Raw genomic sequence first — 115,343 nt, forward strand, 5'->3', positions numbered from 1 at the left:
ACATGGCAGTTTTTCTTCTGTAAAAACAGAATACCTTTATCCTAACCAAAAAATAAAATAGTATGAAACCTAAAATGATCTGGGCCAATCTGGCCGTAACCGACCTCGAACGCACACAGAAATTCTATACTGAACTGGGATTCAGACCTAATAGCCCACACAGTTCCAATGAGCTGGTAAGTTTTTTTATGGCTGGAAATGAATTGGTTGTTCACTTTTTCTTAAAAAATATCATAGAAAACAACCTGAAAAGCATGAAATTTGGAGATCCTCAAAGCTCCAACGAAATTATATTCACCCTTTCTGCAGAAAGCAAAAGTCAGGTGGATGAATGGGCTGAAGAAGTAAAAAATGCTGGTGGAACCATTGTTTCAGAGCCTGAGAGCTTTGGAGAAAATTACTACGGTTTTGTATTTGCAGATCCGGATGGACACAAGTTCAATGTATTTTTTATGTAAACTTTCAAAATATTTTTCCCTATATTTGACATTCAACAGATCAATATGAACCGCTCGAACTGTCTGCCTCCTCCGGCACCTTAATAAATTCCAATTTTACAGTTCATTCTCAAATGAAAAAATCATATTTATTATTACATCTGGCCGTAATTCTGGCCGGATTTACAGGTGTATTCGGGAAATTGATCACTCTTAACGAAGGTTTACTGGTCTGGTACAGACTCCTCTTCTCCTCTATTATTTTGTTCTTTATTGTAAAGCTCTTGAAAATTCCAACGGATATTCCTTTCCGGGGAAAAATTCAGATTTCAAAAGCCGGCTTACTGCTTACGCTCCATTGGCTTCTTTTCTATGCCAGTATAAAATATGCCAATATATCCATTGGTGTGGTGTGCTACTGCCTGACAAGTTTTTTCACAGCTTTATTCAAACCTGTTCTTGATAGGGAGAAATTCAAGCTTTCAGAATTACTTCTCAGTACGTTAACGATTGTAGGAATCAGTTTAATATTTCACTTTGATACTTCCTATCAGCTTGGGATTATATTAGGCGTCTTTTCATCGGCATTTGGGGCTTTGTATACGATTTATAACAAACGTCTGGTGAGTCATTTTGATACCAAAATTATCAACTATTATCAGATGATTGCCGGTACCTTTATGCTGGGGAGCATTTTTGCCCGTATATCTCCTCTATTTTAAGTCAGATAGCATAGTTCCTGACTTAAAAAACACGGCTTATTTGGGCGTTTTATCGCTTTTTTGTACCGTTGGCTTATATGTGATGTTTGCAGAGGTTTTGAAGAAAATTCCGGCATTTACCGTTAACTTAACATACAATCTGGAGCCTGTGTATGCTATTATTATGGCGTTCTTATTTTTCGGAGAAAGCAAAGAAGTGAATCTTTCGTTTTATATAGGATTGGTCTTTATTATTGCTTCTGTGGTTTTGCAGACGGTAATTTCTATTAAGAAAACAAAATAAAAATCAAAGCTTTTTAAACCAAAACCGGACACCTAAGTTAGTTTAAGTGTCCGGTTTTTATATCATAGTTTTAAATAACTATCCATTCAATCCCAGGCTGTTATACAGCTGCACCTGCCATATTCCCAACACTTCTTTGAGCATCACAAAAGTAAATGCTGCATTATAGCTGTTAGGAAATACAGTAATTTCAGTATCTATAAAATCTGAGGCTTGTGGAACCGGGTTTAATCCAAATGTCTGAAACAAAGCCATAGACCTTTTCATATGAAACCCGGAAGTAACCAGGTATACATCAGAAGGAGCCATCTGCTGTAAGATCTTGCTGGAATATTTTGCATTTTCATATGTGTTCATGCTTTTATCTTCTTTTATGATATCAGCATCTGATATTCCCATCTTTTTAAAATTTTCACTGAATAATTCTGCTTCACTTTTGTGTCCTCTTCCCTTTCCGGAAATCAGTATTTTACAAGGCAGATTATTGGTCTTGTATTCATGATACAACTGATAAGCCGTTACCATTCTGGAATAAGACATGGTATGCAGCTTTTCTGTGTGTTCAAAATCTACAATTCCACCTCCCAATACAACAATAACAGGGTTTTGAGGAGGTTTATTTTTAGTCACAATTGTACCCACATAATTTTTCTGCAGATATCCGGAAGTCAGTTTTCCCAGAAAGCCATTTCCTATGAAAATGATCATTAAAACGGCAAAAAAGCCAACTCCTATTCTCAGATTTTTGCGTTTGTTTTTTCTTTTGAGCAGAGCAATGATGACTACCGCAAGAAATACTAAGAAATAAGGTTCTGTAAAAAGCTGAACAACACGGAATAAAAGGTCTAATAAAAATTTCATTTTCGAATACTATTGATTAATGCCGGAAGGCATAGAAACCTCAAAGATAAGGCAATTTCCTGAGTATCGTTTTCCACAGCATTAGACTATTAAAAATGATCAGAATAATTTCGTCTCATTTTTCTTTCTGTTTATCCAATTATTTTATACATTTGCAAACAACACACTTTTTAGTGTGTTAACGAAAACCAAATACCTACCCAGTGAAAAAGCAGAATAGTATCGCCATTTTTATGACCGTACTCCATATATTTTTGGACAGACATTTTTGTAAAGAAAAAAACAAAAACTCTTCCCAAAGTATAAAGAAATGATTTCTCCTTTAAACAGCTGAAATCAAAGAATATGATCTTTTGCGAATCAAACAGATCCCGCAAATTATTGTATAAACATCTGCCTAATCACCAAAATCTGCTAACGAAGCTCCCAGCACGTTTAGTAATCATCCTTGGTTTTTTTTAAAACAAAGAAAATCAATGCTTTAAAACTTAACATTCACATCAAAATAAGATCTTTCACTGATTGATTACCGGACTCTGTTTATTAAAAAATCTTAAACAGATTTACTCTCAAAATTAATATTGCCTCAATGCAATATGGTTTTTAATAAGATACATTTGTCTTGTAACTTTAATACAATCAATGAAATGTCAACAGTTCTCAAAACATTTGTAGCTTATCTTAAAAGACCTGCTCTTTATCCTGAACTGGGCAGAAAAATCATTAAAAATACGGTAAGCAGAAGAAGTCCGTTCAAAGGAAAAGCAAAAACAAATTCCTGGGCTGCCTCCATAGCAGTTTCCCAAAAAGAAGCGGTTTCCCGACTTTTCTCTATGAATACCGATCACTTCAGATCTACCTTTGCTGATATTCTGGAAAAAGCCAGTTTAAAAGAACAAGAATGTCCTATTACCATGGGTGGACCTGGTGCTCTGGAGCTTATTTATTACGCCTGTGAATTTACCAAAGCACAAAACGTTCTGGAAACAGGTGTGGCGTATGGATGGTCTTCTTTGGCCATATTGCTTTCCCTTCAACAAAGAAATGGTACACTCTACAGCTCAGATATGCCTTATCTTGCTCAGGATGGTGATCAGTATGTAGGATATGTTGTTCCTGAAAACCTTAAAAAGTATTGGCAGTTATTCCGTTTTGCAGACAGAGAATCATTACCTAAAATTTTTAAAAAGGTTTCTTCTTTTGATGTTTTCCACTATGATTCTGACAAAAGTTACCACGGAAGAATGTGGGCTTACCATCAGATTTATAAAAGATTGAAGCCTGGCGCAGTCTTTATTAGCGATGATATTGGCGACAATTCCGCTTATCAGGATTTTTGTATTAAAAAAAACATCGAAACGACTGTAGTAGAATACAATGGAAAGTATATCGGTATTTTTATAAAATAAACAATCTAAAAATCTCCCGCAGATCAAACAAATATCACAGATTATAACTCTAAAAAGATCTGCTCAATCTCCAAAATCTGCGAGAAACCATCAAAGAAATCATACTGATCCCTCATAATCCACTTCTCTTTCCAAAATAATCTGGTTCCTGCTTACCGTAACCAATATTTTATCTCCTGCCTTAAAACCACATTGCTGTACCCACTTCCCTGCTATTCTTATTTCGGGGAAGTATACTATTTTGCCATACGCTCTTGAAAATGATTTGAGGAAAACCGTAAGGTAACGATTGTTCAGTTCATTATATTTGCTGCTATTCATTCTTCTTTTTCTTTTCATAGGTGTTATTTTTCTACAAATGAAGGGATAATAAGAAGGATAAACCATCTGAGGAATAGATATTTTATTCTGAAAGAGGGATATTTTAGAATAGTATTTATTTTAAAACAGAGCTTTATTTTTTTGTTCTAAAGCTTTATATTTGTTATTATGAGTTACACAGATATGCAAAATAAGAAAATACATCAGGGTAGAAATATAAAGCGTTTCCGAGAAATGCTGGGGATCAAACAGGAAGCACTCGCTTTTGAACTTGGTGAAGACTGGAACCAAAAGAAAATCTCCCTTTTAGAGCAAAAAGAAACCGTAGAATCTGATATTCTGGCGCAGGTAGCTCAAATTTTGAAAGTTCCCGCGGAAGCGATTGAAAATTTTGATGAGGAACAGGCGGTGAATATTATTTCTAATACTTTCAATACACATGACCATTCAAACGGTGTAAATGTTCAACCTACTTTTACTTTCAATCCTCTTGATAAGATGATTGAGCTTTATGAGCGCATGCTTCAGCAGCAGAAGGAAATGATTGAGAAGTTGGAAAAGCTAATAGAAAAAAAATAAAAATGGCTGACGTCCATAGTAAAGAAACCAGAAGCTATAATATGAGCAAAATAAAAGGCAAAAATACCAAGCCTGAAATGCTCGTACGTAAATTTCTTTTTGCTAATGGATTTCGCTATCGTCTTCATGATAAAAAATTACCTGGCAAACCAGACATTGTTCTGCCAAAATATAAAACAGTAATATTCGTACACGGTTGTTTCTGGCATGGACACGAGGGATGCAAATACTTTGTAGTTCCAAAAACCAGAACAGAATGGTGGTTGAATAAAATCAATCATAATATTGAAAATGATAAGAAGTCAAATATTGCATTACAAAACGAAGGCTGGAAAATAATAATTATTTGGGAATGTCAATTAAAGAAAACAAAGGTAGAAAATACATTCATACAATTAATACAAGAAATTAAGCAATAAATATCTTAAGCAATGTATTCATAAGAGTTTTTTCTAAAATCCAAGTGTATATTAAAAGCAATCAAGTCAAATCAATTTTGTAACTTTGGATGATTAGAAATAAAAGATACAAGACATCTGTAATGACAACCTACAGCGATATAAAAGAACAATTAAACATAAAGATTGACAAGCACTTAAACGATGGTTTTGCTCATTTAACACATTATTGGCAAAATCACAAAAATGGTGTTTCTCAGTACTTTAAATCTCATGCAAAAGAATATTTGCAAAACGAAATTTTATCTGTAATTAAAGAACCTGAACAACTTTATATACCATTTGCATATGATATACCATTCCCACCAAATGCAAAACCAAAATTTAAGTTTATAGATTTATTTGCTGGTATTGGAGGAATTAGATTAGCATATCAAAATCTTGGAGGAAAGTGTGTATTTTCAAGTGAATGGAACAATTTTGCAAAAAAAACATACGAAGCTAATTTTGGCGAAGTTCCATTTGGGGATATAACCCAAATTGATGAAAAATCAATTCCTGATCATGATATACTTTTAGGAGGCTTTCCATGTCAGCCATTTTCTATTGCTGGAGTTTCAAAAAAAAATGCATTAGGAAGAAAACATGGATTTTTAGATGAAACACAAGGAACTTTATTTTTTGATATTGCACGAATTATAGCATATAAAAAGCCAAAAGCTTTTATGTTGGAAAATGTTAAAAATCTTGTTTCTCATGATAAAGGAAACACTTTTAAAGTGATAAAGAAAACTTTGGAAGAACTAGGATATTCAATACATTTTCAAGTATTAAATGGTAAACACTTTGTGCCTCAAAATCGTGAACGAATTTTAATAGTTGGTTTTAGAAATGAAATTTTCAATCATAGTGAAAATTTCAGTTTCCCAAAACTTCCTGAACCAAATTCAAAAATTAAAGAAATTCTGGAAGAAGACATTGATCCAAAATATACCTTATCTGACAAACTCTGGAGTTATCTCCAAAATTATGCGGAAAAACACAAGGCAAAAGGAAATGGATTTGGATTTGGTTTAACTGACTTGAATGGAATATCAAGAACAATTTCGGCAAGATATTATAAAGATGGTTCAGAAATATTGATACCTCAAAACGGAATAAATCCCCGAAGACTAACTCCAAGGGAATGTGCAAGACTACAAGGTTTTCCTGATAATTTTTTAATTCCTGTTTCAGATAATCAAGCATACAGACAATTTGGAAACTCAGTTACTGTACCATTAATTCAAGCGGTAGGAAAGCAATTAGTAAAATCTTTATTAGCTAACAATGAATCTGCAAAATCTCAAAAAGCTATTCATTGATAATGGCTGCCAAAAGTTATATGTAAAAAAACTTTCACCAAATGATAATTCAAAAAATCAGGTTTATTTAGGAGGAAGTTTTGAGATATTAAATATTTTTCCACTTTCTGAAATAAAGACAGAAGAAGCTGGAGATTGGAACATGGAGCGATTTAAAGCTTCTATTAATTTTTCGTGGATTGGTGATGATGGAAATATATACCCAGCTCCAAATTCTCAACTTATCTTATATCCAAAATATCCTGAGGTGAGATTTTCCGGGTTTTTAAAGAAATGTGAAAACCCACCTTCCGAGTTAATGACCCAAAGATTGGCAGATAGACTTTTGTTTTTAAGTATTTCAGATAAAGGTAAAATTTTAGGTTATGTAACTTCACCAACATCAGAGCTTGCAACTGAATTTAATGCATTACAGCCAGACGATGAAATTGGAATTTTTAAAGTTATCAATTTACCTAGAATAGTAAACAATAAAGCCCGACTTCTTGATGAATTATATCGTATCCATCAACTTAATTGGATTATTTCAAAACGACTAGACAAAAACGGAAATATTTTACCCTGTACTTCTTCAAATTGTGGAGGTTACACATTGGAAGCTGAATTGGGAATTACTCCAAACGGTTATTCTGAACCTGATTTTTTAGGTTGGGAAGTAAAACAATTTGGAGTTTCAAATTTTGAGCGTATTAATTCTTCAGTTATCACTTTAATGACTCCTGAGCCGACAGATGGGGTTTATAAAACGCAAGGAACTGAAGAGTTTTTAATAAAATATGGATATGCTGATAGAACCGGACGAGAGGATCGTATAAATTTTGGAGGAGTACATAAAAATGGATTACGTCATACATCTACAAATCTTGAAATGCAATTAATTGGTTTTGATGTTGAAAGTGGAAAAATCCGAAATTCTAATGGGAGAATTGCCTTAGTTGATATTGATGGAAATGAAGCAGCTTCATGGAGTTTTTCGTCAATGCTTTTGCATTGGAATAGAAAACATAATCAAGCATGTTATGTACCTTCACTCTCAGAAAAAATAAATGAAAGAAAATATAAGTATGGAAATAAGATTATTTTGGGCACAGGTACAGATTTCCAATTATTTTTAAAACAAATGGCAGTAGGAAATATTTATTATGATCCTGGTATTAAAATGGAAAATGTTTCAACAAGACCAAAAATCAAAAAAAGAAGTCAATTCAGAATTAAATCAAAATTTTTAAGTGAGCTTTACATAGATAATGAAATAGTTACACTACCAATTGATGATCAGTAAACTATTATTATTTATGAGTTTACTAAAGTTCTGATAGCTCTTTTAAAATATAAAAATTACAAGATTTTATTAATTATTAAAGTGGAGACCTGATTCTCCATTTTTATTTTAATAGTAAGGCTTTCAATTATATAAGAAAAATTTCAAAAAAATACGTAGTTAAATAACTACACAGGCATTTGTAGTCAAGTAACCCATGATGTATTTAAGAAGAAATATGTTTCAGGAAATAGCAGATCCTACAAAAAATCTATATTTATATTGAAGACAGACAAAGTCTTCAAACCTTAAACTTATCTTAAAATCCCACTCCACAACTCCTTATTATCAATATTTTTCATACATTCACGTGATTTTATAAAAGTATATTGAAAACTCTTGTTTACTACTATTTTCAATCATTAAATTGGAAAATACATCAATTAATAGCAATAAAAAAGCATAGTTTCCAATTAAAAGCACAATCAGAGATATGTTGAAAAATTTTAAAACCGTTCGTTTATTACTTCTTCTTCCGCTTACATTTTTCGTGTTCGGTTTTCGTCCTCCTCTCAATGAAGAAGAAAAGATGCAGATCATCATGGTCAATACAAAGAATATTTTGTCTTATCTGCATTACAGCCCCAAACCTATTAATGATGCGTATTCAAAAGAAGTTTATAAACAGTATTTTGAATCTATAGATCCTACAAAAACCTATTTCCTGCAATCTGATATGGATGAGTTTCGTAAATATGAAACCAAACTGGATGATTATCTGAACACGGGAGATTTGACTTTTTATAAACTGACAGTCGATAAATTGTATCAAAGGATTGATGAAATTGATAAAATGACGAAGGATATCTTCAGTAAACCCATCAATCTGGAAGAAGATGAAATACTGACTTTAGAACCCAAACTGAAAAATGCACCAGCCAACAAACAGCAGCAGTACAATGAATGGAGGAAATATGTGAAATACAATATTCTGCAGGAGATAGAATCCATGAACAGGAAAAGCGAAGAAAAGAAGAAGGAAGGTTCTAACAATAAAGAAAACACCAGTAAGCCTGAAGTGCTGAGCCAGGATGAAAAGATAAAAAAAGCGACAGAAAATGTGAAAGATCTTCTGGAAGAAAAATTTATCAGATTCAGGAAAAGGCAAAAAATGGATTGGTTTACTGTATATATCAATGCGTATACTCATATTTTCGATCCTCATACCAATTATTATTCACCGCAGGGAAAGAAAGATTTTGATATGGACTTCAAAGGAAAAATCATCGGGATAGGCGCCGTAATTCAGGAAAAGAAAGGAAACCTCTATATCGGTACATTATCCATTGGAGCTCCGGCATGGAAGACCAAGCAGCTGACTGAAGGTGATAAGATCTTAAAAATAAAATCTACTCCCGATACTGATCCTGTAAACGTTGTGGATATGCTTTCCAGCGAAGCCATTAAATTAATCAGAGGTGAAAAAGGAACGCCAATCACTTTAACCGTACAGAAAAAGGACGGAACGATTCAGGATGTGACCATTATCCGTGAAGAAATATTGATTGAAGATACTTTCGCTAAAAGTATTATCATCAATGCATCCGATAAAAAATACGGGCTTATTAATCTACCCAAGTTCAATGCGGATTTTGAAGATAAGGACGGCAGAAATGCTTCTGATGATATTAAAAAAGAAATCATCAAACTTAAAGAACAAAATATCCAGGGAATTGTTTTGGATCTTAGGGGGAACTCTGGCGGTTCTTTAACGGAAGTTGGTGATATTATGGGACTTTTCATGGATGCAGGCCCTTATGTACAGGTAAAAGATGGAAATGGAAAGATTACCACATTAAAAAATAAAAATGAAGTTCCCATCTGGAACGGCCCACTGGTAATTCTGCAGAATGAATTGTCTGCTTCCGCAGCAGAAATTTTAGCCGGTGTGATGCAGGATTACGGAAGAGCAGTTATCATGGGTTCTCCTGTTTCGTATGGAAAAGGAACGGTACAGGTATTTGTAGATTTGAACAGGTTTTTAAATACGGAGGAAGATTTTGGTTCCATAAAACTAACCATTCAGAAATATTACAGAATCACCGGAGAGTCTACCCAGAGAAAAGGTGTAAGCTCAGATATCCAGATGAAAGATATCTTTTCTTATGCAGACATCGGTGAAAAATATGATGACTATGCATTAGCCTGGGATAAAATACAGGGGACTAGCTTCAATAAACAAAACTTTCTTAATATTCAGGCCTTGCAGAAAGTAAGTGCAGAGAGAATTGCTAAAAACGATAATTATAAGCTATTACTTGAATACGCTCAATGGAAAGAAAATCTGGGTAAGGAAAAAACAGTGCCTTTGAGCATACAAAAATACAGCGACCTGATGAAGCAGAGAAAAACTCAGGATGATAAGTTCAAAGTATTAAAAACATTAGAAAGTGGTCTTACATTTACCATGTATCCAAAAGATATTGAAAGAGAGAAAAATGACGCCGCATTCAAAAATAAATCGGAGGTATGGATTAAAAATCTGCAAAAAGACCTCTACCTGCAGGAAGCCATAAATATCGTTGAAGATCTGGAAGTAAGATCTTAAGCATACTTCCCTATTCTCATATAAAAATTCAAAGCTCAACAATGTATTACCTTATATTGTTGAGCTTTTTTCATTATAATCAAAAATTTATTACAAAATATTTGCGTAGCTAAATAACTACACATATATTTGTAGTCAAATAACTACACGATGAATTTAAGAAGAGATGTATTTCAGGCGATAGCAGATCCTACAAGACGGTCTATATTGATGTTAGTAACGACACACTCGATGACAGCAGGAGCCATTGCCTCCAATTTTGATACGGCAAGACCCACTGTTTCAAAACATCTCCAGATCCTTACAGAATGTGAACTGCTGCGATCTGAACAAAACGGCAGAGAAATTATCTATCACCTAAATCCCAATAAAATGAAAGAAATAGCCGATTTTATAGAACCCTTCCGCAACATGTGGGATGAGAAATTCAACAAGCTGGAAAGTGTGATGAAAGCGTATCAGAATGTGAATAATAAGACATAAAAGATGATAGACGGATAGATAATAGACAAGGGCATCAAAATTTAACTGGGGGATGTCAATAGTCAATTTTGCTTCGCAAGTGGAATCGTCAATTATCAGTGAATAGGATGACAACCTTGAACTCTTTCCTCTAATACTCTCCCACTCTAACACTCTCAAACCCTCAAACTCAAAATATGGAAATTAAAACAAAAATCCAGGCAGAAGACGGCAAACAGGAAATCTTCATCATCAGAGAATTTGACCTTCCCGTAGAACTTCTTTTCAAGGCGTATACAGAAGCTGAATTGTTCGAACAATGGATGGGAACGAAAGTAACCCATTTCGAAAACAAACAACATGGAAGTTACCGCTTTGAAACATCAAACCCTCAGGGCGATGTGGTTTTCAGTGCCAATGGAACTATTCATGACATTGTTCAGAATGAAAAAATTATAAGAACTTTCCAGATGGAAAACACCCCATTTCCGGTTCAGATGGAATTTTTAGAATTTGAAAAGTTAACGGACACCACCAGCAAAATCACGATCCAAACCATTTATAAATCTGTAGACTTTAGAGACCAGCACCTGAAAATGCCTTTTGCACAGGGTATTAATATGGCGCATAATCGTCTGCAGGAATTGTTGGGTGGTGAGAGGAAGAGATAATAGACGATATGGGATACGTGTTTCGAGGTGCGGGGTGCGAGGTTTATAAACTACCCTGAATAACTCGAATCCTGAAACCCGAAACTCTCCCACTCTAATACCCTCAAACCTGAATAACTCAAATCACACCCCAAAATAACCCGAATCCCACATCCAGTAACCCAAAACTCTCCCACTCTCAAACCCTCAAACACATAAACCCAGAACTCATGAATCCAAAAGTTAATTTTTTCTTCGAAAATGCCGGACAATGGCAGGAAGAATTTGAAAAATTAAGAGCTATTGCCCTTAGTACTGAGCTTGTAGAAGATTTAAAATGGGGCTGTCCCTGTTATACCTATGAAGGGAAAAATATTTTCCTGATCCATGGTTTTAAAGAATATTGTGCGCTTCTCTTCTTTAAGGGAGCTTTGATGAAAGATCCTGATCATATTTTGATTCAGCAGTCTAAAAATGTACAGGCCGCAAGGCAGATTCGTTTTACCGAAGTAGCACAAATTAATGATTTAGAGGAAGTTCTTCGCTCTTATATGTTTGAAGCCGTTGAAATAGAAGAATCGGGTGCTAAAGTAGAAATGAAGAAAACAAAAGAGTTTGAAATGGCTGAAGAATTTCAGGAAAAGCTGGATCAAGATCCTGCATTACAGGAAGCTTTTAAAGCATTAACTCCCGGAAGACAAAGAGCTTATCTCCTCCACTTCTCCTCTGCAAAACAATCTAAAACCCGTGAAGCCCGCATTGAAAAATGCATCCCGCAAATCATGGACGGAATAGGATTAAACGACTAATTATATAAAAAACAATCATGAACACACCACAACCCTCACAAAAAAGAACAAAAATCATCTATTGGATATTCACCCTTTGGATGGCTTTGGGAATGGTTTCAACAGCCATTGTCCAACTGATGAAAAACAAAGATGAACTGGCCAATTTTACTAATCTCGGCTATCCTTCTTATCTGATGACCATCATCGGAGTCTGGAAAATTCTGGGCGTTATGGCCATCTTAATTCCTAAGCGACTAATACTCAAAGAATGGGCTTACGCAGGATTTTTCTTTGTCATGTCAGGCGCTGTAATTTCCCATCTTATCGTTGGTGATACGGCCGGCAGAACTTTTCCTGCGGTATTATTATTGGTACTGGTCATTATTTCCTGGTATTTCAGACCTGCAGAAAGAAAAATTACGATTACTGATTAATAATTTTAGAGATTCAGAAATTTTATCACAGGTAAAATCCTTTCGTCTTTAAACAAACCATTATTAATAAAATTTGCGTCTTCGCGATTTCCAACAACACCAATCAACATAACAAAATAAAATCTGACATGAAAAAGAAACTAACCCAGGAACAAATCAACGAGCTTTTGAAAACACTAAAAGCCCGTTTTGAAAAAAATATGAACCGTCATAAAGATCTGAAATGGGAAAAAATCCAACAAAAACTAGAAGCCCATCCCGAAAAGGTCCGTTCTTTATACGAAATGGAAACTACAGAAGGTGAACCTGACGTGGTAGATTATAATAAAAAAACAGATGAATACTCTTTCGTTGACTGTTCTCCGGAAAGCCCCAAACGCCGAAGCCTATGCTATGATTATCCTGCCTGGGATGCCAGAAAAGCCAACAAACCGGAAAGCAATGTCATTGATACCGCTTCTGAAATGGGCATTGAACTTTTGACAGAGGAAGAATATCGTCAACTTCAGGAATTGGGAAAATTTGACCAAAAGACTTCAAGCTGGATCAAAACACCACCGCAGATCCGTGAACTTGGAGGTGCTATTTTCTGTGACAGACGGTACAATACTGTATTTACTTATCACAACGGTGCAGATTCTTATTATGCCGCAAGAGGATTTCGAGGTTTATTAAAAGTATAAAGGAGAATTCTTAGCTGGGATCTCTCAACCAGGGAGATTCCACACTCCAGAAAATAATATTAACGCCAAGATAGTTTTCAGCATATTCTGTAAATTCTTCTTTGATAAAAGGTTTTTTCGTTTTCGGGTTTTTATATGTCAGCGTCGGCTCCTGAACGGCCATGGCTACAAGAGAAAGCTTTCCTTTATACTGATTAAAAAAAGGATAAGAGTTTTTCATTTGTGCTTTTTTATCAGGAACAATATCTGGTCCACCCAATCCGATATTATTTTTATACGCAAAATCGAACAGTCTGGACATATATTGGTGATCATTTTCCCATTCACACGGAAAGAAATTAACATATTGCAATACGTAAGACTGATGGAAAGCAGTTCTTGCAAATTGTAAATTTTCCAATTCAGCCTGAAAATAACGGTCGCAGCTAAATCCTGTTTTATCTTTTTTCATATCAATATCTATCGCTGTTTCCGGAAGATTAATCCCCTGTATTTTTCCGTCAAATTGCTTTGCCAGCTCACCTATCAGCTTCTGAAATCTCATTCGGACCGCTGGATTCCATTGCTGGGTAGCCCAACCGTTTCCAACTGGTTTATTTTCACCCGGATTATCATACTGAGGAATCAATCCTCCTTTATACTCTTTATCTTTCAACACATACTCCGGAATATATTTTGCCTGTGGTTCAAAAAATCTGTCCTGAAGCTGGATAAATAGCTTTTTGTTAAGACTTGTCAGATAATTCAGATCTTTCTCAATAACAGAAAAATCATATACATCTTTTGATGTTTCCAAAGCTTTCCAGTTATAGACAATCTGTACTCCGCCGATATCTTTACGGGTAATCAGTTTTTCAATTCCATGCAGATCTCCCGAGGAGGTATAAATATAATTCTGAGGAGTCTGTCCCCCGACAAAACATACACCTAAAATAAATAATCCTAAGCCCAGCACTTTAGCACTCTTTTTCATTACAATCAATTTTAAAGAGTAAATCATTTTTCATGCCTAAAAACATCAGACATTTTTAGGAGCATTAAAATAGTATTTCATGATGAGCAATATTTTTAAACATTTTTGTGCACTTAGATAAAGCATAATTAACATGCCGTAAGTATTAGTAATTTCAATGTATTTTTTTAATTAATATTTTTCTTTAAAATCCATTTTATTAAATATTAATTTTCACCAAAAAATCATTATCTCTTCATATCCTATTTTTAATATACAAATACTATTATTATTTTAGCAGAATAGAAATTTGATTTTTAACAATTAAGGATATGAAAAAATTAATCTTATTGGGCGCTGTATCAGCTTTTTTAATCAATTGTAATAAGAAAACTGAAGTTCCGGCTCCCAAAGTAGAAGCAGATACCATTGCTGTGGAAGAACCTGTAATAGATACTCTTGGACCAAAATCGTTCTGTTATATCGGAACAACAGGGAAAGACAGTGTTTTTGCTTCTATTGATGACAATTTAGGAACAATCACCGGAAAATTATCTTATAAAAACAGTGAAAAAGATAGTTCAAAAGGAGATCTAACGGGTTTCAAATCTGGAGATACCCTGAAACTAACTTATGAATTCAGCTCTGAAGGTAAAAAGAATAAAAGAGATATCTACTTCCTTCAAAAGGATAATGTTTTGACGGAAGGTATTGGTGATCATAAAGAAGAAGACGGACAATCTAAATATGCTGATGAGAAAAAGATAAGTTATAAAGACGGACAGAAGCTAACACCTGCAGACTGTAAAATAGTCAACGAAGCTTTGAAAAAATAATCCATTATAAAAACAAAAACAGCCTTGGAAAAAGGCTGTTTTTTTATGCTAATTCTGTTCAATAATTTCAATAAAACGGTTCACAGCTTCATCTTCTGTGCTCCATGAAGTAATAAGACGAATGGCTGAAAAATTTTCATCTACTTTCTTCCAGACATAGAATTCAAATTTTTCAGATAATACCTCTATAAGTTGGTTACTGAGAATAGGAAAAATCTGGTTGGTATAGGTATCGGAAAGAAAAGCCGTTCCTTTTTCCTGCAACGCTTTTTTAATTTTCATCGCCTGCTGATTGGCATGTTGTGCCAGCTCAAAATACAGATTGTCTTTCATGAGTTCCATAAATTGAATTCCCAACAGTCTTCCTTTTGCCAATAACGCTCCTTTTTGTTTGATATTAAAAGCAAAATCTTCCTGTAGCACCGGATTATTAATTACGATTGCCTCTCCTATCAAAGCTCCGTTTTTAGTTCCTCCAAGATAGAAAATATCGGTAAGAGCAGCTACTTTTTCCAGGGTAAGATCACTGATCTCTGCTGTTAGCCCATGCCCAAGCCTTGCGCCATCCATAAACAGGTATAATTTATTTTCCTTACAAAATGCGGAGAGTTCCTCCAGTTCTTTTGCCTGGTAGATTGTTCCCAGCTCTGTAGAATTGGAAATATAAACCAGTTTAGGCATCACCTGATGTGGCACATTACTGTGTCCTTCTAAAATTGGAACAATATCAGAAGGTTTTATTTTTCCATCTGCCGTTTCAATGCTAAGTACTTTATGACCTGTAGCTTCAATAGCTCCTGTTTCATTATTCAGAATATGCCCGGGAGCAGCAGATATTACACACTGATAAGGTTTTAGAATTGCAGAAATAACAATTAAGTTAGCCTGCGTTCCTCCAGAAACTAAAAAAACTTCCGAATCCGGATTGCTGATTTTTTTTTTAATTAATGCTTTCGCTTTTAATGAATACTCATCTTCTCCATAGCCAGCCTGCTGTACAAGATTATACTGCGAAAGGGCCTGTAAAATATTAGGATGGCAGCCTTCAGAATAATCGTTTTTGAATGAAAATTTCATAGAGTAAAAGTAAAAAAAGTTAAAATAACAAGAGTCAACTTTTCATTTTATTTTGTTAGATTTGTACTGAAAATCATCTAACATTTTGAAAACAACCCTAACAGAGGAGAATTACCTGAAAGCTTTGTTTCATTTAGTTGACAATGAAGGAAAGGTTACGATTAATGAGCTCAGCAAATTTTTAAATGTAAAAATGCCGAGTGTCAATAATATGATGAAGAAATTTGCGGAAAAAAAGTGGGTCATTTATGAAACCTACAAACCCTTAATCGTTACAGAAAGTGGAAGACGTGAAGCTGCCCTGGTGGTTCGTAAACATCGGCTTACCGAAATGTTCCTGGTTAAGAAAATGAATTTCGGCTGGGAAAACGTTCATGAGATAGCAGAACAACTTGAGCATGTGCATTCTCAAATCTTCTTTGATAAAATGGACGAAATTCTGGATCATCCTAAATTTGATCCTCATGGAGAACCTATTCCTGATAAAGATGGTAATATTATCGCTCAGGATTTACAAAAATTAAGCAGTTGTGAACCAGGAGAAAATGTAACTTTTGCTTCTGTTACCCTTTCTGATGATGCTTTTCTGACATATCTGAACGACAGAAAATTGCTGCTCGATACAAAAGTGAAAATTGTAAAAATAGAAAGTTTTGATAAATCCATGACGATAGAAATTGAGGGAAAGACAGAAATTTTAAGCAAAAAAGCTGCTGAGAAAATACTCGTAAAGAAATAAATCATTACAACTGAAAAAATAAACCTAACAGGCTTTTGAGACCTGTGAGGTTTGCTTTAATTCATCAAAAAATTTAAACCATTAAGGAAGATTTAAGAAATAAAGTATAGTTAAGATAAATCATTCTGATTTTCAGCTTACAGCGAAACTTTACTTATGCTAAACCTAACAGGTTTTAAAAACCTGTTAGGTTTAGCATTTTACCAAAAGCACTATAAAAACTCAACGCTAATATTTTTCAATTTAAAATAATTTAAATCAGTCTGCTCTTTCCTGTATTATTTTGACTTTCTTAGGTTTTATGCTCAACAGAAAAATAGTTGAAATAATAAATATACTTCCAATCCAATCGATTAAAGAGTAAGAAACATTAAGCCAAAGCACCGCTAAGATTGTGGCAGAAAGAGGTTCCATAGACGCAAGAAGACTTGTTTTCTGACCTCCAATGATCTGAACAGCCGACAGATAAAAATAAAAAGCGATCAATGTCCCGAATAGTACAATAAATGCCGTATACCCAAATGTCTGCATGTCCCATACTCCCTGAATATCCCATGGAGCTTTTACAAAACTGAATACGATGCCCGCACAAAACATTCCCCATCCAATGATGAGAGAAGATTTGTATTTTGATAAAAGTTTCACCGGCTGTAATGTATAAACAGCCAATGCAACAGCTGAAGCCAGACCAAAGAACAAAGCTATTCCCGAGACAGAAAGACTGGATGTATCTCCATGAGTTACCAGTAGAAAAGTTCCTAAAACCGCTAAAACAATCGCTGCTATTTCAACCAGAACAGGAACTCTTTTATTTTTAAAAGCAAGATATACAGCAATGATAACAGGTCCTGCATACTGCAGAACAGTTGCAGTAGCAGCATTAGAATATTTTATAGCTGCAAAGTAAGTATATTGAACTGCCAGCATTCCTGTAATGCTGAAAACAACAAGTTGTATAGCGTCTTTTTTATTTTTCCAGATCTCAAAAAGCTCTGTTTTATCTGCAAGTTTTGCATACAGCAAAAGGCATATCCCCGAAATGAGTAAACGTATGGTAATAAGCCATTCAATATTAATACCCCGCTGTTGAAAAAGAAATTGTGCAAATGTCCCGGAAACACCCCAAAATAAAGCAGCTAGTACTGCCAAACAAAAACCTTTTAGTACATTCATAATGATAAATTCTATTTGAAATGCAAAATTGCATCAAATATGACTTGATTTTTCACGAAATTTGAGTATAAATTTGCAATTTTGTTTCATAAAACTCTTTAATTTTGAAAAAATGAATGAACTTGATCAATTTGACCTGCAAATCCTTGAAATTCTGCAAAAGAATAATCTTACTCCACAAAGAGATATTGGAGAACATATAGGGCTATCTGCTGCTGCAGTACAGAGACGAATCAAAAGAATGCGGGAAACGGGAATCGTCAAAGCAGATGTTTCTGTGATTGATACGGAGAAAGTAAAACATTCTGTTACTCTTATTGTAGAAGTTTTTCTTGAAAGAGATAAAATTGACCTGATAGATCAAGCGCAAAGACTATTTACTTCTGCTCCGGAAGTTCAGCAATGTTACTACGTAACGGGAGAATCGGATTTTGTACTGATCATTGTTGTTTCTTCTATGAAAGATTATGAACAGCTTACCCGCAGAATATTTTATGGGAATGATAATATCAAACATTTCAGAACATTAGTCTCCATGAATACAGTAAAATCAGGACTTGAAATTCCAATTAATATGTTGCTATAACATTATAATATGCGGAAGTAATTTTACCTGAAATCGTTAAAAAACGGTTAAACTCTATTTTTAAAAGAGCCGAAAATTTATTTTTACCTAGGTTTGCAAAACTTTCTACAGGCTTTGTCTTTCCGGCAAATACCCAACCTTTAACTATTACTTAAAAAAATTATGAAAAAAAGCATTCCGTTTTTTATTATTTCGATGTTGCTAAGTCCATTGGCAACGGCTCAAACCACTCAGGTAAGAGATTTTGTCATTGAACCACAGATTCAGCCCAATTTTTATATTTATAAAACTTTCGGAGTATTCGGAGGAAAAGAATATTCTACCAATGCTGTTTATCTGGTGACCAAAAAAGGGGTTGTCTTATTCGATGTCCCTTGGCAGAAAACACAGTATCAAAGTCTTTTGGATACTATTCAGAAAAGACATAACCTTCCTGTTATTGCGGTATTTGCAACTCATTCGCATGAAGACAGAGCCGGAGATTTAAGCTTTTATAATAAGAAAGGGATCAAAACCTACGCTACAGCTAAAACCAATGAGCTTTTGAAGAAGGATGGAAAAGCAACTTCTACTGAACTTATTAAAACAGGAAAACCTTATCGTATTGGTGGAGAAGAATTTATAGTAGACTTTCTTGGGGAAGGACATACTGCCGATAATGTAGTGGTATGGTTTCCCAAATATAAAATACTGGACGGAGGATGTCTTGTCAAGAGCAAAGCAGCTGTTGATCTTGGGTATACGGGAGAAGCCAATGTTGCCCAATGGCCTCAAACCATGACAAAACTGAAAAACAAATACTCACAGGCAACTTTGATTATCCCCGGACACGATGAATGGAAAGGAGGCGGACACGTAGAACATACACTTGATCTTCTGAATAAAAAATAAATTTGAAGCGCCCTGGCGAATGCCAGGGCGCTTCGATTTTTAAACCATCATATTAATGATTACTATTTTCTAAAAGTTGTGATACTTTTTCAATTTCTTCCATGGTATTGAAGTAATGAGGGGATAATCTGATCGCATGGTCTATATTTTTAAACGTAAAATCAATTAATGCATCCTGTCTGCGGTTTTCCTTAAAAAACACATTATGATCACTCAAAGCTTTATGAATCTTTTCAACCTTTCCATCTGCCTGGCAAAAAGTCACAATACTGCTTAATCTGTTCCCTTTATCCAGAACTCTGAAACCATTATTCTGCAGATTAATTCTTAAAGTATCGGTCAACTTCCGGTTATAATTCTCAATTTGATCCATTCCTATTGCATTGGCATAACGTAAAGCTTCTGCAAATCCAGCTAAAGCAGCATAAGGTCTTTCAAAAAGTTCAAATCTTTTAGCAGTATCATGGAGCTGAAAATCATCAAATGATGTCCATTGAGCACCAAAACTATCTAAAAACAGAGGATACATTTTCTGGTTTAATACTTTATCTGAAACGTATAAAAATCCAGTTCCCCTGGGCCCTCGCATAAATTTCCTTCCGGTTGCCGTCAGAAAATCACAATGGATTTTTTCTACATCCACCACAATCTGTCCAACTGACTGACAGGCATCCACAAGATACAGAACATCATACTGTTTACATAACTTCCCCACTCCTTCCACATTCTGAATTAAACCGGAATTGGTAGGAATATGAGTAACCGCAATTAATTTGGGATTATGCTTTTTGATCAGATTTTCAAAATCTTCAAGATCCAATTCATGGTCAGGAAGATTGGCCACTCTGATGATTTCAATACAATATCTTTTCCGTAAAGAAATAAAAGCAATCTGATTGGATATATAATCATCATTGGTGGTAATAATACAGTCACCTTCTTTAAAATCAATACTGGACAAAGCTTTTGCATATCCATCTGTAGAACTGCTTACAAATGCAATATGGGAAGGTTTTGTATTAATCAATTTTGCAGTCTCTTCGTAAAACTGATTGATGATACCCGGGTTTCGTACCGCTGCTGCATACCCTCCCGATTCCTGTTCCTCATATAAAAACTTAATGGTAGTCTCCACAACAGATTTAGGCATTAATGAAGCCCCTGCACTGTTTAAAAATATCTTATCCGAACATCCCGGAGTATCCTGTCTTATAACCTGTAAATTCATTTTTATCAATCCTTACAACAAATTTAATTTTAATTTTTTCTAAATAGGCCTATAAAAAATCCCGAATTTTCATCCGGGACTCTATTTTTACTCAATAATTTTAATCTAAAACACTCCAACCTCTTTTTGGATTCGTGTTTGTGGAAACTTCCTGCTCATTAACAATGATATTTTCTTTTCTCTGACCAATATAATCGAGTTCGCTCAGTTTAGAGAAGATAATTTCAAGGCTTCTCAACATCTGTTGAATGTAAAGCAATGGTTCACCACAATTATGGTGATCGTAATTCGTTTCTGCTACAATAGAAAGCTGGTTCAATAAGGTATGAGGGGCAATTTCACTCCACTCTAAGCTGTAGTTCAGCATTTCCTCCAGTTCTGCAGGAACAAGAAGCTGGGTTGAATTGTATAAATGAAGCGCCAGTCTTGCAAAAGACTCAATTAAAAATACAGGCGGCTGCCAAGGGGTAACATTTCTGAACTGGAAATACATATCTCCAAAAGTATTCACCATGGTAGTACACAAGAACTTAACGTTTTGTGCCAATGCTGTATTCTGATTTTTATGGGATGCTTTCTGAATAATTTTAAAAGCATACTGCTGAAGGTTTCCGATAGACTTCGCATAGCTGCTATAATAATCCACCAAAGCCGGATGACTCTGTACAGAAGTACAAGGCGGAATAAAGTTAGAATCCACCTGAGCAATATTTCCTTTTAAATCTACCTTACCGATGATAAGATAATTTCCTCCGGAATAGCTGCTGTTCAAAGACGTTACGGGAAGCAGTTCAATATGGTGATTCGGCTGTGCATTCGGGTGGCGTGGCGGAATTTCCTCAGGATCAATATCTCCAAAAGGTACTTTATCAAAAGGATTTACAGAGATCAGAATATAATATTCACCATCAGCCTGTTCTTCATTCATTGATTTCGCCAATGATTTCACGCTGATCCTTCTGTCTGTGAGTTCAATACGGTATCCTGCCATTGTCACAGCGCTGCAACGCTTAATTACAAGCTGTACATCATTGGTTGCCGTGTTGTGAACGTCAAAAATGGTACGGTCTGTAAATTCGTTCGAAATAGGTAAAAGCCCGTAGTTATATGTAGTAATTCCAAGGGAATTGGAATCTCTGATGGTATCAATTAAGAAATTATCCTGATCATTAAGGTGTCTCTGGGAAACCTTCATCCCGTCCACCCAATTGATTGCAAAATGTTTAATAGGCTGTATCATGTTTAATACTTTTTAATTTTTTGTGTTTATGATTTTCTTTTGACTCCCTCCTCTTCATGCTGAATAACTCGCTTACAAATCACCACTTCATTTTCAGAAATGTTGTTTGTCGTAATGTCGTGGTCGAAATCTATATATTTTCTAAAGCTGAAAAACGATTTTTTAGTGTAGAAGATCCAGTAATAAGGTTCATTTCCTTCGTCTGAAAGATGAATAATGGAACCTGGATTTTTGTGGTTGTAATCATCTACTACTCTATAGAACCAATCTCCGAAAGTAACCCCTGTAGGAAGTGTTTTCGCTTTAATTCTGAAACGGTTGGTATCTTCCAGTTTTTTGCTCAGTTCAACATTCAGGACCATTAATCTGTCAAAATCTGCCCCTTCAAAATCAGGAAGCTTCTGCTCCGGTGAATATCTCCATGTTTTATAAATATCAAAAGGAATACTGATAAACTGAATATAGCAGTAATAAAACACCATCGGAACCACAAAGATCACCATACTTGTTGCTGCCATCACAGCATATCCTGTACCTTTACTCATCCAGTTGAAGATCAGGGTGAAAAGATATCCGCCCAAAGCGATACACGTTAATGAAAGGATAGACTCAAACAGAATACTCATTGCCAGAGAATCGATGTGCTTTTTGAAATATTTATGCAGTAAGTTTACGTGAATAATCCCAAAAATAAGATAGATCACCTGCGCAATAAGGTACCAGTACGGATTAAAAAGGTTCCCTGCAAATCCAAAAACGCCCGGGATAGCCAGACACAAACTGCAAAGGAGTACATATATAATGATCACCTTAATTTTGATCGCAGGTTTATTTCTCCTGATTACACCGAGTATAACCATCATAATAATTGCGATTAAAGGCATTAAGATATACCTTAAAAAAATACCTTTTACTGAAGAAATTTCCATTTGTTTCTTTTCGAATTTATACTTTGTTGGTAGCTGTAAATATAATAAAATAATTTAGAGGAATGTAGAGTATCCAAGGCGGCTGGCATTTCTTTCATCGTCTTCAAGACTGAATGAATATTCCTCTTTTTCTGTGACAAAATTCTCTTCCACATCCACTGTTACAGGAAGAAAATAGTCATACAATGACTGAAGCACATTTCTGAACGGACTTCCCGGAATATACTTCTTCATATCCCCATAAGGAATTGGTCCAATGTTCACCACCCAGTTTCGCTGCCCGTCCATATGAGGTCCGCTTGGAATATAGGTGACTCCCAATCTTGAATTTCCCAGTAACATGGAATCATCATTTTTCTCGATTCCGTCAATAATATTAGGTGAAAAAGTAACCTGTACCGGTACCTGCAGAAAAGCAGTCAAACATCTTTCAAACCATCTTTTATCTCCTCTGATCTGATGGAAAAAAGGTAAAATGTGCATAAAAATATAGGCACTCTGCTTATCCAGCATTTTGATCATGGGCCAAAGTTCACTTACTGTGTCCAGTAAAGAATCGGTGCTGCTTGTAATATCAAATTCTGATTCTTTAAGCAAAGCACTGATTTCCGTAAAGAATACTTCCAGCTCAAAAGGCCGGAAAAACTTACGGGCATCATCTTCTACCCTTTTCTGCTTCCTGATTTCCCTTACCACCGTATCTACATTCTTTCTGGAAGCTCCCAGAGACGGTGGATGGAATAAGCCTTCCGGAAGATAGTCGTAAATACCTTCTCTGTAGCTCTCTATCGTAAAAACTTCCTCATCAAATCCTAAATAACTGCTTGAAATACTTTTGATGTCTTTTAGGTAAGCACGGTCGTTCACACCGACACGCTCAATGAATATATTACTTACCGCACGGTGGTATTTCAAGAGGTTTACAGCTACAGCTTCAGCCTTAAAGTCTGTCTGCAGCTTATTGTAATGCATATCTACAATATTATTCTCATACATAGTGTTTCCTCTGATTATGACTTGTAAAGATAATATATCTCATAAGTTTGAAAAAATATTTTTACAACAATTTTATTCTAAAAGTAGTAATTTATTGACAGTAATAGGAATAATTTTCTACAAATTCCGTGAAAATACGGTAAATACCCTATTTATTTGTTTTTTATTATTTAAAATTAACTATTCAGAATCAATCGATTAAAGGGTTTTAATTTATAGTTTAAAGTTCAAGGTTTAAAATTTAAAGTGTAAGATTGTGATTCAGATTTTAAACTGTAATCCGTATTGTTCTATCCTGTTACCTTTATTACCGGAAAAATCCAAGCGTCAAACCTACTGTAATTGCTTCTTTTATTTAAATTAAATTTTATTAACATCATCATATGGAATAAATTCAGGATAAAGCATGCTCATTCCGAAAGCGGGCCGTATCTTTGCAGACTGAAAATTGTTATTAAAAAATGAAAAGTATTTATTCTAAAATTCTGATTTTAGCATTCATGGCCTCTTCACTTTATTCTTATGCGTGGGGATTAACGGGACACAGAGTGATTGCAGATATTGCACAAAACCACCTTTCCCGCAAAGCAAGAAGAGAGATTAAAAAGATCATGGGAAAAGAGCGTCTGGCTTACTGGGCAAACTGGCCGGATTTCATCAAATCTGATACTACAGGTGCATGGAAGCAGGCTTCATCATGGCATTATGTAAACATTGATCCGATGACTGATTTTAAAGCTTTTGAACAAAATTTAAAAGCACAGGCAGGACCAAGTCTTTACACTCAGGTAAATACATTGTCAAGCCAGATCAAAGACAAAAACACTTCTGAAAAAGACAGAAAAATTGCTTTAATCTTCCTCATCCACATTATGGGAGATCTTGCACAGCCACTTCACGTAGGGAGAGCGGAAGATTTAGGAGGAAACAAAATCAACGTTACCTATTTCGGGGAAAAAACCAATTTACACTCTGTATGGGATGGGAAATTAGTAGATTCTCAAAAATACAGCTACACTGAATATTCCAAGCTTTTAGATATCAAATCTAAAGAAGAAGTAGCACAGATCCAATCCGGAACACTGGAAGACTGGTTGTATGATTCTCATAAAATCGCCAACAAAATCTATGCACAGACTCCAAACGATTCTAAGCTATCTTACGACTATCAGTACAAGTTCAATGAAACGATGGAAAGACAATTGTTGTACGGAGGATTGAGACTGGCAAAAGTATTGAATGAACTTTTCTAAGTAGAATTTCGGGTTGCAAGCTCGGGTTATTTAACCCAAAACAATTTAAAATATAACTCTTAGAGATAAAAACGGGACTTCGGTTTCGTTTTTTTTGTTTAAGGCTTAGGATTTAGGATTTAGGATTTAGGGAAATTATAAAGTTTGTAAATGAACTTACCTCTTTTAGAATTTATATTTATTTTTTTTAAATGATAAACCAAAACACACAACAATTTAGTTATCAGTTATTTAATCTGTTATTAAAAAATCATTAATACATTTTATAGTATACTTTGCACAAAAATATTAAATCCTGTGTAACCTTTTTACCTTTTCATACGTATATATTATAGTAACTCTTTTTTGAGGATAAAATAAATGAGACAATTAAAAATCACTAAGCAGGTTACCAACAGGGAAACTGCTTCATTAGACAAGTATTTGCAGGAAATTGGTAAAGTGGAACTGATCACTGCGGACGAGGAAGTAGAATTGGCACAAAGAATACGTGCAGGCGACAGAGCCGCACTTGAGAAATTAATCAAAGCCAACCTTCGTTTCGTAGTATCTGTATCTAAACAATACCAAAATCAAGGTCTTTCTTTACCCGATTTGATCAATGAAGGTAACTTAGGATTAATGAAAGCGGCAAAAAGGTACGATGAAACTAGAGGTTTCAAATTTATCTCTTATGCAGTATGGTGGATCCGTCAATCAATTTTACAGGCATTGGCTGAACAGTCAAGAATTGTAAGACTACCATTGAACAAGATTGGGTCTATCAACAAAATCAATAAAGCATACGCTCACCTTGAGCAGGAAAATGAAAGACCACCTTCTCCGGAAGAATTGGCTGAAGTTCTTGACATGAGCGAGGAAGATATCAAAGAATCTATGAAAAACTCCGGAAGACACCTGTCTATGGATGCGCCTTTGGTAGAAGGTGAAGATTCTAATCTTTATGATGTATTACGTTCAGGAGAATCTCCAAGTCCTGATAAAGATCTGATGCTTGAATCTCTGCAAATCGAGATTGAAAGAGCATTGAATACTTTGACGCCAAGAGAAGCTGATCTGGTAAGATTGTACTTCGGACTGAACGGAAAACACCCAATGACTTTAGAGGAAATTGGTGAAACTTTCGATCTTACAAGAGAGAGAGTTCGTCAGATCAAAGAAAAAGCAATTAAGAGACTAAAACACAATACCAGAAGCAAGATTCTTAAATCTTATCTGGGTAAATAATTTTAGCGTAAAAAATTTTATAGGCGGAGTCTGTTTTCAGGCTCCGTTTTTTTATTCATGTAACATTTTTCAGGGTTTGTTCAACTAATTAAAATCATATCCTTTAGTCCCTTGTGTTACCGTTGAAATGATTAATTTTAATTGCTTTGGATATGATGTTGATTTCAACCAAAACAAAACATACTATGAAAAAAATACTTTTCGCCTCTATTCTGGCTTTATCTCTACTTTCCTGCAGAGAAAACCAATCGAAGCAGGCTCCTGTGGTAGAAAACGCAGTTGACAATGCTGAATCTTCAGTTTCAGGAGCTATTAAAAAAAATACCAGATACTCCTCACGTGAAGGAAATCTTGTTCATGAAATTTATCAGGAGCTGATAAAAAATGATAAAAATTTACAGGATCTTGATACAAGAATAGACAATATTCAAAAGGATGCTGAAACCTCCATTTCGGAATATGATGATATTATCGGTAAATCGGAAACATATTATAATGATGCATCGGCACTATCAAATTCGGTAACCGATTCTGTTACAAAGAAACAAATTGAAAAAGAGATAAAAGCAAGCGCTGAAAAATATGATGTAAAAACACAGACGATCAGAGACCTCATCGCCAAAATAAAAGCAAACAGGACCACACTTCATGATCAATACCTTGTATTCAAAATCAGAAAAACGCTTCCTGAAATTGAAAAATACCAAAGTGCTCATCCTCTGAAAACAGATCATTTGGATCAATTCATCAATAAACAGAATAAACTGTTGGAAGAACTTAAAAATCTAAAATAAAACCATCACCTCATGAAATATACTACCCAATGGCTTACCGATAAAAGCCGCGTGAAAGAGCTCGTAGACTTTTTTATGACTCATAAAACAGATTCTTATATTTCTCATGGTGAAATGATGTCCGGCAGAGCGATAGATTCACACCACTGGAATCCTGATCTTGAACTGATTCTTACCGAACAGCTGATCACCGATTTTAATTCTGACGGGAGTTCCAAACTGAATATCCTGATTGCAGAAAATGAAGGTGGTGAAATTGTAGGCATGATGGTTTTCAATGTCATCAACAGTCCTTTTAAAAAATATGCCATTCTGGAAGATATGCTTCTGGATCAGTCTGTAAGAGGCCAGTCACTGGGAAGTAAACTTTTAGAGAAAGCTATTCACGAATCTAAAAACTGGAATATCAGTTTTATTTTACTGGAAAGCGGAGTCAATAATCATGGTGCTCACAATTTTTTCAGCCGATATGGTTTTAAAAAAGTATCGGAGAGTTATATTTTAACGCTATAAGTTACCATTTGACAGTCATAAAATGATACCCCCATAAGAATCTTTCGCTTCTTTACGTTTTAAATAAAACTAAGCCTTATGAATACCATTTCAATCATCGGAGCAGGAATCGGAGGACTTACCCTCGGAAATGTACTGAAAAAGCATCAGTATGATTTTACGATTTATGAGTCTGCTCCTGTAATAAAACCTGTAGGAGCCGGTATTATGATGGCCGTCAATGCCATGCAGGTTTTTAACCATTTGGGTTTAAAAGAAAAGATTGAAAATGCAGGTAATAAAATTCATAGGATCGTTATCGCCAATGAATCCTTACAAACCATTTCCAAAACAGAAATTCTGGAACTGGAAAAGCAGTACAATTCCTGTAATGTTGCTATTCACCGGGCTGAGCTTCAGAAAATTCTGGCTGAAAACCTATCGTCTGATTGTATCAAATTAAATCATTCATTACAAAAAATAAGAAAAGAGGAAAACTATATTTTAGATTTTGACAATGGAAGCCAGATTGAAAGTACCATCGTTTTTGGAGCAGACGGCATAAAATCTCCTATCCGTAATCAGATCCTGAAAATGGGTATTATAAGAAACTCAGGGCAGAAATGCTGGCGTGGCCTGGTAGATTATGATCTCCCGGAAAAATACCATCAGGAAGCTTTTGAAATGTGGGGCAAAGGAAAACGTTTTGGTTTTGTGAAAATCTCGGATAGAAAAGTGTACTGGTACGCCTGTATCAATGAAAAAAGCTTCGGAAGATATTGGCAGATTGAAGACATTTTCTATGATTTTGATCCGTTGGTTTTAAAAATCATTGAAGCCACCCGGCACGAGAACATCATCTGTAATCCAATTTCTGACCTCGCTCCTATTCCTCAATGGTATTCCGAAAATCTATGCCTGATAGGAGATGCCGCTCATGCCACAACTCCCAATATGGGGCAAGGTGCCTGCCAGGCTATTGAAGATGCTTATATCATTGGAAAATTGATGGAAGATCATCAGGATTTCAATGTTATTTTCAAAAAGTTTCAGAGTACCAGAAGGAAAAAAGTTGATTATATAGTTAATACAAGCCGTACTATCGGAAAGGTTTCTCAATGGGAAAAAGGAAATTCAATCCGGAATTTTCTGATGGGCTTACTACCGGAAAGTATGAATCAGAAAATGGCAAAAAAAATCTTAAAACTGGAAATGTAGGTCATTATTGTTAGAATCGATAAAAATTTAAAAATCATAAACAATTTATTAATAACAACTAAAACTTAAAAGCATGAAAAAAATCTTTTATGTGTTACTCCTGCTCATAGGAGTACATACAGCACGAGCACAGGAAGTCCCGGTACTGGACCGAGGTTTATTCTTTGGTAACCCGGAAATTGCCGGGGGACAATTGAGTCCGGATGGGAAATGGATTTCCTTTACAAAAGAATATGAAGGGATTATGAATATCTGGGTAAAAAAAATTGATGAGCCTTTTGAGAAAGCACGTCCTTTAACAAACAGCAAACGCCCGTTGAATGGATATTTCTGGACAGAAGACGGAAAATACATTCTGTATGTAAAAGATAATAACGGTGATGAAAACATGAATATTTTTGCAGTAGATCCAATGGCAAAAGTAACAAAAGGAGTTCCTGAATCCAGAAATATTACACCGCTTAAAGACGTGACTGCAAGTATTTATCTGGCAAGCAGAAAAAATCCTGATTTGTTGATGATTGGATTGAATAACCGCGATAAAGCATGGCATGATCTGTATTCGGTGAAAATTTCTACAGGTGAGCTGAAAAAGATTTATGAAAATACAGACCGTATCACAAGCTATGAATTTGACTGGGATGAAAAATTGAGAGTTCTTTCCAAAACGGATGATAAAGGAACTACCCAGTTTTTTTATAAAGAAGGTGATAAACTGACTCCCATTTACGAAACATTGGTAACGGAAAGTGCTTATATCTCCAATTGGAACGAAGACAATTCTAAGTTTTATCTGGTAACTAACAAAGGAGATCTGGATAAATCTGCACTATTCCTGATGGATCCGAAAACAAAACAAATTACAAAAATAGAAAGTGATCCTAAAGATAAAGTGGACTTCGGAGGACTATTTATGGACAGAAATACAAGAAAAATGATTTACACCTCTTACACAGGAGATAAAACAGAATATTACTGGAAAGATAAAGCCTGGGAAGCTAATTACAAATTCCTGCAAAGTAAATTCCCTGGAAGAGAGGTCGGTTTTGCAAGTTCTACCAATGATTATTCTAAGTTTCTGGTTTCTGTGGGTGGTGATAAATATGCTTCAGAAGCGTATTTCTTTGACGCCAAGACAAAACAGCTGATTTTCCAGTATACCCCAAGAACAGAATTGAAAAAGGTTGAAAAGTATCTGGCAGCAATGACTCCTATCAGCTACAAAAGTAGTGACGGACTTGAAATTCCGGCTTACCTGACTTTACCTGTAGGTTCATCTGGTAAGAATGTTCCTGTAGTGGTGTTGGTTCATGGAGGCCCGAAAGGTCCGAGAGATTACTGGGGATATAACTCAACCGTACAGTTTTTAGCCAACAGAGGATATGCCGTGCTTCAGCCTAACTTCAGAGCAAGTGGCGGATATGGTAAAAAGTTCCAGAATGATGGAGATCTTCAATGGGGAAAACTGATGCAGGATGACATTACCTGGGGCGTAAAATATCTGATCGATCAGGGAATTGCAGACAAAAATAAAGTAGTGATTATGGGAGGAAGCTACGGTGGCTATGCAACACTTGCCGGTCTGGCTTTCACTCCGGATGTATATGCTGCGGGAGTTGATATCGTAGGACCAAGTAACTTATTTACGTTACTGGATTCTGTTCCTGCTTACTGGGAAGCTGCACGTGCTTTCCTTTATGGTATGGTAGGTGATCCTAAAACGGAGGAAGGTAAAAAACGTATGCATGATGCAAGCCCATTATTCAGTGTAGATAAAATCAATAAACCATTATTGATTGTTCAGGGAGCTAATGATCCTAGGGTAAAGCAGGCTGAAGCGGATCAGATTGTCATCGCTCTTCGTGATAAAGGTAAAAAGGTAAACTACATTCTTGCTGATGATGAAGGCCACGGATTCCGTAAACCTGTGAACAGTATGGCGATGTATGCTGAAACCGAAAAATTCCTTGCTGAAGTAATCGGAGGAAGATATCAGAAAGAAATGCCTGAAAATGTGGCAAAACGTCTGAAAGAAATGACGGTTGATATTTCAAAAGTTACTTATACACCAGCAAAGACTGAAAAAGCAGTAGGAGCTTCTAAATAAAAGCATCTTATACATTATATAAAGCCATCTCGTGAAAATGAGGTGGCTTTTGTCTTTACATAAACTCATATCATTTGTAGAATCATATATTCTTTACAAAAAAATTCTTTATACAAGCATTTACCTAACCAAAAAAACTGCCTCAATGAGACAGCTTTTTTTAATATAATTTAGTTAAATTTAATAAGTTAAAGTAACACCTGCACCCCAGCCTATTTCTTTATCATAGTTTCCGGAAAGGGATAACCACTTCTGAACAATGTACCGAAGTCCTGTAGAAAATTCTCCATCTGAATTGATGCTAAAATTTCCTCTCAGCCTTCTGGAAAGCGGTATATCTTCACGGCTAAGCTCCAATAACACTTTTCCGTTTTGATCAACACTTGCGTCAGCGGTAATCAGCATTGGCAATACATACTGCATACCAACAATGAATGCAAATCTATTTTTTGAGGCCTTCTGCTGTCCAAACCAGGTCTTTTTCCCATGAAATTCCATTCCGAGCTCTTCTGCCATCTGTCTCTCCATGATCTCATGATTTTTTTGCACTCTAATTCCTGCATAAGGTAATGCCCATTGAAATTTTCCTAAGAAACGTCCTACTTTTGCACTTCCTTCAAAATGATCAAAATTCCAGTTGGTATGAAACTCATTCAGATTAGCCCATCTAGGTCCAAACATCGTCATTGTTTCTGCGTGGATCTTATTGCTTGCTAAATCCAGCATTGCCATAGAACTGGTCATTTTATTATCCTGTATGAAGTTTTTCCAGGCCATTTTTCTGTTCGGAAGCTGTGGATTGGGTTTTGAGTTTTCATAACTGAAAATTCTTCCCATTCCTGCCATCATATGGTATAGAATATGACAGTGGAAGAACCAGTCTCCGTCCTGGTTGGCAGCAAATTCTATTGTTACTGTTTCCATTGGCATGATATCCACTACATTTTTCAATGGAGAATACTCTCCTTTTGAATTAATTAATCTGAAATCATGACCGTGAAGGTGCATCGGGTGACGCATCATGGAATTATTATAAAGTTTAATTCTAAGAACCTCTCCTTTTTTGATCAGAATTTTATCCGTCTCTGTTACCGTTTTATTATCCAGCGTCCACAGATAATGGTTCATATTTCCTTCCAGCGTAAATTTCATTTCCCGAATACTGTCTGTAGGAAGAATTGTTTTTTCAGGAGACTTTAAAATATTATAAGACAACCTCTTGATTGTTTTCTCTTCCTTCGTCTCCATTCCTGAGTGTTGAGAATGATCTTCTTTCTTAACTTCTTTGGTTTTCACTCCCATCATCTCATTGATATGCTTTGCAGTAGTTTTTCTTTGATTTTCAGATAATTCGGGATACATCACTTCGTTCATATCCATCATTTGATTTCCCATCGTCATATTCATCGGTTTCATATTTCCACTCATTTCCATCATACCGTTCATCATTTTCATTCCTTCAAAAAGCATCAACCTTGGAAGATTGGGAGCTTCTATCTTTTCACCCGATCCCAGCCAAAGGGAAGCATGTCCTATTCTGTCTTCAGAAGTCGCTCTGAACTCAAAACTTTTGCTTTCTGGAATCGTAACTTCAATATCATAGGTTTCTGAAACTCCGACAATCAGACGATCAACTTCTATCGGTACTACATCATTTCCGTCATTTCCCACTACTTTTATCTTTCCTCCGCCATAATTCAGCCAGAAATAGGTAGATGAGCCTCCGTTGGCAACTCTTAATCTTACTTTATCGCCAGCTTTTAAATTAGAATAATCAGAGCTTGGAGTTCCGTTAATTAAGAATTTATCGTAATAGACATCACTTACATCCATGGCTTCCATTCTTTTCCATTCATTCAATACCTTTGTTCCCAGGTTTCCTGATTTAATTGCTTCCCAGTAACTCTGTACAGCATTTTTCTTTACACCATACCAGTCTGTATTCGCCATATGAAGCCTTCTCGCAATCTGCATAGGATCATCATCACTCCAGTCTCCCAGTAATACCGGAATATCAGCATTGTATTCTATTGTTGGTTCTCCTTCTCTTTTTTTGAAGACCAGAATACCGTTCATTCCTATCTGTTCCTGCAGTGCTTCGTGAGAATGGTACCAGTACGTTCCGTTTTGAGAAATTCTGAATTTATATAAATGGGTTTCTCCAGGTTTTACAGGCTTGGTGGTAAGATAAGGAACCCCGTCCTGTTCGTTGGGAAGAATCACACCGTGCCAGTGCAGTCCTGTATTTTCCTTAAGCATATTGTGCAGATAAATCTCTGCAGTATCTCCTTCAGTAAAATATAAAGTAGGAGCCTGAAGTTTACCATTGATCGCAATTGCTCTTCTGTTTTTTCCTGTGAAATTAACAATCGTATCTTTTACATAAAGGTCATAACGAACTGTTTTCCCTCCAAAAGTAATTCTCCCGTTTTCAGAGTTTCTTTTCAAAACAGAACCTTCTTCTTTGGGTTTATCTGTAGAAGAATGATTTTCTTTTTCCTCAAGTTCCATCCCGCATTTAGGACATTTTCCTGGTTTGTCTGAAACAACTTCCGGATGCATTGGACATGCATAGGTAATTTGAGAATGGGGTTGTATTTTTTTTGTTTCTGAAGATTTTCCTTTTACTTCTGTTATTGATTTCGCTTCCGACTTGGTTACTGTTTTTGACTTTACAGCAACAGTTTTCTTCTCCAGAGTCATTCCGCATTTCGGACAGTCTCCAGGTTGGGAAGACACCACTTCTGGGTGCATCGGACAAGTATAAACGTTTTTTGTAGTTTGAGCGAAAGTCAATACGGAGAATAAAAGTACCAGAAACATTATCAACTTTTTCATAATATTTCGAACTTTTTAGAAGTCGCAAAGCTTAAAGTTAATTACAACTTAAACTCTGCAACTCATTATTTTAAAGAATAGTACGGAAATTATTTAATCTCCGACTTTACACTTCCGCATGTAAGCATAGACTTTCCGTAATATGGATTAACGATCTGTTTTTCATCGCTTAGCCAGCTTCCGTCTGCCATTGGGCAATATTGAACGTAGACTGGTTTTTCAGAAAGTTTAAACTCCTTGGTCAGAGCAATCATATTGTCTGAAAGGTTTAAAAAAGTTTCTCTTTGTGTAGCAATAGTTCTTGCATCCGAAATGGCAGAAGCATCTTTTCTGAGAATATTAAGGTTTCCTTCTGAAACTACTTTATAATCAATAACAGAAGCTGTTTTAATAAATTCTGTTGCAGCTTTTGAAGTTTTGTCCACATCATCTGAAGCTAACGCTGATTTGATAGCAATATAATTTTGGTAGAGCTTAGAAACCTGAGCATCCTTTTTAGATTGTGCAGATAATGAAACGATTGAGAATAATGATAAAGCTGCTGTGATGATATATTTTTTCATTGTTTTAAATTTTAGAATTAATTTTTAATAAAGAATAATGGATTACGCATCAGTAAATGCGTCAGAGCATGTCGCTCATAACAGTATATATTATACCAGAAACGACTGACAAATTCTAAATTCTAAAATTACAATGATTGATGTAAATAGGTACCGGCCGGCTTTCAGGCGGTGCATTGATCTGGATCTGAGTAAATTTGGTGGCAGAAAAAGACTTATCAATAGCGGAAAACTGATGTTTCACCGGTATCTCTGAAACTGCACTTAAGAAATCAACGTTCAGATAATCAGATTTCTGGGAATCGTCTACTTTTACGATTTTGATCTCTGTTTTACAGCATCCTTTTTTTTCCTTAACACCACATTTTGCACAAATATCATCCGCTTTCTGACTTACAGAAACCAATTCTTTCATACAATAATGAATGCTAAAAGCTGCTCCGGAAGAAAACCCGAAGTAGAAAATAGAAAACAATATGGCAAGAATCTTTTTCATTGGTAAGACAAAGATAAAAATATCTCTGAAACCGTTGTTATAGAATTTGGTAATGTTGTTATAAAATTCGGGTAAACAAAAAAGCTTCCGGATTTTCGGAAGCTTTCTGCTATTTTTATTTTTGATAGTAATTCTATAGTTTGAACTCCAGCTTCACATTAAAGAAACGTCCCGTAAGACGTACCGGAACAGGATACATATAATTACTGTTATAGTCTGTGATCCATTGGTTCGCAACAGTATTGTTAATGTTAAATGCATTGAAAACCTGAACACCTAATGTAAGTTCCTCAAAATTACCCCAGAAACCCGATCTCTTATTTTTTTCTTTCGGATCAATAAATACCTTTGTCAATCCTAAGTCTACTCTTTTATAAGAAGGCAGCGTCTGCTGATAATTATAAGCTGAACCAAAATCCGGTTGCCCGTTGCTGTTAAACATTACGGGAGCTCCCGTAGGTAATCCCATAGCATATACTAAAGTAAGGTTCACACGCATAGACGGGAAGCTTGGCATATAATCCTGATAGAACATCGCAAACCTCAGCCTCTGATCTGTAGGTCTTGGAATATCTCCTCTTCCATCAATATTTTCATACACTCTGGCATAACTTGCAGACAACCATGAATCCACACCCGGAACAAATTCTCCGAATAGTCTGGTATCGATACCATAAGCATATCCTTTTGAATTATTTTGCCCGGAATAACGAATCCTTACATTATCCATATAATAAGGAATCAGGTTATCCATTTTCTTGTAATAAAGTTCCGTTGTCAGTTTGAATGGTCTGTCGTACATCTCGAACTCGTAATCATTGGCAAGAATGACCTGAATAGAGCGTTGCGATTTTATATTAGAGTTAAAATTACCATCTAAATCCTTGATTTCTTTATAGAAAGGAGCCTGATAGTAGATTCCTCCTGAAATTTTAAACAACATATCACTGTCCCAATCCGGTTTGATCGCAAACTGAGCTCTTGGTGAGAATATGGTTTCTTTATTGAAACTCCAGTTGGCCACACGTACTCCTGCATTCACAAATACTTTACTGGCTCCCCAATAGAATTTCTGAGAATACTGTGCATAGGCAGAAAGTCTTGTCGGTTCGATATTATTTTGTCCGGCAATATAATAAGCAAGCTTGAGATCTCCTGTAGTTCCTGTTCTAGGATCAATGACTTCCGGTCTTGGAATACTGTATCCTGCAGAATCTACCAATTTCCATTCATTGGTAAGATCTTTCAGATTTTCTTTTTCATATTTAAATCCGACCTCAAAGTCTGTATTGACATTGGGAGAGAATTTTGCTCTGAACTGTGTTCCGTATGTTCTTACAAACAAATCATTTCTTGCATGTTCTATCTGCCCTCCAACATCGAAAGATGTGACAGGCTGCTGCGTCACAGGATCAAAGGTCTGAAGCTCGTATGCTGACTGTATTGTGTAATATTCTCTTTCTCTGTTCTGATAAGCAAAGGCATCCAGAGTAAGCTTCCACTTATCTGCCGGCTTATAGTTCATAGAGAATGTTCCCATCATGTTTTTATACTGGTCATTTTCCTGACCTCCATATCCAATATTAACGGTAATAGGCTGCTGAAGACTTCCGAAAGTAACACTTTTTGCCCTTGGGATCATCTCATAATCATTCTTGGAATAATATCCGATGAATGACATCGTAAATTTATCACTGACATGATAATTCAGATAAGACTGGAAATCCCAATATGTTGGATTAAAATCGGTATCTTCTTTTAAGGTATTAAGAACAAGATTAGTATTTCTGTATCTTCCGGAAAATAAGGCGGTAAATTTTTTATTTTTGGAAGCCAAACCAGTTGTCAGCCTTCCTCCAATTAAACTGGCCTCACCTGAAACTTCAAATTTTTCTGGCTCTCGGTAGTAGATATTTAAAGCGGAAGACATTTTATCACCATATTTGGCTTCAAATCCTCCTGCAGAGAAATTCACTGCGGAAACCATATCCGGGTTAATGATACTCATTCCTTCCTGCTGAGAGTTTCTGATCAGGAAAGGTCTGTAGATTTCAATATCATTAATGTAGATAAGGTTTTCATCATAGTTTCCACCACGAACCATATATTGTGAAGACAGCTCTGTGTTGGAGTTTACGGAAGGTAATGTTTTAAGCAATCCTTCAATTCCTCCATTAATCGAAGCTACTGATTTCGCTTCTTTCGCTGAAATTCTTACATTGGTAAGGTCATTGGTTCTTCCTGTTGCTTTTTTCTGGAAGACAACTTCCTCTATATCGGTTACTTTAGTAGTCGCTGTATCTTTTTTCCTTTGTTGGGAGAAAAACAGTACAGGGACCATAAGGCTTAGCGGTAAAACTAGTTTTTTCAAAAGAAATGTTTTAGAATTTCTAAAATTAATGTTTTTTTAACAATTACAAAATCGATTCTCTAATTCTTGTCAATTTTTGTAACAAATCTTCTAATAAATCTAATCTTAACATGTTAGCACCATCAGATAATGCGGTTTCCGGTGTAGGATGCGTTTCGATGAAAATTCCGTCTGCTCCTACTGCAATTCCTGCCTTGGCAACGGTTTCAATAAGATCCGGTCTTCCTCCTGTAACGCCTGAGCTTTGATTAGGTTGTTGTAAAGAGTGCGTAACATCCAAAATCACTGGAGCGTATTCTCTCATCGTAGGAATTCCTCTGTAATCTACAATCAGATCTGTATATCCGAAAGAATTTCCTCTTTCAATAATAGCTACTTTCTCGTTATTGGAATCTGTAATTTTCTGAACCGCAAACTTCATCGCTTCCGGAGAAAGGAACTGGCCTTTTTTCAAAGTCACGCATTTTCCTGTTTGGGCTGCCGCTACCAATAGATCGGTCTGACGTACAAGGAACGCAGGAATCTGTAAAACATCTACATACTGTGCGGCTAATGCTGCATGCTCATTTTCATGGATATCTGTTGTGGTAGGAATATTGAAAGTCTCTCCTACTTTTTTAAGGATTTCAAGAGATTTCTCTTCACCAATGGTTGTGAAAGAATCTACACGGCTTCTGTTAGCCTTTTTGAAACTTCCTTTGAAAATATAAGGAATATTGTATTTATCTGTGATGCTGATTACTTTTTCAGCAATTCTTAATGCCATATCTTCCCCTTCAATAATACAAGGTCCGGCAATAAGGAAAAAGTTTTTTGAATCTTTGTGCGAAATATTATCTAAATACTGAATCATTTTGTTGTAATTAAAAAGTTCAGTAAAAATACTGAGAAAGTTTCACAAATGGAAATTATTTGATTGCTTTAACAGGCTATGGTTGCAATAGTTTTTGGCTTTTGGATTTCTTATTATTTATTGATAGATGCTTCGACAGGCTCAGCATGACAGCTCTGATACTAGCTTTTAATCGGCACTGGATAATTGATAAGTGATAAATGCTTCGACAAGCTCAGCATGACAGCTCTAATACTAACTGTTAATCGGCACTGGATAAGTTATAATTGATGGATGCTTCGACAAGCTCAGCATGACAACCCTAATACTAGCTGTTTTATTAATGTGAAAATTATAATACAAAGTATAAACCATCAATGTACAAAAACCTAAGTCGAAGCCACATCATATTAACGTTATTTTTTAGCGGTGTCATGCTGAGCTTGTCGAAGCATCTGCAATGATATATTTAGAATTTTTTCAAAATCTTCTCAAACGTATTCACATTTCTGCTGGTAAACTGATCTTTAAGGCTCTTTTTACCTAATACTTTCCCGAAGGTAGAATCTAAGGTATTTCCTTTCGGAACCTGCCAGTAAAATATATCATTAACGATTGCAGCCTTTTCATTTTCTACCTGACCTGCTTTCTGAAACTCTTCCATTAAAACCTTTTCCACTCCGGGAATTCCGACAAACCCATAAATATGAAGCTCGTCTTTTTTTTCAAAAGGAATACTGTTCCAGAAAACCTCAGTTTCTTTCTGAGATTTCACAAACAAAAAAGCTTCATAAGAAAAATGTTGCGACATCGCTTTTTCCAGAATAGTTTTTAATTCTGTCGTATTTTTATCTGACGAAAAAACAATATTTCCGGAAGCCAGTATGGAACTTACCTCCTTCATTCCTGCATCTTTAAAAACCTGGCATACATCCGCCATTTTCATATTGGTTCCTTTTACGTTGACGCCACGAAGAAAAGCACAGTATTTCATTTTTTTCAGGTTTTAGGTTTTAGATATTAGGTTGCAGTGATTGTTGGGTCGGAGGTTTTGAGATTATTAGTGTGAAAGAGTTATTATAAAACTTTTTTCTGAATTCTTTCAATTTTTAAATATTTCAATCTTTTAATCAACCCTAATGTACAAATTATAGTCTGTTCCGGAAGGTTTCAGATGGTAAATTTTTTCCAGAATTTTATGATCACTTTTCAGATGATCTTTCACACGGAATTCTTTCAGAAGCTTATAATGAGTTTTATAGTACTCTGAATTGGCATTCTTTTCTTCGTATAAATTCTGATAAGAAAGAAGATATTTCGGTTTTCTGTTTTTTACCGTGTTGATCCAGTAATTGACCTTATCTTTTTTAATTTCCTCCTGAATCTGTTTATCAACCAATCCAACCTCATCAATCGTTTTTAATCCTGAGAAATAAGGAACATAACCTGCCGGCTCCAATAAAATCCATTGGTTTTTATCTTTTTCATATTGATTTAAAAAGGTACCAATCGTTCTGCGATAGTTCCACTCTCCGTTTCCTGTTGCAATACAGTGAACCGTCTGGAAGACAAGCATTGGGAAGATATAGAATATAACAAGCAATGACAGCCACAGGTTTCTCCTCTCTTTCTGTTCCAGTACAAAAATAAGAACGGGAACGAAAAGCAAAAGTTGTGGCACCCAATAATACCAGTCAAACAAGCTCTTTTGAGAAATGAAAATGATTTGTTTTGCCCATCCGAAAAGAAAAATCATCCACAAAAAGTAGTTTCTTTTTTCTCTTTGTCTGATCAGATAGATAAAGCAAAGCAATTCAAAAATCAAAACTACGATAGTCAAAGGATTGAAATCTCCCGGAACTTTCAGCATTCCCCAGAAGTTTCCGAAACTTTTAAAGAAATATCCGATATGCTGCTGAATCGTAAAATTTTCACTGTAAAGTAATTTTTTTGCAGTAATGGTATTGTTCACCAGTTCGCCAAAGTAGAACCAGTTGAAAGCAACCGTCGCTAAGACTCCAAGAGCTCCGCCAAAAATATAATTCCACCTGATTTTTCTGTTCCAGAATAGATCTACAAGAAATACAATTCCCAGGAAGATTACTGTATCAATCCTTGTAAACATAATTAAAACAGGAAGAAGGGTCACCACCCATTTTTTCCCTTTATGGAAACCATAATACAGCAATGCCATCTCCAGAAAAAACAGGATTCCATACTCCATTCCAAGGATTGAAATTTTAATGGATGGCGGCAAAATCCCGATCAGAAATATAAAGATTGCCTTATGCCATGGATTTTTTAAAACCAAATGAGACAGCCATAACGTTCCTACAGTAAACAGTAGAGAATTAAAAATCAAAAGGGGCTCAATAAAATTTTCTTTTCCAAAAATAAGATTGAAAATATAGGATACAAATACATACAGATGTGTGGTAGAAGCAGAAATCCTGGTATCTCCATTGAAGCCAATGACTCCGTAATCCAACAGATTCTGGGCAACCCTCCAGGTAATAAATGCATCTTCCTGAATGTAGTGCGTTAATAAAAAAAGAAGCTTAAAAAGAACCGTAGCAATGACGGCATAGATTGGGAATTTGCTATTTTGTGTTTCGGACATTATGTATTTTTACTTTCACAAATATAACCTTAATATTCATGATTGCCAATAATAAAAAAACGGAACCGAAGTTCCGTTTTAAAGTATTTTTATTTTGTCGCTTTGATAATCGCGTTGGTAATCTGACTTTCCTTTTCTTTTGAATACGTAGAATCATAAGGTTCCATGACATCAAATAAGTACTGATAGAATGGTGTGATCTGCTGAACATTTTCAGACTCTTTCATCGCCTTATCTCTTCCCATTTCCTGAAGATCTTTGATAAATACATTGAACTTCTTGTCAATCGGCTCTATGGATTTTACCAGATAAGCATATGCTTTTTCCTTCTGTCCGATCTTGGTATAAGCATCTGTTACCGCAGAAACCACAAGAGAATATTCCATAGGTTTTGTTCTCATCTGTCTTCTCAAATAGCTTTGATCTGCTTTAGAAAGACTTAAATAATAATCATACTCTTCAAAGATTCCTTTCTTAAGTACCTCAGCAAGCTGAAGACCTTTCTGCTCCTGACCTGCAATGATGTATCCTGAAACAATTGAACTTAAAGAACGAGGATCATTATATTTCTCTGCTGGAATTTCTTTCGCTGCAAGATCGAGAATTTCTAATGCTTTAGCTTTCTGTCCGCTTAACGCAAGGGCTGCCGCCGCTCTGCTTGCTGACATTCTGTAGCTGATGATATTGGAAGTTGCCGTTTCATCAAAGTGAGCATTTAAGTTTTTGAAGTTCCCCCATCTGAAGCTTTTCACTACCTTATAAAGAGAATTGGCATCTACTCGTCCCATATCTCCATCAGCGCTCGGAGGTGTCTGGATAGGAATTAATCTGTAACTGAATCCGTCAAACTGAAGATAATCGTTCAGATAGAAAATATTCTCACTGTCGTAAATACCTCCTGACGAGAAGTTGATCGGACGCTTCCAGTCGAAGTTCGCTAAAAGATCCATCAAAATCAGGTTGTTCTTATAAAGCGTATTTCCTTTGTAAGTAATCATAATCTGATTGGCTACGTTTGGAAGATCTTCTTTGTTGATGATGCCTGCTTTTAAAGCATTTTCTTTATTCACAGGAAGGATGAATTTGTTTACCGGAAGGATATTGTATTTTTCAAATTTCTCTTCCCCGAAATACATTTTCAACAATTCGTCTTTTTCAGGAGATTTGAATTTAATGAATTCAATCGCCTGTTTCAAAGTTAAAGAATCCTGAGTAAGATATTTTCTGAAAGACTGGAATTCTGTTTCCGGAGCTCCCTGTTCTTTCAACATAGAGAAAACACCTTCCCAATCTTCCTTCTTCATCATATAGATCTGGTCGTTTACCCCATCTCTATAGTCGTCGTGTGTCAGCTGGCTAGGGATTCCCATTGCATTGTACGTTCTTCTTTTGATCTGATCCAGATTCCATGGAGTTGAAGCAAGGGTAAAGTTAACTACCTTCACATCATCCCTGAACTGTTCCGTCTCCTGAATAGCCCAAACCGGGTAAGTATCGTTATCTCCGTAAACGAAAAGGATATCGTTTTTCGGTAATGATTTCAACACTGAATACGCATAGTCGTATGCAGTATATCTGTTGCTTCTGTCATGAACATTATAGTTCTGGAAGCCCATCATGAATGGTACTCCTAATAAAACCACTCCCAGAGCAACATTAGCCCCGTTTGATTTTATTTTAGATTGTAAGAACCAAAGAATAGCTCCGGCACCCAAACCGATCCAGATCGCAAATGCATAGAAAGAACCTACCATCGCATAATCTCTTTCTCTCGGTTCAAAAGGTTTTACCCCTGTATAGAAAACAATCCCTACACTTGTTAAAATAAATAAAGATAACAGTGCATAGAATCTTCCAAAGTCTCTGTTCAACTGGAAAAAGAACCCAATCAATCCTAGAATTAATGGAAGGAAGAAGAATTTTACTGTACTTTCATTCTTGAATTTAGCAGGCATTTTATCCTGATTTCCTACAGTAGCATTATCAATGAAAGGAATACCGGAAATCCAGTTTCCTTTTGTGCTTTCCATGTTTCCTTCAAGATCATTTTGTCTTCCTACAAAGTTCCACATTAGGTATCTTACAAAATAATATCCGTTCTGGAACGTAATAAAATAATCCATATTCTGAAGGAATGAAGGCTTCTGAACATTGATCAGGTTATAAGGTTTTACTTTCAGATAATCTGAAGCAGTAATGGATTTGTCTTCATATTTCGCTCTCAGTTCATCAAAAATCTGTTTTGCCTGTGGATTGTCTGCCACATCTTCATTCGCATAGTTGAATGTAAAATCAGGAGCACCATACATAGAAATATAGTTGGCCATTACATCCTTATCCTCATTAAACATTCTTGGCATTAAGCTCACCTGAGACTTGTTAAATACATAATTGAAACGGTCTCCGGTTTTTCTGTAGGTTCCGGTTTTTTCGTCTTTTTCGTAGATTTCTCCGGTTTTTTGTGTCTTAAAGCTTCCGTCTTCGTTTTTCTCAATTCCGTTAGCATCCAGAAATGCTGTATAGTTTTGTCCGTAGATTGTTGGCCAGTCACCATACTGCTCTCTGTTATAATAATCCAACATCCCGATTGCCGTATCCGGATCATTAAGGTTCATTGGCGGATTCGCATTGGCTCTGATAGGAATAACCATCCAGCAGGAGAATCCGATCATCATGAAAACTACAGATAATGCAGCCGTCTGATAGATATTTCTTTTTGCTTTTTTTGCATATTTGATTAAGAAATAGCAGATCGCTACCATTAAAACAAATGCTGCAATTGTTCCGGAGTGGAAAGGAAGTCCAAGACCATTCACAAAGAAAATCTCAAGTCTTCCGAACATTGTCATAATTAAAGGGAAGATAATTTTGAAAACGATAATCAAAATTCCCAGTGTAATTAGGTTTGCCCAGATAAAGTTTTTCCAGGTAAACTTGTAATTTCTTGCATAGTATACCAGACATACGGCAGGAATTGCAAGCATACACATCATGTGCACTCCCACAGAAAGTCCTAGAACGAAGAAAATAAGAATAATCCATCTTTCACTGTCTCCCGCCTGATACTCATTCTCCCATTTGGTGATTAACCAGACCAAAAGCGCAATGAACATAGAAGCCATAGAGTAAACCTCTCCCTCTACTGCCGAAAACCAGAATGTATCTGAGAACGTAAAGCAAAGTGCTCCTACCGCTCCGGCAAATAAAATAGAGATTTCCTGATGTTTTGTAATTTCTTCAAAATCTTTGTTTAAAAGTCTTCTCACAAAATGAGTGATCGTCCAAAACAAAAATAAAATAGTCAGCGCACTGAACAATGCAGACATCGCGTTGATCACGATAGAATAGTTTTCGCCTTTCCCTAATGCAAAAATGGCTGCCACGGCACCCACTATCTGGAATAAAGCAGCTCCGGGAGCGTGCGTTACTTCAAGTTTTACTGCAGAAGAAATGTACTCGCCACAATCCCAAAAACTGAAATTGGGTTCTATGGTGGACAAGTACGTGAAGAAAGCAATAACGAAAATCACCCATCCTGAAACGGTGTTCCATTGCCTAAAAGTCCAATTTTTCATAGTATTAAATCAATTATGCGAAAATAAGGCTTTTATCTTATTTTATGCGGGTTTTAACAAAATTTAAAAATTTTGGCGCAGTATTTGCGATTATACTCGTGTCAAAACTGAAAATACTAAAATATTTTTTTACAAACTATGCCCTAGAAATCAAACAAAAGTTTAGTAATTATTTATTTTTTTGTATTTTTGCAGTCAGATTTTTATTGAAAATAACAAATAATGAGTAATGTTTACGATAATATTCTTGGCCTGATAGGACACACTCCGATGGTGAAGCTAAATACTGTGACAAAAGATATTCCAGCAACCATTTATGCCAAGTTAGAATCATATAATCCTGGACATTCCACCAAAGACCGAATCGCACTTCATATTATAGAAAACGCAGAGAAAAAAGGCCTTTTAAAGGAAGATTCTGTAGTTGTTGAAACTACTTCCGGTAACACCGGGTTTTCTATTGCGATGGTGTGTATCATTAAGGGATATAAATGTATTCTTGCAGTAAGTGATAAAACAAAACCTGAAAAAATTGCTTATCTGAAAGCATTGGGAGCCACGGTATATATATGCCCGGCCAATGTACCGGCAGATGATCCGAGATCATATTATGAAGTAGCTAAAAGAATCGCTCAGGAAACTCCTAATTCTATTTACATCAATCAATATTTTAACGAACTTAATATTGATGCACACTATCAGACAACAGGTCCCGAGATTTGGGAACAGACAGAAGGTAAGATCACTCACCTTTTCGCTTGTACAGGAACTGGTGGTACGCTATCCGGCTCTGCCAAATTCTTGAAGGAAAAAAATCCTGATATCAAAATTATTGGTGTTGATGCTGATGGTTCTATTCTAAAGAGCTATCACGAGACAGGAGAAATCCACAAAGAAGATGTACATCCTTATCAGATTGAAGGAATGGGTAAAAACCTGATCCCTTCTGCCCTGCTTTTTGACAAGGTAGATGAGTTTGTAAGGGTAAATGATGAAATGTCGGCGTACAGAACCCGTGAAATTGCTTTGAAAGAAGCTATTATGGGAGGTTATACTACCGGAGCTGTAACCCAGGGATTGATGCAGTATGCCCAGTCTCATGAACTTACAGAAAATGACGTAGTTGTTTTGATTTATCCTGACCACGGTTCCCGATACATCACTAAAGTATACAGTGACAAATGGATGGCAGAACAAGGATTTGTTAACAACTGTGTTCACAACTATGACGAAGTTTTCAAAACCGAGTTTATCAAATAAGAACGAATAAAATCACGATACAAATAAATAAAGCCTTTTGCGTATTCAGACAAAAAAGGCTTTATTACTTAAAAATTACGATACAATGTTGGATATTTTTGAAAGAATAAAAGAAAATCCAGGACCACTTGGACAATTTGCAGATTATGGTGAAGGGTATTTTATTTTCCCAAGATTAGAGGGACCTATCGGCCCGAGAATGCAATTTCAGGGGAGAGAAGTAATTTTCTGGAGTGCCAATGACTATTTAGGGCTGTGTAATCACCCTGAAGTAATAGAAGCGGATGCGAAAGCGGCTGCAGAATATGGAATGTTCTATCCAATGGGAGCAAGAGCAATGTCCGGAGAAACAGACCAGCACCTTCAGCTGGAAAGAGAATTGGCAGACTTCGTAAAAAAAGAATCAGCATATTTATTGAATTTCGGTTACCAGGGAATGGTTTCTACCATTGATGCTTTGGTAAGCAGAAATGATGTGATTGTTTATGATATGGATTCTCATGCCTGCATCGTGGATGGAGTAAGACTTCATTCCGGTAAAAGATTTACCTACAAGCATAATGATATGGCAAGTCTTGAGAAAAACCTTCAAAGAGCAACCAAGGTAGCTGAAGAAACAGGAGGAGGTATTCTTGTGATTACAGAAGGTGTTTTCGGGATGAGAGGACAACAAGGTAAAATCAAAGAGATCTGTGATCTTAAATCTAAATACCAGTTCAGACTTTTAGTAGATGATGCCCACGGTTTCGGAACTCTTGGTAAAACAGGTGCCGGTGTAGGTGAAGAGCAGGACTGTAACGATCAGATCGATGTCTATTTCTCTACATTTGCAAAATCAATGGCTGGTTTCGGAGCATTCCTTGCGGGTGACAAAGAAATCATCAGATATCTGAAATTCAACTTAAGATCACAAATCTTTGCAAAATCTCTTACGATGCCAATGGTAATCGGAGGATTAAAAAGACTGGAGCTATTGAGATCAAGACCTGAAATCAAAGCTAAACTTTGGGAGAATGTTTACAAACTACAGAACGGACTTACAGAAAGAGGATTCAATATTGGAGACACTAATACTTGTGTAACTCCGGTAATGATGCAGGGAACTCCTGTAGAGGCTACTCTATTGGTAAAAGATTTAAGAGAGAATTATGGTATCTTCACCTCTGTGGTGGTATATCCGGTCATTCCGAAGGGAATGATTCTTTTAAGGCTTATTCCTACCGCTTCTCATACCGATGCAGAGATCAATGAAACTCTGGCAGCGTTTGAAGCAATTCATGATAAGTTAGTAGGTGGCTACTACAAAGAGCAGGAACAAAAATTACTGCAGGAACAAGGATTAAGTTTTAAACCGATTTAATTCATAAAAATAAAAAAAGCCACTGAATCAATCAGTGGCTTTTTTGTTTAATAACTATAAAAGCAAATGAAACTTAGAGGTTACACGCTGGGAATTTTATCAGCCGTTTCATATGGTATGATTCCTATTTTTATCCTGCCTGTTAAGCAGGCACACTTTTCAATGGATATCACGCTGTTTTACAGATTTTTCTTTTCAGCTTTAATGGTGGGAGGATATTTGCTGTATTCCAAAGAAAGTTTTAGAATCAATAAAAAAGAAGCCCTAATTCTGGCCATCCTTGGAATCTGCTATGCCCTTTCTTCGGAGTTTCTGTTTTTAGGATATGATTTCCTCACGCCAGGAATTGCCTCTACCGTTTTATTTATTTACCCGATTATTGTAGCACTCATCATGCTTTTCTTTTACAAAGAGAGATTAACCAGACTATCGGGAGCATCATTACTTCTTGCTTTCGCTGGAGTCATTGTTTTATGTTTAAAAGGAAACGGACTGGAAATTAATTTTGCAGGATTGGGAATTGTAATGCTCAGCTCACTATTCTATGCATTATATATGGTCATTGTCAACAAATCGAATATCAGGGTTTCAGGATTTAAGCTTACGTTTTATTCTATGCTTTTTACCTCAATGTTCTTTATGACCAAAGCTTTGATGGCTAATGAATCTTTTGCTATTCCTTCAACAGAAATTTTTATTAACTTTCTTATTTTTGCATTTTTGACTACAGTTATTTCCAGCTTATGTTTGGTATTTGCTATTAAATATATAGGTTCTACTCCGGTTGCTATTTTAGGAGCTTTGGAACCTGTAGTCGCTGTATTGATCAGTGTCCTGATATTTCATGAAAAATTTACTCCTAATTTACTCATCGGGATTACTCTAATTCTTTTCGGAGTTACCTTGAATGTAATTGGGGATCAAAAGAAAATAGGCCATGTTTAACCCTCATAAATTATTATACAAAAGCCGGACTTCTTTATGAGTTCGGTTTTTGTATGAAATAATCTGATCTATCAGCTCAGGAAATCATCGATAAAAAAATATTTGAAAAAATACATCTCTTTCTGGCGTAACATAATTTATCTGACTATATTGCATCAGTCTATTAACAGGTGTTTCCCCCACTGAATAGATAATGTATATACTTTTAAAAACCGATGAAAGAATTGCAAAAACTTACCAAAGACCAATTATACAAACAACTCAAAGAAAAATCAGAAAACCTATACAGCATTGCTCACGAAGCCCTGGAAAACAATTTCTTCAATGAAAGTGGCATAGATGAAGAAAGCCTTACTGAATTTTTCGAAATGCTGGACGATGAAACAGCAGAAAAGTTAAAGGACGCTTCCCTGTACATCAATAATGAAAACGATGCTCCTGAAATTGTTCTTATACAAAATGAAAGCAACACTTCTCTGGAACTGATTACTTCAGAAGATGAAGGGTATAAAATCATTCTTATCGATAGTGATCTTCACTTGTCGGAGAAACTTTTTGTGGAGGATTATATTGTCCTTATTGTTACCGGTAATATACAGGCAGAAAATATTATCATCAACGGTTCATTATATTGCTCCGGAAATGTGACCTCAAAAGTATTGTTTGGTGCTTCGGGGAATGATAATGAAACATACATCGGAGGAAGCATTATGACTTCTCTCATTGCAGAAAACGGACATTACACGGTGGCTGAAGGTAATATTTATTCCAGATACTTAATCAGTTTCCATAATGAAATAACAGGCAAGACCGGAAAGTTTATTGAAAATATAAGCCTTGAAAAACCTGGCGAAATCGGATTGCTGAAAGCTGAAATTCTTGATGTAGACGGATACCTTGACGAAGATGCTTTCTTAACATTTATTGACAGCAATTCTCCGGATGCTTTGTTTAATAAACCTTCTAATTTATTCTAAAATGCTTTGCTGCTTCCATGGATTGGAAATAAGAAGAATCAAGAAAATCGAATAGTAATAAATGCAATATCTCTAAAGACTTTTCGTCACTGTTTATAATCAGGGGAAAAAATTTTTTTCTAAAAAAACTTTGGAATAACTTTGCAAAAAATTTCTGTTGAAAGACCTGCTTCTTATTACTCCGCCGTTTACCCAACTTAATACTCCTTATCCTGCAACAGCTTATATAAAAGGATTTTTAAATACCAAGAATATTTCAAGCTATCAGGTAGATTTGGGGATTGATGTTATTTTGGAATTATTTTCAGAGGATGGAATTCAGAAGGTTTTCAGTAAAGAAATTGACCTTCATAGCACCTCTGAAAACTCTCAGAGAATCTATGCCTTAAGAGAAGAATATTTAAAAACAATAGATCAGGTCATTACTTTTTTACAGGATAAAACTCCTACATTAGCAAGACAGATCTGTAGCATGAACTTTCTTCCCGAAGCTTCCCGTTTCAACCAGCTGGATGATATGGAATTTGCTTTTGGAAATATGGGACTTCAGGATAAGGCCAAACATCTGGCAACTCTATACCTGGAAGATATTTCCGACTATATTGTGGAAAATATCGATTCCGATTTTGGTTTCAGCAGATATGCAGAACGCCTTGGAAAAAGCGCCAATTCTTTTGATGAATTATATTCGAAATTATCTGGTGAACCTACATTTATCGATGAGTTTACTTTAAAAATTCTTAAGGAAAAAATTGAAACTGTTCAGCCAAAGCTTGTTTGTTTTTCCATTCCGTTTCCTGGTAATTTGTATTCAGCATTCAAATGTGCCCAATGGATCAAAAAGCATTATCCTCACATTAAAATTGCTATGGGAGGAGGATTTCCCAATACGGAATTAAGAGAAGTCAAAGATCAGAGAGTATTCGAATTTTTTGATTTTATTACTTTAGATGATGGTGAACTTCCTCTGGAACTGCTTTACCAGAATTTAGAAGTTGCACCTGAAGAAGGCGAGTTTAAAAGAACTTTTCTTCTCAAAAATAAAGAAGTTGTCTATAAAAACAATTCTAAAAGGCATGACTTCAAACAGTCTGAAATAGGAACTCCTGATTATACAGATTTAAAACTTGATCAGTATATTTCCGTTATCGAAATTGCCAATCCGATGCACAGTTTATGGAGCGACGGAAGGTGGAATAAACTGACCATGGCCCATGGATGCTATTGGGGGAAATGCACGTTTTGTGATATTTCATTAGATTACATCAAGATCTACGAACCTATTTCTGCTAAAATTCTGGTAGACCGGATTGAAGAATTAATCAAAACAACCGGTGAGACAGGATTCCATTTTGTGGATGAAGCCGCACCGCCTGCCTTAATGAGAGAAGTAGCTCTGGAAATCCTCAGAAGAAATCTGGTAGTTACCTGGTGGACGAATATCCGTTTTGAAAAAAGCTTTACCCGGGATCTCTGCTATCTTCTGAAACTTTCAGGATGTGTTGCAGTTTCCGGAGGTCTGGAAGTGGCCAGTGACCGATTGCTGAAGTTAATAGATAAAGGAGTTTCTGTAGACCAGGTAGCGAATGTAACAAGAAACTTTACCGAAGCAGGAATTATGGTTCATGCATATCTGATGTATGGCTATCCTACCCAAACAGTTCAGGAAACGGTAGATTCTCTGGAAATGATTCGGCAGATGTTTGAGATGGGAATTCTTCAAAGTGGATTCTGGCATCAGTTCGCAATGACTGCTCACTCACCCGTTGGAATGAGCCCGGAAGATTTTGGAGTAGTTCCGGTAAAACAGGAAATTTTGTTTGCTAATAATGATATTGACTTTAAAGATAAAACCGGAATCGATCACAATAAGTTCAGCTTCGGATTAAAAAAGTCTCTGTTCAATTATATGCATGGAGTCAATTTCGAACTGCCGCTTCAGGATTGGTTTGATTTTAAAATTCCAAGGACTACCATTCACCCGGATTATATTCATGACTGTCTTTTGGAAGATGGGCAGTTCAGTCTGAAAGCAAATTCAAAAGTTGTCTTTTTGACCAAAAATGTAATCGCTGAGAATCGCGTAAAAAATAAAAAGAAATATTCTGGTACGTATACGCTTCTTACATTCCACTTAAAAACCAATATTGTGAAGGTTGAACTGGAACAGGAAAAAGCAAAATGGCTGATGAATGTATTGGAAGAGAATGCTATTGAAAATTCTAAAAAACCTACAATTCAACAACTTAAAAATCAATTTGAAGAAAATTTTGATGATTTTGAGTTATTCTGGTTCTCAAAACCGATACAACAATTGAAGGAAAATGGGGTGATTTTAAGTTTATAAAAATTTCAACTTTTTTGTCAGGGATTTTTTAAAAAGACACAATTTTCTATGAATTGTTAATTTTCTATATGAATAAAACCTTTTTCTATTGAATGATCATCTCTCGCTGATTTGGATTTGAAAGGATAAGACATTCCATTTTCACATTCAGAAGAGATTAATCCAAATTTCTAGCTGCCATAAATAAACCGGCAAAATATTCCCCTCCTCCGGAGGGGTGGCAAAAATTCAAAGAATTTTTGACGGGGTGGTTTAGAGTTTTGGCTAAAGCCGGATGAATTTGATCCATAATAAAAAAACGGGCTAAAGCCCGTTCCTATTGATAAAATCTGTATTACATTAATTAGGGGTCTCTTTTGAAACAGTACCTACGTTTACTTTTTCCTGTATTTTGATAAAATTGGGATCCATAATTGCCATGCGCTCAGCCAGTGCTTTATAGGTCGGAAATTTCAGGATTGAAGCCCTTCCGGACATTTCTCTATAGATCGTAAAAGACTTTCCTCCCGCTGTTTTCAGCTGTTTTGTTGTGGTGATATACCTTCCGATAAGTTTACTTTTAGCATCATAAATTTCAATATCTATTGGGGTCTTATCCATGATAATATCTTCTGAGCCGAAACTTACCGGCAAGTTGGTAAAATACCCTACAGGAACACCATTACTAAGGATCTCTCCCACTTTATTGACCTCAATATTCATCTTGTCTATTTTCTTTCTGATCGTATAAGCATCTTTTGTTTTAGCGTCCAGCTTCCTTTTCGGGACATTTGAAAAAAGCTCATCAAGATTTTTAACATTGATCCCTTTGGTATCAATAATTTTAAGATCTTTAACTGAAGTAAAGACTGCAGATTTTTCTTCTCCGGAAAATGCAGAAGGTGACGAGTAATCAATTTCGATGGTTTTGTCCCTGTTATATACTCTGTTGACAATGATATAACTGTCGCGAACAGAATCCACGATGCTTTTATCAATGAATTTAATCGTATACATCGGGGTCTCTTTAAGATCCATAAACGTATATTCGCTGGATTTGTTGGAGAGCTTAGCTACCGGAATACCGTCAAGATTAATAATTCCTCTTTTGGTTTTGATATTCTGGGCATGGAGGAAAATACCCAGAACTGTAAATAATATGATTATGCCTCTCTTCATACAATCAGACTTTTACAAATAAAAAAAGTGTAACACAAAGTTACACTTTCTTGAAAATATATTTAGCTTTTCATTTAATTATTCACAAAGGATAATTCCTTTATTATGATTAAATTCTACAACACCGCTTTTGATAGCATAAGCAAAAACAGAGTCTTTTCCGGCTTCTTTAGTGAAATTTTTAGCATAAGCCTCATCAATAGAGTTAGCAAAAAGCTTTACATCACCTCCGATTAAAGAAGAAACAATTCCTGCGTGGTTTTTCATGATGTGAAATTCACCATTTTTTCCAGGCAACAATACTGAGTCTACTTCTCCTTCAAAAACTACGTATTCTGGTGTTAAAATTTTTATATTCATTTTAATTTAGATTTGAAGATTTCAGATTTCAGATTTCAGACAACCTTAAAGTCTCATGTCTGGTATCTGTAATCTTTATGTCTAATTATTAAGCGTTTTCAGCTAACATTTTTTGTCCTGCTTCGATAGCTTCTTCGATAGTTCCTTTCAAGTTGAAAGCTGCTTCTGGTAAGTGATCTAACTCACCATCCATAATCATGTTGAATCCTTTGATCGTATCTTTGATGTCTACCAATGATCCTGGGATACCTGTAAACTGCTCTGCTACGTGGAAAGGTTGAGATAAGAATCTCTGAACTTTTCTTGCACGGTATACAACAGCTTTATCTTCTTCAGAAAGTTCTTCCATACCAAGGATTGCGATGATATCCTGAAGTGCTTTATATCTTTGAAGGATTTCTTTTACTCTTTGAGCACAGTTGTAGTGATCGTGACCGATAACTTCAGGAGCAAGGATTCTTGAAGTAGAAGCAAGTGGATCTACCGCAGGATAGATACCTAATGAAGCAATCTTTCTGTCAAGTACCGTAGTTGCATCCAAGTGAGCAAACGTAGTTGCAGGAGCCGGGTCAGTTAAGTCATCCGCAGGTACGTATACCGCTTGTACTGAAGTAATTGAACCATTTTTAGTTGAAGTAATTCTTTCCTGCATCGCACCCATTTCAGAAGCTAGCGTTGGTTGGTAACCTACCGCTGATGGCATACGACCAAGAAGTGCAGATACCTCAGAACCAGCCTGTGTAAAACGGAAGATGTTGTCTACGAAGAAAAGTACGTCTCTACCTTGTCCGCTTTCTCCACCGTCTCTGTAGTACTCAGCCAATGTAAGACCAGAAAGTGCTACTCTCGCTCTTGCACCTGGCGGCTCGTTCATCTGTCCGAAAACGAATGCTGCTTTTGAATCTTTCATAGCTTCTAAGTCTACTTTAGAAAGATCCCAACCTCCGTTTTCCATAGAGTGCATGAAATCATCACCATACTTGATAATACCTGATTCCAACATCTCTCTCAAAAGGTCATTTCCTTCTCTCGTTCTTTCACCTACTCCGGCGAAAACAGAAAGACCTCCGTGTCCTTTTGCAATATTGTTAATCAACTCCTGAATCAATACTGTTTTACCTACACCGGCACCACCGAACAATCCAATTTTACCTCCTTTTGCATAAGGCTCAACTAGGTCGATTACTTTAATACCTGTAAATAAAACTTCTGCTGAAGTTGATAATTGATCAAATTTTGGAGCTGGTCTGTGAATTGGAAGACCACCATCCTTAGAAATATCTTGAAGTCCATCGATAGCATCACCAACAACGTTGAATAGTCTTCCGTTTACTGCCTCTCCGATAGGCATCATAATAGGATTTCCGTATCCAATTACGTCTTGCCCTCTTTTAAGACCGTCAGTAGCGTCCATTGCGATACATCTTACTGTATCTTCGCCAATATGTTGTTCTACCTCTAAAACTACTTTTTCACCGTTTTCTTTTGTAATTTCTAACGCGTCATAGATTGCTGGAACAGCTTCCACATCTGTGAAGACAACGTCGATTACCGGACCAATAATTTGAGAAATTTTACCTTTAATTTGGTTTGCCATTGCTAAATTTTTTCTTGGTGCAAATATAGTGATTCTTCATAAACCCGCAATTGGTAAAAAAAAGATTTTTATCATGCTTTTGAAGAGATGGATGAGTTTGTCATTTACTATGTAAAATTCAATATTTATCATTATATTTAACAGCAAATTGGCAATTCACTAAATTGTTATTATTATAGTATTATATAATGTAGGACTTTTTTCAAAATTTTTCATTTTCAAATTTTCAGATTCCCTCCGTTACATTAAAAATAAAGGTTTTATATTTGCAATCAAAATTTTTCCGTTTTGAAAGTTTTCAAGAATTTTACAGATTACTCCTCACAGAAGCCTTTAGCATTGTCTTTAGGAATGTTTGACGGGGTACATCTAGGGCACAAGAGTATTATCGATGAGCTGACTAAAATAGGTACAGAAAATAATCTGGAAACAGCAATTCTTACGTTCTGGCCTCATCCAAGATTTGTTTTTAATCCTAATGAAGATTTAAAGCTTCTCAATACACTGGAAGAAAAGAAACAGCTGGTTGAAAAATATGGCATTGATAATTTGTTCCTGAAAGAATTTGATGAAGAATTCAGAAATCTGACCGGAGAAGAGTTTGTACGTCAGATTTTAATTGACAAACTTAATGTAAAGTACCTTATTATAGGATACGATCATTCCTTCGGAAAAAATAAAAGCGGAAATTTTGAGCTTCTCCAGAAATTATCAAAAGAACTTGATTTTGAGGTAGAACAGATGGAAGCAATTAATATTCATGAAAATAATATCAGTTCCACTAAAATACGTAATGCTCTTTTAACAGGTAATGTTAAGGAAGCTAACGAAATGCTGGGATACTCCTACTCTGTTTCCGGAACTGTCGTTCATGGGAAAAAGATTGGAAGAACCATCGGATATCCCACAGCTAATATTGATACGGAATCAATCAAGTTGTTACCTAAAAAAGGAGCTTATATTGTGGAAGTATTCGTAAAGGGTAATCAGTACAAAGGAATGCTGAGCATCGGAACCAATCCGACGGTAAATGGAGAAAAACTAACTGTGGAAGTTTATATCCTTGATTTTGATGATGACATTTATGATGAAAAGATTACGGTAAGTTTCAGGGATTTTCTTCATGATGAAATCAAATTTGAAGGTCTGGACAAATTGATTGAAAGACTGGATGAGGATAAAAGAATAACAGAAAAATTTGATTTTTAAATATAGAGAAAGGCTATTCGTTGGGAATAGCCTTTTTGTTTATTTTAATACTTTTAAGTAGATTTTCTGGGTTTCATTATTCAGTTTCACATTCGGGAACTGTTTGTCGTAATCAATAAAGATATCTCCTTTTTGATCTGCTTTTCCGTTTCCATCAGAATCCCAGCTTATGGTTACATAATATTTTGCAGGACCGGCAGGTTTTGGATTGATCTTGCTTCCGGCATCTTCAGGTATTGGCAGATTGATGGTGAAGGGTATTGATTTCTGTTCATATTCCTGTTCTGTAATTAAAGTAGCAGGAGCATCAGCCAGTTTTTCGTCCATTCCATATAAACTCACTTTGAGCCGTGCATTTTTAATGGTAAATGCGTCTGTTCCTGAAAATTCTAATTTAAGAGTTTCGGGATATTTTTCAGAGGCTGATACAGCAGAAGTGTTTTTTTCTGTAGTGTTCTTATTTACCGGCTTGGTGCAGCCTGACAGCATCAATGTTCCGGCTGCTGCGAATAATAAAAGGTGATTTCTCATTTGTAATTTATTTTATTAATGTCAAATATATTATTTCACCAGTAATAGATAACAAATCCCGTACCTCAATTTATTTGATGTACTATAATGAATTGACTTCATTCTGTGCTTTTTTAGTCAGGGATTTGAAAACCAGCTCGTAGGATTGATCAATGAGTTTAAAGATCAGATCTCTTTTCAATCCATCTACTGCTACGGAATTCCAGTGGGTTTTGTTCATATGATAAGCACCTGTGATCTGAGGATATTGCTCACGAAGCTCTGCACTCCATTCCGGATCTGTTTTTACATTAATGGCCAACGGCTGTCTCTCAAGTCCCATCAGTAAAAACATTTTGGTGTCTACTTTCATCACGAGAGTTTCGTTATCAAAAGGAAAACTTTCCGTAACTCCTTTTTTGGCCAGGCAGTAATCTAAAATATCGTTGGCATCCATGTTCAATATAAGTAATAAGTGATAAGTAATAGGTAATGATCAAATTAATTCTTTAATCTTTAATTCAAATTTAGTAAATTTAAGAAAGAAATAATCTTACAAAACCGCAATTATTATGAAAGCTCTTGTAATAGGTGCTACAGGTGCCACAGGAAAAGATCTTGTCAATCAGTTATTGAATGACAAAGAGTTTGATGAAGTGGATATTTTCGTCAGAAAACCTGTTGATATTCAGAATGATAAGCTGAAAGTTCATGTAGTGAATTTTGAAAAACCGGAGGAATGGAAAGAGATGGTGAAGGGAGATGTGGCGTTTTCATGTCTGGGAACTACTTTAAAAGATGCCGGAAGTAAAGAAGCCCAGAAGAAAGTAGACTTTGATTATCAGTATGAATTTGCGAAAGCTGCAAAAGAGAATGAAGTGGAAGATTATATTCTGGTATCGGCTTACGGAGCGAACCCACAGTCTAAAATTTTCTATTCTAAAATGAAGGGGGAACTGGAAGAAGCTGTAAAACAACTGCATTTTAATAAGATCACTATTTTTAAACCGGGAATGCTTGAACGCAAAGATTCTGAAAGAACCGGAGAAGTATTGGGCAGCCGCATCATTAAATTTGCGAATAAACTTGGGTTGTTAGAAAGTCAAAAACCTCTGCCAACAGATATTTTAGCAAAGGCAATGATCAATTCTTCAAAAATAAAAAGTAACGGCTACTCCAGTATCAAACTGGGGAATATTTTCTGTTTTGCAGAGAAGACTAATGAATGATTGATTGAAATACGGGGTTCGGGATGCGAAGGTGATTGGGTTCGGGTTAAAGATGAAGTTCTCATTATTAATTCCCTAACCCCTAAATGCTTCTACCTTTTATCTATTCCCTATTTTGTGGTTTTGCTGCCCATTTTCTGTCCTAATTTTTCATATTCAATGTCATTAGGCTCCCAAAGCTCTATTTTATTGCCTTCAATATCCATAATGTGGACAAATTTTCCATATTCATAAGTCTCAATCTTATCTACAACGGTTACATTTTCCTTCTTTAGTTGTTCCACCAGTTTTTCAAGATTATCAACTCTGTAATTGATCATGAAATCTTTCTCGGACGGCAGGAAATACTTCGTTTTTTCACCGAAAGGACTCCACTGGCTGAATCCTTTTTTAGAGTTATCAGCGCCTTGAAACCACTCAAATACAGCTCCATATTCATTGGTACTAAGCCCTAGATGATTTTCATACCATTCTCTCATTTTCTTAGTGTCCTTACATTTAAAAAAGATTCCACCAATACCGGTAACTCTTTTCATCTCATTGGGTTTGTTTTCTGTAACAGCTTTAAAAGCGAAGCCTAACATAAAAGAAGCCAGGATACAAAGGGTAAAAATTACTTTTTTCATAGGAAACGGTTTATTAGTTAAAAATAAAAAAAGCGGATGTAAAACACCCACTTGTAAAAATATAGTTTTTATCTTTATTTCAGATACTTTGTAATAGCCACATCCGTAGGATTTGTAGTGCTTACAAAGGTGTCAATCAATTTTCCGTTTTCATCTACAAGAAATTTCGTAAAATTCCAAAGGATGCTTGTATTCTTTACTCCGTTCAGTTCCTTCTCTGTTAAAAATTTAAAGATAGGTGCTGTATCATCGCCTTTTACAGAAACTTTAGCAGCCATCGGGAATGTTACTCCGTAATTTTTCTGGCAGAAAGCCCCAATTTCAGTATTGGTTCCAGGTTCCTGTCCTCCAAAATTATTAGCAGGAAACCCTATCACTACCAATTTATCTTTATATTGTTCATATACCTTTTCAAGATCTGCATACTGTGGAGTAAATCCACATTCTGAAGCCGTATTGACAATCAGGATTTTTTTTCCTTTAAAATCTGCAAAATTGATTTCTTTGCCATCAAGACCTTCTACTTTGAAGTCATATATTGTTTTTCCCATAAGTTCTGTGGTTTTAGCTTTAGAAATTTCACTTTTTTGGTTGGTGCAGCTTTGCAGAAATGCCATGAAAGAAAGCAGCAGTAAGAAAATCTTTTTCATGTCTTATAATTTTGTGCAGAGAACTGCAATTGAATTAAAATTTAAAAATATTAGCCGGAAAAACTTTATTGATGTCTATTCTGTTTAATAACATCACATAATCTCCGTCTTTTTTAGCACTTGAAGACTCAATTCTGAAAGGCATGATTAGGTTTCCAACTTTTTTAAAATCAGAATAGATCAATGTTTCATCTTTTTTCACTTCTTTGATCAGCATATAAGTTTTTGTATCAAAATAATACATATTCTTATTCACATTCTTGGTAAGTTCTACCTTATGACAATAGATCTCTCCTACTTTTTCTTTTCCAAGGTATTTGGCATCAAATCCTTTATTTTCCCAATCAATGAAATCATTATCGAAACTTTCCGGCACATATTCAGGATATTCCTGAAGTTTATTGGCAGCATAATTCATTGCATACCCTTTGGTACCATCAAAACCTTCAATTGCAGTTTCTTTTCCTCCGGTCGTAATCAATGTTTTAGTAAGATTTGGACGTTGCTGAAAAATTCTTATCGGATATTCATCTTTAATTCCCAGGATTACTTTTCCCTGAAGCAATACCGAGTTTAATAATTTCCAATTGGTTAACCCTCCGGATAATTCAATGTTTTTGTCAATAATTTCCTTTGCGGTCTGTCCGAATATCACATGCGAAAATATCAGTCCAAATACTAATAATAACTTCTTCATTAATTTTATTTATAAATTCAAATATAGGGGGATTTATGTAAAATTGCAAAAACGCAAAACAACTAAAAGGTCGATTTGTTTTGCTGATTCTTCTGATTTTAAATTAATTTTCGGGCTTTTTCCAGATCTTCCGGCGTATCAATGCCTACTCCAACGAAATTGGTTTCTATCATTTTGATTTTCATTCCGTATTCAAGATAACGGATGCATTCAATCTTTTCTGATATTTCCAATGGTTTCATAGCCAGTTTTGAAAACTGCAACAGCGCTTCTTTTCTGAAAGCATATACTCCAATATGTTTAAAATAGCTTACATCAAAGGAAACTTCTCTGTGAAAAGGAATTACAGAACGACTGAAATATAAAGCAAAACCATTGTTATCAGTAATTACTTTTACGTTATTCGGATTTTCAATTTCTTCTTTTTCGCTCAGCTGTATTTTTAAAGAAGCTAAAGATATTTCCTGTTGATTATCATTTCTGAAAACTTCAATCAGCTGACGTAAAGGTTCTAACTTAAGGAAAGGCTCATCTCCCTGAACATTGATGACAATATCACACTCTATATTCTGTACTGCTTCAGCAATACGGTCGCTTCCAGTCTCATGCTGTCCTGTCATGACGGCTTTTCCTCCGTTTTTTACGATTTCATCAAGAATAATTTCAGAGTCTGTGGCGACAAATACTTCATCAAACAGTCCGGTTTCCACTACATTCTGATAGGTTGTAGTAATCACGGTTTTTTCTCCTAAAATCTGCATTAATTTCCCTGGAAAACGGCTTGCTTCGTAACGTGCAGGGATAACAGCGATTATTTTCATTCAATACAATATTAAGTAATTCTTTTTAAATCAGGAGGTTTCATCCCAACACTTATAAAAGTCCGGATACACCTTTTATCCTGAGACCAAATGTAGTGAAAACTATCTTATTTCCTAAACAAAACAAAGATTTCAGAGTTTAAAAAGAGAGTTTTACGCCTACCATATTGTATTCCCATTGGCGGGATGCAGTGAAGTTGAGACTATATTTTGTCTTTCCGATGGTTCCTTCTGAAGAAGTGTATCTGCTTTTTGATATGGTTTTTCCTATAAAATATCCCATTAATAGGGCTAATGGATAGTCTGAGGCCCAGTGAACTTTACTTTGCATCATTTGAAAGCATAATGCTCCTGCCAGTGTATACCCTACAGGCTTGATCCATTTGGCATCCGGATAGTTATCTGCAATCACAGTGATTCCAGCCATGAAGGTGGTTAAATGTCCCGACGGCATGGCATCGTAATTCGAGGTATTTTTACTGAATGCGGAGAAACTGGGAAACGGATTCCATGCGCCTCCTTTGTGTCCGTATTCTTCGGCAATAAACGGGCTTTCTCTTCCTGTAATTCTTTTAAGGGTTTGGGTGAAAACTCCGGAAAGAATTAAACTTTCCATTAAACCACTGGCGGTAGCCTGGGCTCTGTAGTCATTTTTTATCAATCCATAGGTTCCGAAACCAATTCCTAATAATACTAATGTAGAGCCATTTCCTATAAGGTACAGTGCAGATCCGACATCTTTCGGAATTTTAAATACACCTCCCACTTTATGGTAGTTATTATCTTTATCCATTCCCCATTGTTCAGCCAGTTCTCTTGAATTATCAATCAGTTTCTGGTCAAATGGCAGGAGTATTAACGTAGCGGCAACAGCTCCTCCCAGATAATAAGCATGATCTTTGGCTACGAAATCTTTATTGGTATTGATAAAGTTTCTGGGTAATTTGGTTACAAAATCCAATAATTTAGGTTTCGGATAAGTGCGGACAGATCCGTCTTTTAAAGTGTAGGTTTGTACTTTGGGCAATTCGGTTTCCTTGGGAAGCTCTTTTACCTTCAGTGTATCAACCTCTTGTGAGCATACCAATATTGAAACTGGTAAGAGTAGAAATCTCAGTTTTTTCATCGTGTAATTTTCAACTTTTATATTCGGGTGTGTAAAAGTTTCAAAGATAATCCCTTGTTGAGTATCGTGCAAAGTTGTTGTTTAACTTTTAATATTTATTTAATTTTTTGATCAAAAAATACAGATTTCAATTCAAATATTTGATCAAAAAAATAATTCCATACATCCAGGAGATGTAGAGAAAAGAATAGAAAAATCCGAATCCGAAACTTTTTAGCAAATCCCCCTTACATTTTCCGGAGTTCTTGAAAACCAATCTCAAAGCTCTGAAAAAAATCCAATACAGAATAGCTCCTAATAATAATACAGCAGACCAAAAGAAAAGACCGAAAAAATACGAAAGAAAAATAAGTAGAATTGAAATTACAATCCATAAAAGAACTGATAAAATAACACCTCCTATTCCATCACCAATTGCTGGTGGATCAAACTCAAAACCATCAAATTTTGGTGTTTTATCTGCATATCTTTGTATTCTTTCTTTGTTTAAAATATTTCCTACATTATCTTTTAATTTTAAACCAGAATAGAGTCCTATACTGATAAACAGAAAAAATACTCCAGCTAAAACAGAGGTTGATAAGATTGAATTCTGAAACAGAGAACGATGATCTGTTTTTCCTGAAAGCCAAACACTTAAGAGTACTACTGTAATGATCACCAGCGTTAAAAAAAACACATATTTTGTTTCAAGAAAGGATTTCTGCGGAAGTTTCATGGTTTTATAGAATGTGTAAAAAACGCTTCGACTCCGCTCAGCGTGACATTGCTAATACTAAAAGATATATTTTAACGATGTCATGCCGGGCAGAGTCGAAGCTTATAATTTTATTAGAAAATTACTTTAATTTGTTCAAAGCGTTTTCCAGTTTGGGAAGCATAACTTTGATCTCATCTACAGCTAATCCTCCTACAGAAGCACGGAACCAAGGTTCTGATTTTTCTTCTCCGAAAGCTGAGAATGGTACTAAAGCCACTCCTGCTTCATTAATTAGGTAGAATACCAGGTCTGAAGAATTTTCAAGTACAGTTCCGTCTGGTTTTGTTTTCCCTATATAATCTAATTTAATAGTAAGATAAAGAGCTCCCATTGGTTCAATACTGTCAACAGCCAGTCCTTTTCCTTTTAAATCCTGAACTCCGTTGTGAAGTACTTTTAAGCTGTTTTCAAGTTTAGCTTTAAAATCATTCACGAAAGTATCTACATTCTCTGAATTTTCATAGAATTTAGCCGTTGCTTCCTGCTCTGGTTTTGGAGCCCATGCTCCAACGTGAGTAAGAAGTGCCTTCATTTTATCAAGAATATGAGCAGGTCCGAATCCCCATCCTACACGTACTCCGGTTGCTGCAAGGCATTTTGAAATACCGTCGATATAGATGGTATAATCTCTCATTTCCGGGAAAAGAGAAACAGGATCTACGTGCTCAGCACCGAATGTAAGGCAAGAGTAGATCTGGTCATACATTAAGTATAACGGTTTCTGATCTTCACCTCTTTTTTTGTTTTCAGCAATGACCAGTTCACAGATCTCAGAAAGTTGTTCTTTTGTAAACATGGTTCCTGTAGGGTTCAATGGAGAACACAAAGCTAATAAAACGGCTCCATCTAAGTGAGGTCTTAAATCATCAGCAGTCGGAAGGAAATTGGTTTCAGGTTTTGTTTTCACTTCTACAGCGTTGGCTGAAGTAAGATAAGCATAGTGATTGTTGTTCCATGATGGTGTAGGATAAACTACTTTATCTCCTTCGTCTACGATTGTTTTGTAAACGGCATAGATCAATGGTCTTGATCCTGCAGTAATCAGGATGTCTTCTGGAGAATAATCAAGATTCCATCTTTTTTTCAGGTCTTTGGAAACTTCTTTTCTTAAAGATAAAAGTCCGTTGGCAGGCGGATAGTTTGTCAGATTATTCTGATATGCTTTCTGAATCTCTTCCTTCAGCAATGCCGGAATAGGATAGATGTTAGAATTCAGATCACCAATAGTAAGATTGGCAATTTCCGCTCCTTTTGCTTTTAGATCATTTACTTCGTTACCAATTTTTACAATTTCAGAACCGATCAGGTTCGCTGCTAATTTTGAAACTTTCACTTTTTCTTATTTTAAATTTATATTATCGTTCTCCATGAATCTTCTCATCTATTTGATCTACCGGTGTTTGTGTATCAAAAAGAATCATAATCTCTTTTACTTTTTTGGCCGTATGGGAATTCGGATATTTTTTGATCATCCTGTTGAATTCCGCTCTGTTCTCATCGTTTAGTTTTCCGGTTCCTTTATCCTGGTCTCTTTCGTAGGTGGGCGTATTATCCATTCCTAAAAGATAATCGGACAAATAGTAATTATAGTCTTGTTTTACTGTCTTTATCAGCTTGCTTTCAGGATATTTATTCATGAAATTCTCCCAGAAAATCAATCTGTTGCCTAGTTGCTCCCAGCTGATTATTAATCCAGCATCTGCGGCATAATTGGTTTCACTTTCTTTATCTGTTTGTGAAACATAAGCTTCATAATCCGGAGTCAGTTTATTTTTAAAAAGAGAAGAATAATATCCCGGAATGGTCCATATTTCGGTCATTCCTTCTCCTACTTCTCTGAATTCAAGACCTGCTTTATTCAGTTCTGAAGCTATTTTTTTAACGTTATCCGGAAAATTGTACTGATCCTTCTCATAGTTATAATAATTCACATATTTATCCAGAACATCAGTATGAAGACTCATCAGACATTCGGTATACTTTCCTCTTATTTTTAAATAATCTTCGTATACTTGGTCATTCTGTTCCGGCCTGTTTCCAGCCATCTCTTTTTCAATTTTGGTGCGATACCACTGAAGAGATGTGATATAATCTTCCGTTTTGTTAGCCGATGAACAAGCTGTGTCTATGGGTTTGTACTGATCTTCTTTGGATTCAGTTTTGGTAATCGAATCGTTTACCTGTTTTACTTCTGAAACTGCAGTTTCCTTTTTACAGGAAACTACGGCTGCAGAAAGTATGTATATTGCTATAATTCTTTTTATCATCTGCTGTTTTCAGCGCATTAATCCAGTTTAAGATCTGTTTTAACGGCTCCTATTTTAGCTTCCAATGATTTTAATTTGTCTCTGAAATCTGCTTCTGAAGTAATGGAATCCTTCACTGAAACATAGAACTTGATTTTTGGCTCTGTTCCTGAAGGTCTTACACATACTTTTGTTCCATCCTGTGTGTAATAGATCAAAACGTTAGACTTCGGAATATCATTCATCACTTTTTTCTCATTCGTAGAAATGGTAAGACTTGTCTGCTCTTTAAAGTCTTTCACTTCTTCCACTAATGAACCAGCCAGTTCCTTTGGAGGATTTTCACGGAAATCTTTCATCATATTCTGAATTTCTTCAGCTCCTTCTTTCCCTTTTCTAACGATATTGATTAATCCTTCATAATACATTCCAAGATCCTCATAGATCTCAATCATGTACTGATACATTGTTTTTCCATTGGCTTTGCACCAAGCTGCAATTTCGCAGGCTAAAAGAATACTTCCGCAAGAGTCTTTATCACGAACGAAGTCTCCGGTCATAAATCCGAAACTTTCCTCACCACCACATACAAATTTCTGAGTTCCTTCTGCTTCACGGATCATTTTTCCAATCCATTTGAATCCAGTAAGACCTACTTTGCATTCTACACCGAATTTCTGTGCAATATCAAAGAAGATATCGGAAGTTACGATGGTAGAACCAATGAACTCTTTTCCGGTAATTTTCCCTTGTTTTCTCCACTCATTCAGAATGTAATATGTAAGGATGGTATTGGTTTGGTTTCCGTTCAATAATTGCATTTCACCATCAAGATTTCTTACGGCGATTCCTAATCTGTCCCCATCCGGGTCTGTTCCAATCACGATATCTGCATTGGTAATTCTTGCCAGATCCATTGCCATTTCCAATGCTGCAGGCTCTTCCGGGTTTGGAGACTCTACTGTTGGGAAATTTCCGCTTGGGATCATCTGTTCTCTTACAAGATCTACTTTTTTGAAACCTGCTTTTTCAAGGGCTTTGGGAACAGTTGTATAGGTTGTTCCATGGATAGAAGTGAAAACAATATTTAAATTTTCTTTTCCAACGTTCTGATACGTAGAGTTTTCAATACATGCATCGATATACACATCGTCCTGCTCCTCTCCGATCCATTCGATCAGATCATCATTTCCGTTGAATTTAATTTCTTCAAATTTCACAGAATACACTTCATTGATAATGGCTTCATCATTAGGCGGAACAATCTGTGCGCCGTCATTCCAGTATACTTTGTAACCGTTGTATTCTGGTGGGTTGTGAGAAGCCGTTAATACGATTCCTCCGTTACATTTTTTATCACGTACCGTGAAAGACAATTCAGGAGTCGGTCTGTGATCTTTGAAAAGTAAAACTTTAATTCCGTTGGCTGTTAAAACATCTGCTACCAGTTTTCCGAATTCTTTTGAGTTATTACGAACATCATAAGCGATAGCCACTTTAATCTCTTCTCCTTTGAACTGCTGAAGCATATAATTAGCCAATCCTTGAGTCGCTTGTCCTAATGTATATTTATTCAAGCGGTTGGTTCCTACTCCCATTATTCCACGCATACCTCCTGTCCCGAATTCCAGTTCTCTGTAGAAAGAATCTTCCAGATCAGGGGAATTGCTGTCGATCAACGTCTGTACAGCATCTCTTGTTTCTTTATCGAAGGTATCACTTAACCAAAGTTTCGCTTTTTCTAGTGTATTCATATTTGTAATGTTGTTCTTTTATAATTTGTAAAGTTCCTAGTTTCTAGTTTAAATAATGCTGTTTTTTAATCCAGCTTTTTGTTTTCGACTTTCGTTGTTTTATCAATTTTAAACGCTCTGATAGGATCGTTATAATAGATAAATTTTGCAGTGTTCTGAATATGTCCTTTTAAAGAATCTTTTACATTTACTTCTGCATAATTACCGTTTTTAGAATCAATATTCAGATTGGTGATTTTCCAGTAAGGTGCAATTAAACTTGCTGTATCTGAAATCTTTATCACTGCATCTTTAGATAATCCCAAAAAGTTTGCGCGGCTTCTGTTATGCATTTCCAGTTCTGCTCTTCTTGTGTTTACAGATCCCATGAAACTTGCATTATTTTTCATGTTAAGTCTGAAATTATCTGTTTTGATTTCGCTTGAAATATTCACTTCCACAGAATCTGAAACAGCTACTTTTTCAAGATTATATTTGGAATAAATCGTTACATTATAAAAATCGACTCCTTTTGTTCCTCTTTTTTCTTTAATGAAAAGGGTTTTATCTTTTACATCCACATCCATATTGCTTGCTACATTTGGATAGGTTTCTATTTCTACAAAATTTTTCGGACCTCTGGCATAAAATACACGGAATTTACCTTCCAGATCAAGGTTGACGAATTCCGAAACATCCACATCTTTCTTTTCAATATTCCCTTTTGGAGAAACTTTTCCGCAGGAAACTACTGCCATCAGCATCAATGTGTATACAACTTTTTTCATATTTAATTTTAAATATTCTATATTATAATCGCAACGATCTTTACTGAAAATCTCTGAAAGCTTTTCTCAGGCCTCACGGGACTTTCAATATTATTTTGAACAAAAATAGGATTAAAATTTCTAAAAAACTTTGTCTTTTGACAATAAAATACCTGATAGTTTTCAATTTTTTGCTTTTCAGAAGAGCCTATTTCTTATTCTCAATTCTTTTTACTTTTTTATAAAACCATGTTTTAGGACTGCCAGCCATTGAAAATAAAAGAAGATAATTTTTACTTACACTGGAGATTTTCATTGTGGTTATATTTTCATCGTCATTATACTTCATTTTCAATAGATTATTTTCTATCTGATAAATTCCATTGTTTCCTATTGAACTGAAAGTTTTATCCTGATAAAAGGTCAGAACTCCTGTTCCATATCTGGAATTGTTTGTTTTATTTTTCAACGTATCCGTATTAGAAATTTCTCCATCATAAATATCAATAAACTCCCAAGAACCGGAAAGTTTATTTGATGAACATGAGACTGCGAAAAGTAAAAGAAAGTAAAAAAGAATAGATTTGATTTTAAACATCCGGATTAAAAGTTTTTATAAAATTACAAAAAGCACCCTGCTGACAGAGTGCTTTTCGTTATATTTATTCTTAAATCTGTAAAAATTGATGATTTATTACAGCTCTTCTATGTTTAACTATTTTCAACAGAAGCACCATAAATGATTAAAGTCAAAAGAATTGCAACAATCGCGACCCCAATAATTAAGGGTTTCCATATTGCTTTTTTCGGATACTTTTCTTCATCTGGAAAATATTTCGGCATAAAATAATAGGAAAGCAAACTTCCCCCTCCAAGGCCGCAAATATAAGCAAGTGAACTTTTAGGCTCTTCCGGAATATTGACAATAACTCCTGTGATAATTGTTAAAAGAACCGAAATTGCCAGTACAGTGTATGCTTCTTTCTTTTTGTTGACCTCTATTAAATTCTGGTATAACAAAACACCTCCGAAAAGTGCGGAAAGAAAAATAGAAAATCCTAAAATGGCTTTCTTAGAATAAATTTTCGGCAGCTTTTCTTCCATTATATCACTTCATCAATATTATAATTCTTATGCTCACGGTTGGTTCTGATGATCATTTCTCCTAAGAATCCTGCCACAAACAGCAAGCTTCCCATAATCATCATGGTTAATGCGATAAAGAACCATGGATTATTGGTGATTAAGTGTCCGTAGATTCCTCTTGCTACATCAATCAGTTTAGAAATTCCTAACCAAAGTGCTGAAAGAAAACCAACAATAAACATTAAAGTACCCACAGCTCCGAAGAAATGCATTGGTCTTCCTCCGAAACGGCTTACAAACCAAAGCGTTATCAAATCCAGAAATCCTCTGATAAATCTCTCAGTTCCGAATTTTGAAGTTCCGTAAGGTCTTGCCTGATGCTGTACTTCTTTTTCCGTGATTCTTCTGAAACCTGCATTGGCAGCCAATACCGGAATATAACGATGCATATCTCCGTAAACATCCACAGATTTTACCACCTGTTTTTTGTAGGCTTTCAAACCACAGTTGAAGTCGTGAAGATAAACTCCTGAAACTTTTCTAGCCGCTGCATTGAATAATTTTGACGGAATATTTTTCGTCATCACATTATCAAAACGCTTCTTTTTCCAACCGGAAACGATATCATAATTGTCATGAATCACCATATTATACAATTCCGGAATTTCTTCTGGAAAATCCTGTAAATCAGCATCCATGGTAATCACTACATCACCGTTTGTTCTTTCAAAAGCGGCATGAAGTGCCTGTGATTTTCCATAATTTCTGGAAAATTTAATAGCGTGAATCTGAGGATACTGAACTTTCATATTCTCAATAATACTCCACGACAAATCCGTACTTCCATCGTCTACAAACCAGATCTCATAAGATAAATTGCTGGTTGTGCATACTTTGTCGATTCTTGAAAAAAGCTCTTCCAGAGAGTCTTCTTCGTTCAGTAACGGAATAACTATAGATAAATTCATTTAAATTTTAATAAGAATTAGGCTTGATTTGTTTCTTCGGGTTGATGTATCGTTCTTGTTCTGAAAAACGCTCCGAAAAATACCGACAAAACTACGTAAAATATAAGAATTGCCGCAAAATATCCTGAAAAATGACTTGCGGTAAGCATATCTTTTCCTTTAACCGCCTCTGGTGTGAAGCTCTGCAATCTTTCTTTGTATTTCTGATCCAGCTCATCAATATCTTTCTGATGCTTCAGAATTTTTCTTGCTGAAGTATATTCTGTATCCAGTTCTGATTTTTGTCTTTGAACATATTGATAGTTCAACAGGCTTTTAGCTGCAGGATCTACAAAAGTTAAAAAAGCATAAATACTAAAAATAGAAAGAATTCCTCCGATGAACATCGGAACGAATGCTCTTTTGAAAGCATCTTTAAATTTCACCACTCTATGGTTGTTCCAGTAAGATTTTACAGACCAGAAAGCAGCTCCGGCATATAAAAGAGGCAAAACAAAAGCATTGGCTTTCAAAGAGATATCAAAATAATTGATTCCTGAGAAAAAAGTATATACTACAAAAAAAACGATCATTGTAGCGATAAAAAGTATAATTCCTAGTGTTGATGGACTTTTCGTCATATTTAAATTTTTAAAAAAAGTTGAAAATTTTTCCCTCTAAATGTCAGGCGTTTAGCTTTACCACTGCATTTTTTCAACTAATTTTCTTTGATAAAGTTTTGAAGTTTATAAAATATTCCTACCTTTGCAACGGCAAGTCCTAAACAACCAGCTCCTGAGAATCCTCCAGGGTGGGAACGCAGCAAAGGTAATCGGTCGTAGCGGTGTGATTTAGGTAGCTTGCCATTTTTTTTTTGATTTAAAGTAAGAAGAGAGGTAATTTGATAATTATCTTTTTTTGTTTTTAATACCTTACGCATCATTTTCATTTTTCTAATTTTCAGATTACCTCCGGTTCAGTTATTGATTAAAATTCGAAAGTCTCACCTAATTTTGGTAAAACCAATTCTACATTTTTATCTTCGAAATGCTTTAATGCACTTTCATGATTAATTTCGATGGCAGGAAAAGTATCAAAGTGACATCCGATTACTTTCGGTGTTTTTAACAGCTCTGCTGCTGCAAAAGAAGCTTTTCTAGGGCACATAGTGTAGTGGCTTCCGATCGGAAGGATAGAAAGGTCGATGTTTCCATATAATCTCGGGAACAGCTCCATATCAGCCATTACTCCTGTATCACCTGCCAGATAGATGTTCTTACCTTCAGGAAGCCTGAAAATATACCCTACAGGAACGCCTCCATAGCTTCCATCCGGGAAAGAACTTGTATGATGAGCCGGAACCATGGAAATTTTAAGATCGTCGATTTTTGCCGATCCTCCTAAGTTCACATCGTCTTTATTTTTTGCTTGCTGAAAGTAACCGCATACTTCTGGAACCCCAATGATGGTAGCTTCCGGATAATGCTGTAACACTTCTGCCACATCAGCAATATGATCACCATGTGCATGGGTCAGCAGGATGTAGTCGATTTTTTGAGCAGCAATATCAAAACCTGATTCTGCTTTTTTGTAGTTGTAAAAAGGGTCACTCAGAATTGTTTTGTCCTTGTAGGTGAACAGGAAACAATTTTGTCCTAAGAATTGTATTTTCATTTTAAATTTAATTTCAATTATTATTAAACACAAATGACTCAAATCATTTCACAAAGAACACCATGAGATTAGTGACATTTGTGAAAGCATTCGTGCCATCTGTGTTTTCTTTAATTTGTTATTTTGATGGGAATTTATCCTCAATCAATCTTAAATTAATCCCATGTTCCAGATAAGCTTTACATCCATCTAAAACTGTCGTAAAACCTCCTGTATTGTCATTAATTACTTTTAGCAGATCTTTATCCGTTTGGCTGAATCCATAGCTTTTAATGATCACTAAAGTTCCTTTTTCCATGGTTTTGAATTCATAATCTACGTTCGTTGAAGGCTCTCCCCACTCTGTTCTGATGAGCTGGTTTGGAATGATCTGAAGAACCTTCACTTCGGATTTCACACCATACATTTCCCATTCCCAGATAATGGTTTTACCTTCTTCCAATTTTCCGGTGGATTTGGTAAACCAGAAATGAGTGGTTAGTTCCGGATTGATGAATGCTTCAAAAACATCTTCAATCGGTTTTCTGATAAGCATTTGAGCTTCAACATAGACATTAGAACTCATGATATACTATTTTGGATTAGTTAAATAAATTAAGTCCAGCCGCTGTAAGAATAGCCATTACAAAAGTCATGATTCCTACCTGTTTTAAGTACTGGTCTAATTCTTTTGGTTCTTTCACCGACATGATGTTTCTTCTCAGCTTGGCTAATGGGAATAACAGGATCATTACAATAAACACATAGTAGTTTTGCTGCTGTATAAACCCGTTTACTCCTAAAAAGATAAGGATAAGCACCAATGGTAACTGTAACAGGATCATTTCATAGATCATTGCATTTTTGAATCCGATTCTCAATGCAAAGCTATTTTTTCCAGATAATCTGTCACTTTCTATATCTCTCATATTATTCAGGTTAAGAACAGCCATACTCATCATTCCAACCGCTGTTCCGGGTAATAATATATCCCAGCTGAAAGTTTTTGTAAATAAGAAATAGCTTCCACATACAGAAACCAATCCAAAAAAGATAAACACGAAGATATCTCCCAAGCCCATATAACCATATGGTTTTTTACCTACTGTATATCCAATTGCTGCAAGAATACATGCTACTCCCAATCCTATGAAGATATAGAATTCATTCATATAGTTTGGAATGAAGGCTACGTATAGCAAAGCAATAGTGGCAATGAAAGATAATGCTGCGAAAAGGATTACCGCATTCTTCATTTGTTTTGCAGTAATTTTCCCCGATGCGACAGCTCTTGCTTCTGCTTCATTGATTCTTTTAGCGTCGGTTCCTTTTACTCCATCCCCATAATCATTGGCATAATTTGATAAAATCTGGTATAAAAGTGTAACCAAAAGAGCAAGCGCAAGGATTTTCCAGTCCCAGATTCCTCCTTCTCCGTAAAGTCTCCATTTTGCAATGAAAGCCCCCATAATAATCCCGCTTAGAGAAAGCGGTAAAGTTCTTAGCCTTGCGGCTTTTATCCAATCAGTCATATAATTATAATTGATAAGCGATAATTGATAAATGATACATGAATCATCATCTATCAATTATCAGTTATATTTTTAGGATATCCATTGATCTTCTCCGAAGTTAGGTTTTCTTTTTTCAAGAAAGGCATTTCTTCCTTCCTGAGCTTCTTCTGTCATATACGCAAGACGGGTTGCTTCTCCTGCGAAAACCTGCTGCCCTACCATCCCATCGTCTGTAAGGTTCATGGCAAATTTCAGCATTCTGATAGAAGTTGGAGATTTAGCCAATATTTCCTGAGCCCATTCATAAGCAGTATCTTCTAATTCTGCATGAGGAACTACTTTATTGACCATTCCCATTTCGAAAGCTTCCTGAGCGGAATAATTTCTTCCTAAAAAGAAAATTTCACGGGCTTTTTTCTGTCCTACCATTTTAGCAAGATAAGCAGAACCGTAACCACCATCAAAACTGGTAACATCAGCATCTGTCTGCTTAAAAATAGCATGTTCTTCACTTGCTAAAGTAAGGTCACATACTACGTGAAGAGAGTGTCCTCCACCAACTGCCCATCCCGGAACCACCGCGATCACTACTTTCGGCATGAAACGGATCAGACGCTGAACCTCAAGAATATTCAGACGGTGTCTTCCATCTTCTCCTACATATCCCTGATGCCCTCTGGCTTTTTGATCACCTCCACTACAAAATGCCCAGCCACCATCTTTAGGGCTAGGTCCTTCTCCTGAAAGCAATACAACCCCTATGGAAGGATCTTCATAGGCATCATAAAAAGCATCGTATAATTCTGAAGTTGTTTTAGGTCTGAAGGCATTACGCACCTCAGGTCTGTTGAAAGCAATTCTTGCTACTCCGTTAGATTTTTTATAGGTAATATCTTCGTATTCCTTGGCGGTTTTCCACTCGATCATCTTATAAAAATTTTTCTCAAAGATACGGAATTACAGAGAAATTCTCAGATTGAAATTTAAGGTTCATCAGTATAAAAACCAGAAATTTTGAATGCATGAATTCGGCATGAAGAATTTTCAATAGAAACTACACAGCGGGGTCGAATAAATTAAACCTGTTAGGCTTATAAGTCATAACAGATCTATAAACTCCTGAAAAAAAAATTCAGGATAAGGAGCTCAGTCAACACTTTCTGCTTACAATAGAAAAAACCGGAACATTTCTGTTCCGGTTTTCATATCTGTTATTGTAAAAAATGATTACTTTGCAGCTGCGCTTAGCTCAGCTTCTTTAGCTTTCATTTCTTTAACTTTATCCAGGTTTTTAGTTACTACATAGATTTCTTTTAGTGCAGTAACAGCTTCAATATTTTTTGGTGCTACTTTATACCATCCTTCTGCAAATGGCAGTGCTTTAGCAAATCTTTCTCTTCTTGCATCAATTAATTTAGAAGCCTCGTCTGGCTTATCTTTTCTCAATGCATTAATATCTGCCACTACTTTAGAGTCATCACCAATTGTAGTATAAACCAAATTTTGGTAAGCATCAGCAAAATCAGGCTTTAATTCAATTGCTTTCTTGAATGCTTCTAAAGCATCTGCAACTGTTTCAGGTTTTTTGCTCTGCATTACCCCTAAATTAAACCAGCTTACTGCATCATTTGGATTTTTAGCCAATTGTTCTTTCAATCCTGCAACAAATTTTTCAGTGTTTCCTGACTGAAGATATGCTGTAGTTTGAGCTTCTTTAAGCTTAGCATTGTTCGGGAATTTAGCTAATCCCTTATCAATAACTACAAGTGCCTCGTTTGCTTTTTTAGCATTCAGAAGTAATGAAACTAGGGTTTCATACAAATCAGTCTCTATACTCTTAGATTGTTCAGTTTTGAAGTCAGTATAGTCTGAATTTTTCTTCATCACCTCCCAAGTTGCTTTATCAAAGTTCACAACCTGGCCACTTTTCTTTTCTTTTGCAGTATATGTAGTTTCTACACCTGTAAATCCTGAATTCACTAGGTCTGTATATATTTTGATAGACTGCTCACTGTTATTAGCTAACGCGTGGCTAAGTCCTGCATAATACATATATATTTTATTGTCCTGACCGCTGGATTTTAATAAGTCATAAACTTCAATAAACTTAGGTGCTGCTGCTGCATAATTTTTTGCATCATACGCAGCCATAGCTGCTTTATTGGCTTCCTGAAGCTTTGCATTCAGGGCATTTGCATCTTTCTGTGCGAAAACAAAAGCAGACGCCACGATAGCCATTCCTAAAATTAGTTTCTTCATAATAACTATTCTATATTTAATTGTACAATTTATTCTTCAGAATCAGAATTCTCATTCTCCTCTGCCGGGTTTTCATCTCCAGCCTGAGGTGTTACATTGTCATTTTCCTGGTTATCAAATAGCGATCCTACAACTCCTTCTTCTGTTTCTCCAAATTCTTCAGAATCTTCTTCTACATCTTTATCCATTTCTACTTTTGCAATGGCTGCAATTTCGTCATTTTTCTTAAGGTTGATCAGTTTTACTCCCTGAGTATTTCTACCCATTACTCTCATTTCATCCATTCCCATTCTAATCGCAACACCGGATTTGTTGATAATCATCAATCCGTCTTCGTCCGTTACATTTTGAATAGCGATAAGGTTTCCTGTTTTTTCAGTAATGTTAAGGGTAATAACTCCTTTTCCTCCTCTGTTGGTAATTCGGTAGTCTTCTACTGCAGTTCTCTTTCCGTATCCTTTCTCAGATACTACAAGTACTGTTTCATTCTCTACATCGTTCACAACAATCATACCAATAGCTTCGTCACCATCTTCAAGCAAGATACCTCTTACTCCGATAGACCCTCTACCTACTTCTCTTACTTTCTCCTCAGGGAAACGGATACATTTACCATTCTTAGTAGCAATCATAATCTGAGATGTTCCATTGGTAAGATAAGCTCCTAATAACTGGTCGTTATCTCTGATCTCGATAGCATTTACTCCATTTACTCTTGGTCTTGAATACGCTTCCAATGATGTTTTCTTGATTGTACCGTTTTTGGTTACCATCACAACACTCATTTGATTTACATATTCAGAATCCTTAAGGTTGTTCGTTCTGATATAGGCTTTAATCTTATCATCCGGTTCAATGTTGATAAGGTTTTGTACAGCTCTTCCTTTTGCTGTTTTGGAACCTTCAGGAATTTCAAATACTCTTAGCCAATAACATCTTCCTTTTTCTGTAAAGAATAACATGTACTGGTGGTTAGTTGCAGAAACAATATACTCAAGGAAGTCAGAATCTCTTGTCGTTGCTGCTTTATTACCTACACCACCTCTACTTTGAATTTTATATTCTGAAAGCGAAGTTCTCTTGATGTATCCTGCATGAGAGATCGTAAGAACTACAGATTCATTCGGGATAATATCTTCGATAGACATTTCTCCTCCCGAATAATCAATTTCAGTTCTTCTTTCGTCTCCGTATTTTTCTTTGATTTCGATCAGTTCATCTTTGATGATCTGGAATCTTCTTGGCTCGTTAGCTAAGATGTCTTCCAAATTAGCAATTTCTTTCATGATCGCATCGTATTCATCACGGATCTTATCAAGCTCCATTCCTGTAAGACGAGCCAATCTAAGATCCAGAATTGCCTGAGCCTGAATGTCTGAAAGTTCAAACGCCTCAATCAAGCCTTCTTTCGCAGCCTGAGGGTTGGCACTGTGACGGATAATAGAAATTGCTCTGTCTAAAGCATCCTGGGTTCCGATCACTTTCATGAATCCTTCAAGGATATGAGCTCTTTCCTTTGCTTTTTTAAGCTCAAACTGAGTTCTTCTTACGATTACTTCATGTCTGTGCTCTACAAAGTGATGGATGATATCTTTAAGGTTCAGCTGCTCTGGTCTTCCGTGTACCAATGCAATATTGTTTACACTGAAAGATGTCTGAAGTGCTGTATATTTATATAATAAGTTAAGAACGACATTCGGTATTGCATCGTTTTTCAATTCATATACAATACGAAGTCCTTTTCTATCCGACTCATCTCTGATTTCGTGGATTCCCGGGATTTTTTCGTCTTTAACAAGCTCTGCTGTTCTGGCGATCATTTCCGCTTTGTTTACCTGATAAGGGATTTCGGTAACAATAATCGCGTTTCTGTTTCCGATTTCATCAAAGTTCACTTTAGCTCTTAAAACTACTCTACCTCTTCCTGTATGGAAAGCATCTCTTACTCCGTCATATCCATAGATGATACCACCTGTAGGGAAATCCGGTGCAATGATGTGCTGCATCAGTTCGTCAATCGTAATTTCTTTATTATCGATATAAGCACAGATTGCATCTACAGATTCTGAAAGGTTATGAGGTGCCATATTCGTTGCCATACCTACGGCGATACCTGAAGTACCATTTACCAAAAGATTCGGAATTTTAGTAGGCATTACGGTCGGTTCCTGTAAACTGTCGTCGAAGTTATTCTGAAAATCAACTGTTTCTTTGTCCAGGTCTGAAAGAACCTCATCAGAGATTTTTTTCAATCTTGCCTCGGTATAACGCATTGCTGCAGGCGGGTCACCATCCATAGAACCGAAGTTACCCTGTCCGTCTACCTGAGGATAACGTAAGCTCCAATCCTGTGCCATTCTTACCATAGCGTCGTATACAGAGGAATCTCCGTGTGGGTGATATTTACCTAATACATCCCCAACAATTCTCGCAGATTTTAAATATTTTCTGTTAGAAAACACCCCTAATCCATACATACCATAAAGTACTCTTCTATGAACGGGTTTCAAGCCGTCTCTTACATCCGGTAACGCTCTTGAAACGATAACGGACATCGAATAATCGATATAAGACGACTTCATTTCATCAACAATGTTGATAGGAATCAGTCTTTCTCCTTCTTTTTGCATAAACAAATTTTATTGTAATGATATTCAAACTCTTAGCTGTAAGTCTGAAAATTATTTATTTCCAATTTTTATTAACGGGCTAATTTACGAAAAAAATGCCGATTTTTGCTGTAGAATTTATCCAAAAAAATCTTAAAAATTCATAAAAATATGAGCGTATTAAGTATAACTTTCCACTGCACAAAAGATAACCTGGAAGAATGGGAAAATTATATTGATGAAACACTGGTTTTAATGACTGAAAACCTGATGGATGTCAACAAATATATTCTTTCTGAGGTACACAGTGACTTTATCGAGGAAGGCAAAAATTATAATCTCCTGTTAATTTTTGATAATGATGAACTGAGGGAAGATTTTATTAAAAGTGAACTTTTAAATATTTCTGAAAGAATTGAGAAAAAGTTCGGACAGGAAGTGATGGTTTTCAACACTTTCCTTAATCCTAAAAAATCGAGATTATAATAGATCATAAAAAAGCACTGAAAAATTCAGTGCTTTTCTTTTTTATCTGTGATGTCCATGACCGCGGCCTTTGTGATGATGACCACGATCGTCATAAATATACACTTTCTTTACCTGGCCGGGTGCATAGTACCTTGCACTTCCGCCATAATACCTTTTGGCATGCCCGGGTGGCATTCTTCTTCCATGATGCTCATGTACCACGCAAGAGGACAGCATTAAAACAACCACTGCTACCCCAGCAATTTTCAACATACTTTTCATTATTTTCACTTTTTCAATTTCGATAGCGAAATATATCAAGGTTAATGCCAAAAGAAATTGAAATTAAGCTAATATATGTTAAAACTTACTGCTAATTTTTATTTTCTGTACTTCCTAGTAGCCGCTTCTTTTTTTCACCTGCCCAGGAGCATAGTCTTTTGCACTTCCTCCAAACACTTTTTTAGCCTGTCCTGGCGGAACTGTTTTCACCCGGTGTCCATTGTCATGCACCACACATGATGATAACATTAACGCTACGATAAGAACTCCTGTGATTTTAATCAAATTTTTCATTATTTCTATTTTTCAACTTTATGTAATATAACAATGGTAGTGCCAAAGGTTAAAAAAGTTTAAGATTCAAGGATTAAGGCTGAATTTCAATGATTATTGTCAATGGTCAATTTTGCTTCGCAGGTCAATGGTGAATTTTGTTATGGAGAATCATATGCTTACCAAACAAAATCATCAATCATCAATCATCAATCATCAATCATCAATCATCAATCATCAATCATCAATTATAAATTATAGCTTTCTAGACGATTTCACTTCTTTTTTCCATCAGGATAATATCTTTCCACTCTCCGTTGAGTTTTCCGATTTTTTTACGGACGCCTACGATTCTGAAACCGTTTTTCTGATGAAATTTGATAGAAGTTTCATTTTCGGAGAAGATATTGGTCTGTAATGTCCAGAATCCGTGATCCTCGCTATCCAAAATCAATTTTTTAAGCAATACGGAACCCAATCCCTTTCCCTGATATTCGTTATCAAAATAAATGCTTACCTCTGCAACTCCTTTATAGCATTCTCTTTTGCTGACCGGTTTTAAGGCACACCATCCCACAACTTCATTATTTTCATTTTCCAGTACCCAGCGGCAGTCGTTAAAATAGCCCATGCTCCAGGCTTCAGCAGTTGGAACTTCTGTTTCAAAAGTGGAAATCCCACCGTCTATTCCCTGGCGGAAAATTTCAAGAACCCTGGCTTCATCAGTGGGAAGCATTTCTCTTAATTCGTAATTCATCGTATTTAATGGTATTTTCTTTTAATTTTTCTTTTAATTCTTGAATAGTGTGTCTGCTTGCTTTTTTCATCCTGAGAAACAACACTGATATTTCCATCCACTTCCAGAACGGAAAGCTTTACATTGTTTATGTTTTCAATTCCGTGTTCTCTTATCGCTTCTTCCAATTCGCTTTCTGTAATCTTTACCCGATTCAGGGCTGCCTGATCGGCAATTCCATCCCTGATCAGAATAACCGGCTCATCTTCCATAAAAGTCTGAAAGGAACGGCTGGAAAACATGAGTCTCTTCAGAATGAAATTAGCAACAAACAAAACCAATGCCGCCACGATTCCTCCCTGAAGAGAGGTATCAGGACCTACCATGGCATTCTGAACAGCATTTGAAATTAACAACAATAATACAACATCTCCTGCATTGAGCTGGGAAAGCTGATTTTTGCCGAATAAACGGATAGCAATTACCATGAAAAGGTAAACGCAGAGGGAACGGACAGCAACATTAAGAATTGGATCCACAATTTTTTTTTATCTACTCAAATGTATTGATTTTTGTGATTCTTAAGAAATATTTTATAGGCAGATTTTGGTATACATTTTGAGCCTGGAATTCTAATAAATACCACAAATTATACCAATGAAAAAATTATTTCTATGTTTAGGAATATTCCTGTTCTTTGTATCCTGCAAAAAGAATGAGTCTCAACCTACTCAGTCTTCAGAAACAGTCATTATTGAAAAAGTTAATGAACTGTATACTCAATACGGTAAATCCAACGAGGCTATTTACAACCAGCCGATTACGGATACTTTATTTTCTCAGGACTTAAAAAAAGTTTTAGACGAGGCCATCAATGCATCAAAGGCTGATATTGAAAAGGTAAAAAATAGTGATCATCCTGATGAGAAACCTTTAATATTCGAAGGGGCTATTTTTTCCAGTCTGTATGAAGGATTTACAGATTATAAAATCAAGTCTGTTAAGATACAGGATAAAACTGCTGAAGCATTGGTGGCCTTCGAATATAATGCGGCTTCCTCCAAAGAAACCTGGATGGACACCGTGCATATGATCAATACAGAGAAAGGATGGAGAATAGATAATGTTACTTTTGATACAATAGGGAATTCTAAAGATCTTAAAGCAAGATTAACAGAGTTTATTCAGAGTACATAACAATAGAAAAGCCGCTTTTTGTAAGCGGCTTTATTTTTTACGGACATTGAACGATTGGAATATCGCTGCAGATTACTTTATTTGCCCACTCGCAAAACGTACAGTATTTTACAGGCTCTCCTCCGTTCACTGACTTCAACTCTGATTTTGTCAGCTTTTTTAAATTTTTCATATAGTTTTAATTTTATGGTAGCCCAAAATTAAAATCTTATACTATTTTGTTTATTACAACTTAATCCGATAAGTTTTCATTATTCACACATTATTGAATAATATGCTATGAATACTATCTGCTGTGGATCTCTACTGTCACTGGCATTACGTAAGTATAGGCAACCATATTATCAGTTAGTTTTTTGCGGTCTACCCTATAGTCAAGATCGCTTAACACTGTTTCAATTTCCTTACTAACGGTTTTACAGTCACCACTGGAATGAACATTAACGATTTTTCCGTTTTTTGCAATATCAAATTTCACCACAGAGTTTACGGTTCCCTGTTTGTAATCAGGATTGGTAAGGTCAAAATTAGCTTCTAATTTATTTCTGATATCATTAAATGTTTCACTCCTGTTCAACTGAATTTCCTGAATGGTATTATGATCTGTAGTTTGAGCTTTAGCAGTGTTCAAAACAGCAGCAAATCCGCAAACGAAAAGTGAAGCCATCAATATTTGAATTCTATTTTTCATAACTAACTGGTTTTAAATATTATACTAACCTATTTTTGTATCTCTTAACCAAAGTTATTAAAAATAATTCATATTAATTTTACATTCAGTTAACATTGAGTTAACATTAAAGATTAATTAATTGATTATCAGTGTGATAAATTTTAAAAATAATTGAAAATTTAATATTGGAAAGGTATTTTAAGCATAAAAAAGGCTAAACCTTATGAGTTTAACCAATTATTATCTCGATTTTCTTATTTTAAAAATGCTCTATAAATTTTATGAATACTTACTCCAGTTCCCTCTTCAGGAACTTTCCAGTCAAGCTCTTCTTAGACTTTACAATTTCTTCAGGAGTTCCCTGTGCAACGATCTGTCCGCCATGTTTTCCTCCTTCTGGTCCTACGTCAATAATATGGTCTGCTAATTTGATGACGTCCATATTATGTTCGATGATGATGAATGAGTTTCCAAGTTCTACCAATTGGTTGATGGCATCCATCAGGATTTTTACGTCTTCGAAATGAAGTCCTGTAGTTGGTTCATCAAGGATATAAAGGGTATTTCCGGTTTGTCTTTTTGCCAATTCAGTAGCAAGCTTGATACGTTGTGCTTCACCTCCTGAAAGGGTTGTCGACTGCTGTCCAAGGGTAATATACCCTAAACCTACATCCTGTAATGTTTTTACTTTTGCAAAAATCTTAGGAATTGGCTGGAAGAAATCTACCGCTTCATCAATCGTCATATCCAATACGTCAGAGATTGATTTTCCTTTGTAACGAACTTCTAAGGTTTCTCTGTTAAAACGTTTTCCGTTGCAGGTTTCGCAGTGTACGTATACATCCGGAAGGAAATTCATTTCGATCACTTTTAATCCTCCACCCTGACAGGTTTCGCATCTTCCACCTTTTACGTTGAAAGAGAATCTTCCAGGCTTATACCCACGAATTTTGCTTTCTGGCAGCTCTGCAAAAAGGTTTCTGATATCGGTAAACATTCCGGTGTAGGTTGCAGGATTCGAACGTGGCGTTCTTCCGATTGGAGTCTGATCTACATCTACAATTTTATCAATATTTTCTAGCCCTTCAATCTTTTTGTATGGTAACGGTTCTTGAACCGCTCTGTAGAAATGCTTGTTAAGGATCGGATATAATGTTCCGTTAATCAGAGAAGATTTTCCGCTTCCTGAAATTCCGGTTACTACAACCAGTTTTCCAAGAGGAATATCCAGGGTTACATTTTTAAGATTATTCCCAGTAGCTCCTTTTAAAACAATATTTTTACCGCTTCCAGCTCTTCTTTCTGCCGGAATTTCTATTTTTCTTTTTCCATTGATGTATTGAGCCGTGATGGTATCAGCTTTCAAAAGATCTTTTGGTTTTCCCTGCCAAAGAATCTCTCCACCGAATTTTCCTGCTCTCGGACCAATATCCAGCACCTCATCGGCTTCCAGGATCATGTCTTTATCATGTTCTACCACCAATACAGAGTTTCCAATGTCTCTCAGGTTTTTCAGGGAATGGATGAGTCTCTCATTATCTCTCTGGTGAAGCCCGATACTTGGTTCATCAAGGATATATAAAACATTCACCAACTGAGATCCGATCTGTGTTGCCAGACGAATTCTCTGCGATTCTCCTCCGGAAAGTGTTTTTGAACTTCTGCTCAAACTTAAATAATCCAATCCTACATCCAGCAAAAACTGAAGTCTGGTTTCAATTTCTTTTAAGATCTCATGAGCAATGATTTTATTTTTTTCGGAGAATTTATCTTTAACATCAGCCAGCCAGTCTTTTAAATCCGCTAAGCTTAAAGCATTAACCTCAGCAATGTTCTTTCCATCAATTTTAAAACTTAAGCTTGAAGGCTGAAGACGGGTTCCGTGACATTCAGGGCATATTTCTTCTGTAGTAAAATGTCTTTCCAATAAAACAGCTTCATATGAGTCTCTATCATCAATAATCTCCTCCATGAAAGCAATCAGACCATCGAAACCAATTTTTATTTTTTTGGTAATTCCGGCGTATTTCAGGTCTTTATTAAACTCTTTATGACATCCGTTATAGATATAATCCAATGCTTCTTCAGGAATATCCTGCAATGCCGTTGTTAATCCTAATCCAAAGATCTCAAGAATGTTTTTGATCTGTGACAGAATCCATTTGTTGGACTTGATATCTTCCAACGGCAGTAATCCTCCCTGATTGATAGATAGTTTCGGATTGTCTATAAAGTAATCGGTATTGATTTTTTTAATAGTTCCCAAACCTTTACAATTCGGGCAGCTTCCTTTTGGAGAATTGAATGAGAAGGTATTGGGTTCCGGCAGTGCCAGAGAGTGTCCGGTTTCAGCATCCATCAGGTTTTTGGAAAAATATTCGATATCTGTACTTCCCAATTTCTGAATTCCGATAATTCCTTCTCCCATTTCCATTGCTGTACGCAATGATTTCTCCATTCTTCCTTCTGAAGCATTCTCACCGATGATCCAACGGTCGATAACGATATCGATGTCGTGGGTTTTATAACGGTCAAGTTTTAAATCATATTCAATATCCTGCAGTTCGCCATCAATTCTTGCCTGCCCGTAACCTTTTTTGGCCATCTGAACAAAGAGCTCATGATAATGTCCTTTTCTGGAACGTACCACTGGCGCCAAAAGCATGATTTTCTCTTTTTTATAATTTTCTTTGATGGTTTCAAGGATCTGATCTTCGGTATAGCTTACCAACTTCTGCCCTGTAGACAAAGAGTACGCATCTGAAACTCTTGCATACAAAAGACGTAGAAAGTCATACAGTTCAGTAACGGTTCCGACAGTAGAACGCGGATTTTTATTGGTTGTTTTCTGCTCGATAGCAATAACCGGAGAAAGTCCTTCAATTTTATCTACATCCGGACGCTCCAATCCACCTAAAAACTGACGGGCATACGCAGAGAATGTTTCGATATAACGACGCTGGCCTTCCGCAAAAATAGTATCGAAAGCCAATGACGATTTTCCACTTCCGGAAAGGCCGGTAATCACGACCAATTCGTTGCGTGGAATTTTTACATTAATATTTTTCAGGTTGTGTTCACGTGCTCCGTAAACTTCTATATATTCTGTTGATTTGCTCATAATTTGGAGTGACTTTGCCTGAAAATCACAACGTGCAAAAATACGAAATTTTATAGACTTTTTTTGAATATAAATGGGATAAAAGTTTCATAAAAAATTCTTAGGTTTTGTTAAGACACTGAACCCGATGTTATTGAATTTTTCCGGAATGATTTTATATTTTTCACATCATTATCTTTGGGCTGAAGCCAATGGAAGCTCATTTATTAAAAAACAGGCTAAAGCCCGTTCCTATTGATATGATAAAATATATTGAGATTAAAAAAGGTATAATCATAATTACAAATTTTCATTTGCACGTATTGTATTCCCAGACAGCGTGACTGATATCGGAGATGATTTTTTCCGTATCTGCCATTTCTTCTTTAATATTTTTAAGATAAATGGATAAAATCACATGTTTTCCATTTGGAAGTTTTATAATTCCTACATCATTCATTGCAGCGCGTAGATTATTTTCATTTCTTCCGGAAATTCCTGTTCGGTGTGCCAATTCTGTGCCTACAGGCAGTCCCGCTTTCATCCAGGTAAGCCCTCTTGAAGTTTCTACCATCACCTGATACAGGTATTTTGTAGTTTCTTTTTTCAACACTTTTCCTTTATAGAATTTTTCTAAAAGCTCTGTGGTTGCCAAAGGCGTTGTTGTATTCACATAACATTTTTCAAACGAGGACATTTCCTTCTCATTTACTTTTATGGTAAAATCTTTAATCCCCTGCTGATTAATAAATTTCTGTACTGTCTCCGTTCCGCCAATGATGTTCAATAAAATGTCACAACCATTGTTATCACTGTGGGAAACGGTATATCTTAATAACTGATCTAAGGTAAGATACATATTCCCCTGAGGATATTCTTCCCGGATCGGACTCCAGGTTTCTGGTAGCAGATCTTCTTTTTTGATGAAAAACTTTTGATCCAGTTTTAATATACCTTCGTCAACCCGGTTTAAAACAGCTAAGGCAATGTGAAATTTGAAAACACTCAACATTGGAGTTTCTTTATTTCCGTTGATGCTCAGTGTATCTTTATCTTCTATTCCTTTTAAAGATATTCCAACAGTTGCATTTTTTGTAGAGATTATCTGATTAATTTTATTTTTCAGATCTTTAATAGTCTGGCTTTTTAAATGAGCACCAAAGAGGAGGAGAAGTATTAAAAGTGATATTTTTTTCATTGAATTCTGATCTTATTCTGAACATTACATTAAAAATGCCGTAGCGGGTACGGCATTTATTTTTTCAACTTATTTTATAAGAACTACATATCCTGGAAATCAACATCTTCATTGGTAATCCTTACGATATATTCGATTCCATCAATGGCTTTGGCAATAATCTGATTTCTTATAATATTGGCCATATTTTCCCAATAGGCTCTTCCGTAGAAAGAATAGTTCTGCGGAATGATTTCTACCTCAACAGTTCTTACAAAACCTTCTTTTGGCTTGTTGCTGATCATCGTTCCTCTTCTTACCCTTACTTCTCTTACTTCATCTTTCAGAATCATACGGCAATAGTTTTTAACGTCTTCCAAAGAAATGATCTTATCTCTGGTTGTCAGGGCATATTTATACGCCTGAATACTATCCGTTCCTTTTTGTTCCTCAGCTCCACCTAATGTTTCGGTAAGCAGTACCACAGTCTGGGATTTCAACTGGTTGGAAAGTTCAGTTCCCGGACGCATATGATTGGCCAGCGTACAGTGTGTTACCCAAAAAGAAGCGTAGGTATGATCGGTTTTTTCCACCGGTTCCATGATCACGTAATTCAGCTCCTGTCTGATATTCCTTTTGGCATTATTTACTTTCTGCACCATGGATTTCATTTTGTCAGACATTTCACTTAAGACTCCTTTTACATTATCTCTGTTCAAAAGGGAAAATGCAGCAATTTCATCTCTTGTCAGTTCCAGAACATTGGCAATCATATCTACTGCATTTCGGCTGGTAAAACGCTCCATTCCTCCTTTTCTTACGGTATACAACCCTTTTTTAAGATCATCGGCCGGGGTGAAAGGAATTTCGGTATATCTTCTGCCGTCACCATCCTGTACCTCATCCACATAAAGAAAATGCTCGCCTTCGTCTGTTACCAAAGGAATATTATTTCCCATGATATCAAGGCTGTATTCTGTTTTTTTCCAACCTCTGTTGTAGATAGGAAAAGCATTCAGTACAAATGAGAAATTATCCAGGATTTCTGCTGAAAACTGTGGTGGAAACTCAAACGTAAGCCACAGATAACTTTTATTATCCAGAAATTTAGTAATTTCTTCTTTTCCAGTCAGGAAATCAAGGTTCTGTGGAAGCTGTCCCGGTTCTGAGAACAGACTTTGAGAGATTCCTGTTACTTCAATAAATTTATGGCGATAGATACTTTTAATATCCTCAATCACCTTATTTCTGATGGATTGTTCTTTGAACATCTGCTCGTAACCATCATTCTGACTTTCTGTAAGATAGCTCAATCCTTCTCTTACAAACAGAGGATTCCCATTACTTGAAACCGTGATATACGGTAATAATTTGTATACGAAATCAAGGTGCTCGAAAGCAGGATTGGAGCAGAATATGCTCAGGTATTTGGGAAAGTTTTCACTTACATATTTGCTTACATCTACCCCTATTGTGATTTTTCTGTAATCTTCAGGTCTTCCCTGAAATCTTGCAATAGGAATTTTGTTGAATCTGTCATCGATGCTGTAGCAGGTATTTCCTACAAACATGATTGAAGTGTGAACTTTATTGATTCTCACATTTCCTACAGGAGTAAAAGGAATGTTCAGCTGCTTGTCTGATTCTGATTTTACCGTGGAAGTCATCTGTTTACGGAAGAAAAATTCCGTGTGTTCCAATAAGATCTCAGAAGACTCATAAGGCTGCGTAAAAGCTACAGAATGAGCCGGAATAGGATGTGTATAAATGGACGGTGTAAGCAGTTTTGCCAGTTTTTCCAATATACGGGCATTCACCGTCTGTATTTCATTATTCGCTTTGAAGACCTCTGTACTGAATGCGTCTATCAGCAGTTTTACAAAAGGATCTAAAGACTGCGGGCTTCTTAGTCCCCATACTTTAGTTGCATTCTGCAGCATTCTTGCTTTTACAGATTCTTTGGAATAAATATTCTGATCTAAATTCATAATTTTCTTTCGCTGTTAAAAATATTAATCAATAGACATCGGGCTTAGAAACAATTCTGTGGAAAAACTAAAACGTTCTCCTGTTTCTTCCATTTTTGCATTGATGGCAATTCTTACTTTCTTTTTAATTTCGGTGTGTTCTTTAGTATCGTAGCTGTGCTCTACAAATTGTATGTGAGCATCAATCTGCGGGTTCACGATTCTTGGTTCATATTCCTGAATCTGTCTTCTTAAGCTTTTGATAAAAACGCTTTCCCAGATGGCACTTGTAACTCCATTATCGAATTCAAGGTTCCAGACATCGTTTCCATAGTTTTCATCATATCTGTTCTCCCCTTTTTTGGTGGTGATCAGCAGCATAATATTGTGGGCAATACTTTCCCCCATATCGCAGGTATCGATACTTCCGCCTTCGGTCATTAAAGTAGACGGTACGAAAGGCATTCTGTAATTTGGTGTATCCATAACTTATTGTTTTTACTTCATGGTCCTGTTCTAAAAACGAAATACCAAAATACGCATTTTCGGCAAATAATAATGACAATACTTTAAATATTATTCAAAAACAAGGGCCTTCAAACTGAATTGAAAGCCCCATGAATCTGTTATATTATTTTTTATATTAATTATCCACCTTTTTTCGATTGATAAAATAGTACACAGGAAGTCCCAGCAATACCAAAACAAAACCAGGCCATGTATATTGCTGCTTATAAATAAGCAACAGGATACAGAAACAAGTTCCGATGACAAGGTAAATAACAGGGGTTACAGGATACAGCCATGTCTTATAAGGTCTTTCCAGTTCCGGCTGTTTCATTCTTAAATAAATAACCCCAAAAACTGTAATCATGTAAAACAGAACGATCACGAAAGAAATCATATCCAATAAATTTCCGTACTGCCCGCTCAGACATAGAATTGATGCCCAGATTCCCTGCATCCATAAGGCATTTTCAGGAACTTCATTTTTATTATTTTTTTCTGCCGATTTAAAGAACATTCCGTCTTTTGCCATCGTCTGGAAAACTCTTGCTCCCGCCAGAATCAATCCGTTATTACATCCAAATGTAGAAATCATAACTAATAAAGCAATGATGATCGTTCCTGCACTTCCGAAAATATTCTGGGATGCCGCTACCGCTACTCTATCATTGGCAGCAAATGCAATTCCATCTCTGTCCAGAGCATTTAAGTAGACATAGTTCACCGCGATGTAAAGGATCATTACAGCAGAAGTACCATAAATCATTGATTTTACTACATTTTTTTTAGGGTTTTCAATTTCTCCGGAAACAAATGTTACACTTTCCCACGCTACAGAGCTGAAGACAGAACCTACCATGGCAGCAGCGATTCCTCCTAAAAGAGTCATTCCTCCAATCGGTTCCCAGCCTTCTTTAAGGAAATTTCCGCTCAAATCTTTTTTAAGGTTATTAAAAGAATCTGTTCCCCAGCTGAAGTTTTCTGCTAAATGAGAAATGTCTACCAATATAAAACCGGCGGCAATCAGTCCCAGTAATGCAATAATTTTGGAACCGGTAAAGATATTCTGAAGAATTTTCCCACTTTCTACACCTCTGGTATTGATGTACGTAAGCAACAGAATCACAGCAATTGCCAGAATCTGTATCCAGGTAATTTTAAATTCACCACTCTGGAAAATAGGGGCAGCATCGTTTAATGAAGGAATCAAATATGCTGTAAATTTACCAAAAGCCATTGCTACGGCTGCAATTGTTCCGGTCTGTATTACGGTAAACAATCCCCATCCGTAAAGGAATCCCATTCTTTTACCAAAGATTTCTTTCAGGTAAGTATATTGCCCTCCGGCTTTCGGAAACAGTGCGGACAGTTCTCCATAACTTATGGCTGCGGCTACTGTCATTATTCCTGTGATCACCCACACCACAATGAGCCAATATCCTGATCCCAGGTTTCGCATCATATCAGCACTTACAATAAAGATCCCGCTTCCGATCATAGATCCCATCACAAGCATGATGGCATCCCATAGTTTCAGTTTTTTTTGCATAGTCAAGTATAGGAGTCAAATATAATCAAATCTGTCTTTGATTTTCAATTTTGTTGAAAATTCATCAAAACACCTGTTTTTTGTCATTTTTTATTCCTTTATGATTCAATTTTAATTAGTATTTTTGAAAAAAATATTAAACATGAAATTTAAAGTTTTATTATTTGCTGCCGCTTTTACAGGCTCTTCATTAGCATTTGCTCAATCCGGACCACCAGAAGGGAAAGCTTTGGTAGGTGATACTTATGGAAGCCAGGTAACTTCATCTGCTGTATCCAAAGCTATCAGCGTAGATAAATTGAATAAGCAGCTTAAAAAAGACAACAAAAAAGTTGAGAATGTATCTATTAAAGGAAAAGTAACTGACGTATGTGACAAAAAAGGTTGCTGGCTTACAATCCAGACAGAAGATAATTCTAAGTTTTTTGTAAAAATGAAAGACTATGCTTTCTTCGTACCTACAGCTTTAAAAGGAAAAAATGTAGTATTGGATGGTAATGCAGAAAGAAAAGTAATTTCTGTAAATGAGCAGAAACATTATGCAGAAGATGCTAAACAGCCACAGTCTGAAATTGATGCTATTACTCAACCTAAAGAAGAGATCAGATTTGTGGCGAATGGAATTAAAGTGGTTAAGTAAGCTTAATTATTGAATAAAATCTATAAAATTAGATTTTGGCTAAAACCGGATGAATATTTTTTAACATTCTATAGGATAAAGCCCATTTCTATTGAATATAAATTTTATTTACTAGTCAAATTCTGAAATCAGATATAAAAATACAAATTCGGCAGGCCTAAAGGCCTGCCGAATTTTTTATAAGATGATATTAACTGATCTTATTATTTACTCAGTTTCTTTTCTTTTTCTAACATTACCGGATAAACAGGTAGAAAATCATACGATGGATAAAACTCTGTCTTGAATCCACCCCAAGCTCCGCTTTCAAAAACCTGATTCACTTCTCTTGTGTATTCAGGTTTAAATCTTAAAGTAATAATCTGTCCTATTCCCATCACAACATTCCAGGATACAATACGGGTGTGACTTTTATTGAGCTTCTGATAAAATTTTTGCTTCATCACTCTTGCCTGGATTGAGTCCACAGGATTTTCCTGCATGTGGCGGAGGATTACGGTCACCATTACACTATCATTTGCTTTATAGGGAATGGCAGACTGATTTTGTGCCATCAAAGGCGATCCCATACTTATCAATAAAATTAAGGTCAGAAAATTTTTCATCATAATAATCCTTATTAATTAATTTAGTAACGGAGATTATCTTTACACCATTGTTTTAATCTTCAATTTTAAATTCTACCACAGCATCCAGTTTAGGATATTTAGTTGCAGAAATAAATTTCTTTCCGGTACAGTCTATTTCCAGCCAGCCTTTCTTTTGTTTTACGTCCCCTGCTTCCATCACAAAAGGAATAAAAGAAATTTCATTCTTTCCTTCTTCTTTGATCTCCCTGTACTGAACGGCAATATCCAAAATACATTCATGCTCTGTATTCAGCTTTACATTTCTGTAAATAACATCATAATGCGTTTCCTGGTTCTCGGGAATTTCAAGGTAAGTTTCCCAGCCTGTAGTATCAGAGTTCAGTTCACTGATTGCTTTTAATGCATAATAAAGAGCAATTGTATAGTATTTTCTTGTTCCTTTCCGGGTATAATCTTCAACAAAGTGCCCGCCTTCAAATAAGATGGTTGGCATTCCTGCTTTGATAAAGTTATCTCCGGTAGAAGTCGGATAAAATTCATCAGAATATCTTCCGATCTGGTTGGGAATCATTTCTTTTAAATGATTGTACACGCTTCCAATGACTGCCATACATTTTTTTCTGTTTTCGGTAACCGTCCGTTCTACATTTTCAGAAGGAGCCAAAAATGAAAGCGTAGCAGGATGAATTCCATCAGTAGTAAAAATGGTTCTCTGCTCATGAAGGTTTAAAGCATAATCGTATTTTTTGGAAGCAGCTGCTTTCTTCAGGAATTTAATCTCTTTACTTGCTTCATTATGAAAATCTCTGTTCAGATCAATATCGGCTGCATTTAATCTGGTCCATCTTTCAGATCCGTCCGGATTCAGCATGAATATAAAATCAAGTTTTATTTTACTGAACAAATCTTCTTTCATTTCGGGAGCTTTATCAAGACTTATCAAAAGGTCAAGCATAGCATGGGTTGCATTGGATTCATTTCCGTGCATTTGTGACCAGGCCAATACCTGAATGTTTCCGGTTCCGATGCTTAACTGATAAATAGGTTTATCTAAATAGGATGTTCCGATCTCCTGAATATAATCGCTGAGATTGTCCTGTAGATAGGAAAATAATTTTTCAGGGGAAATATAGCGATTTGAGAAATCGGGGTTTTGTGAATAGATCTGTTCAAAATTCATTGTAGGAATAGTTTACAAGAATCAAATTTAGCCATTTTTAGTCAAAAACTTAAATTAACATTTGTAAATACTAGCGAAATTTACAAATTTACATTTGCCATCTGGTTTTAAAATTGTTTACAAGGTTTAAATTAGATATTTTTTGAGTTATGAATAAAGGTTAACAATTGTAACCTTATTAAACAATAGCGAAAGACAAATTGTCTGTGGATAAAATTGTGGATTGCGAATAATTTAATTCAATATATTTAAAATATTAAAAACCAGTTATTTATAAAATCCATTTCAACTGTTTTTACAACATCACTTTAAGTGGTTAAAAGGCTTTAATTCATCATTTAAGAGTTATTTTATTAAACATTTAAATTGTGGATAACCTTGTTGTTTATCGTTGTATACATATGTAAAATCAGTAAACAACCAAACAGATTTCTGAAAATGACTCAAATAACACTTTTTTTAAGAGCTTTACTCTTTAGTAAAATTTGTTCTTTAACAGGACTATTGTTTTTCTTTCAACTTCGCCTAATATAAACTTAAAATAGTATGTTTACATCAGTAATTTACTAATGTAATTCTACCAAAAGTACTTTTATATGCTTTATAAACGGTGTTTATCTATAATTCTGTTTCCGGAAATGATTTAAGTAATTTAATAATGTATATTCTATTTTAAGGATATTTAATAGACAAAATAACTCCATCAATCGATTAAAATTACATTTTTAAACCAGTATTTTGGAAAAATATCAGTCTTTTAATAGATATAAGTAACCTGTTGAGCGTTGTAATAATAGATTGGATAATAAGTAAATACATTTGTAATTTATGTATAATTATCTGATTTTAAAATAATTAAAATCGTATTACAAATGTATACAAAAGAAATTTTACTTTATTTACATTTGTATTTTGCATTTGTAAATTTTATTTGTTACATTTGTAAAATAATTAATAGCTTATTTTTATGAGTTTAAATGAAAGAATTTCCAAAATTATAGAGTATTCTCGTCTTACTCCTTCTGAGTTTGCAGATGAGATTGATGTACAGCGTTCGTCTATTTCTCATATCACATCAGGAAGAAACAAACCGTCTCTTGAATTTATCATAAAAATAAAATCCCGTTTCCCGGAACTTCTTTGGGACTGGCTTGTTACCGGTGAAGGTGAGATGCTGAAATCTCAACTTCCCGAATCAGAAACTAGCGAAGGAAATACTGAAGAGGAAAAAATAAAAACAACTCCACTACCCGACCTTTTCACCATGATGAATGACGATGATGAATTTGGAAGTGATGAAACGGAAGCAGAAGCTCCAGCGTCAAGTCCTGGAGAATCGTTTATACCAGCCCAGGATAAAGCTCCGGAAAAAATATCGGATTCTCAGCGATTAGAAAATTCCGACAATCATATTTTAGGTCAACTATTTGGTAATCAGCAAAGTAAAATAAAACGTATCGTTCTCTTCTACGAAAACGGAAAATTCGAAAGTTTTGAGCCTTAAAAAACCTGATCAAAGAAGATGATCAGGTTAAAAAATATTTGAAGAAGAAAACTAAAGCTATTGCTTTATTTTATTTTAAAATTTTTACGGGATACAGTTGATAGAGTTTTTCTTTTTTATGATCATCTGTTCCTATAATTATAGTTTTTACAATTTGGGTTATTTAAAAGGGTAATAGTATTGGATTATTATATGGTTGAGATTCTATTCTAAAACAGAATTATAACAGTAATTGAAATTATTTTTTTTTGCATTCGTTTTATGGCTCTATCAAATATAATTATTTAAAATCAAATCAGCAATAAAAATAAAATTATTTTACTATATAATCACAACAACAGACAATTTTTTCGATTATTATTAATTTCTATATTTTCCCAGTCGTTTAATTTCAATAAAAAAGACCCGCAAAACTGCAGGCCTAATATATATTGTGGACAATATTATTATTTCTTTCTTCTTTCCAATTCTTTTTTGATCAGTCCAAGCTCTCTTCCTGTTTGTCCGGCTACAGACGTATTTTCCTGGGCTCTTCTCGTCAAATATGGCACAACATCCTTTACAGGTCCGTATGGAAGATATTTAGCCACATTATAGCCTTTATCAGACAAATAGAAGGTAATATTATCGCTCATTCCATAAAGCTGTCCGAAATAAACGTGTGGATTACCGTTTTCCAGAGATTTTGCTTTCATTTTATCCATAATCAGCTCAGAAGAGATTTCGTTATGGGTTCCAAAGAACGCTGAAACCTTATCCAGATGATCCATCACGAAGTCAATTCCTGCATTATAATTTTTATCTGAAGCCTCTTTAGTTGGCTGAATCGGATCTGCATACCCTTTTTCTGCTGCTCTGGCTCTTTCTTTTTCCATATAAGCGCCACGTACGATCTTGTAGCCAATAAAGTAATTTTTCTCTCTTGCTCTTTGAAGGTTGGCTTCCATATACTCCAGTCTTCCGGTTCTGTACATCTGGATGGTATTCCAAACGATAGGCTTCTGCTGGTTATATTTCTCCATCATCTCTTCGCAAAGATGGTCTGCTGCATCCTGCATCCAGGTTTCTTCAGCATCCACCATTACTTTTTTATCATGTTCATGGCAAAGACTGCATACTTCATCAAATCTTTTTACGACTCTTTCCCATTCTTCTTTCTGGCTGGTAGTAAGTTCTGCTCCTTTTCCAACAGCTTCATACAGATCAATTCTTCCGAAAGCAGTAGGTTTAAAAACAATAAAAGGAATTGCCGGATTTCCTACTGAGAATCTTACAATGTCCTTAATTTCTTTGCAAACCGCATCAAAGGTTTCCTCATCTTCTTTCCCTTCAATGGAATAATCAAAAATACTTCCAACTCCTCTTTTGAACAGCTGCTTCACCACTTTCATACTCTCTTCACGGGTTTCACCACCACAGAACTGTGCAAATAAGGTATTTTTTACAATTCCGGTTACGAAAGGAAAGTTATTGTGTACTGTGAAATTCAGAACAGATGTTCCAAGGCTTGTAAGAGCTGGCTGTTCAATCATTTTAAACATCCAGTAAGCCTTTCTCAATTGTGCATCAGACTTGTCTGCAAATGCAATTTTAGTATCATTAAAAATGGGCATTCCTATTTATTAAATTTAGTTATGCAAAGGTAATAATAACCTCAGTTTATTTAAAGAATTTTTTTACAATTTATGCTCTATTCCATTTAAGAGCATTGCGATGATTCCAATAAAAACCCAGAAACGTAATATATTCAATGTAAATAAGTTACTTCTTCGGGAAGCATTTAACAGGAGATAAATGCATACGATCATAACAAAAAGCCCTCCGGCAAAATAATAGGCCATAAACCCGGTAATACTGGTTTTTGTAATAATCTTCATTGAAACTACCATGGTAATGATGAGTAAAGAAGTCAGAATAATTTTTGTATTTCTGCTTTTAAAATAATTGGGAATTGTGGTATATCCGAATGTTTTATCCACACTTCTGGTAAGAGTATCTTTCACAATATCAATACAGAGCAGGATAAGAAACAGAAAGACAGCCATCAGGAAAACCTTTTTGGAAAAGGTTTCGTAATACACCATCATTCCAAAGAACGGATACAGGGTGAGGCTGACAAAAGTGAGATTGTTCAGTATCAGTATTCTGCTCAGTTTATGACTGTAAAACCACATAAAGAACTGATATACCACAAAAAAGGTAAATACATTATGAGAAATCATCCAGGCTACCCCTAAAGAAATAGCACTGAGAGCCAGGTATGCATAGAGAAAATATTTCTGTTTGATGAACCTCTGTAACCTTGTTCTGAAAGGTTTTACCAAATGATCTTTCTCCAGGTCATAGAATTGATTGATAATACCGCCTGCCAGAATCGTAAGGACGGTACAAAAAATAATACCGTGAACTTTAAAATCAAAGACAAATTTTCTGAAAGATTCATCCTGATTGAACAGGAAAAAAGTAGAAACATAAAGAGCAAACGTCAAAAGAGCGGCTACAAAAAAACGTGCTCCGAGGAGAAAGCCCACGAATTGTGAAAATCTGTAAAATAGAGATTTTGAGAGATAATTTTTAGATTGGAAAGGTTCTTTTTCAGAATTCATTCCAATCTATTTAAAATCTGTAAATCACTTCTTTTTGGAAGCCATCAAGCATTTTTTCTGCTTTTGCATAATCTTTGGTAAATCCTAAGATATAGCCGCCTCCACCGCTACCGCACAGTTTCAGATAATAAGCGTTAGAATCCAGACCTTTTTTCCAGATATTAAAAATACTTTCAGGGATCATAGGACGGAAATGTTCATAAGCCCAGTGAGAAAGCTTTTTAAGATTTCTGAAGAAAGGGTTCATGTCTTTTTTAAGGAAAGATTCGATACATGCGTTGTTATAACGGATAAACTCTTCTTTCAGGGTTTTACGGAAACCTTCTGTTTTCATTTTTTCGAAGAAAATCTGGATCATAGGTCCTGTCTCTCCTGTCATTCCGGAATCAATCAGGAAAATGGCTCCTTTTCCTTCTTCACCTTCCGGAATATCTACCCTGTCTAAATTTTCTTTATTTTCGATAAGGATTGGCAGATTCATATAACAGATCAGCGGATCCATTCCTGAACTTTTTCCATGGAAATAGCTTTCCATTTCACCGAAAACAGCTTTTAATTTTTTAAGATTATCTTTTGAAATGTTTTCAGGGTTCAGTTTGCTGACTGAATATTTTTCAAAAATAGCAGCTACCAAAGCCCCGGAACTTCCCACTCCATATCCCTGAGGAATATTGGAATCAAAGAAAAGTCCGTTTGAAATATCATTTTTGAAGCTCTCGATATCCAACTTAAAATCGTCGGAAAGATCGAGTGCTGTAAGAAATTCAGAATATTTCTGCAGATGTCTGTTGGAATTAAGTTCAAATTCAGAACTCAAATCTGAAAATTTCAAAGTTCCTTTATAGAAGCTGTAGGGTACTACAAGCCCCTGGGAATCTTCAATCATTCCATATTCTCCAAACAGGATTATTTTTGCATAAAATAAAGGGTTGGTCATATTGACAATAAATCTTTTTGCAAAGTTAAAAATTATTCCGCTGAATATAAGCAAAATTCAGGCCGGATTGTCTCCTATTTTACTTTCTTCAGTTCTTCTATTAAAAATACGAAAAAAATATGGTAAATAAATATAATTTCATAGATAAAATTCAATGAATTACCTTGACAAAAAAAAGACGTTAAAAATAACGTCTTTTAAAATTATAATGTTTCTCTGTCTTTTCTCATTTTAACGTTCAGGAATCGTATTAAAATTAATCCTGCTCCAAAAAATATGGTCATTGATAAGGCTGCAATACGCATATTATTGAAATGTTCAATCAATGTTGCAAAGATAAATGTCCCGATAATGATGGCAATTTTCTCCAAAACATCATAGAAACTGAAGTAAGTAGTGTTTTCCATTGAGTTTTCAGGAAGTAATTTTGAATAGGTGGATCTGGACATTGCCTGAAGGCCACCCATTACCAAACCTACTACAGCTGCTACTCCATAAAACTGATATTCTACTGTAGGATTTTCTTTGTTCAGAAAATAAGCCCAAAGACAAGCTACAATCCACAGGATAATCGCAATTGAAATAACATTTCTGTTTCCAATTCTCTTTGATAACCGTGAGAAAATAACCGCCCCAATGATTGCTTCAATCTGAATCACCAAAAGAGTTCCGATCAGTTTATCCTGAGCAAGGTTAATTTCACTCTTTCCAAATAATGTAGCCATCAGGAAAATAGTCTGCATTCCTACACTGTAAAAGAAGAAACTCGAAAGGAAGAATTTCAGATTTCGATCTTTGAAAAGCTCTCCGCCTACTTTAAACAGTTCGTGAAAACTTTCTTTTGCAATATCTTTATAGAAGCTCAGGTTATCTTTAAATACCTCAAAGAAACCACCCTGCTCTTCATGTTTTTTGAAGATATTCTTATAGTTCAGGAGTACTAAATCTTTAGGAAGTTTATCTTTCACATCCCCAAATTGAGGAAGATGTTTGAATGTATATTGAGAAAACCCGAACCACCATGCTCCTGTTAAAAGGAAACTGATTCTTGTAAACAGTAGCTGCTGGGCTGCTCCTTTGGCAAAAACCTGAATCAATACCAAACAGATGACTACTAAAACTACCGAGCCGATATATCCGTAAACATACCCTCTTGCAGAAAGCGCGTCCTGTCTGTCCGGTGTTGCAATATCCGGGAGGAAAGAGTTATAAAAAACTAAACTTCCCCAGAAACCGACACTGGCTGTAATGCTGAATAAAAGTCCCAGAAATACATTATGCATTCCCGTAAACATGGCCAATCCCATACAAGATGTTGCACCAAGATAGCAGAAAAACTGCAGGAAAGACTTTTTGTTTCCTATGGTATCCGCTAATGAAGATAAAAATGGAGACAGCAATACTACGATAAAGAATGATATGGTAAGGGAATACCCATACACCGCATCCGGCTGATATTCTTCGCCAAAAATTTTGATCATATGCCTCACCGGAACATCAATCCATGTTTTTGTTTCCGCTACATATTCTTTTTTCTCGTAAGCGGTGGTCAGGATAGAGTAATAAATGGGGAAAATGGTAGAGGTAATCACCAGGGAATAAACAGAATTTGCCCAGTCATATACAGCCCAGGCTTTCATAATTTTCGGATTATTCTTTATGTTTTTAGGCTGTCGATTCTCAGTTTCAGACATTTCAAATATATATTAGTAGCACAAAAATAGAAAAACTACTGAATATTCTACGGTTTTTAATGTTATTTTGAAAATAATAATTGTAGGGTATTGAAATAATTCAGCAAAGTTTTAATCTTATTTTATACTTTTTAAAGGTGATAAGGTATTAATCAATGCTTTCGTCTGTGTCCGTAAAGACCAGACGGTTCATATGATCAATCTAAATGTATGATTGAAGACAATATCATTCTATTCTGCAACAAAAAATCGGGGTCTTTGTACCCCGATTTGTATATTTTAAATTGTATGTCTCAATTATAAGTTTTCAATCACAATTGCAGAAGCACCGCCGCCACCATTACAGATAGCTGCAGCTCCGTATTTAGCATTATTTTGCTTCAATACGTTGATCAATGTAACAATGATTCTTGAACCTGAACTTCCCAGTGGGTGTCCTAATGCTACAGCACCTCCGTTTACGTTTACTTTAGCAGCATCTAATCCTAAGATTTTGTTGTTAGCTAATCCTACTACTGAGAAAGCTTCGTTGAATTCGAAGAAATCGATATCTGAAACTTCTAATCCTGCTTTTTTAAGAGCAATAGGTAGAGCTTTTGCCGGAGCTGTTGTAAAGTTTTCAGGCTCCTGTGCTGCATCAGCATAAGAAACGATTTTTGCCAGAGGCTTCAATCCAAGTTCTTCCATTTTTTCTTTGGAAACAAGGACCAACGCAGAAGCACCATCGTTCAGAGTAGATGCGTTTGCTGCTGTTACAGTTCCTTCTTCTTTTTTGAATACCGTAGGAAGTGTTGAAATTCTATCGAAGTTTACTGCTTTGTATTCTTCATCTTCCGCAAAGATTACTGGCTCTCCTTTTCTCTGAGGAATAGAAACCGGTACAATTTCTTCGTTGAATTTACCTTCGCTCCAAGCTTTTGCGGACCTTTTGTAAGATTCTACAGCGAAGTTATCCTGATCTTCTCTTGTAATATTATAGTCTGTAGCACATTTTTCTGCGCATACTCCCATATGTACTTTGTTGTACACGTCTGTAAGTCCGTCAAGTACCATTCCGTCAAGCATTTTGATATCGCCTAATTTTGTAGCCACTCTTGCATTGTAATAATGAGGAACTAAAGACATGTTTTCCATACCTCCTGCAACAATTACTTCTGCATCACCAGCTTTAATAGCCTGAGCCGCCATTGTTACAGCCTTCATTCCTGAAGCACAAACTTTATTGACTGTAGTAGAAGGTGTATTGATTGAAAGACCTGCTCCTAAAGCAACCTGACGAGCCGGCGCCTGGCCTTCCCCTGCCTGAAGAACATTTCCCATATAGATTTCCTGAACTTGATTAGGATCTAAACCGATTTTATCTAATGCTCCTTTTACAGCAGTTGCTCCCAGTTTTGTAGCCGGAACTGTTGATAAGCTTCCCATAAAACTCCCCATAGGCGTTCTTACTGCGGAAACAATGAATACTTCTTTCATGTATATAATTTTTATTTAGCTGAAACAGAATAAAGATTCCGTTTTTATAGTTAGAATTTATTTTACTTTTACGTATACTATATCAAATTGAGTTCCTTCAATTTTGGTATTCACTTTCAGAATATTATCCTGAGTAGCTAATATTTTATTATTGAAGACATCTCCTATCTGTGCGGGGTCATTTTTATCGGATTTCTCCAATACGATTGCTTTATAATTGCAGTCATCCACAAAAACCAATGTCGATTTGATAAAGTCTTTTCCATTATTGAAATATTCGGTTTGAACATTATCTTTAATGGTCATATACCATATTGCTTCCGGGTAATTGGGCCTTACAAACTTTCCTTCTTTTATATTTGTACATTTAGGCGGATTATCCGGTTTTTTCTGTCCCGTTGCCTGAGCTTGAATCTGTGTAGCTGCTGTCAACAAAATTCCTGCTGAAAAAAGTGTTAAGAAGTTCATGTTTATATTTGTGTTCTGTTGTTAACTTTTTTATTTCCTCCTGCAAAAACCATCAGAAAAGCGCCTAAAAATTCTACAGCCCAACCCCATTTCAGTTTAACAATTCCGGCAAAAGTTTCCTGCCAGGATTTGAATGGTAAAAAACTAAAATATTGCAGCGACTGCATTTTTACAGCAACCAGGGTAAATCCGAATAAAAGAATAAGCAGAATACCAAAAAACCTTACTATTTTGGAACTGTTATTTACAATTCCAAAAACAGCACAAGCAGAAAAAATCCAGCATGCTATAGCCAGATAATGATCAAGCTTCCAATAGTTCCAGTTCCCTATTACAGGCACATGTACCAAGGGTAGAAAACTACCTATAATTACTAACAGTAATCCTAATAACTGAATATTTTTCATATTTACTAAAGTGCCAAAATACAAAAAAAAACACACTTTTAAAGAGTGTGTTTTAAAAATAGAAATTCCGTTCCCGAACACTTGTTAGCTACAAAAAAGATTCAGTATTTTTAACTATTTTACAAATAAAAACAAAATTTATTATCAAATTAAAAATAACCACTTGCAGTTTATATCACGATAGAACTCCATATTTTTCTTCTGCAAAGCTTTATCGCATAAAAGGATATCTGAAAATAAAAAAATTGCATTTTTTTTCAAAAATGCAATTTAATATCTTCATAAATATAAGTTTCAATTAGTGTTTCACTGATGAAACATCTTCCGGGTTATGTTTATGTTTAAACAGTACGGCAAAGAAAACCGCCAGTATTAATGCATAAATTGCAAAAGAAAGCCATATCTGCTGCCAGTCTTTTACCATCACCACAGAGGAAAGGGTTCCATCTGAATTGACAGCTGCATTGAAGCTTTTCTTTAAAATGTTCAGGAAAGTAGGATTATCAGGGGTTGTCTGCAGGTAAGCAGAAAGATCTGAAGCCGTAGAAAACTTGTGGGTAAAGAACTTATCAATAGCCCATCCTGCGGCATAACTTCCGAAAACCGCTCCAAAACCGTTGGTCATCATCATAAATAATCCCTGAGCCGAAGAACGTATCTTTTTATCAGTAGTTGTTTCCACGAAAAGGGATCCTGAAATATTAAAGAAATCGAAAGCCATTCCGTACACAATACATGAAAGAATGATTAATGAAAGTCCAAATCCGTCCGGAACACCATAAGCAAAGAATCCGAATCTTAACACCCAGGCCAGCATAGACATCAGCATTACTTTTTTAATTCCAAATTTCTTCAGGAAGAAAGGAATTGCCAAAATAAACAGTGTTTCTGAAACCTGAGAAATTGACATGATAATGGTAGATCTCTGTACTACGAATGAGTCTGCATATTTAGGGAAATTAGCAAATTCACTTAAAAATACGTCACCATAGGCATTGGTAAGCTGAAGAGCAGCTCCCAAAAGCATTGAAAACATAAAGAATAATGCCATTTTATAGTTTCCAAAAAGCTTAAATGCATTTAAGCCTAATTGCTCGGATAACGGCGAATTTTTGTCAATCAGTTTTTGAGGTGGACATTTTGGAAGTGTAAGGGCATAAATCCCTAAAAAAATGGCTACAACACCTCCGATATAAAACTGACCTTCTGTTGCTTTATTTCCACTAAGGTTGGTGATCCACATGGCAACAATAAAACCAATAGTTCCCCACACACGAATCGGTGGAAAGTCTTTCACTACATCCAGATTGTTATTTTTCAGGATTGTATAAGAAATTGAATTGGCCAATGCGATGGTAGGCATGTAGAAACACATGGCCACAAGCATTACCGAAAAGAAGGAATTCGGATCTGCAGAATGAGGCAGTATAAAAAGAATAACCCCATAAAGAATGTGTAATACTGAAAATATACGCTCCGCATTTACCCAGCGGTCAGCGATAATTCCAGTAATGGTTGGCATAAAGATAGAAGCAATTCCCATTGTTCCGAACACAGCTCCAAACTGAGTTCCATCCCAATGTTTTGTGCCAAACCAGAAGTTTGCCATCGTAATCAGCCACGCTCCCCAAACAAAAAATTGGAGAAAACTGAGGATGGTCAGTCGTAATTTTAAATTCATAGTTTATATAAAAAGTATCTCTTTAATCAATTTTCTTTTTCCTCCTCTTGATTTCTTCCTGGATTTCAAGAGCGGTATCATAGTCTTCTTCTTTAACGGCTTCATCTAATAATTTCTGAAGCTCTTCCATAGAAAGAGATTTTAAGTTATCTTCTGTCTGTACAGTTTCTGAGAATGATTGTTCTTCTTTTGAAACGTCTTCCAGTTCCAGTAAAATTCCTGCTTCGTTTAAAACCTGCTGCGTTGTAAATATAGGTGCATCAAATCTTACAGCCATTGCAACGGCATCAGAAGTTCTCGCATCAAGAATCAGTTCTTCTTCTGTTACTTTATTTTTAAAGTTAATATTTGAAAAGAAAACTCCGTCTACAATCTGATAGATGATGACAGAAATTAACTCATAATTGGCAGAAACTATAAATTTTGTAAATAAATCATGAGTAAGAGGACGCGGTGGATGAATATCTTTTTCCAATCCGAGAGAGATGGACTGGGCTTCGAAATTTCCTATAACAACAGGTAATTTTATGTGTGTTTCTTCATGTTCCAATAACAATGCATAAGCCCCCGACTGGGTCTGGCTGTACGATATTCCGCGAATAATTAGCTGCTTATAATCCATAGCTACAAATATAGATTAATTTTTTATTGTGTTTTCACTTTTTTACGCAAAAATAAAAGCCCGGAAAGCCGAGCTTTTATCTGTATAGTTGATGATTGTCAAACGTCAATAGTGAATTTTGTTTCGCAAGTGATTTATTTAATTAAAAATCGACGAGCAAAGCGAGAATTAACTATTCACAATTCACTTTCTTATCCTTTAATTGCTTTAATTTTCTCTGTTAGTGCAGGAATAATCTGGAAAGCATCTCCTACTACTCCGTAGTCAGCAGACTTGAAGAACGGAGCTTCAGGATCACTGTTAATTACTACGATAGTTTTTGAAGAGTTAACCCCTGCAAGGTGCTGAATCGCTCCTGAAATCCCTACAGCAATGTAAAGATTCGGAGAAATTGCTTTACCTGTTTGTCCTACGTGTTCTGTGTGAGGTCTCCATCCGATATCAGAAACTGGTTTAGAACATGCTGTAGCTGCTCCTAAAACGTTTGCCAAATCTTCGATCATTCCCCAGTTTTCAGGTCCTTTCATCCCTCTACCTGCAGAAACAACAATTTCAGCTTCTTTAAGGTCTAATTTACCTGAGCTCTGCTCGTGAGAGATCACCTTAGTATCTTCATTCGCTACCGATAAGTTTTTCACTTCTTCTGAACCTGATACTGCGTTTTCTTTAACACCGAAAGCGTTTTGAGAAACAGTAACGATTACTCCGTTCCCTTCTGCTTTTGCATGCATGAAACCTTTTCCTGAGAATGCTCTTCTTTTTACCTGGAAAGGAGAAAGGCTTTCAGGAGCTTCCAATGCATTGGTAATTAAAGAATAGTTCTTCATTACCGCAAGCATAGGAGCAATGGAAGAAGCGTCAGTAGTGTGAGGGAAAACTATAATATTTCCGTCTGCTACTTCACTTACAGCCTGTGCAAAAGCTTTTGCTGAGAAATTTTTAAGACCTTCGTCTTTGATATTGATTACGTTTGATGCTCCATATTTGTACAATAAATCTGAAGAATCTGTTGGGTTTACAGAGATTGCCGTAACGGTATCTCCTGCTTTATCAGCGATAGCTTTAGCATAAGAAACTGCTTCAAAAGCTGCTTTTTTGTAAACTCCGTTTATATTTTCTGCGTATACGAATACTGCCATTGTTTTACATTTAAAATTTAAAGATTGAAAAATTTAAAGATTAGATTACTTTAGCTTCTTCGTGAAGTAATCTTACCAATTCATCAAGGTTATCCGGAGAAACCATTTTCACAGCAGCTCTTGGCGGAACGCTGTCATAAGATACTCCCTGAACTTTTACTTCTGAAGAAGAAGGTTCTACTACCTGCAAAGGTTTTGTTCTTGCAGACATAATTCCTCTCATATTCGGGATGATAAGATCTTTCTCATCTACTAATCCTTTCTGACCTGCAATAATTGCCGGTAATTTTACAGAAATAGTTTCTTTTCCTCCTTCAATTTCTCTTACTGCAGTAGCTTCGCTTCCGTTAACGTCTAATCCTACTGAAGCGTTTACGAAAGGTTGGTTTAATAACTGAGCCACCATTCCAGGAACCGAACCTCCGTTATAATCGATAGATTCTTTTCCGCAAAGGATAAGATCATATCCTCCGTTTTGAGCTACAGCTGCAATTTCTTTTGCTGTAGAATAGCTGTCTTTTGGATCAAGATTTACTCTTACTGCATCGTTAGCACCAATTGCCAAAGCTTTTCTGATTACAGGTTCTGTAGCAGCATCACCTACGTTGATTACTGTTACTGTTGCTCCCTGAGATTCCTGAAGTTTAACCGCTTTTGTCAACGCAAATTCGTCTAGAGGATTAATTACCCACTGAATTCCGTTTTTGTCGAAAGCAGATTTGTCTGCTGTAAAGTTAATTTTGGAAGTAGTATCCGGAACACTACTAATACAAACTAATATTTTCATGTGTACTATTTTATTTTTTCCCTTTTGGCGCATAAAATCATGACAGTTTATGCAGAGATTTTGTTTGAATTAATTTTTGCTAATATAAATAAAAAATATATTATGCATGCATAATACTTATTAAATTATTATTCAATACATTAGATGTAGTTACTTAGCTGGTTTCGTTGCCCTAAACTCTATTTTACTTGGCAAAACTCTTGGATTCATCTTTAAAATATCCAATATAAGATTCCCCATATCTTCGGGCTGGATCTTCCAACTGTCCTTTTCAGACGGAATATTTCCGTTAAAATGAGTGGCCACAGACCCTGGCATGATCACCGTAGATTTAATATTGTATTTTCTTAAATCGATCATTGCAGCCTGTGTGAAACCTACCACTCCAAATTTTGAAGCGTTGTATCCTGTACCATTTTCAAAGAAATTCGCTCCGGCAAGACTGGAAATGGTAATATAGTACCCTTCTGTCTTTTTAAGTTCTTCCACAGAGGCTTTTAAGGTATAAAAAACACCTGTAAGATTCGTTTCTATCATATCATTCCACTCCTCTGCCGTCAGTTCATCTACGGGCTTAAAAATACCCAATCCTGCATTGGCAATAATATAATCCAGTCTACCGAACTTTTCAACGGTATATTTTACAGCTTCCCGTTCGCTTTCCAGACTTCTTACATCAGAAACAATCCCCAAAACATTTTCTGAATATTGCTTAAGTTCTTCTTCTGCCCTCATTACATCTTCTCTTTTTCTTCCTGAAAATGCCACAGAAATGCCATTTTCCAGTAAAATTTTCGCAATCCCGAAACCTATTCCTTTGGTTCCTCCTGTTATATAAGCTGTTTTATGATCTGACATGTGATTGAAATTTTAATTCTCTAAAATAACAAAAACGCTCCAATTGGAGCGTTTTGCTGATCCTAAGATTTATCAGTAATTATTTTTTGATGAACTTCTCTGTGAAGTTTCTTCCTTCTGTTTCTATATTCAGCAAATAAGCTCCGGCAGACAGATTTCTAACATTTACCTGATCTCCGTTCAATGTTACATCCACTCTCTTTCCAGACATATCATATGCTTCAACATGTTTGATTTTGTTAGGCGTTGTGATTTTTATAACATCCGTAGCCGGGTTTGGATAAATAGACAGTTTTACGTCATTTTTAACGGCGTCTTTTGTAGACAAGGCTGCTTCATTATTAATTTTGATATTATCGATATAGGCAGAACCTCCATAATTATCATGTACAAAATCCATTCTGTTAATATTGTTATTACTGAATGGTTGTCCTGTATAAATTAGAGCATCATTCAGGTAATATTGGATTCCTGTAGCCGTAGAAACTATTTTTACCCTGTACCATGTATTGGCATTCCAGGTTTGATTGGTATCGACTAAATTATTTGAACCCGCTGTTGCAATCAGAATGCTTCCATCATAAGAAAAATCAATATAAGTAACAATTCCTCCTGTTCCTACGGTATTTACTGTTCTAAAAACGAAATCTGAACTTGATGTACTTTTTTGGGTAAGTCTCACATCAAATGATTGGGTAAAGCTATTGTATGTTAATGGTGTAGTGAAGGTATAGAAACCACCCATTACAGGACTCTGCTGTGGTCCGTAAGCTGCGTCTGTTGTTATTTTAAAACTGTTTGACCCCTGGCTTGCCATTTCAGCGGATACCAATTGACTTGTCAGATATACTGGCGGTGTAGCTCCATTATTAGTAGTAACCCAGCCCTGCTGCCCGTTAATGTTTCCTGCAGTATATCCCTCACTGGCTTCAAAAGAAATAGTTTGTTGAGCAAAAGATGATATCGAGATCAACGAAATTGCGAAAATGTAAAGTTTCTTCATGATATTTTTTTAGTTTCAAGCAAATATATACGTTTTAAATCTAAAAAGCAAAATATATGAATATTTTACACATATTATAAAATTAACATAATATTTTTAACTAAAAATAATAAAGATATTAAATCCAAGAACAAACAATAATTCCGAAAAATCATCCACAAATACACTAAAACGCTAAAAAGAGCACATGTTTTCAGAGATATGAAATAATTTATCTGATGATCACTTTTTCAGTAAAATTTCTTTCTTCAGTTTTTATATTAACCATATATATTCCTTTGGGTAAGCCTTTTACCTCTATTTTATTATGGCTTATTTCAGTCTTTATCAGCTTACCAGTTTCGTCGTAGAGTTCTATATTTTTTACTTTGGCAGCAGCATTAATATGGATGAAATCCGTTGCAGGATTAGGATAAAGAGATATTTTTTTAATATTTGCATTGGAATCCTGAACACCCATTGTTCCCAGCTCGCTATTAATTTTAATATGATCAATATAAGCTGACCCCAAAGAATTATTATGAACAAAGCGAAGCTGGTTTATATTCAATGAACTTGCTGCTACACCCGTATAGATCAGCAAATCATTAAGATAATACCGGACATCCGTAGCGCTTCCCACTACTTTTAACCGATACCAGGTATTTGACAGCCAGACGGAAGGTGCAATAATAAGGTTCTGTATACCAGATAACATATCCAGAATCTTTACTGACCCGGTTTTTCCAAAATCCACCCTCACGACAAACTGGTCATCAATACTGTTTACAGCCTGAAAACCAAAATCAGACCCGTTGAGTTGTGACATATTGATATCGAATGATACAGAAAAATTATTGTGAGCAAGGGGAACGGACAGATTATAAAAACCTCCGATGATTGGCTCAGCCTGCGTTCCATAAGTATTTTCTTTAACAATTCTCAGAGAACGGCTTCCATCACTTGCTTTATCTAAACTGATAGTTTGATGGGTAACATTTTCCGGTACACCTCCTGTGGGAGTACTGATCCAGCCTGCCTGTCCATTGACATCTCCAACGTTGAACCCCTCAATAGGTTCAAAGGATATGGCTTGTTGGGCGAAAACACAGAATGATGATAGCAAAAATGCAATTGAGTAGTATTTTTTCATAGCAAATCAAGTTTTGTATTAAAAATATAAACTTTCAATGAATAGTGAAATAACTTATTGCAAATAAAAAATTAACCCATTTATTATCAGTGAATTTAATTTTCAAAACCTTGAAAATACTTCGCTAACAATTGATAAAAGAGCAAAAAAATAAGGTATTTCTTTGCAGAAATACCTTATCATATCGTGTTTTCGATTAATTATTTTGAATAATTCTCAAAGAACAACGGAATACTTTCAATCCCTTTATAGAAATTGAACAGTCCGTAATGTTCGTTTGGAGAATGAATCGCATCAGAATCCAACCCAAAGCCCATCAATACAGACTTAGCTCCTAAAACCTGCTCAAACATTGCTGTAATCGGAATACTTCCTCCTCCTCTGTAAGGAAGAACTTCTTTTCCGAATGCTGATTCCATCGCCTGTTTTGCTGCCGCAAATTCTTTGGTATCTGTTGGTAAAACGTAAGGCATACCTCCGTGGTGAGGAGTAACTTTAACTTTTACTGTATCCGGAGCAATCTTTTCAAAATATTTTGTAAACTTCTCCGTAATTTCCTGTGGTGTCTGATAAGGTACCAAACGCATTGAAATTTTAGCAAAAGCTTTTGAAGGAATTACTGTTTTTGCACCTTCTCCTGTATAGCCGCCCCAGATTCCGTTGCAGTCTAAAGTAGGACGAATAGATGTTCTTTCTAAAGTTGTATATCCTTTTTCCCCTTCGATATTACCCAATCCGATTGATTTTTTGAATTCTTCCGGATTGTCTTTCAATTTGTTCATTTCAGCTCTTTCCGCATCTGAAACAGTTTCAACATTGTCGTAGAATCCGTCAATGGTGATATGCCCGTTTTCATCAATCAGATTCGCGATCATTCTTGAAAGAACGTGGATAGGGTTTGGAACTGCTCCGCCGTAAAGGCCTGAGTGTAAGTCTCTGTTCGGGCCTTCCACTTCTACTTCTACGTAGCTTAAACCTCTTAAACCTGTTGTTACAGTCGGCTGTTCGTTACTATAAATGTGAGTATCGGAAATTAAGATACAGTCACAAGCTAATTTCTCTTTATTTTCATTGACCCAGTCGCCTAAGCTTACTGATCCTACTTCTTCTTCTCCTTCTAAGATAAATTTAACATTGCAAGGAAGAGCATTGGTCTTCATCATCGCTTCAAAGGCTTTCAAATGCATGAAGAACTGTCCTTTATCATCAGCAGAACCTCTTGCGAAGATAGCTCCTTCAGGGTGTAATTCAGTTTTTTCAATATAAGGCTCAAAAGGTGGCTTTGTCCATAATTCCAATGGATCTGCCGGCTGAACATCATAGTGTCCGTATACCAAAACTGTAGGTAAATTTTTATCTAAAATCTTTTCCCCGAAAACAATTGGATATCCCTTTGTGTTGCAAACTTCCACATTATCAGCGCCTGCATTTTTAAGGTGTGCTGCCACTACATCTGCACATTTCAAAACGTCTTTTTTATACGCCGGATCTGCAGAAATAGAAGGAATTCTCAATAACTCAAATAATTCATCCACGAAACGCTGTTTGTTTTCGTTAATGTAATTTAATGTCTCTTGCATTGTAAAAATTTATTTTGTTAAAATTAAAAAAAATGCCCGGCAGGAACAAACAAAAAGAAAGGATTTTCCCAACCTCGTGTTAATGAACCTTATAGTCCTCTTTTTTAATAAAAAAATGCCCTGCAGAAACAGGGCACTTATATATTTTGTACTTCTAATTAGTGTTCAGCTTTTGGCGCTTTATCAGCTTCAGCAGGTTTTGCAGCCGCAGTACTGTCAGCTTTTGGAGCAGCTGCTTCTGGTGTTGCATGAGCCTCTTCTTTATGTTCTGCAGCTCCGGCTTCATGTCCGTGAGCTTCTCCCTGAGGGTCGTCAGAATATCTTTCTACTCCTTCTTCAAGTTTCAAAGTACCTCTGTTTCCTCCTTGTGGAACTTTCTTACAGCTTACCGCTACCGTTGCAATCGCTAAACATATAACTAATTTTTTCATATGTAAAATTATTTTTTTTAAAAGGTAAAATGAAACCGCACTATTTTAACTTATTTGATCTCCAAACAGCAAACGATTTCATGCTTCAATTTTTGATTGCCCAAAAGTAAGAAATCCTGCTTTTTTCGGCAACATTTTTATACTGATTTTAATATTATTTTCCCTTTTTTGGATTGGGTAAAAATAAGATACCGGTCCCCTCCGTCTTTTAAACCATATTTCTTTTTGATTTCTTCAGGTTTTAGAGGGTAATTTTTTGTAATAATATTGAACTGTTCTTTCTTTTTAATGCTTTTAGAATCAACAGATTCCATTTCTAAAATTCTTCCGGGGAAGTTTTCAATTCTTTCGCTGGAAGTATAAAGATGGCTATTGGGATGAAGCTTTTTTAACCCGAATTTCTGAGAGATCAGATTAAAGACTCCAGCCTTCAGAATGGAATGATTGGGGATGTAAATGTATCTTTCTGGTTCAGAATATTCGGATTGCGCAGTTTCTTCTTCCCCAAATGTAAAGCTAAAGACAGATTCATTGCTTTCAAGGTTCACACAATTACAGATGATCTTATCCCTATTTTCGTTGGAAAGAAATACGACAACCTCTTTCACGTCATTTTTCAGAGCAATAATATCCATTCTTGAAATATCCGGCAATACTGAAACAAGGTATTTAAGATCAATCAACGGGGAAAGCTTTATCACCACAAGATCGGATATTGAACATAACTTTTCCTGAATTTCAAGAATATCAGGAGACAGATCTTCCAAAAGAAAAACTTTGTTTTTTTTCTCATCCCTTCTGGCTGGGTCAAGATAAATGACATCAAAGTGTTCCTGATTCTCATTCAGAAAATCTTCAAGCTTAAGATTGATAAATTTCGCCTTACGATGTAAAATGCCCCAGTTATTTTCAACAATCTCTAAAAGCTCTGTATTCTGCTCTATTAAAGTGACATTCTCAAAATTTTGAGACAGATAAAAGGCATCAATCCCAAAACCGCTTGTAAGGTCAATAAATGTTTTCCCTTTTAGTATTTCAGATTTATAAAGCGCTGTTTTTTCTGATGAAGACTGTTCAAGATTAAGCTGTGGTGGGAAGAGAATACCCTCTTTTAAGAGAAACGGAAATTTTCTCTCTGCCACCTGTTTTCCTTTGATCTGTTGTACAATTTCATGCATGGAAACCTCAGGAAAAGGGGATTTTTTTAGTAATAATGAGTGCAGATCTGTTTTTAGATTTGCATTGATATAGTTTTGAACGTCTTTGTTTAACAGTTTATTTCCCACAGATTCTGCCACTTCTTATATTGATGTGTTTAAAATACTTCGACTCCGCTCAGCATGACAATGCTAATGCTAAATGCCTAATTTACTATTGAGAGATTAAGACAGTATAATTAACCGTGTCATACTAAGCGGAGTCAAAGTATTACTATCTTAAAATTATCTTTTATAAAAAATATAGTCAGTCAATACCGGTGTTATACCTTTCTGTTTAAGCAAAGAATTGATTTGCCCTCTATGATAGGTAGAATGATTTACTGCATGAAAAAGCATTTCAAAAATGGTATTTTCAAACTTTGTTCCTCTTGAATTCTGATATTCTATCTTTGTGTCCACATCAAAATTGTTAATAATATCAATGCTTTTAAGAAAGTTCTTGTGATTGGTTTCTACCAAAGATTCAAAGGGATTGATCTGCCATACTTCAAAGGTTTTCTCCCCCAATATCCGGGCATTCCAGATCTGTTGTGCATTAAGAGTATGATTAATGAGATTGATTGTTTTATCATCTACAAGTTCTCTGTTTTCAGAGATTACTTTAATCATCTCAATATTGAAATGATAGGTGTATTCAAATAAATCTATCAGTTTTTCTTTCATTACTCAAACATTTCAGCCCAACGAACGGCTTTTATTTCTTTTTCATTGTAAAGATCTCCAATAGACTTTTTAACGTCTAATTTAGGGTACAAATTCACTCCGATCAGCTTTATTTTCCCTTCTTCAATCCATTGCTGTTCTTGAATCGCGTGATCATAGATCTTTTTCTGAATAACTCCCTGTTTCAACAATTCAAGATATCCTCCAGCTTCTTCAATCTCAACAAATAAATCCCATGCTTTTTCAGCAAACTGCTGGGTAATATCTTCCACATAATAACTTCCGTTGGAAGCATCTTCAAATACGTTGATAATACTTTCGTAAGCCAGAACAATCTGCTGTTTGAATGAGATCTCTTCCGAGTTATCTGTACTTCTGTCAACAAGATAATTGTTAGAGAAAACAGCATCTGCCCCGCCAATCATTGCAGAAGCAAGCTCTAGTGTAGAACGGATAAGGTTATTTTCGTTGTCAGCAACTGCTTTATTTCGCAGCGAAGTCTCGGCAAAGATGTAAGGAACTTCGTCCAGTCCGTATTCTTTGGAAAGCTGATTAAAAATGATTTTAAAAGCTCTCAGTTTAGCCATTTCAAAGAAATAACTACCTCCTACGGCTATTCTGAAAATTAGTTTACTTAAAACTTCAGCACCATAAGCTTCCACTAATTCCTTAGCTTTTGCAAGGGCAATTCCAAGCTGTTGATAGATAGCAGCACCTGCATTCTGATGGAGTGAGATATCTACACAAATATTTCTTTTAAATTCTTTGGCCAGCAATTCTTTTACCAGCTGATCATCAATAGTTCCTTCTTTTTCATTAAAGACATCAATCAGCGAAAAATACTGATCTTCTTCTTTAGGGCTGATATGCCCTGCAAGATCTTTATTATTTACAAAAAGAGTTTTCTGATCAAGGTTTTCTACATTCTGATCTAAAATAAATGCAAATACTTCTTCTTCCAGACTTTCATGATATCTCGCTACCAAATGGGTGCTTTCTTCAACTCTTGGCAGGTTGACCAGAGGTTTCTGAACCTCTGTGTAAAAAGGCTTCACCTCTATTCCTTCCAGATTTTGTTTCTCTAGAACAAGGTAAATATCCTCTGTTTTAAGCTGTTTTTTAACTAGATTTTCCCAGTTTGAAAGTATATCTGTATTTGACATTAGTTTTTTATTTGTGAATGGTCAATGGTGAATTCTGCTTCTCAAGTGAATTTTAATTTTAAAAATTCTTTTCATCATTAACGTCATTCTATTCAACTTTTATTACTTTTTAGCTACTTTTGTGCTGTCTACTACCAGAATAAAGATCTCTTCATTCGGTTTTTTCATAAAATAATTTTCTCTCGCATACTTTTCTTTTTCTGACTTGTTATTCATCAGTTTTTTATAAAAAGCATCGTTTTTCTCGTATTCTTTTTTGTAATAATCCAGCTGATCTTCATATTTATGAATCTCACCATTCAGTTCATTAATAACAAGAAATGAGGTTTTATCGAAAAAAATCATCCATACCAAAAACAGACAGATCGTAATGGTATACTTATTCAAAACATATTTCTGGATAAGTTTGAATGTTTCAGATTTCGGCTGAATGTCTTTGATAAGGTTGTTTTCTTCCATTTTTTAATGTTTTTTCAACGAATTTTTAATAACGGTAGTTAAAAAATCAATCGCTACGGAATTCTGTTTCATATTAGGGATAATAAGATCCGCATCATTTTTAGACGGCTCAATAAATTCCTGGTGCATTGGTTTCAATGTGGTCTGATAACGGTGCAATACTTCGCTCAGATCTCTTCCTCTTTCCTGAGTATCTCTTCTGATCCTCCTGATAAGCCTTTCGTCAGAATCTGCATGAACAAATACTTTCAGATCAAATTCTTTCAGCAATTCTTTGTTGGTTAAAACAAGAATTCCTTCTACTACCAATACGTTTTTAGGTTCTACAGTGACATGATCTCCTGTTCGGGAATGGGTAACAAAGCTATAAATCGGCTGTTCAATAGACTCATTATTTTTTAAAGCTTTTACATGTTTTATCAGTAAGTCAAAGTCTATAGATTTCGGATGGTCATAGTTTAGAGCTTCTCTTTCCGTTAATGTAAGACCCTGGTTGTCGTGATAATAATTATCCTGAGAGAGGATATTCATTCCCTCAATATCAAGCTGCTGAAGTATCTTATCAACAACTGTAGTTTTGCCGGATCCTGTACCACCGGCAATTCCTATTACAAGCATTGTTTTTTTGTTTCTTTATAGTTGGTACAAATATACTATTTTAGATAAAATGTGACAATGTAAGAGTATTGAGAAATTAAAAGATTAAAGCATTTAAATATTAAAATATTTTCGGGAAAGCTGTCAGTCTTTATGATTTATTGTTATTACTCAAATTTACGCTCTTGATTTAATAAAAAAATCCGACAATTACTTTGTCGGATTTTATTTTATACGATTTCGCTTGTTAATTCACGCGAAATTAATTTTTCGTGCATAGGCTTCAAAACGTCCATTGAGCCGGTTTTTACGGTACACTTGCCTTTATAATGAACAAGGATTGTACATTGTTCAGCCTGTTCCAGGGTATGTTTGCATATTTCGATCAGACAATCTATTACATAATCAAAAGTATGAATATCATCGTTATGCAGTACCAGTTTATAAACTTCATCCGTATCATCTAAAACGAGAACTTCTTCTTCGTACTGACGTTTCGGGTTTTCGTAATCTTTTATGCTGTTATAAAAATTCATTCTCATTCTTTTAAACTTCTCCTATTTTGTCTGCCAGATTATCTATAGCATTAGGTTCCTGATAAATCAGTTCCACAAGTTCCACACTCTTGTTATTCATTTTAAGAATTTTGAAGTGATAATCTTCAAGATCAAACTCCTGGTTTTCTTCAGGAATTTCTTCAAGCTCATAAAGAATAAATCCTGCTAGTGAGTTGTACTCGCTTTCTTCGGAAAGAGGAAGTTTTTTAGGAAGGAATTCGTTGATTTCGTCCAAAGGCTGAGTAGCCTGTACCCAATAGGTATTGTCCGCTATTTTATCAACAATTTTTTCTTCATCATCTTCTTCATCCTGAATTTCTCCCACAAGTTCTTCCAGAATATCTTCGAGTGTAATAATTCCTTCTGTTCCACCAAATTCGTCGATAACAATAGCAATATGTTGTTTTTTAAGCTGGAAAGTCTTCAGTAAGTCTGAAACTTTTTTACTTTCCACCACGAAGAAGGCATCACGCATTAAATCTTTAAGGTCTTCATGATCCAGATCCCCTTTTCTCTTCACAAATTCTCTTATAATTTCTTTTGTGTAGAAAATTCCGATCACATTGTCAATGGAATCAATATAAACGGGAATTCGTGAGTAACCGCTGTCCATTATTTTGTTGATAATATCATTGACATCTTCCTCAAAGTCTATGGAAGTAATATTCTGTCTTGGAACCATGATCTGCTTGGCAGAGTGATCTGTAAAATCAAATGCATTTTTAATGATCTCATAGTTCTCTTCTTCAATCTCACCACTGTCTGCACTTTGTTTTACCAGAAGCTGAAGTTCTTCCGTAGAGTGAATTTCCTGTTCGGAAGCGGGATGAATTTTTACGAGTCTTAAGAAACCATTTGACATGGAGTTCATTAACCAGATAAACGGTTTAAAAATCGTATAGAAAACTCTCAACGGAACTGCTGTTGCCATTGTCGTTGATTCAGATTTTCTGATAGCGATTGATTTTGGTATAAGCTCACCAAACACAATATGCATGATGGTAATCAATACAAAACTTGTCACTACCGAAATGGTAGTAATGGTTGTCTGAGTAAGATTAATGCTTAAAGACGTGAAAATATTTTCGACAATATGATGCAGGGCACTTTCTCCTACCCAACCAAGGGCAAGGGATGCCAATGTAATTCCTAATTGTGTAGCGGAAAGATATTCATCAAGATGTTTGATGATATGTTCTGCCTGCTTAGCCATAGAGTTTCCTTCTGCAGCTTTTAACTGAATTTGTGAATAACGAACTTTAACAATTGAAAATTCTG

The 115,343-nt window shown here is 35.7% G+C and carries 113 protein-coding genes and 1 other RNA gene (1 of these 114 cut by a window edge); 36 read left to right on the top strand and 78 right to left on the bottom strand.

The annotated features are described in order from the left end of the window. The first annotated feature begins 62 nt into the window (after positions 1 to 62). From PZ898_RS04105 to PZ898_RS04115, 3 genes are all read left to right on the top strand, one after another. Positions 63 to 458 carry a VOC family protein gene (locus tag PZ898_RS04105; protein ID WP_120231201.1) on the top strand — a complete coding sequence of 132 codons (396 nt, stop codon included), beginning with the start codon at positions 63 to 65 and terminating at the stop codon, positions 456 to 458. A gap of 113 nt (positions 459 to 571) precedes the next feature. After that, positions 572 to 1,159 carry a DMT family transporter gene (locus PZ898_RS04110; protein WP_277694875.1) on the top strand — a complete coding sequence of 196 codons (588 nt, stop codon included), beginning with the start codon at positions 572 to 574 and terminating at the stop codon, positions 1,157 to 1,159. Beyond that, complete coding sequence (locus PZ898_RS04115) at positions 1,134 to 1,442, top strand: DMT family transporter (RefSeq protein ID WP_277694876.1); 309 nt, start codon at positions 1,134 to 1,136, stop codon at positions 1,440 to 1,442. The genes PZ898_RS04110 and PZ898_RS04115 overlap by 26 nt, the downstream gene beginning before the upstream one ends. A gap of 78 nt (positions 1,443 to 1,520) precedes the next feature. Here PZ898_RS04115 and PZ898_RS04120 read toward each other — a convergent pair whose 3' ends face one another. Further along, complete coding sequence (locus PZ898_RS04120) at positions 1,521 to 2,303, bottom strand: YdcF family protein (protein ID WP_216444536.1); 783 nt, start codon at positions 2,301 to 2,303, stop codon at positions 1,521 to 1,523. Between the two features lie 647 nt (positions 2,304 to 2,950). Here PZ898_RS04120 and PZ898_RS04125 point away from each other — a divergent pair. Beyond that, positions 2,951 to 3,712, top strand: coding sequence for a class I SAM-dependent methyltransferase (locus PZ898_RS04125; protein WP_216444535.1), 762 nt, complete (start codon positions 2,951 to 2,953; stop codon positions 3,710 to 3,712). A gap of 99 nt (positions 3,713 to 3,811) precedes the next feature. On the opposite strand, the gene PZ898_RS04130 is transcribed toward PZ898_RS04125, so the two are convergent. Further along, positions 3,812 to 4,051, bottom strand: coding sequence for a SymE family type I addiction module toxin (locus PZ898_RS04130; protein WP_034697863.1), 240 nt, complete (start codon positions 4,049 to 4,051; stop codon positions 3,812 to 3,814). A gap of 150 nt (positions 4,052 to 4,201) precedes the next feature. Between PZ898_RS04130 and PZ898_RS04135 the strand changes: the two genes are divergently transcribed. The 10 genes from PZ898_RS04135 (at position 4,202) to PZ898_RS04180 (ending at position 13,263) form a co-directional block, all read left to right on the top strand. After that, positions 4,202 to 4,612, top strand: a complete 411-nt coding sequence (locus PZ898_RS04135; protein ID WP_277694877.1) for a helix-turn-helix transcriptional regulator — start codon at positions 4,202 to 4,204, stop codon at positions 4,610 to 4,612. Positions 4,613 to 4,614: 2 nt separating this feature from the next. Next, entirely contained in the window at positions 4,615 to 5,031 is a 417-nt protein-coding gene (vsr, locus tag PZ898_RS04140; RefSeq protein WP_277694878.1) for a DNA mismatch endonuclease Vsr, read from the top strand. A gap of 122 nt (positions 5,032 to 5,153) precedes the next feature. Then, the gene (dcm, locus tag PZ898_RS04145) at positions 5,154 to 6,374 is read left to right on the top strand and encodes a DNA (cytosine-5-)-methyltransferase (RefSeq protein ID WP_277694879.1); all 1,221 of its coding nucleotides are present in this window, start codon (positions 5,154 to 5,156) and stop codon (positions 6,372 to 6,374) included. After that, positions 6,340 to 7,656 (top strand): MvaI/BcnI family restriction endonuclease, encoded by a 1,317-nt coding sequence (locus PZ898_RS04150; protein WP_277694880.1) that lies wholly within the window; start codon positions 6,340 to 6,342, stop codon positions 7,654 to 7,656. Before dcm ends, PZ898_RS04150 begins: the two co-directional genes overlap by 35 nt. Positions 7,657 to 8,128: 472 nt before the next feature. Next, positions 8,129 to 10,243 (top strand): carboxy terminal-processing peptidase, encoded by a 2,115-nt coding sequence (locus tag PZ898_RS04155; RefSeq protein WP_277694881.1) that lies wholly within the window; start codon positions 8,129 to 8,131, stop codon positions 10,241 to 10,243. A gap of 150 nt (positions 10,244 to 10,393) precedes the next feature. After that, positions 10,394 to 10,726 carry a metalloregulator ArsR/SmtB family transcription factor gene (locus PZ898_RS04160; RefSeq protein ID WP_277694882.1) on the top strand — a complete coding sequence of 111 codons (333 nt, stop codon included), beginning with the start codon at positions 10,394 to 10,396 and terminating at the stop codon, positions 10,724 to 10,726. A 176-nt stretch (positions 10,727 to 10,902) separates the two neighbouring features. Next, complete coding sequence (locus PZ898_RS04165; protein WP_277694883.1) at positions 10,903 to 11,376, top strand: SRPBCC domain-containing protein; 474 nt, start codon at positions 10,903 to 10,905, stop codon at positions 11,374 to 11,376. Positions 11,377 to 11,585: 209 nt separating this feature from the next. Then, positions 11,586 to 12,164, top strand: a complete 579-nt coding sequence (locus PZ898_RS04170) for a DUF1801 domain-containing protein (RefSeq protein ID WP_062669347.1) — start codon at positions 11,586 to 11,588, stop codon at positions 12,162 to 12,164. A 17-nt stretch (positions 12,165 to 12,181) separates the two neighbouring features. Next, the gene (locus tag PZ898_RS04175; RefSeq protein WP_062669345.1) at positions 12,182 to 12,580 is read left to right on the top strand and encodes a DoxX family protein; all 399 of its coding nucleotides are present in this window, start codon (positions 12,182 to 12,184) and stop codon (positions 12,578 to 12,580) included. A 128-nt stretch (positions 12,581 to 12,708) separates the two neighbouring features. Next, a complete protein-coding gene (locus PZ898_RS04180) occupies positions 12,709 to 13,263 on the top strand; it encodes a DUF4256 domain-containing protein (protein WP_062669343.1) in 555 nt (184 codons plus the stop codon). A gap of 10 nt (positions 13,264 to 13,273) precedes the next feature. Here PZ898_RS04180 and PZ898_RS04185 read toward each other — a convergent pair whose 3' ends face one another. Further along, entirely contained in the window at positions 13,274 to 14,236 is a 963-nt protein-coding gene (locus tag PZ898_RS04185) for a hypothetical protein (RefSeq protein ID WP_277694884.1), read from the bottom strand. 311 nt (positions 14,237 to 14,547) lie between these two features. On the opposite strand from PZ898_RS04185, the gene PZ898_RS04190 reads away from it, so the two are divergent. Further along, the gene (locus tag PZ898_RS04190) at positions 14,548 to 15,051 is read left to right on the top strand and encodes a hypothetical protein (protein ID WP_277694885.1); all 504 of its coding nucleotides are present in this window, start codon (positions 14,548 to 14,550) and stop codon (positions 15,049 to 15,051) included. Between the two features lie 48 nt (positions 15,052 to 15,099). Here the strand turns inward: PZ898_RS04190 and PZ898_RS04195 are convergent, their stop codons facing one another. Next, on the bottom strand, positions 15,100 to 16,128 hold the full coding sequence (locus tag PZ898_RS04195) for an aminotransferase class I/II-fold pyridoxal phosphate-dependent enzyme (protein ID WP_277694886.1): 1,029 nt from the start codon (positions 16,126 to 16,128) through the stop codon (positions 15,100 to 15,102). 85 nt (positions 16,129 to 16,213) lie between these two features. Between PZ898_RS04195 and PZ898_RS04200 the strand changes: the two genes are divergently transcribed. After that, positions 16,214 to 16,867 (top strand): metal-dependent transcriptional regulator, encoded by a 654-nt coding sequence (locus PZ898_RS04200; protein ID WP_277694887.1) that lies wholly within the window; start codon positions 16,214 to 16,216, stop codon positions 16,865 to 16,867. 258 nt (positions 16,868 to 17,125) lie between these two features. On the opposite strand, the gene PZ898_RS04205 is transcribed toward PZ898_RS04200, so the two are convergent. Then, a complete protein-coding gene (locus PZ898_RS04205) occupies positions 17,126 to 18,016 on the bottom strand; it encodes an EamA family transporter (RefSeq protein WP_238349624.1) in 891 nt (296 codons plus the stop codon). Positions 18,017 to 18,152: 136 nt separating this feature from the next. Between PZ898_RS04205 and PZ898_RS04210 the strand changes: the two genes are divergently transcribed. Together PZ898_RS04210 and blaIND are read left to right on the top strand one after the other, a co-directional pair. Continuing rightward, positions 18,153 to 18,626, top strand: coding sequence for an Lrp/AsnC family transcriptional regulator (locus PZ898_RS04210; RefSeq protein ID WP_202840594.1), 474 nt, complete (start codon positions 18,153 to 18,155; stop codon positions 18,624 to 18,626). Between the two features lie 162 nt (positions 18,627 to 18,788). Next, entirely contained in the window at positions 18,789 to 19,517 is a 729-nt protein-coding gene (blaIND, locus tag PZ898_RS04215) for an IND family subclass B1 metallo-beta-lactamase (protein ID WP_114822359.1), read from the top strand. A 52-nt stretch (positions 19,518 to 19,569) separates the two neighbouring features. Here blaIND and PZ898_RS04220 read toward each other — a convergent pair whose 3' ends face one another. From PZ898_RS04220 to PZ898_RS04235, 4 genes are all read right to left on the bottom strand, one after another. Continuing rightward, on the bottom strand, positions 19,570 to 20,745 hold the full coding sequence (locus PZ898_RS04220; RefSeq protein ID WP_277694888.1) for an aminotransferase class V-fold PLP-dependent enzyme: 1,176 nt from the start codon (positions 20,743 to 20,745) through the stop codon (positions 19,570 to 19,572). 100 nt (positions 20,746 to 20,845) lie between these two features. Beyond that, entirely contained in the window at positions 20,846 to 21,985 is a 1,140-nt protein-coding gene (locus PZ898_RS04225; protein ID WP_062674847.1) for a hypothetical protein, read from the bottom strand. Positions 21,986 to 22,011: 26 nt separating this feature from the next. After that, a complete protein-coding gene (locus PZ898_RS04230) occupies positions 22,012 to 22,848 on the bottom strand; it encodes a TssN family type VI secretion system protein (RefSeq protein WP_238590625.1) in 837 nt (278 codons plus the stop codon). 120 nt (positions 22,849 to 22,968) lie between these two features. After that, positions 22,969 to 23,886 carry a type VI secretion system baseplate subunit TssG gene (locus PZ898_RS04235; RefSeq protein WP_238590626.1) on the bottom strand — a complete coding sequence of 306 codons (918 nt, stop codon included), beginning with the start codon at positions 23,884 to 23,886 and terminating at the stop codon, positions 22,969 to 22,971. Positions 23,887 to 24,371: 485 nt separating this feature from the next. On the opposite strand from PZ898_RS04235, the gene PZ898_RS04240 reads away from it, so the two are divergent. The 6 genes from PZ898_RS04240 to PZ898_RS04265 all read left to right on the top strand — a co-directional run bounded on the left by PZ898_RS04240 (position 24,372) and on the right by PZ898_RS04265 (position 31,001). Then, a complete protein-coding gene (locus tag PZ898_RS04240) occupies positions 24,372 to 25,163 on the top strand; it encodes a S1/P1 nuclease (protein ID WP_047374592.1) in 792 nt (263 codons plus the stop codon). Positions 25,164 to 25,523: 360 nt separating this feature from the next. Next, on the top strand, positions 25,524 to 26,390 hold the full coding sequence (locus tag PZ898_RS04245) for an RNA polymerase sigma factor RpoD/SigA (protein ID WP_002979276.1): 867 nt from the start codon (positions 25,524 to 25,526) through the stop codon (positions 26,388 to 26,390). 185 nt (positions 26,391 to 26,575) lie between these two features. Then, a complete protein-coding gene (locus PZ898_RS04250) occupies positions 26,576 to 27,184 on the top strand; it encodes a hypothetical protein (RefSeq protein WP_277694889.1) in 609 nt (202 codons plus the stop codon). 12 nt (positions 27,185 to 27,196) lie between these two features. Continuing rightward, positions 27,197 to 27,697 carry a GNAT family N-acetyltransferase gene (locus PZ898_RS04255; RefSeq protein ID WP_216444525.1) on the top strand — a complete coding sequence of 167 codons (501 nt, stop codon included), beginning with the start codon at positions 27,197 to 27,199 and terminating at the stop codon, positions 27,695 to 27,697. 78 nt (positions 27,698 to 27,775) lie between these two features. Next, positions 27,776 to 28,894: an FAD-dependent monooxygenase gene (locus PZ898_RS04260; protein WP_216444524.1), complete on the top strand. Its 1,119-nt coding sequence runs from the start codon at positions 27,776 to 27,778 to the stop codon at positions 28,892 to 28,894. Between the two features lie 73 nt (positions 28,895 to 28,967). Continuing rightward, positions 28,968 to 31,001: a S9 family peptidase gene (locus tag PZ898_RS04265; protein ID WP_062674857.1), complete on the top strand. Its 2,034-nt coding sequence runs from the start codon at positions 28,968 to 28,970 to the stop codon at positions 30,999 to 31,001. Between the two features lie 180 nt (positions 31,002 to 31,181). Here the strand turns inward: PZ898_RS04265 and PZ898_RS04270 are convergent, their stop codons facing one another. The 8 genes from PZ898_RS04270 to PZ898_RS04305 form a co-directional block, all read right to left on the bottom strand. Beyond that, entirely contained in the window at positions 31,182 to 33,839 is a 2,658-nt protein-coding gene (locus tag PZ898_RS04270; protein WP_277694890.1) for a multicopper oxidase domain-containing protein, read from the bottom strand. Between the two features lie 89 nt (positions 33,840 to 33,928). Then, a complete protein-coding gene (locus PZ898_RS04275) occupies positions 33,929 to 34,402 on the bottom strand; it encodes a DUF3347 domain-containing protein (protein WP_120231320.1) in 474 nt (157 codons plus the stop codon). Positions 34,403 to 34,517: 115 nt separating this feature from the next. Further along, positions 34,518 to 34,898 (bottom strand): hypothetical protein, encoded by a 381-nt coding sequence (locus PZ898_RS04280; RefSeq protein WP_228436673.1) that lies wholly within the window; start codon positions 34,896 to 34,898, stop codon positions 34,518 to 34,520. A 133-nt stretch (positions 34,899 to 35,031) separates the two neighbouring features. Continuing rightward, complete coding sequence (locus PZ898_RS04285; protein ID WP_062674861.1) at positions 35,032 to 37,269, bottom strand: TonB-dependent receptor plug domain-containing protein; 2,238 nt, start codon at positions 37,267 to 37,269, stop codon at positions 35,032 to 35,034. A 43-nt stretch (positions 37,270 to 37,312) separates the two neighbouring features. Next, on the bottom strand, positions 37,313 to 38,122 hold the full coding sequence (kdsA, locus tag PZ898_RS04290; RefSeq protein WP_047374570.1) for a 3-deoxy-8-phosphooctulonate synthase: 810 nt from the start codon (positions 38,120 to 38,122) through the stop codon (positions 37,313 to 37,315). Positions 38,123 to 38,570: 448 nt separating this feature from the next. Further along, positions 38,571 to 39,095: a DUF1697 domain-containing protein gene (locus PZ898_RS04295; protein WP_062674865.1), complete on the bottom strand. Its 525-nt coding sequence runs from the start codon at positions 39,093 to 39,095 to the stop codon at positions 38,571 to 38,573. Positions 39,096 to 39,227: 132 nt separating this feature from the next. Beyond that, positions 39,228 to 40,721, bottom strand: a complete 1,494-nt coding sequence (locus PZ898_RS04300) for a hypothetical protein (protein WP_277694891.1) — start codon at positions 40,719 to 40,721, stop codon at positions 39,228 to 39,230. 89 nt (positions 40,722 to 40,810) lie between these two features. Further along, a complete protein-coding gene (locus PZ898_RS04305; RefSeq protein ID WP_277694892.1) occupies positions 40,811 to 44,296 on the bottom strand; it encodes a DUF2723 domain-containing protein in 3,486 nt (1,161 codons plus the stop codon). 222 nt (positions 44,297 to 44,518) lie between these two features. On the opposite strand from PZ898_RS04305, the gene PZ898_RS04310 reads away from it, so the two are divergent. The 5 genes from PZ898_RS04310 to PZ898_RS04330 all read left to right on the top strand — a co-directional run bounded on the left by PZ898_RS04310 (position 44,519) and on the right by PZ898_RS04330 (position 51,185). Then, positions 44,519 to 45,556, top strand: coding sequence for a cysteine synthase family protein (locus tag PZ898_RS04310; protein ID WP_062674872.1), 1,038 nt, complete (start codon positions 44,519 to 44,521; stop codon positions 45,554 to 45,556). A gap of 88 nt (positions 45,557 to 45,644) precedes the next feature. Further along, entirely contained in the window at positions 45,645 to 46,916 is a 1,272-nt protein-coding gene (locus PZ898_RS04315) for a pyridoxal phosphate-dependent aminotransferase family protein (RefSeq protein ID WP_174525202.1), read from the top strand. A gap of 66 nt (positions 46,917 to 46,982) precedes the next feature. Next, positions 46,983 to 47,861, top strand: a complete 879-nt coding sequence (locus PZ898_RS04320; protein WP_277694893.1) for a DMT family transporter — start codon at positions 46,983 to 46,985, stop codon at positions 47,859 to 47,861. Between the two features lie 215 nt (positions 47,862 to 48,076). Continuing rightward, positions 48,077 to 48,838: a hypothetical protein gene (locus PZ898_RS04325; protein ID WP_277694894.1), complete on the top strand. Its 762-nt coding sequence runs from the start codon at positions 48,077 to 48,079 to the stop codon at positions 48,836 to 48,838. Positions 48,839 to 48,995: 157 nt separating this feature from the next. After that, positions 48,996 to 51,185 carry a radical SAM protein gene (locus tag PZ898_RS04330; protein ID WP_277694895.1) on the top strand — a complete coding sequence of 730 codons (2,190 nt, stop codon included), beginning with the start codon at positions 48,996 to 48,998 and terminating at the stop codon, positions 51,183 to 51,185. Positions 51,186 to 51,524: 339 nt separating this feature from the next. On the opposite strand, the gene PZ898_RS04335 is transcribed toward PZ898_RS04330, so the two are convergent. The 3 genes from PZ898_RS04335 to atpD form a co-directional block, all read right to left on the bottom strand. Continuing rightward, entirely contained in the window at positions 51,525 to 52,343 is an 819-nt protein-coding gene (locus PZ898_RS04335) for a hypothetical protein (RefSeq protein ID WP_277694896.1), read from the bottom strand. A gap of 78 nt (positions 52,344 to 52,421) precedes the next feature. Next, positions 52,422 to 52,703, bottom strand: a complete 282-nt coding sequence (locus PZ898_RS04340; protein ID WP_062674884.1) for a F0F1 ATP synthase subunit epsilon — start codon at positions 52,701 to 52,703, stop codon at positions 52,422 to 52,424. Between the two features lie 88 nt (positions 52,704 to 52,791). Beyond that, positions 52,792 to 54,300 carry a F0F1 ATP synthase subunit beta gene (atpD, locus tag PZ898_RS04345; protein WP_062674887.1) on the bottom strand — a complete coding sequence of 503 codons (1,509 nt, stop codon included), beginning with the start codon at positions 54,298 to 54,300 and terminating at the stop codon, positions 52,792 to 52,794. A gap of 288 nt (positions 54,301 to 54,588) precedes the next feature. Here atpD and PZ898_RS04350 point away from each other — a divergent pair, with 288 nt between their 5' ends. Then, entirely contained in the window at positions 54,589 to 55,509 is a 921-nt protein-coding gene (locus tag PZ898_RS04350) for a bifunctional riboflavin kinase/FAD synthetase (RefSeq protein ID WP_277694897.1), read from the top strand. Positions 55,510 to 55,548: 39 nt separating this feature from the next. Here the strand turns inward: PZ898_RS04350 and PZ898_RS04355 are convergent, their stop codons facing one another. Both PZ898_RS04355 and PZ898_RS04360 read right to left on the bottom strand, forming a co-directional pair. Then, complete coding sequence (locus PZ898_RS04355; RefSeq protein ID WP_253297162.1) at positions 55,549 to 56,040, bottom strand: hypothetical protein; 492 nt, start codon at positions 56,038 to 56,040, stop codon at positions 55,549 to 55,551. Between the two features lie 82 nt (positions 56,041 to 56,122). Next, on the bottom strand, positions 56,123 to 56,476 hold the full coding sequence (locus PZ898_RS04360; RefSeq protein WP_062674894.1) for an MmcQ/YjbR family DNA-binding protein: 354 nt from the start codon (positions 56,474 to 56,476) through the stop codon (positions 56,123 to 56,125). Between the two features lie 115 nt (positions 56,477 to 56,591). Here PZ898_RS04360 and PZ898_RS04365 point away from each other — a divergent pair, with 115 nt between their 5' ends. Further along, positions 56,592 to 57,248 carry an NAD(P)H-binding protein gene (locus PZ898_RS04365; protein WP_137904939.1) on the top strand — a complete coding sequence of 219 codons (657 nt, stop codon included), beginning with the start codon at positions 56,592 to 56,594 and terminating at the stop codon, positions 57,246 to 57,248. Between the two features lie 110 nt (positions 57,249 to 57,358). Here the strand turns inward: PZ898_RS04365 and PZ898_RS04370 are convergent, their stop codons facing one another. The 14 genes from PZ898_RS04370 to PZ898_RS04435 form a co-directional block, all read right to left on the bottom strand. Continuing rightward, on the bottom strand, positions 57,359 to 57,874 hold the full coding sequence (locus PZ898_RS04370) for a VOC family protein (protein ID WP_317041204.1): 516 nt from the start codon (positions 57,872 to 57,874) through the stop codon (positions 57,359 to 57,361). Positions 57,875 to 57,948: 74 nt separating this feature from the next. Further along, positions 57,949 to 58,524 carry a glutathione peroxidase gene (locus PZ898_RS04375; RefSeq protein ID WP_062674898.1) on the bottom strand — a complete coding sequence of 192 codons (576 nt, stop codon included), beginning with the start codon at positions 58,522 to 58,524 and terminating at the stop codon, positions 57,949 to 57,951. Between the two features lie 34 nt (positions 58,525 to 58,558). Then, positions 58,559 to 59,221 (bottom strand): hypothetical protein, encoded by a 663-nt coding sequence (locus tag PZ898_RS04380; protein ID WP_062674900.1) that lies wholly within the window; start codon positions 59,219 to 59,221, stop codon positions 58,559 to 58,561. A 98-nt stretch (positions 59,222 to 59,319) separates the two neighbouring features. Then, the gene (gene kdsB / locus PZ898_RS04385; protein ID WP_277694898.1) at positions 59,320 to 60,042 is read right to left on the bottom strand and encodes a 3-deoxy-manno-octulosonate cytidylyltransferase; all 723 of its coding nucleotides are present in this window, start codon (positions 60,040 to 60,042) and stop codon (positions 59,320 to 59,322) included. Between the two features lie 139 nt (positions 60,043 to 60,181). Next, positions 60,182 to 61,168, bottom strand: coding sequence for a phosphatase PAP2 family protein (locus PZ898_RS04390; protein WP_062674903.1), 987 nt, complete (start codon positions 61,166 to 61,168; stop codon positions 60,182 to 60,184). 127 nt (positions 61,169 to 61,295) lie between these two features. After that, complete coding sequence (locus PZ898_RS04395; RefSeq protein ID WP_277694899.1) at positions 61,296 to 61,886, bottom strand: hypothetical protein; 591 nt, start codon at positions 61,884 to 61,886, stop codon at positions 61,296 to 61,298. A 121-nt stretch (positions 61,887 to 62,007) separates the two neighbouring features. Further along, complete coding sequence (locus PZ898_RS04400; RefSeq protein ID WP_062674905.1) at positions 62,008 to 63,261, bottom strand: aminotransferase class I/II-fold pyridoxal phosphate-dependent enzyme; 1,254 nt, start codon at positions 63,259 to 63,261, stop codon at positions 62,008 to 62,010. A gap of 22 nt (positions 63,262 to 63,283) precedes the next feature. Further along, positions 63,284 to 64,195: a hypothetical protein gene (locus tag PZ898_RS04405; RefSeq protein ID WP_123279831.1), complete on the bottom strand. Its 912-nt coding sequence runs from the start codon at positions 64,193 to 64,195 to the stop codon at positions 63,284 to 63,286. Between the two features lie 17 nt (positions 64,196 to 64,212). Continuing rightward, positions 64,213 to 65,928 (bottom strand): phospho-sugar mutase, encoded by a 1,716-nt coding sequence (locus tag PZ898_RS04410; RefSeq protein WP_123279832.1) that lies wholly within the window; start codon positions 65,926 to 65,928, stop codon positions 64,213 to 64,215. A gap of 65 nt (positions 65,929 to 65,993) precedes the next feature. Further along, a complete protein-coding gene (locus PZ898_RS04415) occupies positions 65,994 to 66,695 on the bottom strand; it encodes a DUF2807 domain-containing protein (RefSeq protein ID WP_277694900.1) in 702 nt (233 codons plus the stop codon). Positions 66,696 to 66,882: 187 nt separating this feature from the next. Continuing rightward, entirely contained in the window at positions 66,883 to 67,272 is a 390-nt protein-coding gene (locus PZ898_RS04420) for a hypothetical protein (RefSeq protein WP_277694901.1), read from the bottom strand. Between the two features lie 113 nt (positions 67,273 to 67,385). Beyond that, positions 67,386 to 67,778: a hypothetical protein gene (locus tag PZ898_RS04425; protein ID WP_120231335.1), complete on the bottom strand. Its 393-nt coding sequence runs from the start codon at positions 67,776 to 67,778 to the stop codon at positions 67,386 to 67,388. Continuing rightward, positions 67,778 to 68,728: a glycosyltransferase family 2 protein gene (locus tag PZ898_RS04430; RefSeq protein ID WP_062674916.1), complete on the bottom strand. Its 951-nt coding sequence runs from the start codon at positions 68,726 to 68,728 to the stop codon at positions 67,778 to 67,780. Before PZ898_RS04430 ends, PZ898_RS04425 begins: the two co-directional genes overlap by 1 nt. A gap of 17 nt (positions 68,729 to 68,745) precedes the next feature. After that, positions 68,746 to 69,348: a DUF4199 domain-containing protein gene (locus PZ898_RS04435; protein ID WP_062674918.1), complete on the bottom strand. Its 603-nt coding sequence runs from the start codon at positions 69,346 to 69,348 to the stop codon at positions 68,746 to 68,748. 130 nt (positions 69,349 to 69,478) lie between these two features. Between PZ898_RS04435 and ffs the strand changes: the two genes are divergently transcribed. Further along, an RNA gene (ffs, locus tag PZ898_RS04440) (signal recognition particle sRNA small type) lies at positions 69,479 to 69,576 on the top strand. A 118-nt stretch (positions 69,577 to 69,694) separates the two neighbouring features. On the opposite strand, the gene PZ898_RS04445 is transcribed toward ffs, so the two are convergent. The 6 genes from PZ898_RS04445 to gyrA form a co-directional block, all read right to left on the bottom strand. Then, the gene (locus PZ898_RS04445) at positions 69,695 to 70,381 is read right to left on the bottom strand and encodes a metal-dependent hydrolase (RefSeq protein WP_062674920.1); all 687 of its coding nucleotides are present in this window, start codon (positions 70,379 to 70,381) and stop codon (positions 69,695 to 69,697) included. Positions 70,382 to 70,499: 118 nt separating this feature from the next. Further along, entirely contained in the window at positions 70,500 to 70,946 is a 447-nt protein-coding gene (locus PZ898_RS04450; RefSeq protein ID WP_277694902.1) for an SRPBCC family protein, read from the bottom strand. Between the two features lie 16 nt (positions 70,947 to 70,962). Next, the gene (gene menA / locus PZ898_RS04455) at positions 70,963 to 71,892 is read right to left on the bottom strand and encodes a 1,4-dihydroxy-2-naphthoate octaprenyltransferase (protein WP_062674924.1); all 930 of its coding nucleotides are present in this window, start codon (positions 71,890 to 71,892) and stop codon (positions 70,963 to 70,965) included. A gap of 72 nt (positions 71,893 to 71,964) precedes the next feature. Further along, positions 71,965 to 72,801, bottom strand: coding sequence for a 1,4-dihydroxy-2-naphthoyl-CoA synthase (locus tag PZ898_RS04460; RefSeq protein WP_034697698.1), 837 nt, complete (start codon positions 72,799 to 72,801; stop codon positions 71,965 to 71,967). Between the two features lie 300 nt (positions 72,802 to 73,101). Then, positions 73,102 to 74,133: a hypothetical protein gene (locus PZ898_RS04465; RefSeq protein WP_062674927.1), complete on the bottom strand. Its 1,032-nt coding sequence runs from the start codon at positions 74,131 to 74,133 to the stop codon at positions 73,102 to 73,104. Between the two features lie 29 nt (positions 74,134 to 74,162). Continuing rightward, positions 74,163 to 76,763, bottom strand: coding sequence for a DNA gyrase subunit A (gyrA, locus tag PZ898_RS04470; protein ID WP_062674929.1), 2,601 nt, complete (start codon positions 76,761 to 76,763; stop codon positions 74,163 to 74,165). Positions 76,764 to 76,913: 150 nt separating this feature from the next. Between gyrA and PZ898_RS04475 the strand changes: the two genes are divergently transcribed. Next, complete coding sequence (locus PZ898_RS04475; protein WP_062674931.1) at positions 76,914 to 77,228, top strand: DUF4286 family protein; 315 nt, start codon at positions 76,914 to 76,916, stop codon at positions 77,226 to 77,228. A gap of 42 nt (positions 77,229 to 77,270) precedes the next feature. On the opposite strand, the gene PZ898_RS04480 is transcribed toward PZ898_RS04475, so the two are convergent. The 4 genes from PZ898_RS04480 to PZ898_RS04495 all read right to left on the bottom strand — a co-directional run bounded on the left by PZ898_RS04480 (position 77,271) and on the right by PZ898_RS04495 (position 79,040). Continuing rightward, positions 77,271 to 77,492, bottom strand: a complete 222-nt coding sequence (locus PZ898_RS04480) for a hypothetical protein (protein ID WP_034698313.1) — start codon at positions 77,490 to 77,492, stop codon at positions 77,271 to 77,273. Positions 77,493 to 77,606: 114 nt separating this feature from the next. After that, complete coding sequence (locus tag PZ898_RS04485; protein WP_123279837.1) at positions 77,607 to 77,786, bottom strand: quinol oxidase subunit 4; 180 nt, start codon at positions 77,784 to 77,786, stop codon at positions 77,607 to 77,609. Positions 77,787 to 78,030: 244 nt separating this feature from the next. Next, positions 78,031 to 78,522 carry a GNAT family N-acetyltransferase gene (locus tag PZ898_RS04490; protein WP_120231341.1) on the bottom strand — a complete coding sequence of 164 codons (492 nt, stop codon included), beginning with the start codon at positions 78,520 to 78,522 and terminating at the stop codon, positions 78,031 to 78,033. Between the two features lie 5 nt (positions 78,523 to 78,527). Beyond that, positions 78,528 to 79,040, bottom strand: coding sequence for a YetF domain-containing protein (locus tag PZ898_RS04495; protein WP_062674938.1), 513 nt, complete (start codon positions 79,038 to 79,040; stop codon positions 78,528 to 78,530). 118 nt (positions 79,041 to 79,158) lie between these two features. Here PZ898_RS04495 and PZ898_RS04500 point away from each other — a divergent pair, with 118 nt between their 5' ends. Beyond that, positions 79,159 to 79,698, top strand: a complete 540-nt coding sequence (locus PZ898_RS04500) for a DUF3828 domain-containing protein (protein WP_277694903.1) — start codon at positions 79,159 to 79,161, stop codon at positions 79,696 to 79,698. A gap of 37 nt (positions 79,699 to 79,735) precedes the next feature. On the opposite strand, the gene PZ898_RS04505 is transcribed toward PZ898_RS04500, so the two are convergent. The 7 genes from PZ898_RS04505 to PZ898_RS04535 all read right to left on the bottom strand — a co-directional run bounded on the left by PZ898_RS04505 (position 79,736) and on the right by PZ898_RS04535 (position 88,671). Next, positions 79,736 to 79,870 carry a bacteriocin gene (locus tag PZ898_RS04505; RefSeq protein ID WP_082798797.1) on the bottom strand — a complete coding sequence of 45 codons (135 nt, stop codon included), beginning with the start codon at positions 79,868 to 79,870 and terminating at the stop codon, positions 79,736 to 79,738. Between the two features lie 114 nt (positions 79,871 to 79,984). Further along, positions 79,985 to 80,389 carry a hypothetical protein gene (locus PZ898_RS04510; protein ID WP_062674942.1) on the bottom strand — a complete coding sequence of 135 codons (405 nt, stop codon included), beginning with the start codon at positions 80,387 to 80,389 and terminating at the stop codon, positions 79,985 to 79,987. Between the two features lie 271 nt (positions 80,390 to 80,660). Further along, positions 80,661 to 83,492, bottom strand: coding sequence for an excinuclease ABC subunit UvrA (gene uvrA, locus PZ898_RS04515; RefSeq protein ID WP_277694904.1), 2,832 nt, complete (start codon positions 83,490 to 83,492; stop codon positions 80,661 to 80,663). 289 nt (positions 83,493 to 83,781) lie between these two features. Then, positions 83,782 to 84,669 (bottom strand): class A beta-lactamase, subclass A2, encoded by an 888-nt coding sequence (gene bla / locus PZ898_RS04520; protein ID WP_277694905.1) that lies wholly within the window; start codon positions 84,667 to 84,669, stop codon positions 83,782 to 83,784. A gap of 83 nt (positions 84,670 to 84,752) precedes the next feature. Continuing rightward, positions 84,753 to 86,636 carry a type VI secretion system baseplate subunit TssF gene (locus PZ898_RS04525; RefSeq protein ID WP_062674952.1) on the bottom strand — a complete coding sequence of 628 codons (1,884 nt, stop codon included), beginning with the start codon at positions 86,634 to 86,636 and terminating at the stop codon, positions 84,753 to 84,755. Between the two features lie 24 nt (positions 86,637 to 86,660). Continuing rightward, complete coding sequence (locus PZ898_RS04530; protein ID WP_002979175.1) at positions 86,661 to 87,101, bottom strand: GPW/gp25 family protein; 441 nt, start codon at positions 87,099 to 87,101, stop codon at positions 86,661 to 86,663. 157 nt (positions 87,102 to 87,258) lie between these two features. Next, complete coding sequence (locus PZ898_RS04535; protein ID WP_062674954.1) at positions 87,259 to 88,671, bottom strand: amino acid permease; 1,413 nt, start codon at positions 88,669 to 88,671, stop codon at positions 87,259 to 87,261. Positions 88,672 to 88,813: 142 nt separating this feature from the next. On the opposite strand from PZ898_RS04535, the gene PZ898_RS04540 reads away from it, so the two are divergent. Continuing rightward, positions 88,814 to 89,311 carry a DUF4920 domain-containing protein gene (locus PZ898_RS04540; RefSeq protein ID WP_062674957.1) on the top strand — a complete coding sequence of 166 codons (498 nt, stop codon included), beginning with the start codon at positions 88,814 to 88,816 and terminating at the stop codon, positions 89,309 to 89,311. 203 nt (positions 89,312 to 89,514) lie between these two features. Here the strand turns inward: PZ898_RS04540 and PZ898_RS04545 are convergent, their stop codons facing one another. Together PZ898_RS04545 and PZ898_RS04550 are read right to left on the bottom strand one after the other, a co-directional pair. Then, positions 89,515 to 89,919 carry a hypothetical protein gene (locus PZ898_RS04545; protein ID WP_228432515.1) on the bottom strand — a complete coding sequence of 135 codons (405 nt, stop codon included), beginning with the start codon at positions 89,917 to 89,919 and terminating at the stop codon, positions 89,515 to 89,517. Positions 89,920 to 89,971: 52 nt separating this feature from the next. Then, positions 89,972 to 91,081, bottom strand: coding sequence for a M14 family zinc carboxypeptidase (locus PZ898_RS04550; RefSeq protein ID WP_062674961.1), 1,110 nt, complete (start codon positions 91,079 to 91,081; stop codon positions 89,972 to 89,974). Between the two features lie 967 nt (positions 91,082 to 92,048). Between PZ898_RS04550 and PZ898_RS04555 the strand changes: the two genes are divergently transcribed. Further along, on the top strand, positions 92,049 to 92,585 hold the full coding sequence (locus PZ898_RS04555; protein ID WP_120231350.1) for a helix-turn-helix transcriptional regulator: 537 nt from the start codon (positions 92,049 to 92,051) through the stop codon (positions 92,583 to 92,585). 446 nt (positions 92,586 to 93,031) lie between these two features. Here the strand turns inward: PZ898_RS04555 and PZ898_RS04560 are convergent, their stop codons facing one another. The 23 genes from PZ898_RS04560 to PZ898_RS04670 all read right to left on the bottom strand — a co-directional run. Further along, on the bottom strand, positions 93,032 to 94,198 hold the full coding sequence (locus PZ898_RS04560) for a proline dehydrogenase family protein (RefSeq protein WP_062674965.1): 1,167 nt from the start codon (positions 94,196 to 94,198) through the stop codon (positions 93,032 to 93,034). Positions 94,199 to 94,261: 63 nt separating this feature from the next. Then, the gene (locus PZ898_RS04565) at positions 94,262 to 95,191 is read right to left on the bottom strand and encodes a UbiA family prenyltransferase (RefSeq protein WP_277694906.1); all 930 of its coding nucleotides are present in this window, start codon (positions 95,189 to 95,191) and stop codon (positions 94,262 to 94,264) included. A 10-nt stretch (positions 95,192 to 95,201) separates the two neighbouring features. Beyond that, on the bottom strand, positions 95,202 to 96,128 hold the full coding sequence (locus tag PZ898_RS04570; protein ID WP_062674970.1) for a mevalonate kinase: 927 nt from the start codon (positions 96,126 to 96,128) through the stop codon (positions 95,202 to 95,204). Between the two features lie 203 nt (positions 96,129 to 96,331). Then, positions 96,332 to 97,822, bottom strand: coding sequence for an MFS transporter (locus PZ898_RS04575; protein ID WP_062674972.1), 1,491 nt, complete (start codon positions 97,820 to 97,822; stop codon positions 96,332 to 96,334). A 297-nt stretch (positions 97,823 to 98,119) separates the two neighbouring features. Beyond that, positions 98,120 to 99,298 (bottom strand): acetyl-CoA C-acyltransferase, encoded by a 1,179-nt coding sequence (locus tag PZ898_RS04580; protein WP_120231353.1) that lies wholly within the window; start codon positions 99,296 to 99,298, stop codon positions 98,120 to 98,122. 57 nt (positions 99,299 to 99,355) lie between these two features. Continuing rightward, complete coding sequence (locus PZ898_RS04585; RefSeq protein WP_277694907.1) at positions 99,356 to 99,766, bottom strand: hypothetical protein; 411 nt, start codon at positions 99,764 to 99,766, stop codon at positions 99,356 to 99,358. 2 nt (positions 99,767 to 99,768) lie between these two features. Then, a complete protein-coding gene (locus PZ898_RS04590; RefSeq protein WP_062674976.1) occupies positions 99,769 to 100,173 on the bottom strand; it encodes a hypothetical protein in 405 nt (134 codons plus the stop codon). Between the two features lie 298 nt (positions 100,174 to 100,471). After that, a complete protein-coding gene (locus PZ898_RS04595; protein WP_062674979.1) occupies positions 100,472 to 101,854 on the bottom strand; it encodes a nucleoside permease in 1,383 nt (460 codons plus the stop codon). A gap of 22 nt (positions 101,855 to 101,876) precedes the next feature. After that, positions 101,877 to 102,476 carry a bifunctional nuclease family protein gene (locus tag PZ898_RS04600; protein ID WP_062674981.1) on the bottom strand — a complete coding sequence of 200 codons (600 nt, stop codon included), beginning with the start codon at positions 102,474 to 102,476 and terminating at the stop codon, positions 101,877 to 101,879. A gap of 191 nt (positions 102,477 to 102,667) precedes the next feature. Further along, positions 102,668 to 103,615: an electron transfer flavoprotein subunit alpha/FixB family protein gene (locus tag PZ898_RS04605; protein ID WP_062674983.1), complete on the bottom strand. Its 948-nt coding sequence runs from the start codon at positions 103,613 to 103,615 to the stop codon at positions 102,668 to 102,670. Positions 103,616 to 103,655: 40 nt separating this feature from the next. Continuing rightward, positions 103,656 to 104,402: an electron transfer flavoprotein subunit beta/FixA family protein gene (locus PZ898_RS04610; protein WP_034697635.1), complete on the bottom strand. Its 747-nt coding sequence runs from the start codon at positions 104,400 to 104,402 to the stop codon at positions 103,656 to 103,658. Between the two features lie 150 nt (positions 104,403 to 104,552). Next, positions 104,553 to 105,260 carry an SDR family oxidoreductase gene (locus PZ898_RS04615; RefSeq protein ID WP_277694908.1) on the bottom strand — a complete coding sequence of 236 codons (708 nt, stop codon included), beginning with the start codon at positions 105,258 to 105,260 and terminating at the stop codon, positions 104,553 to 104,555. Positions 105,261 to 105,339: 79 nt separating this feature from the next. Continuing rightward, positions 105,340 to 106,263 carry a T9SS type A sorting domain-containing protein gene (locus tag PZ898_RS04620; protein ID WP_062674989.1) on the bottom strand — a complete coding sequence of 308 codons (924 nt, stop codon included), beginning with the start codon at positions 106,261 to 106,263 and terminating at the stop codon, positions 105,340 to 105,342. A 211-nt stretch (positions 106,264 to 106,474) separates the two neighbouring features. Continuing rightward, positions 106,475 to 107,395, bottom strand: coding sequence for a T9SS type A sorting domain-containing protein (locus PZ898_RS04625; protein WP_277694909.1), 921 nt, complete (start codon positions 107,393 to 107,395; stop codon positions 106,475 to 106,477). 200 nt (positions 107,396 to 107,595) lie between these two features. Then, on the bottom strand, positions 107,596 to 108,975 hold the full coding sequence (locus PZ898_RS04630) for a dipeptidase (protein WP_062674992.1): 1,380 nt from the start codon (positions 108,973 to 108,975) through the stop codon (positions 107,596 to 107,598). Positions 108,976 to 109,133: 158 nt separating this feature from the next. Continuing rightward, positions 109,134 to 109,406, bottom strand: coding sequence for a hypothetical protein (locus PZ898_RS04635; RefSeq protein WP_062674994.1), 273 nt, complete (start codon positions 109,404 to 109,406; stop codon positions 109,134 to 109,136). 137 nt (positions 109,407 to 109,543) lie between these two features. After that, positions 109,544 to 110,704, bottom strand: coding sequence for a class I SAM-dependent methyltransferase (locus PZ898_RS04640; protein WP_277694910.1), 1,161 nt, complete (start codon positions 110,702 to 110,704; stop codon positions 109,544 to 109,546). Between the two features lie 144 nt (positions 110,705 to 110,848). Then, positions 110,849 to 111,289 (bottom strand): DinB family protein, encoded by a 441-nt coding sequence (locus PZ898_RS04645; RefSeq protein ID WP_277694911.1) that lies wholly within the window; start codon positions 111,287 to 111,289, stop codon positions 110,849 to 110,851. After that, entirely contained in the window at positions 111,289 to 112,452 is a 1,164-nt protein-coding gene (locus PZ898_RS04650) for a methylmalonyl-CoA mutase family protein (protein ID WP_277694912.1), read from the bottom strand. The genes PZ898_RS04645 and PZ898_RS04650 overlap by 1 nt, the downstream gene beginning before the upstream one ends. A 102-nt stretch (positions 112,453 to 112,554) precedes the next feature. After that, a complete protein-coding gene (locus PZ898_RS04655) occupies positions 112,555 to 112,911 on the bottom strand; it encodes a septum formation initiator family protein (RefSeq protein ID WP_034697620.1) in 357 nt (118 codons plus the stop codon). Between the two features lie 3 nt (positions 112,912 to 112,914). Continuing rightward, the gene (gene udk, locus PZ898_RS04660) at positions 112,915 to 113,529 is read right to left on the bottom strand and encodes a uridine kinase (protein WP_034697618.1); all 615 of its coding nucleotides are present in this window, start codon (positions 113,527 to 113,529) and stop codon (positions 112,915 to 112,917) included. A gap of 209 nt (positions 113,530 to 113,738) precedes the next feature. After that, positions 113,739 to 114,044, bottom strand: a complete 306-nt coding sequence (locus PZ898_RS04665) for an ATP-dependent Clp protease adaptor ClpS (RefSeq protein WP_099049883.1) — start codon at positions 114,042 to 114,044, stop codon at positions 113,739 to 113,741. A gap of 10 nt (positions 114,045 to 114,054) precedes the next feature. Next, positions 114,055 to 115,343, bottom strand: the 3' portion of a protein-coding gene (locus PZ898_RS04670; RefSeq protein ID WP_062675002.1) for a hemolysin family protein. The gene runs 70 nt beyond the window's last position; only the last 1,289 of its 1,359 coding nucleotides appear in the window; its start codon lies off the right edge, out of view; it ends in the stop codon at positions 114,055 to 114,057.

The sequence above is a fragment of the Chryseobacterium sp. WX genome (genome assembly GCF_029542485.1).
Lineage (GTDB): Bacteria > Bacteroidota > Bacteroidia > Flavobacteriales > Weeksellaceae > Chryseobacterium > Chryseobacterium cucumeris.

Bases quoted from the DNA above. Each gene is read 5' to 3' on its own strand.
- PZ898_RS04105 (WP_120231201.1), top strand. From the start codon at position 63: ATGAAACCTAAAATGATCTGGGCCAATCTGGCCGTAACCGACCTCGAA.
- PZ898_RS04110 (WP_277694875.1), top strand. From the start codon at position 572: ATGAAAAAATCATATTTATTATTACATCTGGCCGTAATTCTGGCCGGA.
- PZ898_RS04120 (WP_216444536.1), bottom strand. From the start codon at position 2,303: ATGAAATTTTTATTAGACCTTTTATTCCGTGTTGTTCAGCTTTTTACA.
- PZ898_RS04125 (WP_216444535.1), top strand. From the start codon at position 2,951: ATGTCAACAGTTCTCAAAACATTTGTAGCTTATCTTAAAAGACCTGCT.
- PZ898_RS04130 (WP_034697863.1), bottom strand. From the start codon at position 4,051: ATGAAAAGAAAAAGAAGAATGAATAGCAGCAAATATAATGAACTGAAC.
- PZ898_RS04135 (WP_277694877.1), top strand. From the start codon at position 4,202: ATGAGTTACACAGATATGCAAAATAAGAAAATACATCAGGGTAGAAAT.
- vsr (WP_277694878.1), top strand. From the start codon at position 4,615: ATGGCTGACGTCCATAGTAAAGAAACCAGAAGCTATAATATGAGCAAA.
- dcm (WP_277694879.1), top strand. From the start codon at position 5,154: ATGACAACCTACAGCGATATAAAAGAACAATTAAACATAAAGATTGAC.
- PZ898_RS04150 (WP_277694880.1), top strand. From the start codon at position 6,340: ATGAATCTGCAAAATCTCAAAAAGCTATTCATTGATAATGGCTGCCAA.
- PZ898_RS04155 (WP_277694881.1), top strand. From the start codon at position 8,129: ATGTTGAAAAATTTTAAAACCGTTCGTTTATTACTTCTTCTTCCGCTT.
- PZ898_RS04160 (WP_277694882.1), top strand. From the start codon at position 10,394: ATGAATTTAAGAAGAGATGTATTTCAGGCGATAGCAGATCCTACAAGA.
- PZ898_RS04165 (WP_277694883.1), top strand. From the start codon at position 10,903: ATGGAAATTAAAACAAAAATCCAGGCAGAAGACGGCAAACAGGAAATC.
- PZ898_RS04170 (WP_062669347.1), top strand. From the start codon at position 11,586: ATGAATCCAAAAGTTAATTTTTTCTTCGAAAATGCCGGACAATGGCAG.
- PZ898_RS04175 (WP_062669345.1), top strand. From the start codon at position 12,182: ATGAACACACCACAACCCTCACAAAAAAGAACAAAAATCATCTATTGG.
- PZ898_RS04180 (WP_062669343.1), top strand. From the start codon at position 12,709: ATGAAAAAGAAACTAACCCAGGAACAAATCAACGAGCTTTTGAAAACA.
- PZ898_RS04185 (WP_277694884.1), bottom strand. From the start codon at position 14,236: ATGAAAAAGAGTGCTAAAGTGCTGGGCTTAGGATTATTTATTTTAGGT.
- PZ898_RS04190 (WP_277694885.1), top strand. From the start codon at position 14,548: ATGAAAAAATTAATCTTATTGGGCGCTGTATCAGCTTTTTTAATCAAT.
- PZ898_RS04195 (WP_277694886.1), bottom strand. From the start codon at position 16,128: ATGAAATTTTCATTCAAAAACGATTATTCTGAAGGCTGCCATCCTAAT.
- PZ898_RS04210 (WP_202840594.1), top strand. From the start codon at position 18,153: ATGAATGAACTTGATCAATTTGACCTGCAAATCCTTGAAATTCTGCAA.
- blaIND (WP_114822359.1), top strand. From the start codon at position 18,789: ATGAAAAAAAGCATTCCGTTTTTTATTATTTCGATGTTGCTAAGTCCA.
- PZ898_RS04220 (WP_277694888.1), bottom strand. From the start codon at position 20,745: ATGAATTTACAGGTTATAAGACAGGATACTCCGGGATGTTCGGATAAG.
- PZ898_RS04225 (WP_062674847.1), bottom strand. From the start codon at position 21,985: ATGATACAGCCTATTAAACATTTTGCAATCAATTGGGTGGACGGGATG.
- PZ898_RS04230 (WP_238590625.1), bottom strand. From the start codon at position 22,848: ATGATGGTTATACTCGGTGTAATCAGGAGAAATAAACCTGCGATCAAA.
- PZ898_RS04235 (WP_238590626.1), bottom strand. From the start codon at position 23,886: ATGCATTACAATAAGCTGCAGACAGACTTTAAGGCTGAAGCTGTAGCT.
- PZ898_RS04240 (WP_047374592.1), top strand. From the start codon at position 24,372: ATGAAAAGTATTTATTCTAAAATTCTGATTTTAGCATTCATGGCCTCT.
- PZ898_RS04245 (WP_002979276.1), top strand. From the start codon at position 25,524: ATGAGACAATTAAAAATCACTAAGCAGGTTACCAACAGGGAAACTGCT.
- PZ898_RS04250 (WP_277694889.1), top strand. From the start codon at position 26,576: ATGAAAAAAATACTTTTCGCCTCTATTCTGGCTTTATCTCTACTTTCC.
- PZ898_RS04255 (WP_216444525.1), top strand. From the start codon at position 27,197: ATGAAATATACTACCCAATGGCTTACCGATAAAAGCCGCGTGAAAGAG.
- PZ898_RS04260 (WP_216444524.1), top strand. From the start codon at position 27,776: ATGAATACCATTTCAATCATCGGAGCAGGAATCGGAGGACTTACCCTC.
- PZ898_RS04265 (WP_062674857.1), top strand. From the start codon at position 28,968: ATGAAAAAAATCTTTTATGTGTTACTCCTGCTCATAGGAGTACATACA.
- PZ898_RS04270 (WP_277694890.1), bottom strand. From the start codon at position 33,839: ATGAAAAAGTTGATAATGTTTCTGGTACTTTTATTCTCCGTATTGACT.
- PZ898_RS04275 (WP_120231320.1), bottom strand. From the start codon at position 34,402: ATGAAAAAATATATCATCACAGCAGCTTTATCATTATTCTCAATCGTT.
- PZ898_RS04280 (WP_228436673.1), bottom strand. From the start codon at position 34,898: ATGAAAAAGATTCTTGCCATATTGTTTTCTATTTTCTACTTCGGGTTT.
- kdsA (WP_047374570.1), bottom strand. From the start codon at position 38,122: ATGATTCAGTATTTAGATAATATTTCGCACAAAGATTCAAAAAACTTT.
- PZ898_RS04295 (WP_062674865.1), bottom strand. From the start codon at position 39,095: ATGAAATACTGTGCTTTTCTTCGTGGCGTCAACGTAAAAGGAACCAAT.
- PZ898_RS04300 (WP_277694891.1), bottom strand. From the start codon at position 40,721: ATGTCCGAAACACAAAATAGCAAATTCCCAATCTATGCCGTCATTGCT.
- PZ898_RS04305 (WP_277694892.1), bottom strand. From the start codon at position 44,296: ATGAAAAATTGGACTTTTAGGCAATGGAACACCGTTTCAGGATGGGTG.
- PZ898_RS04310 (WP_062674872.1), top strand. From the start codon at position 44,519: ATGAGTAATGTTTACGATAATATTCTTGGCCTGATAGGACACACTCCG.
- PZ898_RS04320 (WP_277694893.1), top strand. From the start codon at position 46,983: ATGAAACTTAGAGGTTACACGCTGGGAATTTTATCAGCCGTTTCATAT.
- PZ898_RS04325 (WP_277694894.1), top strand. From the start codon at position 48,077: ATGAAAGAATTGCAAAAACTTACCAAAGACCAATTATACAAACAACTC.
- PZ898_RS04335 (WP_277694896.1), bottom strand. From the start codon at position 52,343: ATGAAGAGAGGCATAATCATATTATTTACAGTTCTGGGTATTTTCCTC.
- PZ898_RS04340 (WP_062674884.1), bottom strand. From the start codon at position 52,703: ATGAATATAAAAATTTTAACACCAGAATACGTAGTTTTTGAAGGAGAA.
- atpD (WP_062674887.1), bottom strand. From the start codon at position 54,300: ATGGCAAACCAAATTAAAGGTAAAATTTCTCAAATTATTGGTCCGGTA.
- PZ898_RS04355 (WP_253297162.1), bottom strand. From the start codon at position 56,040: ATGAGAAATCACCTTTTATTATTCGCAGCAGCCGGAACATTGATGCTG.
- PZ898_RS04360 (WP_062674894.1), bottom strand. From the start codon at position 56,476: ATGGATGCCAACGATATTTTAGATTACTGCCTGGCCAAAAAAGGAGTT.
- PZ898_RS04365 (WP_137904939.1), top strand. From the start codon at position 56,592: ATGAAAGCTCTTGTAATAGGTGCTACAGGTGCCACAGGAAAAGATCTT.
- PZ898_RS04370 (WP_317041204.1), bottom strand. From the start codon at position 57,874: ATGAAAAAAGTAATTTTTACCCTTTGTATCCTGGCTTCTTTTATGTTA.
- PZ898_RS04375 (WP_062674898.1), bottom strand. From the start codon at position 58,524: ATGAAAAAGATTTTCTTACTGCTGCTTTCTTTCATGGCATTTCTGCAA.
- PZ898_RS04380 (WP_062674900.1), bottom strand. From the start codon at position 59,221: ATGAAGAAGTTATTATTAGTATTTGGACTGATATTTTCGCATGTGATA.
- kdsB (WP_277694898.1), bottom strand. From the start codon at position 60,042: ATGAAAATAATCGCTGTTATCCCTGCACGTTACGAAGCAAGCCGTTTT.
- PZ898_RS04390 (WP_062674903.1), bottom strand. From the start codon at position 61,168: ATGAAAAAACTGAGATTTCTACTCTTACCAGTTTCAATATTGGTATGC.
- PZ898_RS04395 (WP_277694899.1), bottom strand. From the start codon at position 61,886: ATGAAACTTCCGCAGAAATCCTTTCTTGAAACAAAATATGTGTTTTTT.
- PZ898_RS04405 (WP_123279831.1), bottom strand. From the start codon at position 64,195: ATGATAAAAAGAATTATAGCAATATACATACTTTCTGCAGCCGTAGTT.
- PZ898_RS04410 (WP_123279832.1), bottom strand. From the start codon at position 65,928: ATGAATACACTAGAAAAAGCGAAACTTTGGTTAAGTGATACCTTCGAT.
- PZ898_RS04415 (WP_277694900.1), bottom strand. From the start codon at position 66,695: ATGAAAAAAGTTGTATACACATTGATGCTGATGGCAGTAGTTTCCTGC.
- PZ898_RS04420 (WP_277694901.1), bottom strand. From the start codon at position 67,272: ATGTTTAAAATCAAATCTATTCTTTTTTACTTTCTTTTACTTTTCGCA.
- PZ898_RS04425 (WP_120231335.1), bottom strand. From the start codon at position 67,778: ATGGAAGAAAAGCTGCCGAAAATTTATTCTAAGAAAGCCATTTTAGGA.
- PZ898_RS04430 (WP_062674916.1), bottom strand. From the start codon at position 68,728: ATGAATTTATCTATAGTTATTCCGTTACTGAACGAAGAAGACTCTCTG.
- PZ898_RS04435 (WP_062674918.1), bottom strand. From the start codon at position 69,348: ATGACGAAAAGTCCATCAACACTAGGAATTATACTTTTTATCGCTACA.
- PZ898_RS04445 (WP_062674920.1), bottom strand. From the start codon at position 70,381: ATGAAAATACAATTCTTAGGACAAAATTGTTTCCTGTTCACCTACAAG.
- PZ898_RS04450 (WP_277694902.1), bottom strand. From the start codon at position 70,946: ATGAGTTCTAATGTCTATGTTGAAGCTCAAATGCTTATCAGAAAACCG.
- menA (WP_062674924.1), bottom strand. From the start codon at position 71,892: ATGACTGATTGGATAAAAGCCGCAAGGCTAAGAACTTTACCGCTTTCT.
- PZ898_RS04460 (WP_034697698.1), bottom strand. From the start codon at position 72,801: ATGATCGAGTGGAAAACCGCCAAGGAATACGAAGATATTACCTATAAA.
- PZ898_RS04465 (WP_062674927.1), bottom strand. From the start codon at position 74,133: ATGAAGAAACTAATTTTAGGAATGGCTATCGTGGCGTCTGCTTTTGTT.
- gyrA (WP_062674929.1), bottom strand. From the start codon at position 76,763: ATGCAAAAAGAAGGAGAAAGACTGATTCCTATCAACATTGTTGATGAA.
- PZ898_RS04475 (WP_062674931.1), top strand. From the start codon at position 76,914: ATGAGCGTATTAAGTATAACTTTCCACTGCACAAAAGATAACCTGGAA.
- PZ898_RS04480 (WP_034698313.1), bottom strand. From the start codon at position 77,492: ATGAAAAGTATGTTGAAAATTGCTGGGGTAGCAGTGGTTGTTTTAATG.
- PZ898_RS04485 (WP_123279837.1), bottom strand. From the start codon at position 77,786: ATGAAAAATTTGATTAAAATCACAGGAGTTCTTATCGTAGCGTTAATG.
- PZ898_RS04490 (WP_120231341.1), bottom strand. From the start codon at position 78,522: ATGAATTACGAATTAAGAGAAATGCTTCCCACTGATGAAGCCAGGGTT.
- PZ898_RS04500 (WP_277694903.1), top strand. From the start codon at position 79,159: ATGAAAAAATTATTTCTATGTTTAGGAATATTCCTGTTCTTTGTATCC.
- PZ898_RS04505 (WP_082798797.1), bottom strand. From the start codon at position 79,870: ATGAAAAATTTAAAAAAGCTGACAAAATCAGAGTTGAAGTCAGTGAAC.
- PZ898_RS04510 (WP_062674942.1), bottom strand. From the start codon at position 80,389: ATGAAAAATAGAATTCAAATATTGATGGCTTCACTTTTCGTTTGCGGA.
- uvrA (WP_277694904.1), bottom strand. From the start codon at position 83,492: ATGAGCAAATCAACAGAATATATAGAAGTTTACGGAGCACGTGAACAC.
- bla (WP_277694905.1), bottom strand. From the start codon at position 84,669: ATGAAAAAAATATCACTTTTAATACTTCTCCTCCTCTTTGGTGCTCAT.
- PZ898_RS04525 (WP_062674952.1), bottom strand. From the start codon at position 86,636: ATGAATTTAGATCAGAATATTTATTCCAAAGAATCTGTAAAAGCAAGA.
- PZ898_RS04530 (WP_002979175.1), bottom strand. From the start codon at position 87,101: ATGGATACACCAAATTACAGAATGCCTTTCGTACCGTCTACTTTAATG.
- PZ898_RS04535 (WP_062674954.1), bottom strand. From the start codon at position 88,671: ATGCAAAAAAAACTGAAACTATGGGATGCCATCATGCTTGTGATGGGA.
- PZ898_RS04540 (WP_062674957.1), top strand. From the start codon at position 88,814: ATGAAATTTAAAGTTTTATTATTTGCTGCCGCTTTTACAGGCTCTTCA.
- PZ898_RS04545 (WP_228432515.1), bottom strand. From the start codon at position 89,919: ATGATGAAAAATTTTCTGACCTTAATTTTATTGATAAGTATGGGATCG.
- PZ898_RS04550 (WP_062674961.1), bottom strand. From the start codon at position 91,081: ATGAATTTTGAACAGATCTATTCACAAAACCCCGATTTCTCAAATCGC.
- PZ898_RS04555 (WP_120231350.1), top strand. From the start codon at position 92,049: ATGAGTTTAAATGAAAGAATTTCCAAAATTATAGAGTATTCTCGTCTT.
- PZ898_RS04560 (WP_062674965.1), bottom strand. From the start codon at position 94,198: ATGCCCATTTTTAATGATACTAAAATTGCATTTGCAGACAAGTCTGAT.
- PZ898_RS04565 (WP_277694906.1), bottom strand. From the start codon at position 95,191: ATGAATTCTGAAAAAGAACCTTTCCAATCTAAAAATTATCTCTCAAAA.
- PZ898_RS04570 (WP_062674970.1), bottom strand. From the start codon at position 96,128: ATGACCAACCCTTTATTTTATGCAAAAATAATCCTGTTTGGAGAATAT.
- PZ898_RS04575 (WP_062674972.1), bottom strand. From the start codon at position 97,822: ATGTCTGAAACTGAGAATCGACAGCCTAAAAACATAAAGAATAATCCG.
- PZ898_RS04580 (WP_120231353.1), bottom strand. From the start codon at position 99,298: ATGAAAGAAGTATTCATTGTTTCCGCAGTAAGAACGCCTATGGGGAGT.
- PZ898_RS04585 (WP_277694907.1), bottom strand. From the start codon at position 99,766: ATGAACTTCTTAACACTTTTTTCAGCAGGAATTTTGTTGACAGCAGCT.
- PZ898_RS04590 (WP_062674976.1), bottom strand. From the start codon at position 100,173: ATGAAAAATATTCAGTTATTAGGATTACTGTTAGTAATTATAGGTAGT.
- PZ898_RS04595 (WP_062674979.1), bottom strand. From the start codon at position 101,854: ATGAATTTAAAATTACGACTGACCATCCTCAGTTTTCTCCAATTTTTT.
- PZ898_RS04600 (WP_062674981.1), bottom strand. From the start codon at position 102,476: ATGGATTATAAGCAGCTAATTATTCGCGGAATATCGTACAGCCAGACC.
- PZ898_RS04605 (WP_062674983.1), bottom strand. From the start codon at position 103,615: ATGGCAGTATTCGTATACGCAGAAAATATAAACGGAGTTTACAAAAAA.
- PZ898_RS04610 (WP_034697635.1), bottom strand. From the start codon at position 104,402: ATGAAAATATTAGTTTGTATTAGTAGTGTTCCGGATACTACTTCCAAA.
- PZ898_RS04615 (WP_277694908.1), bottom strand. From the start codon at position 105,260: ATGTCAGATCATAAAACAGCTTATATAACAGGAGGAACCAAAGGAATA.
- PZ898_RS04620 (WP_062674989.1), bottom strand. From the start codon at position 106,263: ATGAAGAAACTTTACATTTTCGCAATTTCGTTGATCTCGATATCATCT.
- PZ898_RS04625 (WP_277694909.1), bottom strand. From the start codon at position 107,395: ATGAAAAAATACTACTCAATTGCATTTTTGCTATCATCATTCTGTGTT.
- PZ898_RS04630 (WP_062674992.1), bottom strand. From the start codon at position 108,975: ATGCAAGAGACATTAAATTACATTAACGAAAACAAACAGCGTTTCGTG.
- PZ898_RS04635 (WP_062674994.1), bottom strand. From the start codon at position 109,406: ATGAAAAAATTAGTTATATGTTTAGCGATTGCAACGGTAGCGGTAAGC.
- PZ898_RS04645 (WP_277694911.1), bottom strand. From the start codon at position 111,289: ATGAAAGAAAAACTGATAGATTTATTTGAATACACCTATCATTTCAAT.
- PZ898_RS04650 (WP_277694912.1), bottom strand. From the start codon at position 112,452: ATGTCAAATACAGATATACTTTCAAACTGGGAAAATCTAGTTAAAAAA.
- PZ898_RS04655 (WP_034697620.1), bottom strand. From the start codon at position 112,911: ATGGAAGAAAACAACCTTATCAAAGACATTCAGCCGAAATCTGAAACA.
- udk (WP_034697618.1), bottom strand. From the start codon at position 113,529: ATGCTTGTAATAGGAATTGCCGGTGGTACAGGATCCGGCAAAACTACA.
- PZ898_RS04665 (WP_099049883.1), bottom strand. From the start codon at position 114,044: ATGAATTTTTATAACAGCATAAAAGATTACGAAAACCCGAAACGTCAG.